This is a genomic window from Variovorax sp. HJSM1_2, from assembly GCF_049316285.1.
In the GTDB taxonomy this organism is placed as follows: Bacteria; Pseudomonadota; Gammaproteobacteria; order Burkholderiales; family Burkholderiaceae_C; genus Rhodoferax_B.
Map to the genome: position 1 here is coordinate 1 of NZ_JBMOXA010000015.1, position 109,486 is coordinate 109,486.

The following is a 109,486-nucleotide window of genomic DNA, read 5'->3' on the forward strand; positions in this document are numbered from 1 at the left end:
CTCGCCGCTGTTCATCTTTGTCGGTGTGGTGCTGTTCCTAGCGCGGCAGGACACGACCGCTGGCCGTGTGGGCCGGGTGTTGATTGGCCTGGGCCTGATGCTGCTGGCGCTGCGCCTGGTGGTTGATGCCACCGAGCCACTGCTGGCCTCACCCACGGTGCGCACCTTGCTGGGTGCCGTCAGCAGCGACATCTATCTGGAAATTGCACTCGGCACGGTGCTGGCCGTGCTGGCCTATTCCAGCCTGGCCGTGGTGCTGCTGATTGCCGCGCTCGCCACCTCACACGTGATTCAACTCGATGTGGCCTTGGGCCTGGTGTTAGGCGCCAACCTGGGCAGCGGCGCCTTGGCGGTGCTGACCACGGCCAAGTCTTCGATTGCCGTGCGCCAGGTCACCGTGGGCAATCTGGTGTTCAAGCTATTGGGGGTGTTGCTGTTTGCGCCCACCATAGGCCTGTGGATCGAATACGTGCAGCCTCTGTTGACCGACAAGACGCAGGCCGTGGTGCTGTTCCATCTGGCCTTCAACGTCGGCATGAGCATTGCGTTCATCAGCCTCACCAAACTCGTGGCCAAGGCCATGCAGAAACTGCTGCCGCAGCCCACGCCTTCGGTGGCGCAGCAACGGCCGCAGCATTTGGATCCGTCGGCCTTGAGCACACCTTCGCTGGCCATCACCTGCGCCGCCCGCGAAGCCTTGCACCAGGCCGACGTGGTCGAGACCATGATGATTGGCATCTTGCAGGTCATCAAACACAACGACCTCAAGGTGGCCGAAGAGCTGCGCAAGCTCGACGACACGGTGGACCAGCTGTATTCGTCGATCAAGTATTACCTGACCAAGATTTCGCGCGAAGCCCTGGCCGTGGAAGAAAGCCGTCGCTGGACCGACATCATCAGCTTCACCATCAACATGGAGCAGATCGGCGACATCATCGAACGCATCATCATCGACATCGAAGACAAGAAGATCAAACCGGGGCGCAACTTCTCCGAGGCCGGCATGGCCGAGATCACCGAGCTGCACAGCCGCTTGATTGCCAACCTGCGCCTGAGCATGAGTGTGTTCCTGAACGGCAATGTGCATGACGCCAAGAAGCTGCTCGAAGAGAAGGCGCGCTTCCGCGATCTGGAGCGCACCTATGCCGACACACACTTGAGCCGCTTGACCGACAAGACCATGTCCAGCATAGAGACCAGCTCTTTGCACATCGACTTGATCAGCGACATGAAGCGCATCAACTCGCATATCTGTTCCATCGCTTATCCCATCCTCGACTCTGCTGGTGCGTTGGCGCCGAATCGGTTTCGGGAGCCGGAGGAGGCTGGGGTGGTTTGAGGAGTGTCTGTTGATGCTGTCGGCCGGGAGTCGCCCGGCGGCGAGTTACTTTCTCTTTGCGCAAAGAGAAAGTAACCAAAGAGAAGGCGCCCCCACTGCCCGCGTCCCTTCGCGTTGCGAAGGGCAACCTGCGGTGCTCGATATTTGCGGGGTCTGGCTCAACTCGCTGCGCTTAAACAACGCCAGCCCTGATCCGCAAATCTCTGCGCTCCTCGGCGCTGTCAGAGGGGGAAACACGAACTTCACTTGGCTCGCTGCGCATCGCCAAAAAAGTGGGCCGAGCGCAGCGATGGTCCGCTGGGTCTCCATCCCCTTCTAGCTGCGCCTGCGATGGGTGATGTGGGCGGGATCAGGGCTGGGGCATGTCTGAGCCGCAGGCGAGTTGCGCCAGACCCCCGGCCACGTCGCCCAGCGCAGGTTGCCCTTCGCAACGCGAAGGGTCGCAGATCGTGGGGTCGCCTTTTCTTGCTGACTTCTTTTGACGAAGCAAAAGAAGTTAGTCGCCCGCCGGGGCGAGACCCGGCCGACAGCGTCTAGCTCACCCCTCAACACCCTCAGGCTGATGCATTCACCAAGGTCCCGGTACTGGCCGTAGCCGACTGGTTCTTGGCAATCGCCTCATACTGCTTGAGCACCAGTTGCGCCAGCGTCTGCAGGTCAAACGGTTTCTTTTCCTCATTGCTGGCCGTGCTGCTGCCATCGCTGGACGAGGCATCGCTTTGCATGGTCTGCAACGCAGCCGCCACCTGCTGGGCGAAGGCATCGGTTTCGTCGGCGCTGAGCTTGTGGTCGCCATCGGTGTCTATGGCATCGAACAGCGCATTTAATGTGTCCACCGTGCTGGACGTAGCCGCCGTAGCTTCACCTGCGGCCAGCTCGGCGGCCGAGACGATGCCGTCTTCATTGGTGTCCAGCGGGTCGTAGCTGTCTGCGTTGCTGGCGCTGGCCGCGCCACCCATGCCACCCGCTGGCGGCGGCGGGGGCATGCCACTAGCGGCCTGCGGACCCCCCTCGGCACCGGGGCGACCGGCGTCAAACTCGGCTTGGGTCAGGGCGCCATCACCATCGGTGTCTAGCTTGGAGAAAAGCGCTGTGCTGTCGTTTGTGGCATTGGCATCGCCGCTGTCCGACATCTTTTGCATCAAGCTGGCGAGTTCAGTCTCGTCTATGCTGCCGCTGCCATCCGCATCCACCTTGGAGAACAAGTCGTCCCCGGCCTGGCCCGTTTCAGCGCTGCGCCCTTGGGCGAAGTCCATGGTGCTGGGCGGTGGTGGCAACACACTTTGCATCGCCTGGCCGAGTTCGGCGGCACCCAGTGTGCCGTTGCCGTCGGCATCCGCCTGGGCCAGCAGATCACTGGCGTTGAGTTTGACGCCGGTTTTCTCTGCCACACCGTCGAGCACGGTTTGCAGCTCGCTGGTGTCTATGCTGCCGCTGCCGTCGGCATCGGCTTCGCTCAGAAGCCATTCCTGCATTTTGGCCTGGTTGGCCGAACGCGCAGCGCTGAGCTGTGCCCAGCTGTTGCTGCTACCGCTGCTGACTCCGCTGATGGAGGACATACCGCTTCCTTTCTTGAACCTGTTGTGAAACCTCGCGCGCGCTGGCGCATCGAGGGCTGCAACGGATTGTTCAAGGCTCTGGTTAAGCGAGTTTGTCCACTGTGTATCGGGCTTGGTACGAAAGCCCGGTCTTATGGCCGCGGTTGTGCTTCACACCAGGGCTAGACGTCGGCTGAATGTCGAGTCAGCGCTGCTGGTCAGGATCAATTGAGCGGTTGCCCGGGTGCTTGCGACATAACAAAGCTGAGCTTCTGTGAGTTCATCTTCTCCCGGCGTGGGGAGCTGACCAATCCCGGGAAGCGCCACCAGAGGGAACTCCAGCCCCTTGCTCACATGCATGGTCATGACTTTGATCGTGTCGGACCTGGGATCGAAGTTGCCCGACTTGCGCCGGACCTGATGCGGCAGACGTTGGCGTTGCAGCGCCTGGGCGCAGACTTCCATCACGTTGTAGTGTCGGCAGATCACGGCCATGTCGCCCCAAGCGTAGCCTTCCTGGTGAGCCTGGCTTAATCGTTGGGCAATCTCGGTGGCTTCGGCATACAAGTTGGGCAGGTGAATCACCAGAGGGGCCGGGCCTTCGCGTCCACAACCCACGGGCGTGACTCTCGGCGAGTCGTCATTGTCTAGATCGTCGCTGCCGGATTGCAGCAACTCGCCAGCAAACAGGCTTGCCACCTGCAGTATCTGACGCGTGTTGCGGTAGTTGATTTTGAGGATGGTGGAACGCCCACGCGTAGCCTCGATGCCCACGCTTTTGAGGGTGAACTTAAGCCGTTTCTTCTGGTAGATGGCCTGTGCATCGTCATACAGCAGCAAGAGGCTGTTGGTACTCGGGTCGACCATCTGGGTCACCAGCTTGAGCCACTCCGGCTCGAAATCATGACCCTCGTCGATCATCACGGCCAGATACTGGCCGGACGGAATCTGCTTTCGGTCGACCGCCCGGATCACGCCGTTGACCATCTCGTCAAACATAGCCGGGCCCTGGTTCGGCAAGCTCTGGCCGTAGGCCACCAGTTGCTGCCGACACCATTTGTGGAAGTTGCGCACATGCACCTTGCCGCCCAGCCCTTTGGCCTGCATGACCGCCGACAGCTTCACGGCCAATGGCTCGTTGTAGCAGAGCACCAGGATGGGTTTACTGGCGTCGGTATGGGCTTTGGCGAGGTATTGTGCGCGGTAGCCCAGGATCATTGTTTTTCCCGAGCCCGCCACGCCGTGGATGACGCGATGACCGTCGCCCAAGCTGCGGGCCAACTGCTCTTGCTGGATATCCATGACGCGCATGATGTCGGGCAGCGCGGCCGCAGTGTCAGCGTCATCGAATAGCGACCCCTGTGTTTGCACACGAATTTCCGGGAACATGATCCAGCGCACGCGGTCAAGCTGCGGCAGTGTCATGGCCGAGCCAAACGCATGGGGGAACATGTTCCACAGACGCTGCTGAAAGTCTTCAGCCTCCGTGCTCTCCGTCATCTCGTCGGCGCAGATGACAAGGTGTGGCTTGATCGCATCTTCCAGGCCGGCCTCGCTGAACTGCTTGCGTGTGATGTTGCTGAGCACCACTCCGTAGCCCCATGGAAAAGCCAGTTTGCCCCGGTGTGGCCCCGCAGCGTGCACCAGCGGTGGATCCCGCTCCAACGCATTCACAACCTGAATCGCACAGTGACGTGCCTGGACCAGCGGATTAACGACCACCTTGGGTTCACCGTGCGGAATGATCTCGAACGACTGAGGTGTCGCCTTCTGAATCGTGGCGAGCTTCCAGTCCTTCACTTCCAGGATGAGCAAGCCACGCAGCGGGTGAATCACCACAAAATCAGGGTGCGACTGTTTAGGCCCCACGGGCACGTCATACCAAAGAAGGTAGTCGTCCTCCAGCTTGCTCTCCAAGCGTTCAGCAAGTCGGCGCTCGCCGGTGGTCATGCGTGAAAGACAGCTGCCAAGCGCCGGAATGAGTGTGGCCATAGAGATGCTGCGTCCCAGATCGTTGAGTTCGGCTCATGATGAAGTTGCGCGACTCGCCAGATATAGCAGAGATTCAGCGCAACAGCAAAAGCTTGCATCGCTCCAGTGGCAAGCGCCCACGGGCCACGCTCAATACATCGTCGTCCACTTCTGTCGGCTGGCCGCGGACTCCAATACCTTCTCAATGAATTTCACGCCCCGTGCGCCGTCTTCCACACGCGGATAGTCGGCCAGCAGCGGGTCGGCGGTGTTGCCGGCCAGGTGTGCGCGAATGTCGGCGGCCACACCCAGGTACAGGTTGGCAAAGGCTTCGATGAAACCCTCAGGGTGGCCAGACGGCAGGCGGGAAGCGCGTACCGCCGCCTCGCACAGGCCGGGGCCTCCGCGTGTGAGGGTGCGGGGGGCATCGTTGAGTGGCGCGTGGATGAGGCGGCTGGGTTGTTCCTGTTGCCAGTCGACTGTGCCTTCGCTGCCGAACACCCGCAGGCGCAAACCGTTTTCGCTGCCTATGCAAATCTGCGAGGCCACCAGCACGGCGCGTGCACCGCCGCGCAGGCGCAGCAGCATGTTGGCGTCGTCGTCCAGCGTGCGGCCCGCACCCATGGCGGCCAGGTCGGCGCAGATGGCTTCGACCTCCAGGCCGGTGACGCTGGTCAGCAGGTTCTCGGCGTGTGAGCCGATGTCACCCATGGCCCCGGCCAGGCCGCTTTGTGCTGGGTCCATGCGCCACAGCGCTTGTTTGTTGCCGGTGGTTTCGGTCGCGGTGGCCAGCCAGCCCTGGTTGTATTCGACCAGCACCTTGCGCACCGTGCCGATGGCGCCGCTGCGCACCATCTCGCGCATTTGCCGCACCATCGGGTAGCCGGTGTAGTTGTGTGTGACGCCAAACACCGTGCCTTTGCGCGCCACGGCGGCCACCAGTTCTTGCGCCTGCAGGCTGTTGTGCACCAGCGGTTTGTCGCACACCACGTGGAAGCCGGCCTCCACAAACGCCAGCGCCACCGGGTGGTGCAGGTGGTTGGGGGTGACGATGGAGACGAAGTCAATGCGCTCGTTTGCAGGGCGTTTGAGTTCGTCTTCCAGCAGGTCCTGCCAGCGGCCATGGTTGCGGTCGTCGGCCAGGAACAAGTCCTGGCCCGAGGCGCGCGCCTTGTCCGGTTGGCTGGACAAGGCCCCGGCCACCAGTTCGATCTGGCCGTCGAGTGCGGCGGCCTTGCGGTGCACCGCGCCTATGAAGGCGTCGCGCCCGCCGCCGACCATGGCGTAGCGTATCTTGCGATGGCTTGGGTTTGAGGTGTTCATGCTGCGCCTTGTTTGTCTTTGGCAAACACCGCATCAAACGCGCCGGCCGCCGGTTTGAAATCCAGCCGTTTGCAGAAGGCCGCGCTTTCGGTGGCGCCATGGATGCGGTCCATGCGGCTGTCTTCCCACTCCACGCTCAGCGGGCCTTGGTAGCCAATGTCGTTCAGCGCCACGATGATGGATTCAAAGTCGACCATGCCGCGCCCCACGCTGCGAAAGTCCCAGTGGCGGCGCGCGTCGCCAAAGCTGGTATGGCCGCCAAACGTGCCCACCGTGCCGTCGCCCTTGCCCCACCACACGTCCTTCATGTGGGCGTTGTAGATGCGCTCGGGGAAGCTGCGCAGAAACTTCACGTAGTCCACGCCCTGGTAGGCCAGGTGGCTGGGGTCGAAGTTGAAACCGAAGCGGCGGTGGCCGTTGACCGCTGCAATCGCGCGTTGGCTGGTGGCAATGTCGAAGGCGATTTCGGTGGGGTGCACTTCCAGCGCGAAGTTGATGTTCTCGGCCTCGAAGGTGTCCAGAATGGGGCCGAAGCGTTGGGCGAAATCGGCAAAACCTTTGTCCCAATACGCCTGGCTGGTGGGCGGGAAGGCGTAGGTGGCGTGCCAGATGGATGAGCCGGTAAAACCAGTGACCGTCTTCACACCAAACCTGGCGGCCGCACGCGCCGTGTCCTGTAGCTCGGCTGCGGCGCGCTGGCGCACACCTTCGGGCACGCCGTCACCCCACACATGGGCCGGCAGGATGGACTGATGCCGCTCGTCAATCAAGTCGCACACCGCCTGGCCCACCAGGTGGTTGCCAATCGCAAAACACTGCAGGCCGTGCTGCGCCAGCAGCGTATGTTTGTCTTTGACGTAAGTGCTGGAGGCCAGCGCCTCCTGCACATTGAAGTGGTCGCCCCAGCAGGCCAGCTCCAGGCCATCGTAGCCCATGCTTTTGGCCAAGGGCGCCAACTCTTTGAGCGGCAGATCGGCCCACTGGCCGGTGAACAGGGTGACGGGTCTTGCCATGGCGGTGTTCCTGTTGTTGTATGAATGTGGTGACGGGTGTTCGCCCTTTTCAACGCGAGACGGATGCCCGCCGGGATACCACGGAACCGGCTTTGCCGGGCCGTAGGTATCGCCCCCTGCAAGGGGGTTGGCGAAGCGACACGCAGTGCGCGAAGACTGGGGGTGTTTAAAAAGGCGAATCGGGGAAGTAGAACTGCGCTGCGTTTTCCTTGGTGATCAACACCGAAGGAATGATGTAGTTCGGCGGCAGCTTCGTGCCCTTCAGCCGCGCTTCAGCCGTGAGCTTGATTGCGTCGTAGATGAACTTAGGCGAGTACGACACGTTGGCCTGTATGCGTGGGTCTTTACCGTCCATCAGCGTCTTGATCATGCCCTTGGCGCCGGCGCCCCCGAAGACGATCTTGATGTCGCTGCGTTTGGCCTGGTCTATGGCCTTGAGCACACCCACGGCCATGTCGTCATCGGCCGCCCACACGGCGTCAATCTGCTTGAAGCGTGTGAGGTAGTCCTGCATTACCTTGAACGCGTCGTCGCGGTTCCAGTTGGCGTATTTGGCGTCCAGCAGTTTGATGTCGGGGCTGCCCTTGATGGCGGCGTTGAACGCGTCCATGCGTTCGTTGTCCAGCGTGGTGGCAATGCCGCGCATGGCGACGATGTTGCCCTTGCCGCCGAGTGCCTTCACCAAATACTCGCCGGGGATCTTGCCGAAGGCGGTGTTGTCGCCCGAGATGTAGGCGTCCTGTGCGCTGGTGTCGGTCAGGCCACGGTCGACCACGGTGACGTAGACGCCCTTGCTTTTCACCTGCGCCACAGGTTTGGTGAGCGAGGCCGATTCAAACGGAAAGATCACCAGCGCATTGATCTTGTTCACCGTTTGCAGGTCTTGCAATTGGTTGGCTTGCTCGGGCGCGCCGGAGGCCGTTTTGACGATGACTTGCAGGCCGGGGTGGGCCTTCTCCAGGTCTTTCTTCGCCTGGTTGGCCCAGTAGACGATGCCGCCGGTAAAGCCGTGGGTGGCGGCCGGAATGGCCACACCCAGCACAACTTTTTCTTGCGCAAAAGCGGGGGAGCTGGCGAGGCCGCTCAAAGCGGCCAAGGCCACGGCGGATAGTGCGAGTCGGCGTGTCAGTTTTTTCATAACTCTGTCTCCTACGGGTGGATGGAAAAGTAGCGTTGCCGCTACGGGCTGGGAACTCACTTCAACTCATTTTTTGACTATCTTTTGCTGCGCTGCATAAACGCCACACCAATGATCACAAAGCCTTGCACCGCCGCGTTGAGGTAGACGCTGATGATGCTGGTGAGGTTCAGGATGTTGCTGATGACCGAGAGCAGAATCGCGCCTATCACCGTGCCGGTGATGCTGCCCGCGCCGCCCTTGAGCGCCGTGCCGCCGACGATGACGGCGGCAATCGCTTCCAGCTCCCACAGCAGGCCGGTGGTGGGTGAGGCCGAGCCCAGGCGCGGCACATACAGCAAGGTGGCAATGCCCACACACATGCCAAGCAGGATGTAGGTGAGGATCTTGATGCGGTCTACGTCCACGGCGGCGTAACGCGCCACCTGTTCGTTCGAGCCTATGGCTTGTACGTAGCGGCCAAAGGCCGTGCGGTTCAGGATCACGCCGCCGAGCAGCGCCACGATCAAGAACACCCATACCGGAACCGGCACACCCAGCAGGCTGGCGTAATACACCGGGGCGTAGACGTCGTTTAAATCGTTGTCGAGGGTGATGGCGCCGCCGTTGGAGAAGTAGGTCAGGTAGGCGCGGAAGATGCCCAGCGTGCCCAGTGTCACGATGAAGGGCTCGATGCGGCCCTTGGTGATCAACAAGCCATGCGCTAAACCAAACGCCGCGCCCAACACCAGTGCCAGGGCCATGCCCAGCACTACGGTGAGCACGGGCGCGTTGAGCATAGGGCCCAGGGTGTTCATCAACATGATCACGCTGCCGGCGATCAGTGCCGCCATCGAGCCAACCGACAAATCAATGCCGCCCGAGACGATCACAAAACACATGCCCACGGCGATGATGCCTATGAACGAGGTGCGTGTGAGCACGTTCATCACGTTGTCGGCCGTGGCGAAGTTGCTGTTGAGCAGCGTGCCGGCGATACACAGCAGCACCAGGCCGATGACGGGGCCTAGGCCTTGCAGGCGGGCTAGCCCGAACTTGGCGCTTTCGGCCGGGGTTGCCTTAGTGGACTGCTGCATACGTGTCTCCATGGGTGCCTGTGGCATGGGCGATGAGTTTTTGTTCGGTCAGTTGCTCTTCTTCCAGCAGCGTTTGCAATTTGCCGCCGCGCATCACCGCCACGCGGTGGCACAGGCCAATCAGCTCGGTCAGTTCGCTGGAGATCACCACCACGGCCAGGCCTTTTTCGGCCAGTTGCTGGATGAGGAAATAGATGTCGCGTTTGGCGCCCACGTCCACGCCGCGCGTGGGCTCGTCTAGCACCAGCACACGTGGCGCCGGGTGCAGCACTTTGGCCAGCGCCAGCTTTTGCTGGTTGCCACCGGAAAGCGAGGACGCCTTGCTCTGCAGGTTGCCGGTGCGGATGCCGAATTCGGTGACGGCGGCTTCCAGTGCCGCCATCTCGGCCTGTGGCTTGAGCCAGGGTGTGCAATAGCGCTGCAGCGCCATCAGCGTGAGGTTTTGCTTGAGGCCAAACTGCACGTGCAAGCCCTTGCCTTTGCGGTCTTCGCTGAGGTAGGTCAGGCCTTGTTGGGCGGCGCTGCGCGGGCTGGTCAGCGTCGCGGCTCGGCCCTGCATTTCCACTTCGCCGCCGCTGCGCGGGCGCAGGCCCAGCAGGCCTTCGAACAGCTCGGTGCGGCCCGCGCCGACCAGGCCGGCAAAGCCCAGAATCTCGCCCGGGTGCACCTGGAAGCTGATGTCTTGCGCCCAGCCCGGCACGCTGAGGCGGCTCACCTTGAGCGCGGGAATGGCGTCGGCCGGATGAGGGGCCTTGGGTGGGTAAAGATTGCTCAGTTCACGACCCACCATCAGGCTGGCCATTTGCTGGCGCGAGAGGTGGGCGGTGTCGTCGCGCGCCACAAAACGGCCGTCGCGCATCACCACCACTTCGTCAGTCACTTGTTGCACTTCGTCTAGCTTGTGCGAGATGTAGACCAGCGTCACACCGTCGGCCTTGAGCTGGGTCATCAGTGCAAACAGGCGTGCGGTTTCACCGGGTGTCAGCGTGGCCGTGGGTTCGTCCATGATCAACAGCCGGGCCTTGCGCAACAACGCACGCGCAATTTCCACCAACTGTTTTTCGGCCACGATGAGGTGTTTGACGCGTGTGTTCACGTCGGCCTGCAAACCCACTTGGGCAAGTGCCGCTGCGGCCTCACGTTGCATGCTGGCGTCGTCGAGCAACCAGCCGCGTTTTTTCTCGTGGCCGAGAAACAGGTTTTGCGCAATCGTCAAATCTTCGGCCAGGCTGAACTCCTGGTGGATCAGCACAATGCCTTGGGCCTCGGCTTGGCGTGAACTGGCAAAAGACATGGCCTCGCCGTTGATGCGCAGCGTGCCGCTGGTGGCGGTCTCGAAACCGGCCAGGATCTTCATCAGCGTGGATTTGCCGGCGCCGTTTTCGCCCAATAGGCCAACGCTGCGGCCGGGCTGCAGTGCAAAGCTCACGCCATGCAAAACCCGCACGGCGCCAAACTCTTTGACGATGTTGTCGAACTCAACCCGTACGCTCATTTGGAGGCCCTCTTCAGCGTTTCTTGCATGGCCAGCACACCCGCGCCCACCAGTCCGGCTTGCTCGGCCAGCGGTGTGTATTGAATTTCCAGATGCCGGGTCGAGAGCGCCAGCGAGCGCTGATAAATGCTTTGCCGCACCGACGCCAAAAACAGCGGCCCCACGCGTGTGATGCCGCCGCCAATAAACACGTGCGACGGGTTGAAGAAGTTCACCACCGAGGCCAGCATCTGCCCTATGAGCGCGCCCGTGTCCTGGATGATGCGGTTGGCCGCCGCATCACCATGGCGGCTGGCCTGGCCCACGTCTTCGGGGGAAATGGCGCCTTTGCTGGCCAGGCAGTTGGCGAGCAGGGCGCTTTCGCCGGAGGCTGCTGCTTCCGTGGCCAGGCGGGCGATGGCCGGGCCGGCGGCCATGGCTTCCACACAACCCAGGTTGCCGCAGTGGCAGCGCGGGCCGGCGGTGTCGACACAGATGTGGCCCACATCGCCGGCCGAGCCGTTGGCGCCGCGGTACACCTCGCCGTGGCAGACGATGCCGCAGCCAATGCCGGTGCCAACCTTGATCACCAGGAAGTTTTGCAGGCTGCGCTGCAGCCGCCACATCTCACCCAGCGCCATCAGGTTGACGTCGTTGTCGACGAACACCGGCGCGCTGTATTCCTCGGCCAGGTAGTCGCGGATGGAGAAGCTGTCCCAGTGCGGCATCAGCGGTGGGTTCACGGGCTGGCCGTTGTCAAAGTCCACCGGGCCGGGCACACCCATGCCAATGGCGATGACCTGCGCCGGTGTGGCACCACATTGGCTGAGCAATTCGCGCATCAACACGCGCACCCGTGCCATCACCACGCCCGGGCCGGCGCGCACGTCGGCCGGTTCGCTGCGTTGCGCCAGCACGGTAAGGTCGGGGCGCAGCACGGCCACGTCTAGGCTGGTGGCGCCCAGGTCGGCGCCGATCAACACACCCAGGCTGGCGCTGAGTTGTACGGTTTCGGGTCTGCGGCCGCCGCTGGAGTGGGCCAGGCCGACTTCTTCGAGCCAGCCGACATCGAGCAAAGAGGCGACCAGGCTGTTGGTTTTGCTTTTGGAGTAGCCCAGCCTATCGGACAAGCCGAGACGCGATGCGCCGGCCGACCAGAAAATGGTTTGCAGCACATCCGCCTCAAGGCGCGACAACTTATCTAAAAGCGCTGAACCTGCCAAAGCTTTGTCTCCTGTTCTTTTACGTCCACCCGTCGTTGGCTCATGGGGGCCCAACGCAGGTGGTAGCGCATCGTAGGAGGACTACTTCAGCCCAGCAAGTTTTAACTTCGACCTATTTGTGGCCAATGATGACTGATGTCAGCTTTACATTGAGTGCCCGAACAGCGCCGGTAAAGCCTGTGTAATGCCCGAATTGCGGGGTAAAAGCCTTCCTACACTGGCGGCAGGAAACGTTTTGTAAGCGTTTTGAAGGTCCTACGCCCATGAAACCACAGCCCCAAATTTTGGTCGTCGACGACGACGCAGGCATCACCAGTTTGCTGCGTGACTACCTGGCCCGCTTCGACTTTTGTGCACACGCCGCGTCCGACGGTGCCAGCATGCACGACCAGCTGGCGCGTCAGCCCATAGACTTGGTGGTGCTCGACCTGATGCTGCCCGGCACCGACGGCTTGACGCTGGCGCGTGAGCTGCGCCAACGCTCCAGCGTGCCCATCATCATGCTGACCGCGCGCGCCGCCGCCGTGGAGCGAGTGGTCGGGCTGGAGCTGGGGGCCGACGACTACATGGCCAAGCCCTTTGAACCACGCGAGTTGGTGGCACGTATACAGACGGTGCTGCGCCGCTCTGTGGCGCGCAACGACCCCAGCGACTCTGACGCCTATACCGAAACCGTGCGTTTCGACGGCTGGGTGTTGCACCGCCAGCAGCGCCGCCTGACATCGCCCAGCGGTTTGGTGGTGCAGTTGTCGAACGCCGAATTCTCATTGCTGACCACCTTTCTGAACGCGCCACGCAAAGTGCTGGCGCGCGACCAACTGATGGAGCAGGCGCGTGGCCGCGCAATGGACTGTTTTGAGCGCAGCATCGACCTGCTGGTGTCGCGCCTGCGGCAGAAGCTGTCGGGCCAGGAGGGTTCGCCACCGCTGATCAAAACCGTGCGCGGCGTGGGTTATGTGCTCGATGCGCAGCAGGTGCTGGGTGCGCCTTCGCTGCAACGCGCCCTGGGTTGAGAAGCAGCAAATCCTTGGGCTTGACGATGAAGCGTGTGGCCGAATGCTTGGCGCCGTGGCTGCAGCGCTGTGTGCCGCGCAGCCTGTTTGGCCGGCTGGCCTTGCTGCTGGTGGTCGCCGTGTTGGCCAGCCACGTGCTGGCGCTGACGCTGATGTTCGAGTTTCACCTCGGCCCCGGCCCGCGCCCGGGTGGCCCGCCACCCGGTCTGGCGTTGGCGCAGCGTGGACCGCCGCCCGCAAGCCCGTGGATGGAGCCCGATGGTGAGGTCTGGGGCGCAGAGTCCGGCCCGCCGCCGCACGAGGGCAGAGGGCCACACCCAACGGGCTTGCTGATCGACATCGGGGTGCGCCTGGCCGCATTGCTGCTGGCGGCCTGGATTGGCGCGCGCTGGCTGGCCGAGCCTATACGCCGCCTGGTACGCGCTGCCCGCGCTCTGGGTGACAACATTGAAGGCCCGCCCTTGCCGGTGGATGGCACTACCGAATGCCGCGAGGCCAGCCAGGTGTTCAACGAAATGCAGGCGCGCATCCGTCAGCAACTCGCCGACCGCGACCGTTTTGTCGCCGCTGTCTCACACGACTTGCGCACACCGCTGACGCGCCTGCGCCTGCGCACCGAAAGCCTGGAAGCCGAGCCGCTGCAGCGCCAATTCCGCCAGGACATTGCCGAGATGGAGGAGATGATCCGCAGCACGCTCGACTATTTGTCGGGCAATGCCCATGCCGAGCCCGAAGTGCCGCTGGACGTGGCTTCGCTGATCGACAGCATGGCCGAAGACCTGCGCGACATGGGGCAGAGTGTGCAGGTGGCCGGCACGGCGGCGCCGCTGCAGGCGCAGGTGTCGGCGCTGAAGCGCTGCATTGGCAACCTGGTGGAAAACGCTGTGCGTTATGGTGGCAGCGCCGAGGTGTCTTTGCATGACGAGCCCGCGCAGTTACGCATCGACGTGGCCGACCGTGGACCTGGTTTGCCCGAGGAAGAATTGGGCAAGGTGCTGGCGCCGTTTTACCGGGTGGAATCTTCGCGCAACCGCAACCACGGCGGTGTTGGGCTGGGTTTGTCGATTGCCCACGACATTGCACGCCGCCATGGCGGGCAACTGCTGCTGCGCAACCGCGAACAGGGCGGCCTGGTGGCGAGCCTGGTGTTGCCGCGTGTGGCCGTGCCCGCGTAGTTGCTACTGAGTTTGTAGCTGCATACGTATATTGATAAAGCCCTAGAGGCTGATTTTCTTCAAGAAATCTTGGCGAAACGCGGGCGCATGACGCCGTCAATCTCCACCGTTTCCTGGAACATGGCGGCCGGGCGCACCCACAGGCCGTGGGCGCCGTAGAGCGCGCGGTACAAGGTCATGGGCTCCAAGGTCTCGCTGTGCCGCACGGTGTCGATGACGTCGTACAGCCCGCCTTTGTAGTGCTGGTAGCGGCCGGGCGGGGTTTCGATCAGGGGGGGCAGGTCGTGGTCGGTCATGGTGGGGACGGGTAAATTAGTGCTGCCCGTGGGACAATTGGGGCTATGCATCCTAAAGCCGTATTGGACGAGTGCACGGAACTCGTCCGTCTAGCACTCAAATTCGACCACCCCGCTGACTCGGTGGTGTCACGTTATTTCCGCGACCACCGCAACCTGGGCCCACGCGAACGCGCGACCTTGGCCGAGACGGTCTACACCGTATTGCGCAAGAAACTGCTGTTCGACCATCTGGCTCCCTCCGGCAGTGGTCCGAAAGAGCGCCGCCTGGCGATCCTGGGCTTTGCCCACAGTCTGGACGACCAGTTGCGCCGCAGCCAACCCGCCGGTTCCACGCCGCAACGCGCCTCGCGCGACTTCATCAAGGGTGGCCTGAACGAGCAGGAGAAAACCTGGCTAGACCAATGTGACCAGGTCGATCCGTCCGACCTTATGGACCGCCACCGTCACAACCTGCCCGAGTGGCTGGTGCAGCCGCTGCGCGCGCAGTTGCAGGACGAATTCTGGCCCTTGGTTGAAAGCTTGAACCGTGGCGCCGGGCTCGACCTGCGTGTCAACACCATGCTGGGCAAACGTGCCGAAGTGCAGGCCGAGCTTGCCAAGGCGGGCATTGCGTCCAGCCCCACGCCGTACTCGCCTTGGGGCCTGCGCCTGCAGGACAAGCCCAACCTGCAAAAGGTCGATGCCTTCACCCGTGGCGCCATTGAAGTGCAGGACGAGGGTTCACAACTGTTGGCTTTGCTGCTAGACGCCAAACGCGGCGAAATGGTGGCCGATTTCTGCGCCGGCGCCGGTGGCAAAACCCTGGCGATTGGTGCGGGCATGCGCAGCACCGGCCGACTTTACGCATTTGATACATCCGGCCACCGCTTGGATGCTTTGAAGCCACGCCTGGCGCGCAGCGGTTTGTCCAACGTGCACCCCGTGGCCATCGCCCACGAGCGCGACGAGCGCATCAAACGCCTGGCCGGCAAGATGGACCGGGTGTTGGTTGACGCACCCTGCAGCGGCTTGGGCACGCTGCGCCGTAATCCGGACATGAAATGGCGCCAGTCGCCTCAAGCCGTGGCCGAACTGGTGGTCAAGCAAACGGCCATTCTGGCCAGTGCCGCACGGCTGTTGAAACCGGGCGGACGCCTGGTTTACGCCACCTGCAGTGTGTTACCAGAAGAAAATGAAGCCATCGCGCTGGCCTTCACTGCGGCCCATCCGGCATTTGCGGCACTTGAAATTTCGGATGTGCTGACCCATTTAAAGGTGGCTGACGCTGAGAAACTTTGTAGCGGCGGCCCCAATGGTGGCAGCTTCTTGCGCCTTTGGCCGCATCGCCACGGCACCGACGGCTTTTTTGCCGCGGCCTGGCAAAAGCAATAACCGCAATAAGCGACAGTTTTGTAGGTTTTGCCCGGAGTAGGAGATTTCCTACTCTCGAATTAAAATCCGAGGGTTTAGAAAGTCGTTGCCGAGCTAGGCGCATGAACAGCGCTACCCGGCAATAAAACATTGAGGCACTAGAGATTTATGTTGTTACCCGATTGGGCCGTGTTGAATGCGGCTGTAGATTGGTTGGCCAATGGGCTGTTGAACCTGTCGTGGTGGCAGATCGTGTTGTACACGCTGGTCACCACACACATCACCATTGCCAGCGTCACGATCTACCTGCACCGCCATCAGGCCCACCGGGCCATGGATCTGCACGCCATTCCCGCCCACTTCTTCCGTTTCTGGCTGTGGCTGGGCACGGGTCAGGTCACCAAGGAATGGGTTGCGGTGCACCGCAAGCACCACGCCAAATGTGAAACCAAGGACGATCCACACAGCCCCCACGCCCACGGTATTGAAACCGTGTTCTGGAAGGGTGCTGAGTTGTACCGTGCCGAAGCCAAGAACCAGGAAACCATTGCCAAATTCAGCCTGGGTTGCCCGGACGACTGGATCGAGCGCAATCTGTATTCCCGCTTCAGCTGGCAAGGTGTGGGTTTGATGTTGATCATCAACCTGGCTCTGTTCGGCGTGGCTGGTCTGGCGGTGTGGGCCGTGCAAATGGTCTGGATACCCGTGACCGCCGCCGGCATCATCAACGGTATTGGCCACTACTGGGGTTACCGCAACTTCGAGGCGCAAGACGCCAGCACCAATATTTCGCCTTGGGGCATCATCATTGGTGGTGAAGAGTTGCATAACAACCATCACACCTACCCCACGTCGGCCAAGTTCTCGGTCAAGCCTTACGAGTTCGACATCGGTTGGGTTTACATCAGCCTGATGGAAAAGGTCGGCCTGGCCAAGGTCAAGAAGACGCCACCTAAGCTGCAACTGGGTGACATCAAGCCCGTGGCAGACGAAAAGACGCTGGAAGCCCTGATCGCCCACCGCTACGAAGTGATGGCCGGTTACGCCCGCGAAATGCGCCGCGCTGCCGGTGCAGAAATCGACGCCCTGCGTGCCAAGCAAGCCGACGTTTCGGTTCTGGAATCGGCCAAACGCTGGTTGCACCGCGACGCGGACAAGGTGCCGGCTGCTGCCCAGCCGCATGTGGAGCAAGTTCGTGCCGCGCACCCCGTGCTCGACAAGATGATCACCATGCGTGAAGAGCTGCGCCAGATGTGGCTCAACACCTCGCACTCGCGTGAACAACTCACGGCAGACCTGCAAGCCTGGTGCCACCGTGCCGAAAGCAGCGGTATCGCCGCTTTGAGCGAGTTCTCGGTCAAGCTGCGTTCCGCTCGCGTTTAACGTTTAATCGCTGCACAAAAAAGCCCGCTGAGTGTTTTGCTCAAGCGGGCTTTTTGCTGGGCGCCTGGTTTTATCCAGGCTGCTTGCTGGACCAAAGGTTCAAACGCGTTCCAGGATCAGCGCGATACCCTGGCCCACGCCGATACACATAGTGCATAACGCATAACGTCCGCCGGTCTTTTGCAATTGGTTGACCGCCGTGGTCGCTAAACGAGCGCCGCTGGCGCCCAGGGGGTGGCCCAGGGCGATGGCACCACCGTTGGGGTTCACGCGTGGGTCGTTGTCCTGCAGGCCCAGTTGGCGCAGCACCGCCAAGCCTTGTGCGGCAAAGGCTTCGTTGAGTTCGATCACATCCATCTGCGCCAGGCTCAGACCCGTCAATTCCAGCACCTTCAGTGTGGCGGGCGCCGGGCCCATGCCCATGATGCGCGGCGCCACACCGGCTGTGGCCATGCCGACCACACGTGCCTTGGGGCTCAGGCCGTGTCTGGCGGCACTGGCTTCATCGGCCAGCAGCAGGGCGCAGGCGCCGTCGTTCACGCCGCTGGCATTACCGGCCGTCACCGTGCCGTCGGGCCGCACCACGGGTTTGAGCTTGGCCAAGGCTTCCAGCGATGTTGAACGCGGATGTTCATCCTGGCTGACGATGACCGGGTCGCCTTTTTTCTGCGGCACGCTGACGGGCGTGATCTCCGCCTCAAAATAACCGGCTTGTTGCGCCGCCACGGCTTTGAGCTGCGAGGCCAGCGCCATGCGGTCCTGGTCTTCGCGGTTGATGCCGAAGTCCGTGGCCACGTTTTCCGCGGTCTCGGGCATGGAATCGACGCCGTATTGTTCCTTCATGCGTTTGTTGATGAAGCGCCAGCCAATCGTGGTGTCATAGATTGCGTTTTGCCGTGAGAACGCCGATTCGGCCTTGGGCATGACAAACGGCGCGCGGCTCATGCTTTCGACGCCGCCCGCAATCATCAGCCCAGCCTCACCAGCCTTGATGGCACGCGCCGCGCTGCCCACGGCGTCTAGGCCGGACCCACACAGCCGGTTGATGGTGGCGCCTGGCACATCGATTGGCAGACCGGCGAGCAAGCTCGCCATGTGGGCCACGTTGCGGTTGTCTTCACCGGCCTGGTTGGCACAGCCGTAGAGCACGTCGCCCACGGCTTGCCAGTCGACATTTGGGTTGCGTGCCATCAGTGCACGCAGCGGAATGGCGCCCAGGTCATCGGTGCGTATGCTGCTGAGTGCGCCGCCGTAGCGGCCGAAGGGGGTGCGGATGGCGTCGCAGATAAAAGCCTGGTTTGTCATGGTCATTTTGAGAGTGAAGTTTTGGCTATGGGCAATTGCAGCAGGCGCTCCAGTTCGGCGTGGTTTAAACCGTCGACCATGTCGATCAGCACCAGGCCATGCGCCGTGCAGGCCAGCGTGGCCAGGTCAGAGTAGATGCGTTTGACGCAGCGTTTTCCGGTGAGTGGATAGGTGCATTGCGCCACCACCTTGCTCACGCCTTGTTTGGTCAGCAAATCCATCATCACCCAGGTTTGCTTGGCGCCAATCGCCAAATCCATGGCACCGCCCACGGCTGGAATGGCGTCGGCTTCGCCGGTATGCCAGTTGGCCAGGTCGCCCTGTGCGCTGACCTGAAAAGCGCCGAGCACACAAATGTCGAGGTGGCCGCCGCGCATCATGCCGAAGCTGTCGGCATGGTGGAAGTAGGCGCCGCCGGGCAGCAGCGTCACCGGTTGTTTGCCGGCGTTGATCAAGTCGTAGTCTTCATGGCCTGTGGCCGGGGCAGGTCCCATGCCCAGAATGCCGTTTTCGCTGTGCAGCAGGACCTCGCGGTCGGCCGGGATGTGGTTGGCCACCAGGGTCGGCATGCCAATGCCCAGGTTGACGCTGGCACCTTCATGGATGTCTTGCGCCACACGTGCGGCGAGTTGGTCTTTGCTGCGCCGTTGATAGCTTGGTGTGCTCATGCTCATGCTGCCTTCTTAAAGCCGCCAGCTTGGGTGGCCACACGTGCGACCCGCACGATGCTGTGTACATAAATGCCAGGGGTGACGATGCTCTCCGGGTCCAGGGCGCCGAGGGGCACAACCTCGTGCACGCTGGCCACGGTGCGTTTGGCGGCCGTGGCCATCACCGGGCCGAAGTTGCGCGCGGCCATGCGGTAGGTGAGGTTGCCCCAGCGGTCGCCGCGCTCGGCTTTGATCAGCGCGAGGTCGGCATGGATGGGCCATTCGAGCATATGTTCACGGCCATTGATCATGCGGGTTTCCTTGGGCGTGCCATCCGCGTTCAACGCCAGTGGTGTGCCGGCGCCGGTTGGCGTGTAGAACGCGCCTATGCCTGCCCCGGCGGCGCGGATACGCTCGGCCAGATTGCCTTGCGGCACCAGCTCCAGCTCAATCTTGCCGCTGCGGTAAAGGCCATCGAAAACCTGGCTGTCGGCTTGTCGCGGAAAGCTGCAGATGATTTTGCGCACGCGTCCGGCGGCCAGCAAGGCGGCCAAGCCGGTTTCACCGTTGCCTGCGTTGTTGTTGACGATGGTCAGGTCGCGTGCCCCTTGGGCAATGAGCCCGTCAATCAGCTCAGAAGGAATGCCGGCCGTACCAAAGCCGCCAATCAATACCGTGCTGCCGTCGCGCACGCCGTCGAGCGCGGCTTCCATGGACGGGGCGATCTTGTCGATCATGCAGAAGATCTCCTTTGGGTTGTGGTTTTTGTTCGTATATAGAACATTTGTTCTTATAATGAATTCTAGGAGGTCGAGACAGCAATGGCAACCCGATCAGAGAAAACCCCTCTGGAAACTGAACCCACACCCAAGCCCGGCGATGCCTATGTGCAGTCGTTTGCGCGTGGTTTGGACGTGATCCGTTCGTTCAGCGCCCGTGCTCCGGCGCAGACCTTGTCGCAGGTGGCGGAGCGCACGGGCCTGACACGTGCGGGTGCGCGGCGCATCCTGCTGACGCTGCAAACGCTGGGTTACGTGGAAAGCCAGCAGCGCCTGTTTCGCCTGACGCCGCGCATCCTCGATCTGGGGTTTGCGTATCTATCTTCCATGCCCATGTGGAATATCGGCGAGCCGGTAATGGAGGCCCTGGCGGCGGAGGTGTCCGAATCCACCTCGGCCGCGGTGCTGGACGGTGTCGACATCGTCTACGTGCTGCGTGTGCCCACACGCAAGATCATGCGTATAGGACTGGGGGTGGGCTCGCGCCTGCCGGCTTACTGCACCGCCATGGGCCGGGTTCTGCTGGCGGGTCTGTCGCAGGACGAGATGCGGCGCCGGCTGGAGCAGTCGGACCGGCAGGCGCTGACCAAACACACCATCACCGATGTCGATGCGCTGTGCGCCAAGGTGGAGCAGGCGCGCCGCCAGGGCTGGTGCCTGGTGAACCAGGAGCTGGAAGAGGGGTTGATTGCCGTGGCCGCCCCCCTGGTGGACCACACAGGGCGTACCGTGGCCGCGTTGAACATCAGCGGCCAGGCCAACCGCACCAATGCCAAGCTGATGCAGGACAGCATGGTGCCCGCGCTGGTGCATGCGGCGCGCGAGATGTCGGGTTTGATCCGGCCGCAATGGGCTTAGGGCGGACAGCAGGGCAGGGTTAACCGTGGGTCGGCTCCGTCCCAATCGTCGTACCATATTGCCAACAAACCACCATAACGGAGACCACTTTCATGCTTGCCCTCGTCATTCATTCCGCCGGAGACCTGCGTGTAGAAGAAGTGCCAACGGCTGCCGTCGGACCGCGCCAACTCAAGGTGCGGGTGACGCGAGGCGGCATCTGCGGCTCTGATTTGCACTACTACCAACACGGCGGCTTTGGCACCGTGCGGGTGGTCGAGCCCATGGTGCTTGGCCACGAGATTGCTGGCGTGATCGAAGATGTGGGGCCGGACAACAGCGCCTTCAAAGTTGGCCAACGCATCGCCGTGAGCCCGAGCTGGCCCTGCGGCCAGTGCCGCTACTGCCAGATGGGCTTGCAAAACCATTGCTTGGACATGCGCTACTTTGGCAGCGCCATGCGCCGCCCGCATGTGCAAGGCGCGTTCCGCCAGGAAATCGTGGTTGAAGCGCACCAGGCTCACTTGTTGAGCGACGACATCACCGATGGCGAAGGCGCCATGGCCGAACCCTTTGCCGTGGCGCTGCATGCCGTGCAACGCGCGGGCCCGTTGCTGGGCAAAAAGGTGCTGGTCACCGGCTGCGGCCCCATAGGTGCCTTGCTGGTGATTGCCGCGCGCCGCGCCGGTGCGGCGCAGATTGTGGTGACCGACATGGGCGATTTCCCGTTGCGCAAGGCCAAGCAGGTCGGCGCCGATGAAGCCATCAACATCGCCACACAGCCCGAGCAACTGGCCAAATACAGTGCCGACAAAGGCAGCTTCGATGTGTTGCTCGAAGCCAGCGGCAACGACCGGGCTTTGCGTGGTGCCTTCGACGTGCTGCGCCCGCGTGGCGTGATTGTGCAAGTGGGCCTTGGCGGCGAGATGAGCTTGCCCATCAACACCATCGTCGCCAAAGAGTTCGACCTGCGCGGCGCCTTCCGCTTCCATGAAGAATTTGCGGTTGCGGTGGAGCTGATCAACAAAGGCTTGGTGGATGTGAAGCCGCTGATCTCGGCCTCGCTGCCGTTCCGCGATGCGGGTCGCGCGTTTGCGCTGGCGGCCGACCGTACGCAGGCGATGAAGGTGCAGTTCGATTTTGCGTAAATCTGAATACCAGGTCTGGTCTCGCGCAAGACCGGCCTGAAAAATCGGCAGCTCAAAGTTGCCTGATCCCACCATCCGCTCGCAGGCTAGGTGGGTGCCTCCCCATTCTGGCGAATGGTGATGCGATGTCTGTTGTCAATTCAAATACAATTGCGAATTAATTGCATTGGTGTTTGCGTGGGCGTGTATTGCCCACGTGGACGGGAATGAGGGCGCGGCCTCGGGCGTACTGCGTCTTCTGAGAAAAAGGCATTTCAGGCTTTCTGCAAAAGCAGGTAATGCTTTCAAATCCATAGCAGATGCGGCAGCGCTCTTGGCGGCATTTCTTCAAACTGACTTCTGACAACTTATGAACCGTGCGCAGACATCGCCTTTCTGGAAACTCTGGGGCTGGCCCATTGTGTTGGGCGTCTTCAGCGCCACGGGGCTGTTCACCGCCTTGGTGTCGGACGCCTGGGGCGACGTTTGGTCGTGGATTGGCCTGGGCGTGCCGGTGGCGGTGATCGCCTGGTTTGCCTGGCGCTGAGCTGTCTGCGGCGCCGGTCGCACAACATGGCCTTGTGTTGGGTTGTCGGCTTTTACCTTGGCCGATCGGCACGCGTGTTTTTCGTCTGGCTTAGGCCTCAGTGCCTGGATCAAGTTTTAACCTAGGAGCCGTTCTTCATGCGCACAAGCACTCTCAGGACCTGGACCTGGCTGCACAAGTGGAGCAGCCTGGTGTGCACCGTCTTCATGCTGCTGCTGTGCCTGACCGGCCTGCCGCTGATTTTTCACCACGAGATCGGCCATCTGCTGGGCACCGAAGTCGAGTCCAAGGCCATGCCCGCGGGTACGCCGCACCTGAGCCTGGATGAGATCCTGAAAACCGCCAATACGCGCCATCCCGAGCGCGTGGTGCAGTTCGCCTCGCAGGGCGAGGACGACAAGAACATCTGGTTCGTCACCCTCACGCCCACACCCGCACCGACCGAAGACTTCAAGTCGATTGCGGTGGATGCGCGCACCGGCGAGATTCTGGAGCGCCCTCCGGTTGACGAAGGCTTTATGTGGATCATGTTCAAGCTGCACGTTGACCTGTTCGCTGGTTTGCCGGGCACGCTGTTCCTGGGTTTCATGGGGCTGCTGTTGGTGATCGCCATCATCTCGGGCGTGGTGCTGTATGCGCCGTTCATGCGCAAGCTGGAGTTTGGCGAGGTGCGCCGCGACCGCTCCAAGCGCGTGAAGTGGCTGGACCTGCACAACCTGCTGGGCATCGTCACGCTGGTGTGGGCGCTGGTGGTGGGCGCCACCGGTGTCATCAACACCTGGGCCGACCTGTTGGTCAAATACTGGCAATACAGCGAACTCAGCGTTTTGCTCGAGCCCTATAAAGGCCAGCCCACGGTGCCATTGGCCGAGCGCGCCTCGGTGCAGCAAGCCATGGAGACCGCCATGGCGCACACACCGGGCATGGCGGTGTCGTTCCTGGCGTTTCCGGGCACATCGTTCTCCAGTCCGCACCACACCACTTTCTTTTTGCGCGGTGATGCGCCGCTGACTTCGCGCCTGCTGCAGCCGGTGATGGTGGATGCCAAGTCCGGCGTGGTCACCGCAGCGCCCAAGCTGCCGTGGTATCTCACGGCACTGCTGGTTTCCCAGCCGCTGCACTTTGGTGATTACGGCGGCATGCCCATGCAAATCATCTGGGCGCTGCTGGATATCGCCACCATCTTTGTGCTCGGCAGTGGTCTGTATCTGTGGTTCAAGCGGCGGCAACCGCAGAGCCAAAACAACCGATCTGGCGAAGAGCTTGTGGGTGAACCGGGACTTTCTGCTGCCACGGCGCAAGTCATCGCCAGCACCGCGGCGCGCAGCCTGTCAGCACCGCAGCGGCCAGGTGCATGAATGCTTCTCTTGGGCTATCGGCGGCGGCACGCTGATCGGTTGGCATAGGCGAGAGCGTCGATCTGCGAACGCATGTGTTCGCTGTTCCCATAAAAGCGGCGTCTTTCCGCTGTTGAATACCCGGTGAACGCTATATTTAATATAGCATTTGATATGTACGCTCAGGGTAATCTCGTGCGGCATTCTGGTGCGGCAACCCTACAATCTTTTGCACTGCAATATGTCGAACACCGCGCGGCGGGGTTCGGGTAGAAACCGAGGAATCGAGTGCCAAGTAGCAAACCCATCCCGGACGACGCCACGGCGTCGGCCCAGCGCGTCATCAAGAAGTACCCTAACCGCAGGCTTTACGACACCAAGACATCCACCTACATCACGCTGGCCGAGGTCAAGCACCTGGTGATGGAGGGCCAGCCCATGGTGGTGCGCGACGCCAAGACCGGGGACGATCTCACACGCTCCATCCTGCTGCAAATCATTCTGGAGGAAGAAGCGGGCGGGGCGCCGCTGTTCACCGAACAGGCACTGGCCAACATCATCCGCTTTTACGGCCATACGGCGCAGGGCTTTCTCGGCCCTTATCTTGAGCGCAATGTGCAGGCCTTTGTCGACCTGCAATCCAAGCTGAGCGAGCAGTCCAAGGTGCTGACACCGGAGACCTGGGCGCAGTTCAGCAGCATGCAGTCGCCGGCGATACAAAACCTCATGGGAACCTATGTGGAACAGTCGAAAAACGTGTTCACGCAGTTCCAGGAGCAGATGCAGAAGCAGACCGAGCAGGTGCTGGGCAGCTTCGGCCTGAAGAAGCCCTAAGCCTCAAGGCCAGGCAAAAAAACAAGGCCGGTAGCGTTCCGGCCTTTTTCTTTTTTGGGGGAACTCTTGGCTCGGCAGGCGGCTGATGCCCGGCTTCAATCCACCGTCACTTTTGCGGAGTGCACGACCTTTTCCCAGCGCTTGAGTTCGTTGCCTATCAGCACACCAAAGGCAGCGGGTGAGACCGGCGACGGTTCTGCCCCTTCGGTTGAGAAACGCGTGCTCAGCTCTGTAGATGCAAGCGCCTTGTTCACATGCTCATTGAGCAGCTTGACGACGGGGGCAGGGGTGTTGGCCGGGGCCACCAGGCCATACCATTGGTCGGCTTCGAATCCGGCTGTGCCCTGAACCCCGCTTTCGGCCACCGTTGGCACATCCGGCAGCAGCGGCACCCGCTTGGCGCTGGAGACGGCCAGTGCGCGCATCTTGCCCGCCTTGATGTGTGCCACCAGCGCCGGACTTCCGGTGAACAGTGCCTGTATCTGCCCGGCCAACAAGTCGTTGACGGATGGCGCCGTGCCCTTGTAAGGCACGTGCTGCATGGGTGCGCCGGTTTGCAGCTTCAAGTACTCCATGGTGATGTGCGCCGCGCTGCCGTTGCCACCCGATCCGTAGGAGATGGCCAGGGGCTTGGCCTTCGCCAGGGTGATGAAGTCGGCCAGCGTCTGCGCCGCAACCGAGGGATGCACGACCAGGACATTGGGTACCTGGGCCACCAGCGCGACCGGTGTGAAATCACGTAAGGGATTCAGTCCCAGCTTGGGGTAGAGGTGTGGGTTCACGGCCAGCGTGCCGGTGTGTCCCATGAACAGCGTGTACCCGTCGGCGGCTGCGCGCAAGACCCGCTCGGTCGCCACGCTGCCGCCTGCGCCGGGCAGGTTTTCGATCACCACGGGCTGGCCCAGGGATTTGGCCAGCTCCTGTCCCACAGCGCGGGCGAGGATGTCGGCCGAGCCGCCGGGCGTGAACGGCACGACCAGCTTGATCGCACGTTGAGGGTAGCTTTGAGCATGGCTTGAAAGGGCCAGCAAGGCCAGCGCGCCAGTGACTGTGCGTAGGCAGGTGCGGCGAGAAAACGATGTGATCACAACGGGTCTCCTGTTATTAGAAAAATGAGATCGATGTGATTGTCGTATCTTGGCGCCGTTGTGGTTGGCCACCGTTCTACATCTGGCCGTGGTGATGCGCCCCAGCCCGAGAGCTGGGGCGCCCCGCGAAAAACAACTCCAATCGGATGCTGACGACGCAGCCGCCAGTCCAGAGATCGGCCAGTATCCCGCGACCGCCTTCTACCGGCCTCTGAAGACTGGCGGCCGCTTTTCCGCAAAGGCGCGTGCCGCCTCGCGGAAATCCTCGCTGCGATCCGCGCGTTGCACCATCGCGTCCAGTGTTGCGCGCTGCTGTTCTATGCAGCCCGCCAGCACGGCGTTGAGCTGCGCTTTGGAGCCGGCGATGGACAGCGGCGCGGCCTGCCCCATGTGGGCGCCAAAGGCGAACGCCGCCGCTATCACGTCGCCTTCGGTGAGGGCGTCGAGGTAGCCCACACGATGCGACTCGGCAGCATCGTAAAGCGCCCCCTCGTACACCCAGCGCCTGGTATTCGACACGCCGATGAGCCAGGCCAGGCGCTGAAGCTGTATGGTGGGGTAGACCAGGCCAAGCTTGGCCACCGGGACACCGATGCGTGCCGTGGCATCCCCCACGCGGAAGTCGCAGCACATCGCCAGGCTGCAGCCGCCGCCTACACACACGCCCGAGATCGCAGCGATCACCGGCTTGGGGACGGCCTGCACCGCTGCATAACATTGCTGAATGCGCGCGCGCCAAAGCTCCTTCTGCGCCTCGTCGGTGACCGCAGAGAAGGCTTTTACGTCATCTCCCGCACAAAAATGGCCCTCGGCGCCGGTCAGCACGATGAGTCGCACGGACGGGTCGGCCCCTAGGGACTCGAATGTGTCCTTGAGGTCGGTCCAGGCGGCGAAGTCGCAGGCGTTGCGCCGATGTGGCCGCGTGATGCTGACCAGGGCGCGGCCCTCGCCTTGGTGGTCAACCCGGATGTTGGATGAAGTTGGCATGTCGTCAGTCTGCCTTGATGGCACTGTCTTTGATGACCTTGCCCCACTTGGCGAGTTCCTGGCCCAGACGTTGCGTGGCCTCCTCGGGCGTGGAGCTGACGCGCTCAATGCCAAGCGCCTGGAAGCGCGCCTGTACGTCGGGCATTTGCAGGATTTTGGCAACCTCCTGGTTCAACCGCTGCACCACTGGCCGGGGCGTGGCGGCCGGTGCGAGCAGGGCGTAAGACGATGCCACTTCGAAGCCCGGATAACCAGCCTCCCGGGCTGTTGGCACATCGCGCAGTGCGCCGATACGCTCGGGGGTGGTCACCGCCAAGGGACGCAGCTTGCCGCTCTTGAAGTTGGCCACGGCCGTAGGCACGGTGGCGAACATCAGATTCAACTGCCCAGCCATCAAATCGATGATGGCCGGTGCCGCGCCACGGTAAGGAATATGCACCATGCTGATGCCCGCCTGCTGCTTGAACATTTCGCCGGCGACGTGCTCGATGGAGCCATTGCCCGAGGAGCCGTAGTCCAGGCTGCCGGGCTTGGCCTTGGCGGCTTTCACCAACTCGGGCACCGATTGGGCGCTCACGGTCTCGTTCACCACCAGCACCAGGGGCAGTGAACCCACGAGCGAGATGCCCGCGAAATCCTTGTCGAGCTGGTAGCCCGCTGTGGTCGGGTAGAGCACCGAGTTCATGGCGTAAGTGGTCACCGGGGCCATCAGCAGTGTGTAGCCATCCGGCTGGGCTCTGGCGACGAACTGTGCGCCTATGTTGCCCGAGGCGCCGGCCTTGTTGTCCACCACCACGGGTTTGCCGAGGGCGTCGCCCAATTTCTGTGCCACCATGCGCGCCACGGCGTCGACCGCACCGCCTGCGGCATAGCCCACGACCACCGTGACTTGGCGCGCCGGAAAATCTTGCGCGGCTGCGGCTGTGCAGGCCAAAACCGCTGCGCAGGCAGCCACAAGGTGCTTGAGGTTTGGATTCATCATGGTCGTCCTGTTCAGATGCGGGCTTGCTCGGCGTCCCAAGCGCCCGAGAGGTTGCGGGGCAGTTCGTTCTTGCGGATACGCTGCGTAGGGGTCTTGGGAAACTCGGCTATGAAGGCGACGAAGCGCGGCACCTGAAAGGCCGGCATGCGCGGTTTGCACCAGTCCACCAGCGCTTGCGGCGCCAGCTCCGCGCCTTCGGCCAGGCGTGCAAAAAGCTTTAGTTCTTCATCACCGAGTTCGCTGGGCACACCCACGACCGCACATTCGGCGATGGCGGGGTGTTCGCCTATGACACGCTCGACTTCCCAGGCCGAGATGTTGATCCCGCGACGGCGCACCGTGTCCTTCTGGCGCCCGGCGAAGTAGTAGTAGCCGGCTTCGTCGCGGCGGGCCAGATCGCCGCTGCAGAACCAGTCGCCGCGCCACGCTGCCCGGGTGGCATCTTCGTTGCGGAAATAGCCGAGGAACTGCAGGCCAGGCACTCGTGAGCGCACACATATCTCGCCAGGCTGACCTAGCGGCACTTCGTTGCCGTCCCCATCGGTGAGTTTGAGTTCAAAGTACGACAGTGGTTGCCCTATGGAGAACTTGGGCCCCTGCGGATTCACGGTCACGAAGGTGATCATTTCAGATAGGCCATAACCCTCGCGCATCTCCACGCCGAAACGCGCCGAGAACACCTCCCACACTTCGGGCGGGCAGCCGCCGCCCCAGGCGATACGCACGCGGTGGTCGCGGTCGTCGCTTCGCGGCGGCTGCTTCAGCAGCATGGGCAGCACACCGCCCAGGTAATGGATGTGTGTCACGCCATAACGGCGGCATTGGTCCCAAAACTGCGAGGCGCTGAACTTCTCCACCATCGCCAACGTCAGCTTCTGCAAGATGGCTGCAATGCATACGGCCACACCTGCACCGTGGTGCAGCGACTCCCACAGCAGGAACACGTCACCCGGCTGTGCGCCGGTGAGGCGCAGCGTGCCCATGGGCCCCGCGCGCAAAGTGCGGTCGGACTTGTTCACTCCCTTGGGCGCTCCCGTGGTGCCCGAGCTGGGGGTGAGCGCGATGATGTCATCCGGCCCCGGCTCCACAGCTGGCGGTGCGTTATCGGCGTGCGCCAGCAGGTCGGCGAAGTCATTGGCCGTGCCGCCGCGCCAGAGTGTCATCTCCAGTGTGTTGGCGGGCAGGGCCTCGGCCAGCACAGCGGCGTGGGCGGCGTCGGCGATCAGCGCACGCGGGGTGAAGGCCTCGAACGGGTAGGCCAGCGATGCGCCCTTGAAGCTGGTGTTGATCGGCACCCGCACCAGGCCGATCTTGGCGAGCGCCAGAATCGCCACCAGATGGTCCGGGTGGCTAGGCAACATCAGCGCCACACGGTCGCCGGGCTTGAGGCCGCGCGCCAGCAGCGCGTTGGCCACGCGGTTGACCTGGGTGTTGATCTCGCCGAAGCTGTGTTCCCTCTCCTGGAATTTCAACAGCACGTGGTGCGGGTCTTCGAGCGCACGGCGGTCCATGATGCGGCGCAGTGTCTCGTCGCCTACGGGTGGCATCTCTATCATGGCTTGCTCCCTCCGAGCGCGTGGCCGCGCGCGGCCATGAAGCTCTCCATCTTTTGTGCGGGTTCGCCGGAGGCATAAGACTCGCGGTGCGCGCGGATGGCTGCCGCGATGGTTTGGCGGAAGCCCGCCTCTGTCATGTCGGCGAACCAGGCGCGGTCCAGCTTCATGGCCAGAGGCGCCTTAGCCGCGAGCTGTTCCGCGATCTGCAGCGCCTTGACCAGCACCTGTTCGCGCGGCACAAGGTGGTGGATCAGGCCGATCTCGCGGCATTCCTGGGCCTGCATCATGCGGCCGGTGAGTGTGAGCTCTATGGTGCGCGACATGCCGAGGATCTCTTTCATGATCCACGGCCCAGTGATGCTGGCGATGCCCGAGTTGATCTCGGGCTGGCCCATGGTGACCTGCTCGTGGCCCACCCGGATGTCGCACAGCAGCGATACCTGAAACGCAGAGCCTGCGGCCACACCGTTGAGTGCCGCCACGATGGGCTTGGTCAGGCGCCGCAGGGTCCCGTAAAAGCTTTCCCACTCGCGAATCCACGATTCGGCCGCATCGGCGTCGAAGTCGTGGGCCTCGGCGAAATCCTGCCCGGCGGAAAAGGCGCGTTCTCCAGCGCCGGTCATCACCACTGCACCGATCGCGGCGTCGTGGTCGAAGTCGCGCAATGCGGCAACGATGAGGTCGCGCATCGGCTTGTCCCAGGCATTCAGCTTGGCGGGCTTGTTGAGCGTGATCAGGCCTACGGGCCCGCGGCGCTCGATGAGGATGGCAGAAGAGGGTGTCATGGGTTTGGTCGTCCGATTCGAACGTGAGTGGTCTACGCCGCAAAGAATAAAAGTCGACTGCCATTTCGTCAAATAAGACTATTGCTATGGTTCATATCTCAATGGATATACTGCTCGCCAGCAAATTCGCGGGTGAAACCTATGCGCTGGAAACTGATTGAGACCTTTAGGGCGGTGATGCTGACGCGATCCATGACGGTGGCCGCGCAGGAGCTGCACACCTCCCAGCCCAACATCAGCCGGGCCGTGGCACAACTGGAAGCCGAAGTCGGTTTTCGCCTGTTCGTACGGCTGGGCGGGCGTCTGACACCGACGCCCGAGGCAGAGGCGTTCTTCCAGTCCGTGCAACGCTGGTTTCTTGGCATGGAAGCCCTCACCGACTCGGCCAAACAAATCCGCGAAATCGGCACGGGCACGCTGCGCATAGGTGCCGTGGCGTCGTTGGCCATGAGTGTCATGCCGGAGGCCATGCGCGCCTTTCGCAGCCTGTACCCTGAGGTGTCGGTCTCGATACACACGGCCGACTCCTCGACCGTGGCGAAGTGGACAGCCAACCGCTATGTAGACATGGGTTTGGTCACCAATCTGGACGACACGCCAGGCCTTAGCCCTCGCTTGTGGGCCGAGGAAGAGGGGGTTTGCATCGTTCCCAAAGCTCATGCGCTGGCAAAGAAACGTGTGATTCGCAAGTCGGACCTGGACAATGAGCCGTTTATCTCGCTGACCCAGGGCGATGGCACGCGAACCGTGGTTGATGCTGCCTTCAACCCTGACAAGAGACGGTTGACGCTGGATGCCCCCTATCAGGCGGTCATTTGCCGCATGGTGAGCTTGGGCTTGGGTGTGAGTGTGGTCAACCCACTCGTCGTGCGCCATTTGGCGCTTGCTGGTATCAAGGCCCTGCCATTCAAGCCTGAAGTGAGGTTTGCCCGCTACATACTCGTGGCCCAGCAGCAGGCAGAGTCCACCCTGATGGGCGCATTTGTCGCCTGTCTCGATGGAATGTGAAGCAGCTTGCGACTTTGGTCTTTCGCTTCAGACGGGTTGTTGCCGTGGATCGACTGCTGTCGGATACCTACTGTGGGCTGGAAGCACGACATGCAGATAGGCGTCCGTGATGCCATTCCCTGAACATGAAATCAATGAACCACTAGTTGTTTTTGGTGGCCGCAGCCTGGGTTGCCGACTTGCGGTGGGCGAATCCCGCCGCAAGCACGCCGCTGAGCACGATCAGTCCCATGCCGGTGGCGACGTGCGGCGCCGGCACTTGGTCGAACATCAGCCAACCCAGCCACCCGGCCCAGATCAACTGGGTGTAAGAAAACGGTGCAATGGCGCCAGGAGGGGCCCGGTGGTAGGCCAGCACTACCATCCATTGCGCCACACACCAACTTGCCGCCATGGCCAGCAGCCACGGCCAATGCCCCACCATTACGGCGAAGTCGGCGCTTGCCAGGTTGGGTGACAGCAGCAAGACACCCGATGCCGACGAATACAGCATCGTGGTGCCTGCGGGGTCTGTGCCGCCCAACAGGCGCGTGCAAATCACCGCGCCGGCCCACGCCGCAGATGACAGCAGTGGATAGACCATTGCCTGACTGAAGCCCGCTGAGCCTGGCTGGGCCACGACCAACACCCCGACAAATCCCAGCAGCACCGGCAGGCAGCGCCACAAGCTCAAGCGTTCGTGCAGCAGCCATGCGGATAGGATGGTCACATACAGCGGCGAGGCAAATACCAAGGCCGTCGCCTCGGCTATTGGCAGGGTTTTCAGGCCTTGCAAGAACAACACGGCCGATCCCACCAGCCCGGCGGCGCGAGCCCCCTGCAGCCAGGGGCGTTGGGAGCGCCACAGGCTGCGGTTGCGGGCGAGCAGCGGCAACACCGTCAGCAGCAACATGGCGTAGCGCAGGCACGCCAGTTCTGCTGCGGGCAAACCGCCGCCGGCTTTTTTCACGAGTGCATCTGACAATGAAAAACCCGCCATGGCAGCCACCAACAGCAGGCAGCCGGCGAGGTGTGATGGCGGGCGCATGGCGTGGCGGCGCTCCGGCTATGGGCGGCGCACACGCAGGGTGCGAGCGGCCTCGGGTGTGTCGGTTTCGTCTGCGCCAACACGCCAGGTCTGTGCCGCAATCTGCGTGCCTTTGGCGGTGGTGCGAGGGTACAGGTGCAGCGTCCAATCTTGCGCGGTTTTCAACTGGCTGATCTGTCCCGTGGCCGTCGCCTGGTCGGAAAAAGCGATGATCACCAACTCACCGACCCGCAGGGGCAATTGCGCCACAGGGGTGGCGCTACGCAGCCGGGCACCGGCGTAGAGATGACTGTGGCTGGCCACAAATACCCAGGGCGGCGCATGACGAGACGGCATCGGCGTCGCGCGTTTCAGCGTTCGTCCAGCACCTCTGCCACGATGCGCATGGTGGTGGCAATGTGTTCGCGCGTCAGCCGTTCGGCGCGGTCGCCATCACGTTTTTCCAGCGCCTCCAGAATCGCTTGGTGCTCTGTTGCCGAGTGGGCCAACTGATCCTTGGCAAAAATAACCGGCAGGCGCAGGCTCCAATACTGGAATTGAGTGCGTTCGTGCTGTTCCACAAAGTAGGGGTTGCCTGATAACTCGACCACTCGGCGGTGAAAGATCTGGTTCAGCCGGTTGACTTCGCTGCGCGAGGTGGCTTCGGCGCGGTCCATGGCTTCCAAAATTTTGCGCAGCTCTTGAATCGCCTCGGCGGGGGCTCGTTCACATGCCAGGCGTGTGGCAAATCCCTCGATGGCCATGCGGCTCTCAAAGATGCTGCGAAAGGCCAGCGGAGCGCTGTTGCCCACGACCCAGCCGCGGTTGCGACTGACCAAGCCTTCTCCCTGCAGGCGTAGCAGCGCCTCGCGCACAGGCGTGCGCCCGGCGTTCAGCAATTCGCAAATGTCGTCTTCGACCAGCCTGTCACCGGGCTTGATTTCGTGCGACAGAATCTTGTCGCGCAACTGCTGGTGCACGTCGTGGGCGATCAGGGCCGTACCGTTTTTTGTGCGCGTCATGAAGTTTCCATTGAGGCTTGGCTGTCTTGATTGGGGGCGCTGCTGGACAACAGGATCAGGCGGTACGACGCACTTCAAGCACCACTCCGGCGCCGGCGGCGGTGTCGAAGTAGGTGAACCCGGAGTGGTCGGCGCGGCGGCCGCGTGCGGTGATCGCAACGCCTGCCGCCTGGGCCATGGCCTCGGCTTGGTCGCAATCGGAAACCTCAAAGCCGAGATGGTAGACCCCCTCTCCATGTGTATCCAGAAAGCGTCTTTGCGGCGAGTCTAGCAAGGAAGGCTGGCATAGCTGGATTTGCATATTCTCCAGGTCCAGGCATTTGTAGCGCATGGCGTCCGAGGCCGCGCGGTTGGGCACTTCGAACGTCACGTAAGCCTGGCCTTTGGGATAGTCGAACCATGGGCCCATGCCCAGGCCTTGGTAGTAGGCCACGGCTTTTTCGAGATCGTGGACGACGATGCAGACATGGTGCAGTTGCTGAAAGGGATGGCGCATGGCGGCGGTGCGTGGAACAGTGTTGGGCATGGGGTTGGAAAGAGGCTTTTTGTTCAAAGGAAGCAAGACTTTTAATGGTGCTGGCGCGATAGAAACTGCCGCCCGCGTTCGCTGGACGGTGCCTCGAAGAATTGGCGTGCGGGTGTCACGTCTTCCACGATTTCGCCGTTCACCATGAATAACACGCGGTCGGCAAAGTCGCGCGCCAAGGCCATCTCGTGGGTGGCCATCATCATGGTGATGCCGTCTTCAGCCAGTTGGCGAATCACGGCAATCACCTCCTGGGCGAGTTCGGGGTCGAGCGCGCTGGTGGGTTCGTCCAGCAGCATCACCGAGGGTTGCATGGCCAGCGCGCGCGCAATTGCCACACGCTGTTGCTGGCCGCCCGAGAGTTGGTGCGGGTAGGCGTGTGCTTTTTCTGCCAAGCCCACGCGGTGCAGAAGCGCCAGAGCCTGCTCGCGCGCTTGTGCCCGTGGTGTGCCCAGCACATGCACTGGTCCCGACATCACGTTGTCCAGCACACACATGTGGCGAAACAGGTTGAAGCTTTGGAACACCATGCCGGTGCGGCGGCGTTGCTGGCTGATCTCCTGGTCACTCAACTCGTGTAAGGCAGTGCCGCGTTCGCGGTAACCGACCAGGCTGCCGTCGACGACTATTTTTCCGCCGTCTATGGTTTCCAGGTGGTTCACACACCGCAGCAGCGTGGACTTGCCGGCACCGGATGGGCCGAGAACGGCCACCACCTGGCCGCGCGGAATGTTGGCGCTGACATTGCGCAGCACACATTGCGCGCCGCGGTGTTTGGTCACCTGCATCAGTTCAATGGCATTGGGATTCATGTTGGGCATACGGGCTCAGCGGTGCGGGAAGAATTTTTCGAGCGTGGTTTGCAGCACGGTGGCAAAGGCTGTCATGACCAGATACCAGAACCCGGCCACGGCCAGCAACTCCACCACATGGAAGTTGGCGGCATAGATGTCCGTGGAGATGCGCAGCAATTCCAGGTAGCCAATGGCCGATGCCAGCGAGGTTGACTTCAGCAGCAGGATGTACTGGTTGCCCGCGGCCGGCACGATGATGCGCGCCGCCTGAGGAATCACCACCTGGCGCATCACCACGCTGTGGCGCATGCCGATGGCGCGCGCGGCGTCGCGCTGGCCGTTGTCCACTGCCAGAAAACCGCCACGGATGATCTCCGCCATGTACGCGCCTTCCGCCAGGCTCAGCCCCACCAGCGCCGCGATGTGTGGCGTGATCACCGATGTCATGGGCGCATCCAGCAGCACCCAACCGGTGAACGGAATGGCAATGTGCAACTGCGGGAACATGATAGGGAAGGCGTTGAACCAGAAGATCAACTGGATCAGCATCGGAGTACCACGGAACAAGTAGACGTAGGTCGACGAAAACGCCGTGAGAATGGGATTGCCGCTGACACGCATCAGGGCCACCACCAGGCCTACCGCCGCTGCGAGAAACAGGGCAGTGGTGCCAAGCAGCAGCGAATTCAAGGCCCCCTCCAGCACCATGGGGCTGAACAGGTATTTCAGAAAGACGCCGGGGTCGAGCACCTTGGCGGTGAAGGCCGCGTGACCAACCGTTGCGAGTGCAGCCGACACCAGCACCGCGAAGAGCCAGGGCCCCCATTGGCGTCTGTGCACAACGCGGCGGGTCGCCAAAGGGGCTGGGGTGGCTTGAGATACAGCAGAAGAATTTGACACGGTAGAAACAGCAGAGTGCACGCGATGGCTCCGATGGGAATGGTCCAGATGGCGCGCCCGTGGTCATCACCGGCGCAGCCATCAGGCCCGACTATTTGCGTTTCGATGCAGGCAGGTTCATGGTGATCTCGGGCAACGCCGCGCCGCCCACATCCCACTTGTCGAGCAATTTTTTATAGCTGCCGTCGTCCACCATGGACTGCGTGGCTTTCTGTACCGCGGTGCGCAGGCCCACGCGGTTCTTGGCAAAGCCCCAGGAGGTGATGTACTGCGTCAGCATGTAGTTGCCGCCGACGATGCGGTAGCGGCCCGGAAACTGCTGGCCCATAAAAACCAGCGCCGGAAAGTCGCCTAAATAACCGTCCACGCGTTTCAGGTCCAACTGCATGCGTGCATCTGGGGCGGAAGGCAATTGCTCGGCTCGGATGGCGGGTTTGCCGGCTTTGAGGCAGCGTTCGGAGGCCGCTTCCACCTGCGCCATGATGACGCGGCTACCGAGCAGAGTGGCCACGCCCTTGCCGCAGAAGTCGTCAATGGTTTCGAGTTTCTCGCTGCCTGCCGCCAATGACAGGATGCTGGCGCCGGAGAACATGTAGTTGACGAAGTCGACCTTTTGCTCACGCTCTTCGGTGTCGCTGATGCCACCGGAGGCGAGGTCAAAGCGGTCGGCCTCCAGGCCCGGAATCAGTGCCGAGTATTCGGCTTGCACGTATTCCAATTTGAGGTTTAGCCGACGTGCGACTTCGGCCAGCAGGTCTTTGCTGGCACCAGTGACTTCCGTCTTGCCGGGTTCGCGGAATTCGATGGGTGGAAAGGTTTGTTGAGAACCCACCCGCAACACGCCGCGCGCCTTGACTTCGGCCGGGATCGCCGCCAGCACGTCTGGCGAAACGGTCTTTGCAGGTTGGGCAAACACGAACAGCGGTAGGGCGGCTGCGAGCAGCAGCGTGTGGCGGCGCAGCGTGTGTTTCAAAGAACTCATGGTGACATCCTTTTCGGAGAGGTAAGGGTGCGCGGTGTTGGGGTGGGCGGATTACGAAGCGGGCTTAGCGGCTCTCGGCCGACTTACCTGGAATGGCAGAAGGGTTTGGCCGGTCGGCACGCGGGCATTCGGCGGCGGCGTCGAATGTAGCCTGCACCGAGGCGATGTAGTCGGCAGGGAATTTCCATGCATGCAAACCTGTGGGGATGTGCTCCCAATAGAAGTTTGGCGGGCGCATGGCCATGCCGGGATTGATGAGGCGATAGGTCCAGCAGTCATAGACCTTGCCATCGTCGCCACGCACGGTGAGAAAGAAGCGTTCGAAGTCGTCGTAGTCTTCGTTGAACTGGTCCGGCTCGTGTTCAAACACGACGCCCAGGGCGTTCACGCCGACGGCGTCAGATACGCCATTCAGGTGGCACCAGCCGCGGTCTTTGCGCTCGGCTGCGGCATGAAACTGAAGGCGGTGGTTGGCGGCGTAGCCCTTGGTGATGGCCCGGACGTTGGGCCAGAAGCGGCGGATCTCGGGGTCGTTGAGCCAGGTGCAGTAAGCAAAGTAGTAAAGCATGGAGAACTTTCAAAAATGAGTGAAAAAAGCAGTCGCCGCCGCAGGCGTGACGTATTGGCGTGTGGTCAGAGCTTGGCGCCACGCACAGCCCGGCGCGGCAACCCAAGAGTGCTTAGCGTTCGATAACTTGTCCTTTGTATATTTGTTCGTATATCTTGATTGCAAAACATATGCCAGCCTGGGTCGGAGGTAGGTGGAAACCCCCCCGGCCCTGCGGCTGGCTACGCGTTTCTTCTCGTGTATGAATACGAGTATGAAAGAATATATGGAGATTTTTTCAACCCATATCCGTGTTTTCCAGGAGGGAGAAGTCTGACGTGCGCTAGCTTGCTTGAGCCAAATTGGTGCTCTCCAGCACCAGAACAGGCATTGTTGCCGCCTGGTTTTGGGAGGCGTGGTGCGTACCCGCCTGACCTATGGGTACAACATGGATTTCGGCATGTCCTCTTGCCCCCGTGCTCAATGTGGACTAGTGGTTTACCCTGATGTGGAGATAGCGTGGAACTGACGAAATAAATGGTGTGTATCAATAGGGTATCGGCTCGGTAACTTGCTCATTTTTCAGATTGCCGACGCAGGCTCGGTTGGACGGTGAACGACAAGCTCCTGGCCTCTCATGCTGGATATTGATGTCCGGCATAGCGAGGCGCCTATATTGTTCTCAAACGTATTTCCTCGTCCTTTGCCCACGCCGCTTACATCCTAGTGAAAGCCCCTGTTGTTGCCGTCAGACCACTGAAGGTCCTCTGCGTCTTCGGTACGCGGCCGGAAGCTATCAAGATGGCGCCTGTGGTTAGGGCGATCCAGGGCGATCCGCGTTTCGCCTGTCGCCTGTGCGTGACCGCGCAGCATCGGCAGATGCTCGATCAGGTATTGGGCCTGTTCGGACTGACGCCAGACGACGACCTCGACTTGATGAAGCCCGGCCAGACCCTTTCCGGGCTGAGTGCCCGCGCGCTCGCCGCGCTCGACGAAGTATTGAGTGATCACCGCCCCGACATCGTGCTGGTGCATGGCGACACCACCACCAGCTTTATCGCCGGGCTGGCAGCTTTCTACCATCGCATTCCTGTGGGCCATGTGGAAGCGGGTCTGCGCACGGGAAATTTGTACGCGCCCTGGCCTGAAGAGTTCAATCGCCGCGCCGTCGGCATCGTGGCGGAACTGCATTTTGCGCCGACACAGCGCGCGGCCCAGGCATTGATCCGCGAAGGTGTGGCGCCGGACCGCATCACGATCACAGGCAACTCGGTGATTGACGCCCTGAAGATCGTGAGCCAGCGCCTGGACGAAGACGCAGAGCTGTCGGCGCGCCAGGCGGCCAGCCTGCCCCCACTCGATCCTGAACGGCGCCTGATCCTGGTGACTGGACATAGGCGGGAGAACTTTGGTGACGGCTTGGCGCAGATTTGTGCCGCGCTGGCCGAGCTCGCAGCTCGGCCGGACGTGCAGATCGTCTATCCCGTGCATCTCAATCCGCAGGTGCAGGGCCCCGTGCGTGCGCTGCTTTCGAATCAGCCCCATGTGCACCTGATTCCACCTCAGGATTACCTGCCCTTCGTGTGGCTGCTCAAGCAAAGCCATCTGGTGCTCACCGACAGCGGTGGCCTGCAAGAAGAAGCGCCGGTGCTGGGCAAGCCTGTGCTGGTGATGCGCGCAACCACCGAGCGCCCCGAGGCGCTGGACGCTGGCACAGCAGTGCTGGTGGGCGCGGACCGCGCACGCATCGTGGCCGCCGCCACCCGGTTGCTCGGGGACCAACAGGCTTACCTGCGCATGGCGCGGGCACACAATCCCTATGGCGACGGCACGGCGGCGCGTCAGATTGTCGCGCGCTTAGAGCAATGGCAGCGGAGTCCGGCATGACACCTGTATGGGTCGACCTGCTGGCCTTGTTTTGGCTGACCGTTTCCGTGCTGCTACGGATCGGGGTTGTCATCATCCTGCTCAGTTCTATTGATGATTTCTTTATCGATTGCCGCTACTGGCTTTGGCGCCTGCGTCATCGTTCGAATTGGCGCAAGAGTCCCGAGCTGCCGGTGCATGCCGATGATCTGTACCACGGCGCCCAACAGCACATTGCCATCATGATCCCCGCGTGGCATGAAGCGTCGGTGATTGCGCGCATGGCCGACTATCTGGTACGCAGCTTCGACTACGACAACTACCACGTCTTCATCGGAACCTATCCCAACGATCCCGAGACGCAGGCTGAGGTCGACAAGGTCACATTGCGGCACCCGCGTCTGCACAAGGTGATCACCTCGCAACCTGGCCCCACGACCAAGGCCGACTGCCTTAACCACATCATTGCGGCCATCGGCGTCTTCGAAGCCGATCAAGGGCTGCAGTTCGCCGTTATCGCTTACCACGACGCCGAAGATGTGATCCATCCACTGGAACTGCGGGTATTCAATGATCTGGTGCCCCGTTTCGACCTCGTACAGCTGCCGGTTATGCCACTCGTGCGTGCTGGAGTGCATCCGGTGGGCAACCATTACGTGGACGAGTTCGCTGAGTGGCATGGCAAGGATCTGCTCGTGCGACAGCACCTCTTGGGCCAAGTGCCGAGCGCGGGTGTGGGCACGGCGTTCAGCCGGCGAGCCATCACGCTGCTGGAGCAGATCAACCAGGGGCAGGTGTTCGACACGGGCACGCTGACCGAGGACTATGAAATCGGTGTCCGCCTGCATGAGGTCGGCGCTCGCGAGATCCTGGTGCACTATCCGGTAAGTTTCGCCGGTACTCCGCCTGCGTGGTTCGGGCGCCGGGGCGTGCATCAAATGGTCTGCGTGCAGGAGTATTTTCCGGATAACCCCATGCTGGCCGTGAGGCAGAAGGCGCGCTGGATCGTGGGCATCGTTTTCCAGGGTTGGCGCAAGCTCGGGTGGCGTGGTTCGCTGACCATGCGCTACATACTGATGCGTGACCGCAAGAGCGTGCTGGCTTTCCCGTCGCTGCTGCTCGGCTACCTGATCGTCGCAGCGGTTGTCCTGCGCGAAGTACATCTGATCATCAATCCGGGCTGGTGGCGCTTTCCGGATCTGATTCCGCCGGACAGCCTGTTCTGGCCGCTGGCACTGATCAATTTTGTGTTCATGCTGAATCGGCTGCTGCAGCGATTCATTTGCACGCAGCGTTATTTCGGCTTCTGGCAGGGCCTGCTGTCCGTACCGCGTATGCTGGTCGGTAACCTGATCGACATAGGCGCCTTCTTCCGCGCGCTCATGCTGGTATGGCGTAGCGACCGTGGTGGCCGCCCGGTCAAATGGGACAAGACCCATCATGTCTTTCCCGACCTGCATCCGGAAGACCATCGGCCATGAGACTTGGCCAGCGCCGCATCCGCACGATTGTCAGCCTTGCCCTAGTGGGGGTGAGCTGGGGCGGTGCCAGCATGCCTGCCCGTGCGGGCTGGTTGCACAGTGAGTGGCAAAGTTATCGGATCTACCCGCGGCTCATTGAGGCTGAGCGTCTGCTGAAGCTGCAACGCTTCGACGAAGCACGGACTCTCGTCGAGGAGGCTGAGCGCATTGGTCCCTATGACGTCAACGCGGCCGTGCTCCGATTCACGATTTGCGAGCGCCAAGCCGATACCCACTGCATCAGAGAACTGGCGGACCGGTGGCAGACGCAGCGCCCGGACTCCGGCGTTGGCCCGGCGGTTCGTGCCTATATGGCCTATAACGAGGGGCGTGCCGAAGAAATGTCCCAGCTTGCGCGAACCGCGTTGGAACGCCCCGACCTTCCAGCTGACGCGCGCCAGTCACTGAGTGACGGTTGGGTCACCGGGCTGATCCAGTTCCGCCGTTTTGACGAGGCGCAGAATACGCTGCGCTGGTTGGAGGGCCACAAGATCGAGTTCGATGTTGCGCGCCAGCAAGCCTGGCAGACAGTGATCGCCGATGCCGCCGCACAACAGGCCCGGGCCAGCACACCTCCTGCACTTGCCATCGCACCTCCAGCGCTTGCTGCCGCTAGCGGGACAGCCGCCGCACCCGCCACACCCGCTATACCTGCGGCTCTCAGGCCCCCCGAGGAGCCGAGCGCGCAGAGGCCTCCCGAACCTGCATCGACGACAACCCGCCTTGCGCCGCCCAGACCCGAAAAGAAGGACTTAGCACCGGCAGAGGTTTCTCCACCACCAGAAGCTGCAATCCTTGCCTTGATCAACGCGGGCCATTACCCTCAGGCCGTTGCCCGTGTGCAAGAGTTGCAGGCTGCTGGGCAGCTGGACGCAAGCCAGCGCGAGGGGCTGGTGCTCAATCTGCAGCGCGTCAACTGCGGGGCGGTACTCGATCTGGTGCCACCTGAGGCCAGCGCCCCCCTCACAACAGCACGCCAGCAAATGGCCGCCGGCTATTGCAGCGAAGCAGACCCGGCGAGAGCACAAAGCCATTTCTCGACAGCAATTTCCCTGGCCAATCGCGACGATGCCCTGGCCGCGCAGGCTCTCGGCGGACTGGGACAGGCACAGATCAGGCTGGGGGATGCCGCTGGCGCGCAAGCCTCGCTGGCCGAAGCCGTGCGGTTGATGCCGGCCAATGCGCAGCTTCATGCCGCCTATGCTTACCTGCTGAAAGCGAACGGCGCTGACCTTGAGGCCAAACACCAGTTCGAGTTGGCCTTGGAGCTGGACGACCAAAGAACCGAACTGATAGCAGAAGTGGCTCTACTGGCGCACCGCCTCAACCTGCGCGAGGAATCGATCCGTTGGGGGCGTTCGGCCATCGATCACCACCAGAGCATCAGCCAGCGCCAGGGCCTGGATGGCGACGAAGCGCGGCAACGGCTGTTCAACCTGCGCCGAGCAGTGCAAACCGAGGAAGACCGGTTCGGCTGGTATGCCGACACCACCGTGCGCCTGGACCACGGCCCCAGCGTGCCGGACCTCGTGTCACCGGTCGACTATGCGCAGTACGGCGGTTCCCTCAACCTTGGCGCCTCGTACCGCTACACCCCTCTTGGCGCCGACCTTCCGACGTGGGCATTTACGCGCGCCTCCCAAGGGCTAGATGACCGCAGCCTTGACTTCACGCCCAACAATCTGCTGATAGGTGCGGGCATACGCCAGCGCCTGTCTAAGGATTACATGATCGTGGCCTCGGCCGAGTACCTCTGGCGCAAGGCGGCTCACTTCCAAGACGACGCCATGCTGCGCCTGTCGGGGTCGAACACCTGGGGAGGCGACTGGAATCCCGTGGACGCCCAGTGGACTCGGATGAATCTCTACGGCGATCTGGCCTGGTTGATACGCCAGCGCAGCCATTTCGCGACCTTCACCGGCGAACTGGGGCGCGTGTACGTGCTACCAATCGCGGGCAAGATGGCCTTTATGCCTTACCTGGGCGCAGGTTATGCAGCCAACAATGCCGGCAACGACGGCGTCGATGTGACCCGTCTCGATGTTGGGCTTGGTGTGGCGCTTCTGGGCTGGCATTCGGAGGACAGCCATCGCGCTCCGGCAGTCCACCAGCGCCTTGCGCTGGAATTCCGCAAGGCGATCGGTGGCAACACGACGGATAGGCATACGGTGCAGTTGAGATGGACCATTCAGCATTGAACCGTCGTAGATGGATGCAGTGGTGCGGCGCGTTGTTGGCTGGCGGTGCGGCTGGCTCGCTCGCGGCCGCGCCGACTGAAGCATGCTGTGCGGCGCGCGGCCGAACCATCATCTGGCAACCGTGGGCTTCGCATGCTGCGCTTGATGAGCGCGGGTGGAAAAGGCTTGGAGAACTGGCTCGGCGCGAAGGTTACTCCCGGGTGCTGCTGCAGTGGAGTCGATACGGAAGCACAGACTTTTGGCCTCTGGAGGGGAGGCGCTGGCTGCAAGCCGGCATGGCTCACTGGCGGGAGCAGCAGTTGCGACTGATCGTAGGGCTAGACATGGGCGAGGACTACTACCGCGTGCTGCAGCAGTCCGATGACGCACTGCGCGCGCATATGGCCGGCTCACTGGGCAGGTCAGTCGACCTGATGCGCAGGCTCGCGTTACAGCCGCCACCGCTGGTGGTGGACGGTTGGTACGTTCCACAGGAAATCGATGATTTGAACTGGCGCCATCCAGCGCGCGAAAGATTGCTGCGCGCTTACCTGGCCAGCGTGTGTGACGCATTGACGCGAGAGGGGCGCGGCCAGGCCGGAGCGCCTGTTGTTTATGCCAGCGCTTTCTTCTCTGGTGCCAGCCCGCCTGGCGAATTTGCCGGCATGCTCAGTCGACTACATCGCGAGACCGGCGTGATCTGGATTGTGCAGGACGGGCTGGGTACCAGCCGCTTGAGCGAGGCACGCACCGCCGCCTATCTTCGGGCGATTGCGCAGGCACTGCCCACTGAGAGTTGGGAGGGCATCCTGGAGGTGTTCGACCAACACCAACCCAAGGGGCAAGCGCCAACATTCGACCCAAGCGCCGAAGCCACCATTTTTCGCCGCCAGGCCATCTGGCGTAACAGCATAGGTCGGGAGCCTGGAATGACTTTCTCGCTGAACCAACGCATGGCCAAATTGGACGGCGCGGAACACTAAACAAACCTTAGGGCGGCGACTGCTCTGCAGTTGCCCAGCCCCTCGTCCGCCGATGTCGGACTCATGCAGTCAGGTATGTTTTTGCAACACGTGAACTTAGCCACACGCGATAGGGAAGAAGCCGGACTGGCGTTCCGCGCGACCAAGGGCTTGGACATGGCCCAACATGTGGAAGCTTTGATGCCACCATTTGGCAAGGCGAAAAAGTTTGAGAACTTTAGTCCGTGACCCCCGCAGCCTCGAACAATGGCTTGCCCACGGGACCGGCCAGGAAGCTGACGAACGCCTGCGTGACTTCCTGCTGCTTGCTGGCCGCCAGTGGGGCAGCAGCATAGGTGGTGTAGTTCTGTATTTCTGCGGGCACCGGCCCCACAAAACGCAGGCCCTTGTCCTTGTAAAGCAGAATCTCGGTGATGGCGCCAAAGCCGATTTCGTTACCCTTACCGTGGATGACATGCTCCATGACTGCAGCGCCATCGGGATAGCGGGTAGTCTTGGACTCCACTTGTGCGTAGACCTCCATTTTTTTAAGAAGCCCCTCTAGGTACATGCCGGTGGATGCTCGGTTGAACACCAGCGCGTCTGCCGCAAGCACCGATTGTTTTAGTGCCGCTGCACTGGAAATATTTGGTGCGGGGCCTCCGTCGCGAACTGCAACCCCCATGCCGACGCGACCCACGATGGCTCGCGTTTCTGCCAGCTTACTGGCGCTGGCAAATTCACTGATCGTGGCGCGTGGTGCGATGACGGCGTCAAAGGTTTCATTTCCGTCAATGCGTTTCTTCAGCTCGGGTGCTGTATTGAATGTGACTTTGACTTGATGGCCGGTTTGCTTCTCGAAAACGTCAACGGCAGCTTTAAGACCTGGCTCGATTGCTCCAGCGCTGAGCACGCTTATTTCGGCGGCCTGAGCGAGTACGAAACTGGCCATCAGCACACCGGGAACGAAGTGACGACCAATGGAGGCGAAACGGTTCATGGAAACTCCGTGTGGGAAAGAGGCGGACGACGACCTTGAGTTGCCTACATCGTAAGCCCAAGGCTCACTTCTTTCTTCCTGGCGCTCCAGTTTGCTTGGGTCGTGACGGGCCAAATGAAAGAGACGAATTGACGGAAACCAGTCCAAGATCAGGGGCGGCTTGAGAGAAGCTAAATGTTGACTCGGAAGTGAATCCCAGGGTTTAGAAGCATTGCGGCTGAGGGCAATTCTTGGCCTAGCTTACAATACCGGCCCCAGCTCATCCGCCAGGTCGCCCTGCGAAACACAAATGGAATCAGATACTTACGACGCAGTCGCGACTCCGGAAACGGCCAAAATTCCCAAGGTGGGGTTTGTCAGTCTTGGTTGTCCCAAAGCGTTAACCGACTCAGAACTCATCCTCACGCAGCTCAGTGCGGAGGGTTACCAGACCTCGAAGACTTTCGAGGGCGCTGACTTGGTGATCGTCAACACCTGCGGCTTCATCGACGACGCCGTCAAAGAGAGCCTGGACACGATTGGCGAAGCGCTGGCGGCCAATGGGCGTGTGATCGTCACCGGTTGCCTGGGCGCTAAAGCCGGCCCCACCAGCGGTAACCTGGTGCGTGAAATGCACCCTAGCGTGTTGGCCGTCACCGGCCCGCACGCCACGCAGGAAGTGATGGACGCGGTGCACGCCAACTTGCCCAAGCCACACGACCCGTTTATCGATCTGGTGCCGAATGCGTTTGGCTCTGCTGGCGTCAAGCTCACACCCAAGCATTACGCGTATTTGAAGATCAGCGAAGGCTGCAACCACCGCTGCACTTTCTGCATCATCCCGTCTATGCGTGGCGATCTGGTGTCGCGGCCGATTGGTGATGTGCTCAACGATGCGCGTGCGCTGTTTGAGGGCGGCGTGAAAGAGCTGCTGGTCATCAGCCAGGACACCTCGGCTTACGGCGTGGATGTGAAGTACCGCACCGGCTTCTGGGACGGCAAACCCGTGAAGACGCGTATGCTGGAACTGGTGCAGGCCCTGGGCGAAATTGCCGCACCTTATGGCGCGTGGGTGCGTCTGCATTACGTCTACCCGTACCCTAGCGTGGACGAAATACTGCCGCTGATGGCAACTGGCAGTGTGCTGCCGTATCTCGATGTGCCGCTGCAGCATAGTCACCCCGATGTGCTGCGCCGCATGAAGCGTCCGGCCAGTGGTGAGAAGAACCTGGAGCGTATCCAGCGCTGGCGCGAAGTTTGTCCCGAGTTGGTGATCCGCAGCACCTTTATCGCCGGCTTTCCAGGCGAGACCGAAGCGGAGTTTGACCATCTTCTGGACTTTATGCGTGAAGCCCAGATCGACCGTGCCGGGTGTTTTGCCTACAGCCCCGTGGAAGGCGCTGCGGCAAACGATATTCCGGGCATGCTGCCGGCCGAGGTGCGCGAAGAGCGCCGTGCGCGTTTCATGGCCGTGGCTGAAGAGGTGTCGGCCGCCAAGCTGCAAAAACGCGTGGGTGCGACGATGCAGGTGCTGGTCGATTCCGCGCCGGCCTTGGGCCGCAAGGGTGGTACAGGCCGCAGCTATGCCGACGCGCCAGAAATCGACGGCGTGGTGCACCTGTTGCCGCCAGAGAAAATCAGCAAGACGATGAAGGTAGGTGAGTTCACCAAGGCCCGCATCGTGGGCACACAGGGTCACGATCTGGTGGCGCGGCCGATTTAATCCGGACAAAGCCTTCAAAGCAAAACAGCGCAGCACCCGCAAAGGTCTGCGCTGTTTTTTTATGCGTGTGTGTTGCACAACAGGTGTGACGCGTTAAAGTGTCACGAAAAAGAAAAAAGCCGCTGATTGCTCAGCGGCTTTTTATTCGAGATAAGGTGTGGTGCCCAGAACTGGACTCGAACCAGCACGCCTTGCGGCGCTGCGACCTGAACACAGTGCGTCTACCAATTTCGCCATCTGGGCCCACGAGAAGAAGTATAACATGTGAAAAATGGACTTTTGATCCAGGATGAAAAGTTTTCGCAATTTGTCTCGATTCGGTTTTATCCTTACGGTTGTCACCTGCACTGCGCTATGGGAGCGCGGGGGCTGAACAGAAAGAATTTTTATCAAAACGCCTATTCATACCAGCGCCATGCTGGACGAGTTCGAAGGAACCATCCAAGGCCACCGCGACGGACACGGGTTTGTGCTTCGCGACGACGGTGAATCGGATATCTATCTCCCCTCCAATGAAATGCGTGCCGTGCTGCACAAGGACCGCGTCAAGGTCCGTGTAGTGCGCAGCGACCGCAAGGGGCGGCCCGAAGGGCGCGTGGTGGAAATTGTCGAGCGTCCGTCGCATCCCATCATTGGCAGGCTGTTGCAAGAAAGCGGCATCTGGCTGGTCGCGCCGGAGGACAAGCGTTATGGTCAGGACATCCTGGTGCCCAAGGGGGCGACCGGCACGGCCAAGCCTGGCCAGGTAGTGGTGGTCGAGCTGACCGAACCACCGGCGCTTTTTGGCCAGCCCGTGGGCCGCGTCAAAGAAGTGCTGGGCGAGGTTGACGACCCCGGCATGGAAATCGAAATCGCCGTACGCAAGTACGACGTGCCGCATATCTTCTCGGATGCCTGTATAGCGCTGGCGCGTGGCCTGCCCGAGAAAGTGCGCCCGCAGGACAAGCGCAACCGTATCGACTTGACCGATGTGCCGCTGGTCACGATTGACGGTGAAGACGCGCGCGATTTCGATGACGCCGTGTATTGCGAGCCCGCCAAGGTAGGCCGCAGCAAAGGCTGGCGTTTGTTGGTGGCGATTGCCGATGTCAGCCATTACGTCGAAACCGGCTCGGCCATTGATGTGGATGCTTACGATCGCGCCACCAGTGTGTATTTCCCGCGCCGCGTGATCCCCATGCTGCCCGAGAAACTGTCCAACGGGCTGTGCTCGCTCAACCCTGAGGTTGAGCGCTTGTGTATGGTCTGCGACATGATGGTCACCGCCAAGGGCGAGGTCCATGCCTACCAGTTCTACCCGGCGGTGATGTTCAGCCACGCGCGCTTCACTTACACCGAGGTGGCCGCCATCCTGGGCAATACCCGTGGCCCGGAGGCCGTGCGTCGCAAAGACCGTGTGCAGGACCTGCTGAACCTGGCCGACGTGTACCGCGCCTTGTTGGCCGCGCGCAGCGTGCGCGGTGCGGTGGACTTTGAAACCACCGAGACACAAATCGTCTGCGATGAAAACGGCCGCATAGAGAAGATCGTGCCGCGCACGCGCAATGAAGCCCACCGCTTGATTGAAGAAGCCATGTTGGCGGCCAACGTCTGCAGCGCCGACTTTATCAACCAGGGCAAGCAGCCTGGCCTGTTCCGCGTGCACGAAGGGCCTACGCCCGAGAAAAAGGAAGTGCTGCGCAATTACCTGAAGGCCATGGGCGTGGGCCTGTCTATCACCGACGACCCCAAGCCCTCGGAATTCCAGGCGATTGCCGAAGCCACCAAAGACCGGCCCGACGCGCAGCAAATCCATTCGATGTTGTTGCGCTCGATGCAGCAGGCGATTTACACGCCCATGAACAGTGGCCACTTCGGTTTGGCTTACGAGGCCTACACCCACTTCACCAGCCCGATCCGGCGCTACCCGGACTTGCTGGTGCACCGCGTCATCAAGGCGATTCTGGGCGGCACCAAGTACCAATTGCCGACCTTGCCGACGCCAGGCGAGGCGCATGCCAAGCTGGCCAAGCGGCTGCAGAAGAACAATGCGGCCAAGCTCAACGGCAAGGTCGCAGAGCCGAACCAGAAGCCCAAGAAGGTCAGCCAGGACACGCTGGCCTGGCAAGCCGCTGGCCTGCACTGCAGCGCCAACGAGCGCCGTGCCGATGAGGCCAGCCGCGATGTCGAAGCCTGGCTCAAGTGCAAATACATGCGCGAGCATCTGGGCGAGGAATACAGCGGCCTGGTCACCTCGGTCACCACGTTCGGCATCTTTGTGACGCTGGACGCAATGTACGTCGAAGGCCTGGTGCACATCACCGAACTCGGTGGCGAGTACTTCCGCTTCGACGAAGCGCGCCAGGAGCTGCGCGGCGAGCGCACGGGCATTCGCTACGCCATAGGCTCGCGTGTGCAGGTGCAGGTGAGCCGTGTGGATCTGGATGGCCGCAAGATCGACTTCCGCTTGATCCGCGACGGCGAAGACTTGCCGGTGCGCAACAACAAAGAGCGCAGCGGCGGCAGTTTTGACGATACGGGCAAGGGCCGCCCCGGCGGTGCCCGCGCCGACTTCAAGGCGGCGCCACCCGCGCGCAAGCCCAAGTCCGAAACCCGTGCGGCCAAGCCTACGGGTGGTGGCAAGGGCGCCAAACCTGCTGGCGCGCCGAACCGCAAGGCGGCACAAAAGAAGCCGCGTACGCGCCGTTGATTCCATGTGCCGTGGAGAGCCGCAGCGATGCGGCTTTCTGCTGCGCTTGCTAAACACCTCTTAAACCCAAACACACCAGGAGAATATGGATGGAGACGACAAAGAAAATTGCTATCGTTACCGGCGCCGGTAGCGGCGTTGGCAAAGCGGCCGCGCTGGCCTTGCTGAAAGACGGTTACCACGTGGCTTTGGCGGGCCGCCGTGTCGAGCCGCTGCAGGCCGTGGCCGACGAATCAGGTGCTGGCGCACGCGCGTTGGCGGTGAGCACCGATGTGTCTGACCCGGCGTCCGTCAAAGCCCTGTTTGATACGGTGGTCAAAACCTTTGGCCGCGTCGACGTGTTGTTCAACAACGCGGGTGTGAACGCCCCCGGCATCCTGCTCGAAGACCTGACGCTGGAGCAGTGGAAGAACGTGGTGGACATCAACCTGACCGGCATGTTCCTGTGCATACAGGCGGCTTTCCGGGTGATGAAGGAACAGTCACCATGCGGCGGCCGCATCATCAACAATGGCTCGATTTCGGCCACGGCGCCGCGCCCCAATTCGATCGCCTACACCGCCACCAAACACGCGGTGGAGGGCTTGACCAAAACGGCTTCGCTCGACGGCCGCAAATACGACATCGCCGTGGGCCAGATCGACATTGGCAATGCCGCCACCGACATGGCCATGCGCATGGCCAAGGGTGTGCCGCAGGCGAATGGCGAGATCGCGATTGAACCGCTGATGGACGTGAACATCGTCGGCCAGTCGGTGCTCTACATGGCCAACCTGCCGCTGGAAGCGAATGTGTTGTTCCACACGGTGATGGCCACCAAGATGCCGTTTGTCGGGCGCGGCTAAGCCGCTGAACCCTGGCGTCTGCTGGGGCAGAATCAAGGGCTCTTCACGAGCCCTTTTTGCTTCATGTCGTCCACGATGCCGCTTTCTGATCAAACTGCCAACCGCGCTGCAACCGCTCCTTTGGAATGGGAGGCGATGGACGCCATGCCCCTGCCGCCAGACGTGCCGCAACGCCCCTACGGTGCCGCACCGCAACAGTTTGGCGAGCTGCGTTTGCCCGAGGGGCAGGGCCCGTTTCCGGTGGTGCTGTTGATCCATGGTGGCTGCTGGCGCGCCAAATACGACCTGGTCTACATCAGCCGCTTGGCCGCCTGGCTGGCCAGCCACGGCTGGGCCAGCTGGAGCATTGAGTACCGCCGTGTGGGCGACGCCGGTGGCGGCTGGCCGGGCACCTTGCTCGACGTGGCGCACGCCGCCGATGCGCTGCGTACACTGGCGCAAACCGAAGCTCTGGATTTGACCCGCGTCGTGGCGGCGGGCCACTCGGCCGGTGGGCATCTGGCGCTGTGGCTGGCGGCGCGTGCGGGCTTGCCGAGCAGCAGCCCGCTGTACATGGCCAACCCCTTGCCGCTGGCGGGTGTGCTGGGTCTGGCCGCCATCAGCGATCTGGAAAGCTACCGCGCGGAAGGCCCGGCCGAGAGCTGCAACGGCATGGTCGACATGTTGATGGGCGGCAGCCTGGACGCCGTGCCCCAGCGTTTTGCCGAAGCCTCGCCCCTGGCGCGGCTGCCGTTGCGTGTGCCTATGGCGTTTGTGCAGGGCGAAGAAGACGACACTGTTTCCGCCGACTCGGTGCGCCGCTTTGTGGCGGCCGCCACGGCGGCGGGCGACACCACGCGGCTGTGGAGCCTGCCCGGCGCCGGCCACTACGACGTGGCGGTCGCGCACAGCAGCAGCGAACCTGCGTTGCTGCAGGCGCTGGCCTGGTTGAAGGATTTATAAAAGAATGGGCCGCTTACGCTTTTTGCATCAGCGTAAGCTGCTATCAAATTTTTATTCTTAGAGCTGCACCTTGGCGGCCTTGGCCACCTGGGTCCACTTGTCGATTTCACCTTCGATGAACTTGCGGAATTCGGCCGGTGGGCTGCCCACGGGCTCCGTGCCTTGGGCTATGAGTTTTTCGCGCACCTCGGGCAGCTTCATCACGGCCGCCAGTGTGCTGCTGAACTTATGCAGGATCTCGGGCGGCGTGCCCTTGGGGGCGAAGTAGCCAAACCAGGCCACGGCTTCAAAGCCGGGATAGGTCTCGGCAATGGTTGGCACCTCGGGGATCTCGGCGTTGCGCTGCAGCGTGGTCACGCCGAGCGCGCGCAGTTGGCCGGATTTGATGTGCGGAATCGCCGGCGGCAGGTTGCCGCAGAACATCGACACCTGGCCGCCGATGACATCGGCCACGGCCGGTGCCGCACCTTTGTAGGGTACGTGCAGCAGGTCGATGCCGGCCACCAGCTTGAGGTATTCGCCGGTGAGATGTGCCGAGGAGCCATTGCCGCCCGAGGCAAACGAGTATTTTCCGGGCGAGGCCTTGGCCAAGGCGACGAACTCGGCCAGGGTTTTGGCCGGAATTTGCGGGTTGAGCACACACACGTTGGGCGCTTTATTGATCAAAAGCACGGGTTCAAAGTCGCGCAGCGGGTGGTACGAGAGCTTGGCATACACCGCCGCGTTGATGGCATGTGATCCGGCGTTGCCGATTAGGAAGTTGTAGCCATCGGCGGGGGCATTTTTCGCGGCTTCGGTGCCTATGATGCCGCCGGCACCGGGTTTGTTGTCGATGACAAAAGCCTGGCCCAGGCGTTCCTGCAGCATGGCGCCGATCAAGCGGCCGGCGAGGTCGGCACCGTCACCGGGCGTGCCCGCAACAATGACCTTGACCGGGCGGCTCGGCCAGTTGGCGGCCGCATGTTCTGAACCTTGCGCTTGCGCGCCGACCGCGACTGCCGAGAAAATCGCCGCCACAAGGGTCAAACCTGCGGTCTGATGGGCCGCCGAAAAATGCCTGGATAAAAATGTCATACGCCACAATCTTGATCAAATAAATCTATTATCTGAACTGTCTAGCCTTTGGTTTTGCTGGTCCATAGCAGATTCCCGTATATCTTTGATCTAAAAACGCATAAGTGAAACACCTCAAACTGCAAGCCACGGCGGATGCGCCAGACGCGATGGACATCACCGACCACCTGCGCGACGGCATCTTGAGCGGACTGTTTGCGCCGCACAGCCCGCTGCGCATCGATGCGCTGGCGACGCAATTCCAGGTGTCGCACATGCCTATACGCGAGGCGTTGCGGCGGCTCGAGTCCGAGGGGCTGCTGGACAGCGTGCCGAACCGGGGCTCACGTGTGGTGGCGGTCACGCCGGCGTTTGTGGCCGACATCTTTGATCTGCGCAGTCTGGTGGAGGCTTTTATGACGCGGCGCGCAGCCGAGCGCATCACCGCGCAGCAATTGGCCGAACTCCAGGTGGTGCAAACACGCTACGAGGCCGCCGCGCAAAGCCAGGACGTGGCCGCCGCGCTGGCGGCCAACCGTGCGTTTCACAGCGCCATCAACAACATTGCCGGCAACCGTGATGGCAGTCTGATTCTGGACCGGCACTGGCGGCTGATCTCGGCGCTGTGGCGGGTCTACGGCTACCAGACGGATCGTTTTGAGGCGGTGATCAGCGACCACCGGCAGTTGCTCGCGGCCCTGGCTGAACACGACGGGGAGGCCGCCGCAGCCTTGTCGGCCGCACATTCGATGCGCGCCAAACAAACCCTGCTCCAGCGTATGCGGCAGAAGCTGGACGCGGGTGATCAAAAGGCGTCCGCCTAGCGCCTGGCCTTAAATCAGGACGGCGGGCTCAGCGCGCGCGCCAGCGCTCCGGCCGTCAAGGCCTGCCCTGGTGGCCATTGGTCTGCGGCCAAACCATGTAAAAACACGGCGTCGCAAGCGGCTTCTGTTGGGCTGCGGCCTGCGGCCAGCAAGGCCCCGGCCAGGCCTGCCAGCACGTCGCCGGTGCCAGCCGTGGCCAGCCGCGCATTGCCCGTGGGGTTGATGAAGGGCTGTGCCTGGGGCGTGGCGATCACCGAGCCCGAGCCCTTGAGCACCACCACACACTCAAACCGTTCTGCCAATTGTTGGGCCGCGCCCAAACGATCGGCTTGAACAGCGGCGGTAGTGACGCCGAGCAGGCGTGCGGCTTCCAGCGGATGTGGTGTGAGTATGGTGGCCTGCGATGCCGCACGGCGCGCTTGCAACTGGGCTTGCAAGCCGGGATCGGCGGCAACGCAGTTCAAGGCATCGGCATCCAGCACCAGGCGCGGGGCATTCTGCAGCAGGCGCGGCAGCACTTCGGCCACGGCCGCGCCGCCACCGCAGCCACACACCACGGTGAGTGTCGCAAGGGCGAGGTCGGAGACGTCGCGCAGCATCAGCTCGGGTTGGCTGGTATTGAGGGCACTGGTCTCCGGGCTGGGCGTGAGAAGCGCTGCAAACACCCGTCCTGCACCGCCATGCAGCGCGGCTGAGGCCGCCAGCAGCGCGGCGCCGGTCATGCCCGGAGCGCCACCAACGATGGCCACGTCGCCGTAGCTGCCCTTGTGGCTGGCGTGGCTGCGCACGCGCGGCGCGGGGGCCGGATTGAGCAGGGCGCTAGCGGGGGCGGTGCTGGTGTCCACCTCCAGTGTGTCCAGCCAAATCTGCCCCGCCGCATCGCGGCCCAGGCCGGTGAACAGCCCGGGTTTCAGCGTCAGCAGGCAAAGCGTGTGTTGTGCTTGAATATATTGGTTGCCGCTTGTGGATGCTGCGGCAGAAGCTTCGAAATGAATAGCGCCCGTGTCGCCGTTCAGGCCGCTGGGCAAGTCGACGGCCAGCACACTTGCGGGGCCCGCGTTGATCTGCGTTATCCACTGCGCCATGCGGCCGGATGGCGCGCGCTTGCTGCCCAGGCCAAGCAGGGCGTCTATGACCAGGTCGTGGGCGTCGAGATCTGTGGGTGGGGTATCGGCCAGCAGCACACCCGCAGCGCGCGCACGCGCCAGGGACGCCAGCGCATCTGCGGGCGCATGGGTTTCGTCGCCCAACCAGGTCGCCACCACGTGTTTGCCCCAACGGTGCAGATGCAGGGCAGCCTCCAATCCATCGCCGCCATTGTTGCCCGGGCCGCAGGCGATCCAGATGGTGTGCGCGTGGGGCGCCACGGCGAGGGCCAGGCGGGCCACCGCCAGCCCGGCACGTTGCATCAGCGTGTGCGGCGGCGTGGCGGCCAGTGCGGCCTGTTCTATGCTGCGGCTGGCGCGGTTGTTGAACAGCGCGCGGGTGCTGCCGTCAGCGGGGTGGGCGGTGATGCGGTGCATGCCGCGCATTTTGCGCCGTTGCCAGTTGGCGTTGTCGGCTTAGCGGCGCAAACGGTCCACACCCAGGCCTTCGAGGTCCACACCTGGCGTGCGTTGTGAGAGCAGATCGGCCACGGCGCGCGCGCTGCCGCAGCTCAAGGCCCAGCCGCTGGAGCCGTGCCCGAGGTTGAGCCATACGCCGGGCACACCGCTGGCGCCTATCAGTGGTGGGCCGTCGGCCATCATGGGACGCGCGCCTTTCCACACCTGTACGCCAGCGCCAATGTTGGCCGCGCCCGGGAACCAATCGTGCAGCACCTTGTACAGTGTTTGGATCGTGGCCTTGCGGTGTTGCTGCGGGCTGCCGCCGATTTCGGCACTGCCCGCGACGCGCACACGCTGGCCCAGGCGCGTGATGGCGACCTTGTAGCGTTCGTCCATCACCGCGCCGCGCGGCGCGTTCAAATGCTCGCGGATGTTGACCGACACCGAGTAGCCATACACCGGGGTCATGGGCAGGCGAATACCCAGCGGGCTCAGCAACTGGGCCGAGCCCACACCGGCGCACAGCACTACCGCATCGAAGCTGCGCGGTGTGGGCTCGTTGGCGATGTAGACGCTGGCCGCTTGGGCGGAAGAAATCCGGTCCACCGTGCAATTGAATTCGAATTTCACGCCCCGGCGCTGGGCCTCTGCCTTGAGCAGCATGGAGAATTGGCGGCAGTTGCTGGCCTCGGCGTCTTCGAGGTGGATGGCGCCGGCGAGCGGGCTGTCGGTGCTGAGGGCGGGCTCGATCTGGCGTGCCGCAGCGGCGTCTATCTCCTTGAATTTTTGCCCGGCTTCGCGCAGCACCGCCAGGCCGGGCTGTGCCAGGGCGCGGTCGGCCTCGGTGCGCAGCAGCACCATGTAGCCGGGGCTGCGTTCGTATTCAAGGTTCAAGCCTTGGGTGATGGTATCCAGGCGTTCGCGGCTGTACAGGCCCAGGCGGATCATGCGGGCGCGATTGGCCGCATAGATGTCGGGTTTGCAGGCGCGCAACCAGCGCCACATCCAGCCCAGGTCTTGTGTGCTCAAGGGCAAGGCGAGTTTGACCGGGGCATGCTGGCTGAACAGGTAACGCAGCACTTTGCGCGGCATGCCGGGGGCGGCCCAAGGGGTGATGTAGCCGGGGGCGATGACGCCGGCGTTGGCAAAGCTGGTGCCTTCGCCGGCGGCGCTATGGCGTTCAAGCACCGTGACGTCGTGGCCGTCTAGGGCCAATTCGAATGCGGTGGTGACACCGATGACACCGGCGCCGATAACGGCAATCTTCATGCAATCCTGATCTGAGATGTAAATCTTGGGTTGAGCACCATGTCTGTGCCCAACCAGCTATCAAAATTGTAGAAGCGTTTCGATCTCCAATCCGAGGTTCAGGATGACGTCGTCGTGTAATGCCGCTTGCCACAACATCAGTCCGGTGGGCAATTCATCGGGCGCGTGAGACGGCAGCGACAAGGCACAGCCGTCCAGCATGTTGACCACGCTGGGGTTGCGCAGCAGCAACGCATTGGTGCGGAAGAAGGCGTCGTCGTGGGCCGGGTCCGGACCCAGGTTGGCCAGAGGCGGTGCGACGATGGGCAGGGTGGGCGACAGCACGGCTTCATAACCGCGCAAGGCCGCAGCCATGCTGTCTATCCAGCGCGCGCGGGCGGCCACCAGTTCCATGTATTCAAACGCCGCCATGTGGGCGCCACGTTCAATGCGTGCCAGCACCCGCGGGTCGTAGTTTGCCCGTGCCGATGGGCCACGGTTGAGCAGCGGGCGGTGCCAGAAATAGCTTTCAGCCGCCGAAAAGCCGCCTGTGGCCTGCAATTCGCGCAGAGTGCCCAGTTCGGGCAGGCGTAAGTTGACGATTTGTGCTCCGGCCTGGCTCAGGCGTTGCAGCGCGCGGTCAAACGCGCGGTGGTTGGTTTGGTCCAGACCCTCCAGCATGGTGTGTTCCGCCACGGCCAGGCGAACACCTTTGAGGCGGCGCGGCTGGCGTGGCACTGTGCGTTGGCTCAGGATTTCGTGGGCCAGCACGGCATCGCGCACCGTGCGCGTCATGGCGCAAACGGTGTCCAGCGTGGTTGACAATGGAATCGCGCCATCGGTGGGCACCAGGCGCGCGGTACTTTTGAAGCCAACGATGCCATTGAGCGCGGCGGGGATGCGGATGGAGCCGCCGGTGTCGGAGCCCAGGCCTATGAAGGCGGCGCCCGTGGCCACCGACACCGCCGCACCCGAGGACGAGCCACCGGGAATACGCGCCACGGCGGGCCTGGGGCTGGCCAGGCCCGGAATCGGACCAGGCGCCATGTCGTAGCGCCCGTCCCAGGCCGCAGGTGTGCCGAAATGGGGGTTGATGCCCACGCCGGAGAACGCAAACTCCACCATATTGGTGCGTCCTATCAGCGAGCCGCCGGCGGCCTTGAGACGGGCGACAGCCGGGCAGTCGACGCTGGCGGGTGGCGCGTCGCGCAGAATCCGTGAGCCAGCGGGCGTGGTCTGGCCCTCGATGTCGAACAAATCCTTGACCGAGAAGGCGAGCCCGCCGAGTGGGCTTTCGCCGAGGCCGGCTTGTCCCAATTGGGCCTGGGCCTGCTCGAACATCGGCTTCAAGAAGACGTTTTCGCAGGCCGCGGATTGGGCTTGCGTCACGCAATGTGCGAGTTCTGCTGTCGGGGTGCTGGTGTTTTGGCGCAGGCGCTCACGGGTCGCGGTCAGGTCTGGGATCATGGTCGGCGGCTGGGGTGTGCTACACTCCCTGGGTTTAGCTGATCAGTCAAAAGCATTGGTCAAGAGCATTTGTGAGAATGTTCTTGAAATGTTTTTCGACATCGCAAAAACACAATCGCAAAGCAGTCCACACAAGGTGTTGCATTTTTTGCGCCAACGTTTCGCCGCTTGAGTCTATTGAGTGTGCTGGTTTCGTCTGGTTACAAAGATATCGCAATAACGGACTGTATTTAAGACCCAACCTTTGGAGTTTTCCCTATGTCAGTCACGATGCGCGAAATGCTGGAAGCCGGCGTTCACTTTGGTCACCAAACCCGCTTCTGGAACCCCAAGATGGCTCCGTACATCTTCGGTCACCGCAACAAAATTCACATCATCAACCTGGAAAAGTCGCTGCCGATGTTCCAGGAAGCTGCCAAGTTCGTGAAGCAACTCACGGCTAACCGTGGCACCGTTTTGATGGTTGGCACCAAGCGCCAAGCGCGCGAAATCCTGGCTGGCGAAGCCGCACGCGCTGGTGTGCCTTTTGTTGACCAACGCTGGTTGGGCGGCATGCTGACCAACTTCAAGACGGTCAAGACCTCGATCAAGCGCTTGAAGGACATGAAGATCCAGCAAGAAGCTGGTCTGGATGGCATGAGCAAGAAAGAGCAACTGATGTTTGCTCGCGAAATGGCCAAGCTGGAAAAAGACATCGGCGGCATCCAGGACATGGCCGCTCTGCCAGACGCGATCTTCGTGATCGACGTTGGTTTCCACAAGATTGCCGTCGCAGAAGCGCGCAAGCTGGGCATTCCTCTGATCGGTGTGGTGGACTCCAACCACTCGCCAGAAGGTATCGACTACATCATTCCAGGTAACGACGACTCCTCCAAGGCCGTGACGCTGTACGCACGCGGCATTGCAGACGCGATCATCGAAGGCCGTGCCAACGCCGTCAACGACGTGGTCAAGGCTGTTGCTGAAAGCAGCGACGAGTTCGTGGAAGTGAACGAGGCAGCGGCCTAAGTCCAGGTCCGCCGCGTGCAAACGCGATAAAAGCGGGGCTGCATGGCCCCCTTTTTTTTAGTTTCTTTCAAAATATTTGAGTACGGAGAATACAAATGGCTGCTATTACCGCAAGCATGGTCGCAGAACTGCGCGGCCGCACCGACGCCCCGATGATGGAATGCAAGAAAGCCCTGACAGAAGCCGAAGGCGATCTGGGCAAGGCTGAAGAGCTGCTGCGCGTCAAGCTGGGCAACAAGGCTGGCAAGGCCGCTTCGCGTGTGACCGCTGAAGGCGTGGTCACCAGCTTCATCGACGGCACCACTGGCGCGCTGCTCGAAGTGAACTGCGAAACCGACTTCGTGACCAAGAACGACAGCTTCCTGGCACTGGCGCAAGCCGCCGCCGAATTGATCGCCAAGCAAAACCCGGCAGACGTGGCTGCTCTGGGTGCATTGGCCTATAGCCAAGACGGCTTTGGCCCGACGCTGGAAGATGTGCGCAAGGGTCTGATCGGCAAGATCGGCGAAAACATGACCTTCCGCCGCTTTACCCGTTTCAGCGGCAACAAGCTGGCCGCTTACCTGCACGGCACGCGTATCGGCGTGATGGTCGAGTTCGAAGGCGACGAAACCGCTGCCAAAGACACGGCCATGCACATTGCTGCGATGAAGCCCGTGGCCTTGACCAGCGCTGACGTGCCGGCCGAACTGATCGAAAAAGAACGCGCTGTTGCCGCAGGCAAGGCCGAAGAAGATCGCAAGGCTGCCGAAGCCGAAGGCAAGAAGCCACAACCTGCCGACATCGTTGCCAAGCGCATCGAAGGCGGCGTGGCCAAGTACCTGAAGGAAGTGTCGCTGCACAACCAGGCTTTCGTGAAAAACGACAAGCAAACCGTTGAGCAAATGCTCAAGGCCACCGGCACCAGCGTCAAGAGCTTCACGCTCTACGTGGTGGGCGAAGGCATTGAGAAGAAGGTTGACGACTTTGCGGCCGAAGTGGCTGCCCAAGTTGCTGCCGCCAAAGCCGCTGCCTAAGAACGTCCAGACGTTCTAAACAACGCGATCCGTCACCGACGGATCGCGTTTTGCCGATAACATCTCTATTTCCAGCCCACCGTCAATCAAGGAGTCCCCATGACCAATCCGCAGCCAGCGCATAAGCGAATTTTGCTCAAGCTGTCTGGAGAGGCGCTGATGGGCGATGACCAGTTCGGCATTAACCGCGCCACCATCGTGCGCATGGTCGAAGAGGTGGCTGAGGTGACCCGTCTGGGTGTAGAGGTGGCTGTGGTCATCGGCGGCGGCAACATCTTCCGCGGTGTCGCGGGTGGTGCCACCGGTATGGACCGCGCCACGGCTGACTACATGGGCATGCTGGCCACCGTGATGAATGCATTGGCCCTGGCCGACACCATGAACCACGCTGGTCTGGTGGCGCGTGTGATGTCCGCCATCAACATCGACCAAGTGGTCGAACCCTATGTTCGCCCCAAGGCCTTGCAGTACCTCGAAGAGGGCAAGGTCGTGGTGTTCGCGGCCGGCACCGGCAACCCATTTTTCACCACCGATACCGCTGCTGCTCTGCGTGGCGCAGAGATCGGTGCTGAGCTGGTGCTCAAGGCCACCAAGGTGGATGGCGTTTATTCCGCCGATCCCAACAAAGACCCATTGGCCACGCGCTACTCCAAGATCTCATTCGACGAGGCGATCTCGAAGAATCTGGGCATCATGGACGCCGCAGCCTTTGCGCTGTGCCGCGACCAGAAGCTGCCGATTCGGGTGTTCTCCATCAACAAACACGGTGCGCTGAAGCGCGTGGTGATGGGTGAAGACGAAGGCACCCTGGTTTACGCTTGAGTTTGTGCACCCGTCGCGCCAGATGGCGGGCCGGTGTGCCGACCATTTGAGGAAAAAAACATGACGATTGCCGAGATTCGCAGCACGATGGAAACGAAGATGGACCAATCCATCGGCGCTTTCAAGAACAACCTGACCAAGATCCGTACCGGCCGTGCCAACCCAGCCTTGCTGGACTCCGTGCAGGTCGACTACTACGGCTCCATGGTGCCGATCACCCAGGTCGCCAACGTTTCGTTGCTCGACGCGCGCACCATCAGCGTGCAGCCTTGGGAAAAAGGCATGGGTGCCAAGATTGAAAAAGCCATTCGCGACAGTGACCTGGGCTTGAATCCGTCGTCCATGGGCGAGTTGATCCGTGTGCCCTTGCCGGCCATGACGGAAGAACGCCGCAAGGAACTGACCAAGGTGGTGCGCGGCGAGGGTGAAAACGCCAAGGTGGCCGTGCGCAATCTGCGCCGTGACGCCAATGAGGCCGTCAAGAAACTGGTGAAAGACAAACTCGCCTCGGAAGACGACCAAAAGCGCGCCGAAGCAGACGTTCAAAAGATCACCGACAAACACATTGTGCTGATTGACCAGCTCATCGCTGGCAAAGAGCAAGAGCTGATGGCTGTTTAACGGTCTCGGTTGTTGACGTCGTTCATGACTGTTTCCTCAAGCGCTCCCAAGCATATTGCCATCGTGATGGATGGCAATGGCCGCTGGGCCACGCGGCGCTTCCTGCCGCGTGTGGCCGGCCACAGACAGGGGGTCGAATCACTGCGCCGTTGCGTTCAGGCTTGCCTGGACCGAAACGTGGGTGTGCTCACCGTTTTTGCGTTCTCTTCGGAAAACTGGGACCGTCCAGCAGAAGAGGTCTCCGGCCTGATGTCGCTCATGGTGAGTGTGTTGGCCAAAGAGGTGCCCAAGCTGCATGCCAACGGCGTGCAATTGCATTTTGTCGGAGAGCTCTCGGCGCTGTCTGAAAAGGTGCGTGGCGGTTTGCTGCAGGCCGAAGCGGCCACGGCGGGCAACAGCCGCCTGGTGCTCAACATCTGCTTCAATTATGGCGGCCGCTGGGATATTGCCCAGGCTGCGCGCAAGCTGGTTGCCGCGGGTGAAGCCGTCACCGAGCGCAGCCTCGATGGCGCGATGGCATTGGCCCACTGCGCCGACCCGGACCTGTTGATTCGCACCGGTGGCGAATTCCGCATCAGCAACTTTTTGCTGTGGCAATGTGCTTATACGGAGATGTATTTCTCTGACAAGCTTTGGCCTGAGTTTGACGAAGCCGCGCTGGATGCGGCGATTGCCGACTACGCGCAGCGCGAACGTCGATTCGGTAAAACCTCGGGCCAGGTCGCTGGTGCCGCGAACACGCGCGCAGCCTCGTCCGGTTGAACGGACTTTCATGCTCAAACAACGCATCATTACCGCCATCGTTCTGTTGGCTGTGCTCCTGCCCGCGCTGGCCTATCCGTCGCCCGAACCCTTTTGTTTGCTGATCCTGCTGCTGATCGCCGCGGGCGCCTGGGAGTGGGGCCGGCTGAACAAATTGAATGCTGGTGCTTCCTGGACCCTGGCCTTGGTCGCGCTGCTGATTTGCGCCGGACTGTGGCAAGCCGGCTGGCTTGAAAAGCCCAGCGTCTCGCTGTGGCTGCCGGTGGGTGCGCTGTGGGTGTTGGTCGGGGCTAGCCTGATCAAACGTGGGGTCGAGGGCTGGGCGAAGATTGCCGGTCCTTTGCGTGTGGCCGGTGGTTTGCTGGCGCTGTGCCTCACCTGGCTGGCAGTGGGCCAGGCACGGGTGATTGGCATTAATTTTTTGTTGTCGGTTTTGGTGCTGGTGTGGGTGGCCGATATTGCGGCTTATTTTGCCGGCCGCGCCTTTGGCCTGCGCTTCACCAAAGTGAAGTTGGCCCCTGCCATCAGCCCCGGCAAGAGCTGGGAAGGTGTGTGGGGCGGCATGACGGGCGTGTTGCTGCTGGCGCTGGGCTGGATCTGGGGCGATCAGGCATGGCAGGCCGTGAGCCCCAGCCTGTATTCACGTCTGGCCTCGGTGAACGTGATTCTGCTGATCCTGGCCGTGGTCTTCCTGGCCGCCATGAGTGTGGTGGGTGATCTGGTTGAGTCGCTGATCAAACGCAGTGCCGGCGTCAAGGACAGCAGCAACTTGTTGCCCGGCCACGGTGGTGTGCTGGACCGTGTGGATGCGCTGCTGCCAACCGTTCCCCTGGCGATGATGTTGTACGCCCTTGTGGCATGAAGTTCTGGACATGAAGCAACGCCTGACCATCCTGGGCTCTACCGGCTCGGTAGGTGCCAATACGCTGGACGTGGTGTCGCGCCACCTGGACCAATACGAAGTTTTTGCGCTGAGCGCCGCCACGCAGGTTGATCTGCTGTTGCAGCAGTGCGCCACCTACAAGCCGCGGTTTGCCGTGATGGCCAGCGAGCCGCATGCGCATCAGTTGGCTGAAAAGCTCAAGCAAAACAGCCTTGAAACGACCGTTTTGATTGCGCAAGATGCTCTTGAAAGAATAGCGTCGCACGAACAGGTGGACGTGGTCATGGCCTCCATCGTCGGTGCCGCGGGCCTAGCGCCGTGCCTGGCGGCCGCCCGCGCCGGCAAACGTTTGCTGCTGGCCAACAAAGAAGCGCTGGTGGTCGGTGGCGACGTGTTCATGGATGCCGTGCGCACCGGTGGCGCGCGCTTGCTGCCGATCGACAGCGAACATTCCGCCATCTTCCAATCACTGCCCGAAGATCCAGCCACCTGGGCCGCCCGGGTGGAGAAAATCATTCTCACGGCGTCTGGTGGCCCGTTCCGTACCTGGGCGCCCACCGATTTGCGCACCGTCACACCCGAGCAAGCCTGTGCCCATCCCAATTGGGTGATGGGCCGCAAGATTTCGGTCGACTCCGCCACCATGATGAACAAGGCGCTTGAAGTCATAGAGGCGCGTTATCTGTTTGGCCTGCCGCCCGAAGCTTTGGAGGTAGTGATCCACCCGCAAAGCGTGATCCACTCGATGGTGCAATACCGCGACACCTCGGTTGTGGCCCAGCTTGGCACGCCTGACATGCGGGTGCCGATTGCCTATGGCCTGGGTTGGCCGGAGCGCATCACCTCGGGTGCGGCGCCGCTGGACTTTCGCAGCCTGGCGGCGATGACCTTTGAATCCTTCGACGTGGCCGAGCATCGCGCACGTTTCCCAGGCCTGCAGCTGGCCTGGGACAGCTTGCGCGCCGCGCCGGGCACCTGTGCGGTGTTGAATGCGGCCAATGAGATCGGTGTGGCGGCGTTTCTCGAGCGTCGCATTCGCTTCGATCAAATCCACCATGTCAATCTTGCAACTTTAGAGACCGTCTTGCCCTCCAAGCCCGCAAGCTTGGATGACTTGCTGGCCTTGGATGCGCAATCTCGCGCAGCGGCGCAGCAGTTGGTCGCAAGACTCACCCGGTAGTCGTGGTGTTGAAAGGGGGCCCAGCATGTTGACCGTATTGGCGTTTTTAGCGGCCCTGGCCTTGTTGATTGCCGTGCACGAATACGGGCACTACCGCGCGGCGGTGGCCTGTGGCGTGAAGGTGCTGCGGTTTTCAGTGGGCTTTGGCAAGGTGGTGTGGTCGTGGACACCCAAGGGCTCGCCCACGGAGTTTGCTGTCAGCCTGTTTCCGCTGGGGGGCTACGTCAAGATGCTCGACGAGCGTGAAGCGCCCGTGCCCGCCGACGAACGCCACCTGGCATTCAATACCCAGCCTTTGCGTTCGCGCGCCTTTATCGTGGCCGCCGGCCCCCTGGCCAACCTGTTGTTGGCCACGCTGCTGTATGCCGCGGTGAACTGGAGCGGTGTGGAGGAAGCGCGCGCGGTGTTGGCCAGCCCGGTTGCGGGTTCGCTGGCCGAGAAGGCCGGTCTTGTGGGCGGCGAGGTGGTGCTGCGTGCCGCCAATGGTGACGATTCGCTCGACGACGTGCGCTCCTTTGACGACTTGCGCTGGCGCCTGACCCGTGGCGCACTCGATGGCGAAAACGTGCGCCTGGAAGTGACACGTCCCGGAGCCTCGGGATCGGCCGCGCCGGCGCGTGAGGTGGTGTTGCCGCTGAGTGGCCTGCAAAGCCCGGAGCCCGATGCCGCGTTGTTCCGCCGCATCGGCATTCTTTCGCCCTGGACCAAGCCACTGGTGGGCAATCTGGTGGCCGATGGCGCTGCCGCGCGTGACGGCCTGCAGCCCGGCGACGAAGTGCTGCAGGTCGGGGCAACGCGTATCGTTGATGGCCAGCAACTGCGCGAAACCGTGCGCGCCTCGGTGTCCGGTGAACAAGCCTTGACGCAAACCTGGAGCGTGCTGCGCGCAGGCGTGCAGAAGCAACTGCAGGTGACGCCAGACGTGCAAAAGCAGGATGGCCAGGCCTATGGCCGCATCGGCGCCTTTGTCGGGGCACCGCCTGAAATGGTCACCGTGGACTACGGCCTGTTCGAAGGCCTGTGGAATGGTGCTGTGCGCACCTGGGATATTTCGCTGCTCACCTTGCGCATGATGGGCAAGATGCTGATCGGCGAAGCCTCACTGAAAAATCTGAGCGGCCCTCTGACAATTGCCGACTACGCCGGCAAATCGGCGCAAATGGGCCTGTCACAATATCTGACTTTTCTGGCTCTCATCAGCGTCAGTCTCGGTGTGCTCAATCTGCTGCCGTTGCCTGTCCTCGATGGGGGGCACCTGATGTATTATCTTTGGGAGGCGGTGACAGGCAAGGGCGTGTCCGACGCATGGATGGAGCGGCTGCAGCGCGGTGGCGTTGCGGTTCTCCTGGTGATGATGTCCATCGCGTTTTTTAACGACGTCACCCGTATTTTTGGTTAACAGTACGCCATGTACTGCTACGCGAGTTTGGCAAACCACTATTCATGAACAATCATTCAAAAAGTTATCGCCTGCGGGCGTTGAGCGCGACCCTAGCCCTGGTGTTCGCCTCCGACGTGGCCTGGGCAGTGGACCCTTTTGCCGTGCGCGACATCCGCATTGAAGGCCTGCAACGGGTAGAGCCCGGTACGGTTTTCGCCTCTCTGCCCTTTCGTGTGGGCGATACCTACAACGACGAACAAGGCTCCGCTGCCATCCGTGCGTTGTTTGCATTGGGCCTGTTCAAGGATGTGCGCTTGGAGACCAATGGCGATGTGCTGGTGGTGATTGTCGAAGAGCGCCCCACGGTCGCCGATGTTGAATTTGCCGGCTCCAAGGAGTTTGACAAAGATGTGCTGAAAAAAGCCATGCGCGACGTGGGCCTCACCGAAGGCCGCCCGTTCGACAAGGCGCTGGCCGACCGCGCTGAGCAGGAGCTCAAGCGCCAATACATCAACAAGAGCCTGTACGGCGCGCAGGTGGTGACCACGGTCACGCCAATCGAGCGCAACCGTGTCAACGTGACCTTCTCCATCACCGAAGGTGAGCCAGCCAAGATCAGCGAGATCCGTATCGTCGGCAACAAGGCTTTCAGCACCTCGACCTTGCTCGGCTTGTTCGAGCTCGACACCGGCGGCTGGCTGAGCTGGTACACCAAGTCCGATCGTTACTCGCGTGCCAAGCTCAACGCCGACATCGAAACCCTGCGTTCGTATTATTTGTCGCGCGGTTACCTGGAGTTCAAGGTTGACTCCACCCAGGTTGCCATCTCGCCGGACAAGGAAGACATCGCCGTCACCTTGAACATCACCGAGGGTGAACGTTTTGTGGTGTCGGGCATCAAGGTTGAAGGCAACTACCTCGGCAAAGAGGAAGAGTTCAAGTCCTTGATCACCATCAAGCCCGGCCAACCTTACAACGCCGACCTGGTCACGGGCACGGTCAAGGCATTCAAAGACTATTTCGGCAGTTTTGGTTTTGCCTTTGCCACGGTGGAGGCGCAAACCGAAATCGACCGCACCAACAACCAGGTCGCGCTGGTGCTGCAAGCCAATCCTTCGCGCAGAGCTTATGTGCGCCGCGTCAACATCGCCGGCAACTCGCGCACGCGTGACGAGGTGATTCGCCGCGAGTTCCGTCAATACGAGGCCTCCTGGTATGACGGCGACAAGATCAAGTTGTCGCGCGACCGTGTCGACCGTTTGGGCTACTTCAAAGAAGTCGGCATCGAAACCCAGGACGTGCCAGGTTCACCGGACCAGGTGGACGTGCAGCTCAATGTGGAAGAAAAGCCCACCGGTAGCGTGCAGTTGGGTGCCGGTTTCTCCAGTGCTGAAAAACTTTCGTTGTCGTTCAGCTTGAAACAGGAAAACGCCTTCGGCTCGGGTAACTACCTGGGCTTTGAAGTCAACACCAGCAAATACAACCGCACCGTCGTTTTCAGTTCCATCGATCCGTATTTCACCAACGACGGTATCTCGCGTGCGTTCGATATCTACTACCGTTCGCAGCGCCCGTATAACGACCAGGGCGGTGACTACCAACTGGTGACCCAGGGTATGAGCTTGCGCTTTGGTGTGCCGTTCAGCGAGAGCGATACGGTTTATTTCGGTACCGCACTGGACCGCACCACCATCAAGCCCGGCACCAATATCCCCGCCGCCTACCTGGCCTATGCGCAGCAATTTGGTTACACCAGCACCAATTTGCCATTCACCGTAGGCTGGTCGCGTGATGACCGTGACAGCACCTTGGCGCCTACATCGGGACGCTTCCAGCGGTTTAACAGCGAACTGGGGCTGATAGGTGATGCCAACTATGTCAAGGCGAACTACCAGTACCAACAATTCATTCCGCTGGCCAAGCTCTACACATTTGCCTTCAACGGCGAATTTGGCTACGGCACCGGACTTGGCGGGGATCCCTATCCGGTGTTCAAGAACTTCTATGGTGGTGGTCTGGGTTCTGTGCGTGGTTTCGACCAGGGTACGCTGGGCCCACGTGACGTGACCGGCTCCTCTATCGGTGGCTCCAAGAAGTTCAACATCAATGCTGAAATGCTGGTGCCTTTCCCAGGTGCCGGTAACGACCGCACACTGCGCTTGTACGGCTTTGCCGACGTTGGCAATGTGTATGGCGAGAATGACAAATTCGACCTGTCCGTGGCCCGCGCCTCGGTGGGTATTGGCCTGAGTTGGATTTCCCCGGTGGGACCTTTGCGCTTGGCTTACGCCGAGCCCGTGAGGAAATTTCCTGGGGATAGAATCCAGAAACTGCAATTCCAAATAGGTACATCGTTCTAATGAAGAAATTTCTACGTCAATGCTGGCTGGCTGCAATCGTCGGCGTGATGGGGTTGTCGGCTCACGTCCATGCCCAGGCTGAAGATTTCCGTATCGGCTTCGTCAATACCGACCGCATCTTCCGCGAGTCCAGTGCCGCCAAGGCTGCGCAATCCAAGCTGGAGCAAGAGTTCTCCAAGCGCGACAAAGAACTGAGCGACACCGGTGCCGCGCTGAAAAGCGCTTCGGAGAAGTTCGAACGTGAAGCGCCTACCTTGGCCGAAAGCCAACGTGTATCGCGCCAGAAACAACTGGTCGAACAAGACCGTGACTTCCAGCGCAAGCGCCGTGAATTCCAGGAAGACCTGAACTCGCGCAAAAACGAAGAACTGCAGCAAGTGCTGGAAAAGGCCAACCGCGTGATCCGCCAGGTGGCCGAAGCTGAAAAATACGACGCCGTGTTGCAAGAAGCCGTCTACATCAACCCTAAGCACGACATCACCGACAAGGTGCTGAAAGCGCTGAACGGTGCCAACGGCGTCAAGTAACCACGCGCTTTAACGCTGTCGAAATGGAACAGCGAGATGCTCAGCAGTGGCCATCTCGCTGAATACCCGGCACTCAGGTGCTGCGCCGCCGAGTCGCGGCCTTTTCCAACAGGCTCTGGGGCCTTCACAGAATGGCATTGCAACTCAAAAGCATAATCGACGCATTGGGCGGGGAGCTCCACGGAGACCCCGACCTGAGTATCCAGGCACTGGCGCCACTTGGTGATGCTGGCCCCGGAGAGTTGACCTTCCTCAGCAACCCCAAGTACCGGCAACAACTGGCCGCCTCTCGGGCGGCCTGTGTCATTGTGGGCAGCGTGATGGAAGAGGCGGCACGCGAGCGCGGCGCCTGCATCGTCACACCCGATCCCTATTTGTACTTCGCACGTTTGACGCAGCTTTGGGCGCGGCACAACGGCCTGGCCCCGGTGCCTGGCATCCACCCCAGTGCGGTGGTTGATGCACAAGCCTTTGTCGACCCTACGGCAACCATAGGCCCGTTGTGTGTGGTGGAGCGTGGTGCGCGCATTGGCGCGTATACCGTGCTGAAGTCGCGCGTGACGGTGGGCGAGCGGTGTGTCATTGGCGCGCGCGGCATCTTGCATCCGGGCGTGGTGATAGGGGCTGACGGCTTTGGCTTTGCACCTTATCAAAAGACCTGGGAAAAGATCGAGCAGCTTGGCGCCGTCACCATTGGTGACGACGTGGAGATTGGTGCCAACACCTGTATAGACCGTGGCGCCTTGCGTGACACCGTCATCGAAGATGGCGTCAAGCTCGACAACCTGATCCAAATTGGCCACAACGTGCACATCGGTAAACACACGGCGGTTGCCGGTTGCGCCGGGGTGGCCGGCAGCACCCATATCGGCGCGTATTGCACGCTCGCCGGTGCCTCGCGCGTGGCGGGTCATTTGACCTTGGTGGATGGTGTGCATGTCACCGCTTCCACCATGATCACGCGCTCATTGCTAAAACCCGGGGTCTACAGCGGATCCTTTCCATTCGACGAAAATGCGAAATGGGAGAAAAACGCGGCGACGCTCAAACATTTGCACAGCCTGCGTGAGCGCATTCGGGCGCTCGAAAAACGAAACGAACAAGGCGATTCAGAACCATGATGGACATCCACACCATTCTCAAACAACTGCCACACCGCTACCCGTTCCTGCTGGTAGACCGTGTGCTCGATCTGGAAAAAGGCAAGACCATCCGTGTGCTGAAGAACGTCACGATGAACGAACCCTTCTTCCAGGGCCATTTTCCGCAGCGCCCGGTGATGCCCGGCGTGTTGATGCTCGAAGCCATGGCGCAGGCTGCCGCCTTGCTGGCCTTCCACGCGCTCGACGCCTCGCCTTGCGGCAACACCATTTACTATTTTGCAGGTGTCGACGGTGTGCGTTTCAAGCGTCCGGTCGAGCCAGGTGACCAGCTCATCCTCGAAGCCGAACTGCTGCGTATGAAAGCCGGCATCTTCCGCTTCAAAACGCGCGCCATGGTGGGCGATGAAGTAGCGGTGGATGTGGACCAGTTGACCTGCGCCATGCGCACCGTTGCCTAAGGCGTCCAGCGTGAGCCTCATCCACGCGACGGCCATCGTCGATCCCCAGGCCCAGATCGACAGTTCGGTGCAAATCGGCCCGTACACCGTGGTCGGCCCGCATGTGCGCATCGCTGCCGGCACCACCGTCGGCGCGCATTGTGTGCTCGACGGGCACACCACTATCGGCCGCGACAACCACATCTTTCAGTTCAACTCGATTGGCGCGGTGCCGCAGGACAAGAAATACGCCGGTGAACCCACCGAGCTGATCATCGGCGACCGCAACACCATACGCGAGTTCTGCACCTTCAACCTGGGCGTGCCCCAGGCCGGTGGTGTGACGCGTGTCGGCGACGACAACTGGATCATGGCCTATACCCACATTGCGCACGACTGCATTGTGGGCAATCACGTCACCATGGCCAACAACACCACCTTGGCCGGCCATGTGTTAATCGATGATTGGGTCACCGTGGGCGGCCTTACCGGCATTCACCAGTTTGTGAAGATTGGTGCACATGCCATGGTGGGTTTTGCGAGTGCGGTGTCGCAAGACGTGCCACCGTTCATGCTGGTCGATGGCAACCCGCTGGCCGTGCGCGGCACCAACCTCGTGGGCTTGCGCCGGCGCGGTTTTTCGAATGCGCGTTTGGCTGCCATCAAGCAGATGCACAAGCTGCTGTACCGCGAAGGCAAGACGCTGGCGCAAGCCAGCCAAGAAATTGCGGCGCTGCCCGGCAGCATGCCGGAAGCAGATGAAGACGTGGCCGCCATGACCGCCTTTCTGGCCAGTGCCGAGCGCGGCATCGCCCGCTGATGAACCAGCCAGTTCAGGTTAGGACGCCCCACGTCGAGGGCTCAGGTGGAACGGCGCCTCACGTCGCCATGGTGGCGGGGGAAGCGTCCGGTGATCTGCTGGCGAGCCTGGTGATCGATGGCCTGCGCGCACGCTGGCCCGATCTGAAAACCAGCGGCATCGGTGGGCCGCAAATGATCCAACGCGGGTTTGACGCGCACTGGCCAAGCGAGAAGCTTGCGGTGCACGGCTACAGCATAGAAGTGTTTAAACGTGTGGCTGAGTTGCTGCGCATCCGCAAGCAATTGCGCCAGCGTTTACTGCGCGAGCGTCCGGACGTGTTCATGGGTGTTGATGCCCCGGATTTCAACCTCGGGCTGGAGGCGGGGCTGAAGGCCCAAGGTGTGCGCACGGTGCATTTTGTCTGCCCGTCGATCTGGGCCTGGCGCCCAGAGCGCGTCAACAAGATACGCCAAAGCGCCGACCATGTGTTGTGCATCTTCCCGTTCGAGCCCGAGCTGCTGGCGAAGAACGGCATCGCCGCAACCTACGTCGGCCATCCGCTGGCCAGTGTGATCCCGCTGCAGCCCGACCAACACGCGGCGCGCGAAAAGCTGGGCTTGCCGCTGGAAGGGGCCGTGGTGGCCTTGCTGCCTGGCAGCCGTGGTTCTGAAGTGCGTTATCTGGCCCCCAGGTTTTTTGAGGCTGCAGCGCTGATGCTGAAAGCGCAGCCAGCTATTCAATTTGTAGTGCCAGCAGTGCCTGCACAACACGCCGCGATTGAAGCCCATGTGGCCGCCGCCGGCATGGCGGGCCGCATTCTGGTCGTGCCCGGCCAATCGCACACCGTGCTGGCGGCGTGTGATGTGACGCTGATCGCCAGCGGCACCGCCACGCTGGAGGCGGCGTTGTTCAAGCGGCCCATGGTCATCGCCTACAACATGCACTGGTTGTCGGCCTGGTTGATGCGGCGCAAGCAACTCCAGCCCTGGGTTGGCCTGCCGAACATCTTGTGCCGCGAGTTTGTCGTGCCCGAGTTGCTGCAGGACGCCGCCACACCGCAAGCCCTGGCCGACGCTGTTTTGCAATGGCTGGACGATCGCGCCCGTGGGTCTGCGAGAATCGTGGCCCTCGACGAAAAATTCCGCGCGTTGCATCTTGAACTGCGACGCGACACAGCGCAGCTTGCCACCGATGCCATCCAGAAAGTCCTCCATTCCTGAACAAAGTGTGTTCGCCTGGTCTGCCCAAGGGCTGATGGCAGGGGTGGACGAGGCCGGGCGCGGCCCGCTGGCCGGGCCCGTGGTGGCGGCGGCCGTGATCCTGAACGACCTGGACCCGATTGCCGGTCTGGCCGACTCCAAGAAGCTCACTGCCGCCCGGCGCGAAGCCCTGTTTGACGAAATCCGCGCCAAGGCCTTGTGTTGCTCGGTGGCCGAGGCCAGTGTGGAAGAGATAGACCAACTCAACATCCTGCAGGCCACCATGCTGGCCATGCGCCGTGCGGTCGAAGGCCTGCGCCTCACACCTGCGCGTGTGCTGGTCGACGGCAACCGCCTGCCCACCTTGCGTGTGCTGGCCGAAGCGATTGTCAAGGGCGACGCGTTGGTTCCCGCCATTTCGGCCGCATCGATTTTGGCCAAGGTGACGCGCGACCGCTGGTGTGCCGAGGTCGACGCGCATTACCCGCAATACGGCTTTGCCGTGCACAAAGGTTATGGCACGGCGGCGCATCTGGATGCCCTGCGTGCCCACGGTGCCAGCCCGCTGCACCGTCGCACATTCAGCCCGGTGCGGCAGGTGCTGTGATGACCAGCTCCAACATCGTGCACGTCACCGCGCGTGACAACCCCTTGCTCAAAGACCTGCGCCGGCTGGCGCAAGACAGCGCCGCTTACCGCAAACAAGGCCGTGTATGGCTTGAAGGCGACCACCTGTGCCGTGCCGCATTGCAGCGCGGGCAACAACCATCAATCGCCGTTTTTTGTGAGTCTTTTTGGCCTGTGGCGCAGGCTGAATATGCGCAGGCAGCTCCTAAATTCGTAGTAATTCCGGATGCCTTGTTTGCTGAACTCAGCGGCCTGGAATCACCTGCGCGCATGGGTTTTCTGCTCGACCTGCCCGAGGCGGTTGCGCCATTGAATGGCCAGGCCGCCGTGGTACTGGACCGCGTGCAAGACGCCGGCAACGTGGGTTCCATCTTGCGCAGCGCCTCGGCCTTTGGCTACAAACAAGTGATTGCCCTCAAGGGCACGGCCGCGCTGTGGAGCCCCAAGGTTTTGCGTGCCGGCATGGGAGCACACTTCGGTTTGCGCCTGGTGGAAGGCGCAGACTTGGCCATGGTGCAAGCTACAGGCCTACCGCTGCTGGTTACCAGCTCACACGGCGGCAGCTATCTGCACCAGGCCGATTTACCCTGGCCCTGCGCCTGGGTGATGGGCCACGAAGGGCAGGGTGTGGCGCCCGAGCTGGAGGCACTGGCCGCACAACGCATACGCATCGCCCAGCCGGGCGGTGAAGAGTCGCTCAACGTGGGGGCTGCGGCAGCCATTTGTCTGCATGCCAGCGCCACAGCGGTGCGCGCGGCCAATTGAGTTTTGCGCCCGTCCACGCTGGAACGCGTGCGGGCCCTGATGACTTCGTCTCTTTACTTCGTTACCTCACGCAGCCAGGCCGCGCAGTCGCCCGAGGCTTCTACTGGCCAGTCCACCGTCAACGCCGTGTCGCCACGGCGTAGTTCGATGTGAATGTGTTGGCCGCTTGGCGTGTGACCATTTACCAGGCGTGACCACCAACCGCGTGATGCGGTGGCCGGGCCAGTTTGCGTGATCGGCGCCGGCGTGGCGATGGCCGGGGCGGCCGGGGACTTGGCGGGTGCAGCCGCGGCGACCGGGGCCGGGGAGGCTACGGCAGTGGGTGCCGAAACAGAAGCAGGAGCTTGTGCCGGTACCGCTACCGCCGCAGGCTTGTCCACCGCCGTCGCCGCCACGGGGGCCACACCGCCCTCCAACCGCGCCACCAGGTTTTGCCCAAACTCTTCCCACATGCGGTCGGCCTTGGTCTTCATCACCGTGAGGCCGAAGGTGCCCAGGCGCCCCAGCACGTCGACCTTGACCTTCATGCGGATCTCGGTTTGGCCATCGGGCAGGGCGGTGAGGAACAGTTCGCTTTGCTGCTTGAGCGAACTGGCCACCGAGGCATCTTCACCCGTGCCTTCGCAGCGCAGGTAGTGCGGCGCCTGCTGCTCGACAATGGTGGTCTTGAGCTTGAACTTGGCGCTGATGAAGGAGATCTTCACGTGGATCTGCGCCACGTATTCGACATCGCTGATCACCTCGATGGACTTCATGCCTGGCACACAACTGCCCATCACATTCGGATCCAGCAGCATGGCCCAGACTTTTTCCGTGGGCGCCGCCACGGTCATGATTTTTTCAATTTCCACGCATCTTCTCCGCTGCAGTTAAAACCGATTCGACGATTTGGGTGTAGCCGGTACAGCGGCACAAATTGCCATTGAGACCGTGGCGCACTTCGTCTACCGTTGGATTGGGGTTGCGGGCCAGCATGGCGCATGACGCCATCAGAAAGCCCGGGGTGCAATAGCCGCATTGCAGGCCGCCACACTGCATGAAACTCTCCTGCAGGGGATGCAGGGCCTCGCCCTGGCTCAAGCCCTCTACCGTGGTGATGCAACTGCCGTTGGCTTGCACCGCCAGCGACAGGCAGGACTTGACCACCTCGCCGTCCAGCAGCACTGAACACGCGCCGCAGGTGCCGGTTTCGCAGCCGCGCTTGGTGCCCGTGAGGTGCAGGTCGTCGCGCAGAAAGTCGGACAACATGCGCCGCGCAGGCACTTCCATACTTTGCGGCGTGCCGTTCACGGTCACGTCGATTAGGTGTTTGCTCATGCGTGAACTCCTTGTGCCTGGCTATGTGCGTGGTGATGAGCCTGGTTAAGCGTGAGCTTGAAAAGTTTGGCGATGGTGCGCTCGGCCACCACGCGCACCATGGCGCGGCGAAAGTCCTCGGAGCCACGTGTGTCGGACACGGCCAGGATGTCGCTGGCCACAATCTCTGCGGCCTCGGCCGCCACCTCGTGCGTGACGGTTTTGCCCGCGAGGTAGGCCTCGGCGCGCGCCACGCGTGCCGGGATGGGGGTGGACGCTCCCACCACCAGCCGCGCCGAATGGCACAGCGTGCCGTGACTGCGTGTGGCGATGGAGAAGTTGACCAATGGCCGGTGCTCGGCGGCGGTGCGCAGGAAACGTGTGTATTCGCCAACGGCATCGGGCGCGGGGGCAGGGATGCGAATCTCCTGTACCACTTCGTCGGGCTCTATGGCGGTGACGTAGTAGTCCACCAGAAACTCTTCCATCGATAAAACTCGCTCGCCCCGGCTGCTGGCCAGCACTACCTGTGCATCCAGCGCCATCAGGCAGTTGGGCGGGTCGGTGGCAGGGTCGGCGTAGCAGAGGTTGCCGCCTATGGTGCCCTGGTGGCGCACCTGCGGGTTGGCCACTTGCGCCGCCATGGCTGCGAGCATGGGGTAGTGCTGCTGCACCAGCGGCGAGCGCGCCACATCGCAATGGCGCGACAGGGCGCCTATGCGCAGGCCGGTGCGGGCATCGAAGCTGATGCCGCGCAGCGCGTCCAGCTTGGCCACCGAGATGATGTGGGTGGGCGACAACATGCGTTGCCGCATGGCCAGCATCAGTGCGGTGCCGCCGGCCATCACGCGGCATTCGTCGCCCAGGTCGGCCAGCATGCGGCTGGCTTCCGCCACCGAGGCGGGTTGCAAAAAGTCAAAGTCACGCATGCTGCACCTCCTGTTGCTGGCGCAGCGCGGCCAGGATTTTTTCGGGCGTGATGGGCAGGTCGCGGATGCGTACACCAATCGCCTCATACACCGCGTTGGCAATTGCCGGGGCGCCGGGCAGGATGGCGGTTTCGCTCGCGCCCTTGGCGCCGTACGGGCCGTTGGGGTCCATGGATTCGACCAGGCCGCCGCGCAGCATGGGAACGGCATCGGCCATGGCCATGGTGTAGTCGGCAAAGTCGGCATTGGTGATGCGGCCGCCTTCGAGTTGCAGGTGTTCGTACAGCGTCCAGCCAATGGCCTGCACCGTGGCACCGTTGGTCTGGCCGTGTATGGCCATGGGGTTCAGGGCCTTGCCGCAGTCGTCGGACACAAAGCTGTCGAGCACGCTGACCTGGCCGGTTTGTATGTCGACCTCCACCTCCACCGCCTGCGCCGCAAACGAGTAGGCCGGGGCGATGTTGCCGTAGACCTGGTCGTCGTGCATCTTGGTCTTGGCGTCCCAACTGCCGCTGACTTGAATGCCTTCACCACCATGGCGCCAGATGTGCAGGCGTGCCAGTTGGGCGATGCTGGCCTGGCGCGTGGGCTCGGCCTTCACGCGTACCGAGCCCTCGGCCAGTTCGAGTTGATCGACCTCGGCCTTGAGTTCGCTGGCGGCCAAGGCCAACAGCTTGTCGCGTGCCGAACGTGCCGCCACGATGGCCGCGTTGCCGGCCGCGATGGTGATACGCGAGGCCAGGGCGCCAATGGCGCTGGGTGAGGTGTCGGTATCGGGCGGCACCACGTAGGTGTGGCTCAGCGGGATGGTCAACTCGTGTGCCACCACCTGGCTCAGCATGGTCATGGCGCCTTGGCCCACATCGGCTTCGCCGCTGTGGATGTAGACGCGGCCGTCCTCGTTGATTTTGACGACCACGGTCGACCCATCCCAGTTGCCTATGGTGCGGTTGCCGCTGACGTGCATGGCGCAGGCCATGCCCACGCCACGGCGCTTGGCGCCGGTGTCTTTGGCACGGGTGCGCTTGGCCTCCCAGCCTATGGCGCTGGTGCACTGGTCAATACATTCCTTCAGGCCGGTGCTGCCAATCTCCCAGCCGTGGATAGAGGTTTCACCGGCGCCAATGGCGTTGCGCTTGTGGATGTCCACGGGGTCTAGGCCGAGTTTTTCGGCCATGCTGTGGATGTGGCTGTTCAGTGCAAACTGCATTTGTGTGCCGCCAAAGCCGCGAAACGCGCCATGCACCGGCGTGTGGGTGTAGACCAGCGTGGCGTGTGAGCGCACGTTGGCGTTGCGGTGCATGTTGTCGCTACGCATGGCGCTGACGTGCATCACCTCGGCGGCCAGGCCGCTGTAGGCGCCGCAGTCGGCAATGATGCGCACCTCTTTGGCGACGATCAGGCCGTCGCGGGTCATGCCCAGCTTCAGCGTGATCTGCTCGGGCACGCTGGACGGCGCGGCCAGAAAGTCTTCGAGCCGGTTGTTTACCAGCCGCACCGGCCTGCCGGTTTTGACGGCCAGCAGGCCGGCGATCAGGTTGTTGGCGTCTTCCACCATCTTGCCGCCGAAGCCGCCGCCGGTGGTGGCCTGGTGTACGCGCACACGCGAGATCGGCAGCTCCAGCGCAGCGGCCAAACGCACCCGTGCCAGCGAGGCCGAGTGGGTGGAGGTCCAGACCTCCAGCCGGCCATCGGGGTCGATGGCGGCGACGCTGCCCATGGGCTCGAGGTAGCCAGGGTATTGCGCGTGTGTGGTGTAGTGCGCCTCGTACACCAGGTCGGCGGCGGCCATGCCGGCATCGACATCGCCACGCTGGAACTTGATTTCGTGCGAGATGTTGTTGCGCCCGGGGTGGATGCCGGGTGCGTCTTCGTCCAGCGCTTCTTCGGGTGTGAGGATGGCGGGCAACTCCTCGTATTCGATGGCGATCAGGTCGAGCGCGTCGCGCGCAATTTCTTCGCTGGTGGCGGCCACGGCGGCGACTTCTTCACCGCAAAAACGCACCACGCCTTCGGCCAGGATGCGCCGCTCTTTATGGTGCACACCCCACATGGCGCGTGGTGCGTCGGCACCGGTGAGCACGGCCAGCACGCCGGGCAACGCCCGCGCGGCGGCGGTGTCCACGCTGACGATGCGTGCGTGTGGGTAGGGACTGCGCAGCACCTTGGCGTGCAGCATGCCGGCGACCTTGAGGTCACCCGCGTATTGGGCGCGCCCCAAGACCTTGGCTCGCGCCGTGACCTGGGGCACATCGGTGCCCAGTGTGGATGGGTTCATCGTCATTTTTTTGTGGGCTGTTCTGAAGGGGGCGGGGCCTGCGGGCAAGCCCCGGCGCGTGGCATCAGTCGGCGGTGATGCCCAGTTCCTTGATGACCTTGCCCATGACTTCAAAGTCAGACGCATTGGTCTTGCCCAACACTTCGGGCGCGCCGCCAGCGGGCAGGGCGCCAAAGGTGGCCAGCTTTTCGACCACGTCCGGCATCTTCACAATTTCGTTCAGATGGCTGTTCAGCAGCGTGACGATGTCCTTGGGCGTGCCCTTGGGCGCGAAGAAACCGTTCCATGCGCCCACCACCACATCCTTGTAGCCGTACTCCACCAGCGTGGGCACGCCCGGCATCAACGGCGAGCGGTGCGCATCACCAACCGCCAGCGGCACCAGCTTGCCTTGCTGTATGTACTGCGCCACCGGCCCGAGCGTGACCCAAGCCGTGCTGACGTGGCCGGCCACCACGTCGGTGACGGATGGGCCCACGCCACGGTAAGGCACGTGGGTGATTTGGCTGCCGGCCGAGCGGTTCAGCCATTCGGCCACCACGTGCATGGGTGAGCCGGCGCCCGGGCTGGCGTAGTTGACCGCCTTGCCGGCCTTGGCCGCCGCAATCATCTCGGGGATGGTCTTGAAGCCCGCGCCGGGGTGGGCCACCAGCAACAAGGGCTGGGTCGCCGTCTTGATGATGGGTTCGAAACCATTCAACACGTCGTAGCTGGCCTTGGGCGCGAGCTTGAGCACCATGGGTGCGGTGGTGAAGGGGTTGGGCGTGAACAGCAGGGTGTAGCCATCGGCCGGAGCGCGGCTGACAAAGGTGTTTCCCACCACGCCGCCGGCGCCCGCGCGGTTGTCGATCATCACCGGCTGCTTGAGCCGCTGCGAAAGCTTGTCGGCCAGCAGGCGGGCAATGGCGTCGGTGTCGCCGCCCGGTGGGTAGGCCACCACCACGGTGATCGGCTTGCTGGGGTAGGCCTCGGCGGCCATGGCCCCGGTGGGGGCCAGGGTGCTGGCAGCGAGCGAGGCCAGGGCGGCGGCTAGGACGAGACGGCGGTCAACATTCATCGTGTAACTCCAGGGGCAGGCGGCGGTATGGTTTTTAAGTGGCGAAAACGAGTGGCGGGAATGTTTCATATATAAAACATAGTTTCATTAAGAAACTAAATGCATTCTTGTTTCTCATTGTTGATAGATCAACTTGCTGTAAACCATAATTTACATATCATAAAAATATGATAGGAAAATTAATTTCTGACGAATGCTCGTGCCGTGGCGGCGGTTGTTTGTTAAACGACGAAAATCGGCAACATGAGCCGATCTGATGAATTGAAAAACAGCGCTGGCGCCGCTAATGGCGCCGCCAGGGAAATCTGCCCGTGGACGGGGCTCGAGCCATCGGGCGAGGGGCTGACCGTCGACAACTTTCTGACCACCATGTTCAGCACCGTGGGCAATGCCTTGCGGCGCACCATCACCCAGCCGTATGCGGAGCAGTTTGGGGTCTCGGTGTCGGAATGGCGTCTGTTGTCGCTGGTGGCGCACGCGGGCGAGTTGCCGTTTGCCGAGCTGGTGATCCAGTCCACATCCGACAAGGCCTTGGTCAGCCGCACGGTGCGCCAGTTGGAGCAGCGCGGTTTGCTGCAGATTCGGGCCGAGGGCTCCACGCCGCGCAAAAAACTCATCTGCGCGGTGACCGAGGCTGGCGCCGCCCTGCATGCCCAGGCGATACCCATTGCGCGGCAGCGCCAGGCCGAAATGATTTGTCTGTTGAGTCCGCAGGAGCGCGAAGGGCTTTATCTGGCGCTGAAAAAGCTGGGCCAGCATTGCCTGGCGCCGACGGCCGATGGACGCGACGGCGGTCCGTCTTCATACATATGAAATGAGCGGCGGCCAAGGGTTTTTGCCAATAGGGGCTGCCACTCCCGGGAACTGCTGGTTATAATTGAGGGCTTTCCCGCCATCACCGTACGCCTAGCGCCGTTCACACCGAACCCCTTATCAGAGCAAAGACAAGAGTTTTCTCTTGGACCGCTTGGCGTACCCGTAACCATTTCGGAGAACCCAGTGCTTTTGTCTCTACAGGGAACCTTCCCGCCCGCCATCCTGGCGCTCGCAGACGGCACGGTCTTTTTTGGACATTCGATTGGGGCCACCGGCTCCACCGTCGGAGAGGTTGTGTTCAACACCTCGATGACCGGCTATCAGGAAATCCTCACCGACCCCAGCTATTGCCAGCAGATCGTCACGCTGACGTATCCGCACATCGGCAACTACGGGACGAACGAGGAGGACGTCGAATCCAGCAAAGTCCACGCCGCAGGTCTGATCATCAAAGACTTGCCTCTTGTCTCTTCCAACTTCCGCCAGAAGCTCACGCTGTCTGACTATTTGGTCAAAGAGAAAACCGTGGCCATTGCCGGTCTCGACACCCGCAAGCTGACACGCCACCTGCGCACCCACGGCGCGCAAAACGGCAGTATCGTGGGCTTGGCTGCGGGCGAATCCGTTACGCAAGCCGCGATCGACAAAGCCATCGCCGCGGCCAAGGCTGCGCCGAACATGGCCGGTCTGGACTTGGCCAAGGTGGTGTCTGCCGCCAAGGGCTACGACTGGACGCAATCCGAATGGCAACTGGCGCGCGAAGATGGCACGCCAGGTTACGGCACGCAAGACAAGCCGCGCTTCCATGTGGTGGCGTACGACTTCGGCGTGAAGTTCAACATCTTGCGCATGCTGGCCGAACGCGGCTGCCGCGTGACCGTGGTGCCGGCGCAAACGCCTGCCGCAGAAGTGCTGGCGCTGAACCCCAACGGCGTGTTCCTGTCCAATGGCCCTGGCGATCCAGAGCCCTGCGACTACGCCATCGCCGCCACGCGCGAGATCATTGAAACCGGCGTGCCGACCTTCGGCATCTGCCTGGGTCACCAGATCATGGCCTTGGCCAGCGGTGCCAAGACCTTCAAGATGAAGTTTGGCCACCACGGCGCCAACCACCCGGTCAAGGACCTGGACAACGGCCGTGTCAGCATCACCAGCCAGAACCACGGTTTTGCGGTCGATGAAAAGACCTTGCCCGCCAACCTGCGCGCCACACACATCAGCCTGTTCGATGGCACGCTGCAAGGCCTGGCCCGCACCGACAAGCCGGCGTTCTGCTTCCAGGGCCACCCTGAAGCCTCGCCCGGCCCGCATGACATTGGTTACCTGTTCGATCGTTTCACCGCGCTGATGGAACAAGCTCTGGAGAAGAAGAATGCCTAAGCGCTCAGACATCAAAAGCGTACTCATCATTGGCGCCGGCCCTATCATCATCGGCCAGGCCTGCGAGTTCGATTACTCCGGCGTGCAAGCCTGCAAGGCGCTGCGCGAAGAGGGTTACAAGGTCATCCTGATCAACAGCAACCCCGCGACGATCATGACCGACCCGGCCACGGCCGACGTCACCTACATCGAGCCCATCACCTGGCAGACGGTCGAGAAGATCATCGCCAAGGAACGCCCCGACGCCATCCTGCCGACTATGGGCGGCCAGACCGCGCTGAACTGCGCGCTGGACCTGTGGCGCAACGGCGTGCTGCACAAGTACAAGGTGGAGCTGATAGGCGCCACGCCTGAGGCCATCGACAAGGCCGAAGACCGCCTGAAGTTCAAGGATGCGATGACCCGCATCGGCCTGGGCTCGGCGCGTTCCGGCATCGCCCACTCCATGGACGAAGCCTGGGCAGTGCAGAAGAGCGTGGGCTTCCCCACCGTCATCCGCCCCAGCTTCACGTTGGGCGGTACCGGCGGTGGTATTGCCTACAACTCGGAAGAGTTCGAGACCATCTGCAAGCGCGGCCTGGAAGCCTCGCCGACCAACGAGCTGCTGATCGAAGAGTCGCTGCTCGGCTGGAAAGAGTACGAGATGGAAGTGGTGCGCGACAAGGCGGACAACTGCATCATCGTCTGCTCGATCGAAAACCTGGATCCCATGGGTGTGCACACCGGCGACTCGATCACCGTGGCGCCGGCCCAGACGCTGACCGACAAGGAATACCAGATCCTGCGCAACGCCTCGCTGGCGGTGCTGCGCGAAATCGGCGTGGACACCGGCGGCTCCAACGTGCAGTTCTCCATCAACCCGAAAGATGGCCGCATGGTCGTCATCGAGATGAACCCACGTGTGTCGCGCTCTTCGGCACTGGCTTCCAAGGCCACCGGTTTCCCGATTGCCAAGGTCGCGGCCAAGCTGGCCATCGGCTACACGCTGGACGAGTTGCGCAACGAAATCACCGGCGGCGCCACGCCCGCGTCGTTCGAGCCTTCGATCGACTACGTGGTGACCAAGATTCCACGTTTTGCGTTCGAAAAATTCCCCGCAGCCGATTCGCGTTTGACCACGCAGATGAAGTCCGTGGGCGAAGTCATGGCCATGGGCCGCACCTTCCAGGAGTCGTTCCAGAAAGCCCTGCGTGGCCTGGAAGTCGGCGTGGACGGCATGAACGAAAAAACCCAGGACCGCGAAGTCCTGGAAAAAGAACTCGGTGAGCCCGGCCCAGAACGCATCTGGTACGTGGGTGATGCTTTCGCCCAAGGCCTGAGCGTGGACGAGGTGTTTGCGCTGACCAAGATCGACCCCTGGTTCCTGGTGCAGATCGAGCAGATCGTGAAGATCGAACTCGAACTCGAAACCAAGACGCTGGAAGACATCGACGCCGCCACGCTGCGCGCGCTGAAGCAAAAAGGCTTCTCCGACCGCCGCCTGGCCAAGCAATTGAAGACCACCGACACGGCGATCCGTGAGCGCCGCCGCGCGCTCAACGTGCGCCCGGTGTTCAAGCGCGTCGACACCTGCGCCGCTGAATTTGCCACCGACACCGCCTACCTGTACTCGACCTACGAGGCCGAAGGCGGCGAATGTGAAGCCGACCCGACAGATCGTAAAAAGATCATGGTGCTGGGCGGTGGTCCGAACCGTATCGGCCAAGGTATCGAGTTCGACTACTGCTGCGTACACGCGGCGCTGGCCATGCGTGAAGACGGGTACGAGACCATCATGGTCAACTGCAACCCCGAAACCGTGTCCACCGACTATGACACTTCCGATCGCCTGTACTTCGAGCCGTTGACGCTGGAAGACGTGCTGGAAATCGTCGACAAGGAAAAACCGCTAGGCGTGATCGTGCAGTACGGCGGCCAAACGCCGTTGAAGCTGGCGCTCGACCTGGAAGCCAATGGCGTGCCCATCATCGGCACCACGCCGGACATGATCGACGCGGCCGAAGACCGTGAGCGCTTCCAGAAGCTGCTGCACGAGCTGGGCTTGCTGCAGCCGCCAAACGCCACCGCGCGTACCGAGCCGGAAGCCCTGGAAAAGGCCGCTGCTCTGGGTTACCCGCTGGTGGTGCGCCCGAGTTACGTGCTGGGTGGCCGCGCCATGGAAATCGTGCACGAGCAGCGCGACCTGGAGCGCTACATGCGCGAAGCCGTGAAGGTGAGCAACGACTCGCCGGTGCTGCTGGACCGCTTCTTGAACGACGCCGTGGAATGCGACGTGGATTGCATCCGTGACAACACCGGCGGCACGCTGATCGGTGGTGTGATGGAGCACATCGAGCAAGCCGGCGTGCACTCGGGTGACTCGGCCTGTTCGCTGCCACCTTACAGCCTGAAGCCTGCCACCGTGGCCGAACTGAAGCGCCAAAGCGCCGCCATGGCCGCCGCGTTGAACGTGGTGGGTCTGATGAACGTGCAGTTCGCCATCCAGGAAAAAGATGGCAAAGACGTGATCTACGTGCTGGAAGTGAACCCACGCGCCTCGCGCACCGTGCCTTACGTCAGCAAGGCCACGGGTCAGCAACTGGCGAAGATCGCCGCGCGCTGCATGGCCGGCCAGTCGCTGGCTTCGCAAGGCATTACCGGTGAAGTCACGCCGCCTTACTTCAGCGTGAAGGAAGCCGTGTTCCCGTTCGTCAAGTTCCCGGGCGTGGACACCATCCTCGGCCCTGAAATGAAGTCCACCGGCGAAGTCATGGGCGTGGGCCGCACCTTTGGTGAGGCTTTCGTCAAGTCGCAAATCGGCGCCGGCACCATCCTGCCGCGTTCGGGCAAGGCCTTCATCTCGGTGAAGAACAACGACAAGGCACGTGCCGTGGAAGTGGCGCGTGGCCTGGCCAAGCTGGGCTTTGAGCTGGTGGCAACCAAGGGAACGGCTGCTGCGATCAACGCCGCCGGTGTGAGCTGCACGGTGGTCAACAAGGTCACCGAAGGCCGTCCGCACATCGTCGACATGATCAAGAACAACGAGATTGCCTTGGTCATCAACACGGTGGAAGAGCGTCGCAACGCGATCGCCGATTCGCGCCAGATCCGTACCTCTGCCTTGCTGGCCCGCGTGACCACCTTCACCACCATTTTTGGTGCGGAAGCGGCCGTGGAAGGCATGCAGCACATGGATCATCTGGACGTGATTTCGGTGCAGGAAATGCACGCGCAATTGACTGCTTGATAGCCGCGTAAACACTGTCTAAGCATCGCTTGGCGGGTGCCGCAAACGCGGCATAATGGCCCGCACAGCGAACATGAAAAACACACCGCCGGACGGAGACGACCGGCGGTTTGCATTTGGAGAACAACTATGTCCACATTTCCCGTCACCAAGCGTGGTGCTGAGTCCTTGAAGGCCGAGCTGCACAAGCTCAAGACCGTCGACCGGCCGGCCGTGATCAACGCCATTTCCGAGGCGCGTGCCCAGGGTGACTTGAGCGAAAACGCCGAGTACGAGTCGGCCAAAGACCGCCAAGGCTTTGTGGAAGGCCGCATCATCGAAATCGAAGGCAAATTGTCGGCCGCCCAAATCATCGACCCCGCCGCGCTGGACGCTGGTGGCCGTGTGGTGTTTGGTGCCACCGTCGAGCTCGAAGACGAGTCCAGCGGCGCCACCGTGAGCTACCAGATCGTCGGTGAAGACGAGGCCGACCTGAAGCTGGGTCGCATCAATATTTCCAGCCCCATCGCGCGTGCGTTGATCGGCAAGGAAGAGGGCGACACTGCAGAAGTGCAGGCCCCGGGCGGCTTGAAGCACTACGAAATCGTGGCCGTGCGCTACATCTGATCAGAGCGATTGCACGTGCTAAAGCAACGGCTGCCAACCTTTCTGGCTGCGCTGTGGTGGGGCAGCCTGACCACGCTGGGCTTCATCGTGGTGCCGCTGCTGTTTGCCAGCTTGCCCAGCCCGGCCATCGCCGGCGCGACGGCGGCCAAGCTGTTTACTGCGCAGACATGGTTGTCCATGGCTTGCGCCATCATCTTGTTGCTGTTTACGCGCTCAAAATCGCCTGATGAGCAGGCTGCCATTGCGCCAACAGCTCTTTTGTTTATAGCGGGTGGCCTGTTGCTGGCGCTGTTGGCAGAGTTTGCCGTGGCGCCGCGCATCGTCGCGCGCGAGAATTTGAAGCTCTGGCACAGCCTGGGCAGCGGCATGTATGTGCTGCAATGGCTGTGTGCCGGGGTCACGCTTTGGAAATTAAGCCCCGCACAACAGCGCTGATGGTGTTAGCGGGAGAGTAAAAACGGCACCGCTGCGAGCGGGCCGTATCAGCATGTCAGATCAGGTCTGGCTGCGCTTCTTCACGCTGGTCTTTGGCTTGGGCTTGGCGCGTTTGACCTGGCCGCCGGCCGTCAGCCGCTGGTTGCCCAAGACACGCAAGGTCTTGATTTCAGGGCGCTGGCCGCCGCGGCTGCTGTGTTTCAGCACCTTGAAGTCGCGCGGACCGGGCATGCGGTCTTCATCTTCGACGCGCTCTTTCTTGATCTCGGGTTTGGGGCGCCAGAGCACCAGCAACTTGCCGATGTGCTGGATCGGGGCCGCGCTGAGTTCGTCGGCCAGGGTCTGGAACATGGTTTCGCGGGCGACGCGGTCGTCCGAGAAAACGCGCACCTTGATCAGGCCGTGGGCGTTGAGCGCCAGGTTGGCTTCTTTGATCACGCCGGGTGTCAGCCCGTCGCCGCCAACCATCACGACGGGGTCAAGATGGTGGGCTTCGGCGCGGTGAACCTTGCGCTGTGCAGGGGTAAGTTGAATTAGAGGCATGGCCGTATTATCAAGGGCAACATGAAAATTGAAAAAAAAAGCAGCAAAGTTAATAAAGCTTGGCTGCACGAACACATCAACGACCCCTACGTCAAGCTCGCCAATAAAGAGGGCTACCGGGCGCGCGCGGCCTATAAATTGAAGGAAATTGACGAGACCATGCGGCTGATTCGCCCTGGTCACGTGGTGGTCGATTTGGGCTCATCTCCGGGGGCTTGGAGCCAGTATTTGCGCCGCAAGATGGCGCCCAAGGGCACAGCCGGCACGGGGGGCGCAGCGGTCGGGGAGTTGAACGGCACCATCATCGCCATCGACCTGCTGCCCATGGAGCCCATTGAGGGGGTGTTGTTCTTCCAGGGCGACTTCCGCGAAGCCGAGATGCTGGAGAAGTTGGAACAGGCGCTGCAGGGCCGGCAGGCCGACGTGGTGGTGTCAGACATGGCGCCCAATCTGTCTGGCCTGGGCACAGTGGATGCCGCGCGCATCGTGCACCTGATCGAATTGGCGGTGGAGTTTTGCCAAAGCCATCTCAAGCCCGAGGGGGCGTTGGTGGTGAAGGTTTTCCACGGCGGCGGCTACAACGAATTGGTGCAGTTGTTCAAAAAGACATTTGCCACCGTGAAGCCCTTGAAACCGAAGGCATCACGAGACAAATCTTCAGAAACTTTTTTAATTGGTATCGGGCTGAAGCCGCAGAGTTAGCACTCTTTGTCCGCGTTTACCCTTGGTCATCGAGAAAAAGCTGGTGTTTGACCCGTTGACCCTATTGCCGGACATGGACATTCATTAGGGAGGCGCGCTTGAAAGGCCTAAAATTGGCCTCAATTGCGCTTCTGCCCCCACTTATCGGAGTCTGGTTTGAAAAATCCCTGGTTTTCAAAAGTTGCTGTTTGGCTCGTGATCGCCATGGTGCTGTTCACGGTCTTCAAGCAGTTCGATACCCGCGCGGGTGTCAGCTCGGGCTACGTGGGTTATTCCGACTTCCTGGAAGACGTACGCGGCAAACGTATCAAATCGGTGGTGATTGCCGAAGGGCAAAGCGGTAACGAAATCACCGCCATCACCACCGACGATCGCAAGATCCGGACCACGGCCACTTATCTGGACCGCGGCTTGGTTGGCGATCTCATCAACAACAACGTCAAGTTCGACGTCAAGCCGCGCGAAGAAGGTTCGCTGCTCATGACCCTGCTGGTGAGCTGGGGCCCGATGCTGCTGCTGATCGGTGTGTGGGTGTATTTCATGCGCCAGATGCAGGGCGGCGGCAAGGGCGGTGCTTTCAGCTTCGGCAAGAGCAAGGCGCGCATGCTGGACGAAAACGCCAACCAAGTGACGTTTGCGGACGTTGCCGGTTGCGACGAAGCCAAAGAAGAAGTGAAGGAAGTGGTCGACTTCCTGAAAGACCCGCAGAAGTTCCAAAAACTCGGCGGCCGTATTCCACGCGGTCTGCTGCTGGTTGGCCCTCCAGGCACGGGTAAAACCCTGCTGGCCAAGTCGATTGCCGGTGAAGCCAAGGTGCCGTTCTTCTCGATCTCGGGTTCTGACTTCGTCGAAATGTTTGTCGGCGTGGGTGCAGCGCGTGTGCGCGACATGTTCGAAAACGCCAAGAAAAACGCTCCTTGCATCATCTTCATCGACGAAATCGACGCCGTGGGGCGCCAACGTGGTGCAGGCTTGGGTGGTGGCAATGACGAGCGCGAACAAACCCTCAACCAGATGCTGGTGGAGATGGACGGCTTTGAGACCAACCTCGGTGTGATCGTGGTGGCAGCCACCAACCGTCCTGACATTCTGGATGCCGCTTTGCTGCGCCCAGGTCGTTTCGACCGTCAGGTCTACGTGACGCTGCCCGATATCCGTGGTCGCGAACAAATCCTGAACGTGCACATGCGCAAGGTGCCGATTGGCCAAGATGTGAACCCGGGCATCATTGCCCGTGGCACACCCGGCATGTCGGGTGCCGACTTGGCCAACCTGTGTAACGAAGCGGCTTTGATGGCGGCGCGGCGCAACGCCCGCGTGGTCGAAATGCAAGACTTCGAAAAGGCCAAAGACAAGATCATCATGGGCCCGGAACGCAAGTCCATGGTCATGCCCGAGGAAGAGCGCCGCAACACGGCCTACCACGAGTCTGGTCACGCGCTGATCGGCCGCTTGTTGCCCAAGTGTGACCCGGTGCACAAGGTCACCATCATCCCGCGCGGCCGTGCCCTGGGTGTGACGATGAGCCTGCCGGCGCAAGACCGCTACAGCTACGACAAGGAATTCATGCTGAACCAGATCAGCATGCTGTTCGGTGGCCGTATCGCCGAAGAAGTGTTCATGCACCAAATGACCACGGGTGCCAGCAATGACTTTGAGCGGGCCACGCAGATTGCGCGCGACATGGTGATGCGTTACGGCATGACCGAAGCGCTTGGCCCCATCGTCTACGCTGAAAACGAAGGCGAAGTTTTCCTGGGCCGTTCGGTCACGAAGACGACCAACATGAGCGAATCCACCATGCAAAAGGTAGACATCGAGGTGCGCAAGATCATCGACGAGCAGTACGGCCTGGCCCGTCGCTTGATCGAAGAACACAGTGACAAGATGCACGCCATGGCCAAGGCTTTGCTCGAATGGGAAACCATAGACATCGAGCAGTTGGACGACATCATGTCCGGCAAGGAACCACGTCCGCCGAAAGACTGGACACCTCGTGCGCCGTCTGGCGGTGGTGGTGCCGGTGGCAGTGGTGGTGCAACCGCCGAGGTCACACCAGAGGTGGCGCCTAACGCGGCTTGATTTCGACCGGCATACGCTGGAAGCAACGGGGCAGATTGCCCCGTTTTTTCGTTTCTGGCCTGAGGCCAAATACAGCGAGCTGCCGCGATTCGGCCCAGCCCCCTGGTCACATTTTTCAACTATGTACTGGCAAACCACGCGTTGGCAGATTGATCTGAACAAGCCCCAGGTGATGGGGATTGTGAATGTCACACCGAATTCGTTCTCCGACGGCGGGCAGCACGCCACGACCGCCAGCGCCCTGCAGCATTGCGAAGCGTTGATTTCGCAGGGCGTGGATATTCTGGACATTGGTGCGGAGTCCACCCGTCCTGGTGTCGCGCCCGTTTCCGAGGCTTTGGAGCTGGAGCGGCTGCTGCCAGTGGTGCGCGAAGCCGTGCGTCTGGGTGTGCCGGTGTCCATCGATACCTACAAGCCCGCCGTGATGCAGGCCATGCTGGATCTGGGCGTGGACATCATCAACGACATCTGGGCATTGCGCTGGCTGGATCCGGCGCGCCCTTTGATCACCGGTGCGGGGGTTGTGAGCCAATATCCAGGGTGCGGTGTTTGCCTGATGCACATGCATGGCGAGCCGCAGACCATGCAGGTGCATCCGATGGCGGGCGACATCGTGCCCGAGGTGTTGGCATTTCTATCGGATGCGGCTGATAAATTACGGGCGCACGGTTTGACGAAGGCGCAAATCGCACTGGATCCGGGTGTGGGCTTTGGCAAGACGGTGGCGCAGAATTTCTCGCTGCTGGCGCGCCAGACCGAGTTTTTGGCCCTGGGTTACCCGTTGCTGCTGGGCTGGTCGCGCAAATCCTCGCTGGCAGCGATGGGTGCGCCCTTGCCCGGTTTGCCAGCGGGCAACGCTGCTGCGGTGCACGAGCGAATGCTGCCCAGCGTGGCGGCTGCGTTGTTAGCGGTGGAGCGCGGAGCGCGCATCGTGCGTGTGCACGATGTGGGCCCCACGGTGCAAGCGTTGAAGGTGTGGTGTTCCGCCACGCAGATCGAGACCAGGTAGTGCGCGCCGCGGGCTAGGCTTGGTGGACGCGGTGCGAGGCAAAGACAATTCAAAATCAGTTGAGGGGAAAAATGACAAGAAAATATTTTGGGACTGACGGCATCCGTGGCCCTGTGGGGCAGTCGCCCATCACGCCAGACTTTGTGCTGCGGTTGGCCAATGCGGTCGGGCGGGTGTTGAAGAAAAAAGAAACGCGCCCTACGGTGCTGATAGGCAAAGACACCCGTATCTCGGGTTATATGCTGGAGAGCGCGCTGGAGTCCGGCTTCAACTCGGCCGGTGTTGACGTGGTGCTGCTTGGCCCCTTGCCAACCCCAGGTGTGGCCTATCTGGCGCGAGCCCAAAGGGCGAGCCTGGGGGTGGTGATCAGTGCCAGCCACAACCCATTTGGCGACAACGGCATCAAGTTTTTCAGCGCCCAGGGCACCAAGCTGGATGATGCCTGGGAGCAAGAGGTCGAAGCGGCCCTGGACACCCCAGCCGTATGGGTCGACTCCGCATCCCTGGGCAAAACGCGCCGCCTGGAAGACGCTGCGGGGCGTTACATCGAATTCTGCAAAAGCACGTTCCCGAACCAGCTCACGCTCAAGGGTTTGCGCATCGTGGTTGATGCCGCCCACGGCGCGGCCTACCAGATTGCGCCTCTGGTGTTCCACGAACTGGGCGCCGAGGTGATTGCCATCGGCTGCAGCCCGGACGGCTTGAACATCAACCGCAACGTTGGCGCAACCCACCCGCAGGCCCTGATCGAGGCGGTGCTGACCCATCGTGCCGACTTTGGTGTGGCGCTGGACGGTGATGCCGACCGTTTGCAGGTGGTGGACGCCGCCGGACGCCTGTTCAACGGCGACGAAATTTTGTACCTGATGGTGTCTGAGCGCCTGCTGCGTGGCGGCAACGGCGGCCCCAGCCAGCGCGCCGCCGATGCGGTGCCGGGGGTTGTGGGCACGCTGATGACCAATATGGCGGTTGAACTGGCGCTGAAGGCGCGAGGGGTGGAACTGGTGCGCGCCAAGGTGGGCGACCGTTACGTGCTGGAAGAACTCGAAAAGCGCGGCTGGGTGCTCGGTGGCGAAGGCTCTGGCCATTTGCTGGCGCTGGACAAACACACTACCGGTGACGGCCTGGTGAGCGCCCTGCAAGTGCTGCAGGCGTGTGTGCGCCATGGCAAGACGCTGGCGCAGATGCTGTCGGATGTGGTGCTGTTCCCACAGACGCTGGTGAATGTGCGCCTGGTGCCCGGTCAGGAGTGGAAGAGCCCGGCCCTGACACAAATCACCCAGCAGGTCGAAGCCGAATTACGCGGTGAAGGCCGGGTGTTGATTCGCGCCAGCGGCACCGAGCCCCTGGTGCGTGTGATGGTGGAAGCCCGCGACCCGGTACAAGCCAAAGATTGCGCCGACCGCATTGCGGCCGTGCTGAAAGCCGCTTGAAGTTGCGAAACCGCAGCGGCCGAAGCGACCAATAGATAGATTTGAGAATGACTGATCCCACGAAAAACAACGATACACAACTGCCTGCCGGCTGGTTGGAAATTGAATCCCTGGACATGGATGCGCAGGGCATCGCCCACACGCCAGAAGGCAAGGTGGTGTTTGTGGAGGGCGCGCTGCCCTTCGAGTTGGTGAGCGCGAACGTGCACCGCAAAAAGAACAACTGGGAGCAGGGCACCGTGACCGCGATTCACCGCGAGTCGTCGCAGCGTGTGCGCCCTGGTTGCCCCAACTTCGGCCTGCATGCCGGAGCTTGTGGCGGCTGCAAGATGCAGCATTTGCACCCTGCCGCGCAAGTGGCGGTGAAGCAGCGTGTGCTGGAAGACAACCTCTGGCACCTGGGCAAGGTCAAGGCCGAAACCGTGGCGCGGCCTATCGAAGGTCCGGCCTGGGGCTACCGTTACCGCGCGCGTTTGTCGGTGCGCCATGTGCGCAAGAAAAACGCCGTGCTGGTGGGCTTCCATGAACGCAAGAGCCGCTACGTGGCCGACATGAGCGAATGCCATGTATTGCCGCCACACGTCAACGCCATGCTGGTGCCGCTGCGCGAATTGATCGCTTCGATGGACGCGATTGAAACCTGCCCGCAAATCGAGCTCGCCTGTGGCGACGATGTGACCGCGATGGTGCTGCGCCACCTGGAGCCGTTGAGTGACGCCGATCTGGCGCGCCTGCGCGCTTTTGCCGCGCAGTACGGAGTGCAGTGGTGGCTGCAGGCCAAAGGGCCGGACACGATCAAACTGCTGGATGAAGAGCAGCCGCAACTGGCTTACGGCTTACCCGCCTTCGGCATCGAAATGCCCTTCAAGCCAACCGATTTCACGCAGGTGAATCCACACATTAACCGCGTGTTGGTGTCCAAAGCCCTAGCGCTGCTGGATGCGCAGTCTGATGAACGTGTGATCGACTGGTTTTGCGGTTTGGGCAACTTCACTCTGCCGATTGCCACGCAGGCGCGCGAGGTACTGGGCATCGAAGGCAGTGAAACGCTGGTCGCGCGCTCGCGCGAGAACTACAAGAAGAACCAAGCCTCCCGGCAATCTCTCAAACCGCTTTGTGCTACAGACTTCGTAGCGCGCAACCTGTTCGAGATGACGCCCCAGATGCTGGTGCAGGACGGTGCTGCCGATAAATGGCTGGTCGATCCTCCACGCGAAGGGGCCTTCGCCCTGGCCAAGGCCTTGGTGGACCTGCACGAACAGCCCGAGTTGCGTAATGGCTGGACGCCACCCAAACGCATCGTTTACGTGAGCTGCAACCCTGCAACGCTGGCACGTGATGCCGGCCTGCTGGTCAACTGCGCTGGCTACCGGTGCGTGCAGGCCGGTGTGGTGAACATGTTCCCGCACACGGCCCACGTGGAGAGCATGGCGGTGTTTGAGCTGGTCTAAGCCTAAGGGCGGGTATCCCGCAAAAGTGATCGCCCGCCAAAACCTCTAAGACCGAGGTGTTGGCGGGCGATTTGTATTCCGATACGTCATGCGGCTCGGGTCGCCGCCACAGACTAAAAGCTCAGGATGCCCTGCCGTTGCGGTTGTTGCGGCGTTCTGGCGCGGCGGGGGCCTCCGCCTGTTCAACTTCTTCTGTGGGGGCGGGTTTTACACCCGATGGCGCCACGCCTTCGAGTTTGTTCTCGCGCATGTAGGCATCCATTTCCTTCCAGCCCGCAAAAACGGCGGCCTTGGGTGCCTTGGTGTTCATGGCATAACAGTCTTCCAGGCTGCGCATGGCGTGCCTGCAGCCGCTGCCAGTGGCTTTGGCGTCGGCATCACGTTGCACGACCTTGGGATCAGGGTAGACGCCTGGGATCTCGCAACCGGATAACAACAGCACGGAAGTGCTGGAGACCAGGAGCAAGCGCAGCAAATGGGGGCGGAGTGTAGGTGCCATTGTTTTGATTATCGGCATCTGCTCCGCAGAGTTAAGGCTTATCCATGAGCTGACCATGGAAAACAAGGCGAATCAAGCCGGACCCTTTTCGGGGACCTGCTGCAGAACGGGCGGGCCGGTACGTTTTGCCCAGGCTAACAGCGGTTCTAAATCCGCTGAATTCAGCACGATGTTGAGCTCGTGTGTGTTGTCATGTTTGGCCCAGGCGACATCGCGAATGGCTTCGATATGCTGTTCCACGGCCGTATGCAAATCGGTCACGCCGTTGGAAATTTGCAGCGCATGTTCCAGAACCTGCCGCGCCACCTGAACCCGCAGTGGGCGCCCAAAGGCGCTCAAATCGATGATCACGATGCTGGGCTCGAACGAGCTGATGGAAATCCGGGTCATAAGTCATCCCTCCAATATCCCGGGCAAGAGGGGCAACAGTGAACAAATACCGGAGTGTCTTGGCCTCTCTTGGCGCACGGGCGTAGGCATGAATGTCGATCAGGGCGCTTGGGGTGGCCATCAGCCATGGTGCTGTGATGCTGTAGGTTGCGACCTGCCCGTGCTGCTGTGGCCGCTGGCCCTTTCTCCCGTTTCCATTCACTGCGGCCTCTAGCCGCGAATGCAGAAACCGCGACTGCAGAAACAACAATGCCCGCCCAACTGATGCTGGGCGGGCATTGTGACCAGGGCGCCTGATCAGGCGCGGGGGAGGTCGCGCTTAGTCGCGGTCGCCACCCATGATGCCCAGCAGGGCCAGCAGGCTTTGGAACACGTTGAACAGGTCCAGGTACAGGGCCAGCGTGGCGCTGATGTAGTTGGTTTCGCCGCCGTCCATGATGCGCTTCAGGTCGTACAGCATGAAGGCGCTGAAGATACCGATGGCAGCCACCGACAAGGCCATCATGCCCGCGGTGGAGCCGACGAACACGTTGACGATGCCGCCGACCATCAGCACCAAGGCGCCAACGAACAGCCACTTGCCCATGCCCGACAGATCGCGCTTGATGACGCTGGCCACGCTGGCCATCACCAAGAACACACCCGCCGTGCCGGCAAATGCCGTCATCACCAGCTCAGCGCCGTTGCTGAAGCCCAGCACCATGGCGATCAGGCGCGACAGCATCAAGCCCATGAAGAACGTGAAACCCAACAGCACCGGCACGCCGGCTGCGGAATTTTTGGTTTTCTCGATGGCGAACATGAAACCGAAGGCGCCGCCCATGAAAACGATCAGACCCAAGCCGCCGGAGAGCGAGCGGGTGATGCCGGTGGCCACACCCAGCCATGCGCCCAGCACGGTGGGGATCAGGCTCAGGGCCAGCAGCCAGTAGGTGTTGCGCATGACCTTGTTGCGCTGCTCTTGCGAGACGCCCCAGCCATAGCTGGCAGACGGGTCTATGGTACGGATGTTGTCGTTCACGGATGGATCTCCTTCAGTGGCTTTCCTGCGTCCGAATGGACCAAGGGAAGTTTGGGGAATTCTAGGAGGCTTCAAGTGAAAGACCCAAAAATTCACGTTCTGGCTCCTACATTTTGTAGGGGTACAACAGGTCCATTTTGGTGCCTGGCGAGGGGCAGGTCGCATGGCGCGCGAGACAGGTGTTAACCCCGTTATGCTCGAAGCCTTTCTGACACATTTTTTCACTACCAAACTTCGCCAACATGAAGACCAAATCTGTTCTCGAACTCGCCGATGTCAAAGCCGTGGCCGCTGCCGCTGAAGCCGAGGCTTTGAAAAACAACTGGGCCGTGACGATCGCCATCGTCGACGACGGCGGCCACCTGCTGTGGCTGCAGCGCTTGGACGGTGCACCGGCGATTTCTTCGCACATCGGCCCAGCCAAGGCGCACACCGCAGCGCTGGGGCGCCGTGAAAGCAAGGTCTATGAGGACATCGTCAACGGCGGCCGCGTGGCCTTTTTGAGCGCGCCTAACGTAGCGGGCTTGCTCGAAGGTGGCGTGCCTATCATCAAAGACGGCCAATGTATTGGTGCGGTCGGTGTGAGCGGCGTGAAGTCGACCGAAGACGCACAAATCGCCAAGGCTGGTATCGCGGCCCTGGGCCTCTAAAACATCACTTGCGGCGAAAGCCGCAAACAAAAACGCCGACCCAGTGGTCGGCGTTTTTGTTTGGCTGTGGCCATCCGGAGTACCGGAAGAGGCTGTGGGGAAAAAAGGCTTGGCTAGTCGGGTCAGACCCATTGGCTAGCAAAAACGACTTTGGAGGCCGATGAAAACCTCCTGGGTCGCCCCACGATGAAACCAGTGTGTGCGGGAAAAAAGCATGGCTAGTCGAGTAAACCCGTTGGCTAGCAAAAACGACTTTGGAGGCCGATGAAAACCCCCTGGGTCGCCCCACGATGAAACTTGCTGCGAATTTATTTGGTCAGGATCAGTTTGCCGAGCTTGGTGTTCTGCAGGCGGTAGACCGAGCCGTTGTGCATGATCTCTATGGCCTTTTGGCCTTGCAGCAGATCACGGCTTTCAATTGTCAGTGCCTGCATGGCAGGCGCCAGAACTTCACGCAGGCCGTGCAGGCCGCCGTTGGCATTCTCGCCAGAGGCGGAATTGAACTGGGGGCGGGTAGCGAGGTTGGCGTACATGTTGAACTCCTGAATTAAATTCGCGATGTGTTAATGATAATGATTCGCAATAAATTGGCAAGAGAGTTTTGAAAAAAATTTGCACAGTAGGGTTATGGCGCCAAGTTGCAGGCGTCACAGCACAGGCCTTGAGGTTCAGAGGCCAAGCCTTCAGTCAGGCTAGTCGTGTCTGAGCAACTTCGGTCATCGCCGCATCGAAACTTTTTTCTGCGGCGCCCCCAGCCCATATGGCCTGATCAACGGCTTTTGCCGGCCAGCCCCTGCGCGGTGGCAGCCTTGAGTCCGGCGCCGCGCACTTCTATCTGCACTTCGTCCTGCAACACGCCACGCGCGTCGACCAGTTGCAGCTTGTGACGCCCGGGCCAGGGAAACCACATGGTTTCCGCGCCGCGTGCGAGTGGCTTGCCGTCCACCCGCCAGTACAGCCCCGGGCTTGATGCCGTCAGCCGCAGCCGTTGCCGTTTTGGTGGAATGTCGGGGTCCAGGGCCAGGATGGTGCCGTTGGTGGGCGCTGTAATGCGTGCCTTGGCGGGCAAGAGGGCGCCTTCAGTATTCAAGCCATTCATGGCTGCAGCGCTTTCTGTTGTTGCTGTAGAAGCTCCCGATTCAATAGCAAAAACGGTCTGCTCCGTACCCTGTAGGAACCACTCGCTGCGCGCCGCCTCAAGTTGCTGGCCGAACTGCACCTCCTGCTGCACCAGGCCGGGCGGGGCGGCGGGGGCGCGGCTGGGTTCGCGGCGGTGCAGATAGGCCATCACGGTGGCCCAGATCGGCGCGGCGCCGCTGGTGCCACTCACGTCCCACATAGGTGCGCCACTGGCATTGCCTACCCACACCCCCACGGTGTAGCGCTGCGACCAACCGAGTGCCCAGTTGTCGCGCATGTCTTTGCTGGTGCCGGTTTTCACGGCCGTCCAGAAGCGGGTGGCGAGCACACTGTCGGTGCCGAAAGTCGGGGCGCGGGCAATCGGGTCGCTGAGCATGTCGCCGACGATGAAGGCGGCACGCGCGTCCAGCGCTGGCGGTGAGGCCGTGCTCCGTGGCGGACTTGTGCGCGCCGGGCGCATGCCTGCATTCGTGGTATCCAGCAACAGGCGTGTCGGGCCGGCCTGGCCCAGGTTGGCCAGCGTGCGATAGCTGTTGCTGAGGTTGAGCAAGGACACCTCGGCGCTGCCCAGGGCCAGGCTGTAGCCATAAAAATCGCCGCTTTCCTGCAGCGGCAGCCCCACGGCAGCCAACTGCTGGTGAAACGACTCGGGCGACACCATCACCAGTGTGCGCACGGCGGGCACGTTCAGCGATGCGGCCAGGGCCGTGCGTACCGAGGTCCAGCCGCGAAACTGGTGGTCATAGTTTTGCGGAATGTACAGCCCGCCTGCGGTGGCAATATGGGTCGGCGCATCCTCCAGCAGCGAGGCGGCGGTGAGGCGGCGCTCGGCGATGGCTTGGCCGTAAAGAAATGGTTTCAGCGTGGAGCCGGGCTGGCGCCGCGCCAGCACACCATCTACCTCGGCTGCGGCGCTGAGTGCCCCCGAAGATCCGACCCAGGCCAATACGTCGCCAGTGGCATTGTCGAGCACCACGATGGCGCCGTCCTCCACATGCCGCTGGCGCAACTCGCGTAGTTGCTGCTGCAGGGTGTTGACCGCAAAACGCTGCAGCCCGGCACGCAGCGTGCTGCGTATGCTCTGCCCGGCCAGCGGTGGAGTCGCCTGCTGCAGGGCTTGCCGCGCGGCATGTGGCGCCACCCCTTCGCTGGCGGCCAGCGTGCGCTGCTGTAGCGAGGCCGTGACAAACAAGCTCAGCGCGGCACAGTCCACCGTCCCCAGGCCGGCTTCGAGTTGCTTGAGCACGCCGCAGGCGCGTTCGGCCACACGTTGTGGCGCGGCGTTGGGCGAACGTATCAATGCCACCGTCACGGCGGCTTCGCGTGTGCCCAGGCCGCTGGGTGCCGTGTTGAACAGGCTGCGCGCGAGGGCATCGACCCCGACCAGGTCGCCGCGCAGTGGCACCAGGTTGAGGTAGGCCTCGAGGATCTGGTCTTTGCGCCAGTGGCGTTCCAGGTTTTGTGCGGCCAGCGCCTGGCCGATTTTCTGCACCACGGTGCGCCCACCCGGGCCCACACGCCAATCCGCATCCAGCAGACCGGCGAGTTGCATGGTCAGCGTTGAGGCGCCGCGGGTCTTGGTGTTCCAGACGTTGGCCCAGGCCGCAGCGGAAACGGCGCGCCAGTCTATGCCGCTGTGGGCGTAAAAGCGTTGGTCTTCGCTGAGCACCAGGGCCGTGCGTAATGCTGGCGACACATCCGCCAACTGAACCCAGCTCCCGCGCCGCACACCGCTGTCGGTGCGCTGGCGCTGCAGTACATCGCCCTCACGTGAGAGCAGCAGCGTGTCGGACGAGCGAAAGTCCTGGCGCACTTCATCAAACGACGGCATGGCGCCCGCCGCATGGCCGGTATACAACAGCAGCGCCAATGCGGCGGCATGGCAGCGGATGCCAAGGCGGCGACGTGCTGTTGAAGTCATGGGGCCTCAGCTACGGCCGTAAACCATCAGCACCGCGCCTGCAGGGAAGCTGCGGCTGCTGATGAGGCGCAGGTCCACGGGGGTGGTGAACAGCGGCAAACCTTTGGCGAGTGCAACCGGGTGCACGATGAGCAGCATCTCGTCTATCAACTGGTGGCGCAGCAGGCCCTGTACCAGGCTGGCGCCGCCGTGCACCAGGATTGGCCGCTGGTCTGTGTTGGGCTCGTTCAGCAGGCGCTGCAGGGCGTGCGGCGCGTCGCCGCGTGCGATGCTGGTGTCTGGCCAGGTGGCTTCGGCCAGGGTGTTGGAGAACACCAGCTTGGGGATGTGGTTCATGGGCTCGGCAAAGGCATCCGTGGAGTTGGGCCAGTAGGCGGCCATTTCTTCATACAGCGCCCGGCCCATGGCGTGTACACCGGCCTGGCGCAACTGGGCAAGCTCCCATGCCTTGAGTTTGTCGTCATAGCTGCGAAACACCCACTCCATGGCGTCGCCACGGGCTGCACAGAGGTAGCCATCCAGCGAGACATGGAGCTTCAAAATGACTTTGCGCATGGTGGTGTCGATCTCTTGTTTTTGTCAATGTTGGGCCCGGCTGGATTGCGGGCAGAGCGCCTGGACCGGCTGCGCAGCCCTGGCAGGCGGCTGCGGTCTGCGATGCGATTTCAGTCGTTGTGGGTCTGGTTTGTTTTCTACGGCAAGCTTGATGGATAGGTGCTCGATTCTCGTTGAATGGCGCTTCAAAGCGCCGTGATCCGCGAGCGGGTTGACGAAGACGATTGTCAACCCAGCGTTTGCCTTGGCGCGGTGAGACCTGTGCCTGCCGCGTGGCCATGGGGTTGGCGGAGCAGTCGTGATGAAAGACTTTTTCGAGCGCCGATGCAGCGCAGCGGCGCCAGCGTTATTTCAACTGCACTTTGATGCCGTCGGCCAAAACCGTGATATCGCCTATGTCGTAGGTTTTGCGGCCCACCGTCAGTTCGGCTTCGGTGAAGCTGCGCAGCGCCTGGTCACGCAGTAGCTCTTGTGCTACCAGCTTGGCGATCTTTTCGGCCTGCTCGGCGTTGCGTCCGCTCAAGCCCTGCAGGCTCAACTGCTCGGCCCTGGGCTGGTCAAGCAATAGCGCGCGCCTGGCGGCGTCATAACGCAGTGCGCTGCTCACGGTGACGCTGCCCTCGGCGCCGCTTTCACTCTTCAGAAACGGACTGGTGATCAACAGCCGGGCGGTGATCGCTGCGCGGTTGGTGGCGGCGTCAAGATGCAGTTGCGGCTCGCTCAGCGCCACGTTGGCATAAGCGCCATACTTTTGCGCCAGCGGAAAACGTTTGTCGAGTTGGGCTTGCAACTCGGCACGGCTGGCGGTGTATTCGCTGGTGAAAAAGTTAAATCCGGACCACGCGCCCGTAGGCACCAGAAGCAGGCCAGCCAAGGACGGCAGCTGTAACAGTTGCAGGATGAGGCGGCGGCGCGGCGGGGACGGGTGCAAACGGTGGCGCATGGTGGGTGTGGATGATGAGATCAAGCGATAAAGTCATTTGAGCGACGATGCCTGGGAATGAGTCGAAATTCTGCCGCTTTAGAAATGGAGTTTGCGCCGGCTGAGAGGTTCCCAGGCGAGCGACTTGTACAGCTGTTACGGACCTTTACGCGCCCTGTTAATTCAGACGGGTTAAATCTGTTTCAAGATGTACTAACATGCTGGGGTAGGGCCTCTGATCGTGCAGACGTTCTCTGAGCCGCCGTCTCGTCTTCTGGGTCTTGTGGGCCCGAAAAGATGGTGCGGTGGCGCATCATGGCTTGTGTTTCTTTTTCAATATGCCTATTTTGGGTTTTCCGCAGGTTCTTTGTGCCGCCTCTTTCTGCCCCGCCGGGTTGTTTGTCCATCAGGTGAACTGGTCATATGACATCTGATCGGTCCTCTCACCGCGTGGATGCCATGCCCGAAATCGATGTCGGCGCTGCGGATCAGCTCTATCTTGATTCCACTGAAATTCTGCTGCAAACCCTGGGCGTAAGTGCTGACGGCGAAGACCGTGCACACATTCTGCAGGTGTTGGAGAGCCTGCCGATTCTGGTCTGTGCGCTCGATCTGGACGATCAGAACACCATCTTGTTCTGGGGCAGCGAGTCCGAGAAGGTCTCTGGCTACCGGCGCGAAGAAATCGTCGGCAACCCCGGCGCCATGCAACTGCTGTACCCCGAGCCGGTGTACCTGGCGCGCAAGCTGGCCGACCTGCAGGACATGGGCTCGTCGTTCCGCGATCTAGCCTGGACCCTGACCACGCGTTTTGGTGAAAAGCGGCGTATCGCCTGGTCCACCATCGAAGGTGTGCAACTCAAGCCTGGTCGGCGCGAACTGTGGTGTGTAGGCCAGGACATCACCGCGCGTTCCGAGGCTGACCGTCTGCTGCGCGACCGCGACAAGCTGCTGAACTCGGTTTTCCGCCACCTGCCCGACATGATTCTGCTGAAAGACGGCGACGGTCGCTGGCTGCTCAGCAACCCTGCAGCGCGCGCCGTGCTGGGTTTGAGCGAACAAGACGTCTACGGCTTCACCAATCTGGAAATCGCGGACCGCAACCTGCCCAACAGCGATGGCCTGCGCCACAGTGCCCTCGCCGAAGAGGCCACCTGGCAATCGGGCCGGGCCTCGCACATGCAGGAAATTGCCGACGACGGCCATGGCAACGTACACACCTTTGACGTGGTGCGTGTGCCTACCTTTGGCCGGCGCGGCCAGCGTCTGCACCTGCTGGAAGTGCGCCGCGACATCACCGACCAGCGCATTGCCGCGACCAAACTCGAACTGGCCGGACGTGTGCTCGACCAGAGCACCGACGGCATCATGATCACCAACGAGTCGAACAAGATCATGATGGTGAACAACGCCTTCACCGAGATCACCGGCTACAGCGCCAACGAGGTGTTGGGGCACGACCCCAGGCTGTTGTCCTCGGGCCAACACGACAAGGCTTTCTACAGCGACATGTGGAAGACGTTGGCCAATGACGGCCGTTGGGCTGGCGAGGTCTGGAACCGGCGCAAGAATGGCGCGGTCTACGCGCAGTGGATGAATCTCTCGGCCCTGCGCCAACGTGCACATGGGGAAGTCACCCATTACGTGGCCTCGTTCTCCGACCTGAGTTCACGCAAGGCCGACGAAGAGAAAATTGCGCTGCTGTCCACGCAGGACGTGATCACCGGCTTGCTAAACCGCAACCAAACCGCACGCACCGGCTCGCAGGAACTGAAACACGCCAAATCGTCGCACGAACAGGTGGCCCTGATTGTGCTCGACGTCGACAACTTCAAGACCCTGAACGACTCTTTAGGCCACGACGCCGGCGACCAGTTGCTGCGCGAAGTCGGCGCCCGCCTGCGTGCCGTGGCGGAAGACCATGCCGTGGTGGGCCGGCTCAGCGGGGATGAGTTCTTGGTGTTGAAGCGTGGTGTCCAAGGCACGGCCGAAGCAGCCCACCTGGTGAATGCGCTCATGGCGGCCGTGGGCCAAAGCATGACGCTGGTGGACTTGCCGGTCACGGTGTCGATCACGGCCGGCATTGCCATGTTCCCGGCCGATGGCGAGCAGTTCGATGCCTTGTTTGGCCGCGCCGATTCGGCGCTGTATGCGGCCAAGCGCGAGGGCCGCGGCACCTACCAGTTTGCCAACGCCACCATGAACGAGGCGGCGCTGGAGCGCTTGCGCATCGAGTCGGCGCTGCGCCAGGCCATAGAAAACGAGACCTTGCGGCTCGAATACCAGCCGCTGATCCATCTGCCCAGCGGGCGCATCATAGGCACGGAAGCCCTGTGCCGTTGGGATCACCCGGAGCGCGGTGCGATTCCGCCGGGCCTGTTCATTCCGATTGCCGAAGACTGTGGCTTGATCGAAGCACTTGGTGGCTGGGTCTTGAAAAAGGCCGCCAAACAATTGCGTGCATGGCATGACGCCGGTCATCCCGAATTGATCATGGCCGTGAACCTGTCGGCGCGGCAATTCCAGCGCGGCTTGGTGCTCAAGCAAGTCGAAGAGGCCCTGGCCGAATCCGGTGTCTCGCCCGACCGCTTGGAGCTGGAGCTGACCGAAAGTGTGCTGCTGCACGACGGTGAAGCCGTGATGACCGTGTTGCGCCGCCTGCAAGCGTTGGGCGTACGCCTGTCTATCGATGACTTTGGCACCGGTTATTCAAGTTTTGCCTACCTGCGGCGCATCAAGTTCGACAAGATCAAGATCGACCAGTCTTTTGTGCGCGACCTGATCGACGACCCCGACAACGCCGCCATCGTGCGTGGTGTGATTTCGCTGGCGCTCAGTTTGGGTTTGCAAGTGCTGGCCGAAGGGGTCGAGACCGAAGCCGTGGCCCAGCGTTTGCGCCATATGCAGTGCACTTATGCCCAGGGCTACTACTTCGACCGGCCTTTGCTGCCTGAAGAGTTTGCCCAGCGTTTACGCGAGGTCTGATGTGGCTTTCCGTGGCGCCCCAGCCACGTAAAACCGATTTACTTTCTTTTTCAATTTCCTCTCCAACCTGCCGTATAGGCCGAAATTCCGGCCTTCCTGGCAAGACCTCGGCATGCTGGGGAGCTCGTGCCCATGGAGCCGGGTTTTCGAGATCGGTTCTAATCGCTACCTGCCAACAGCTCTGTTTGAACTGTAGACATGGCGCTAAAGCGAGTGGTTTTGCCCCTGCGCTGGGCCGGCACCATGGCTTTGTTGGTCGAAATGCATCATTTTGGTGCAGTCCTCTGGCGGGAGATGTGAGCTGATCGTCTTCTCCCCACCCCATTCGTTTTTTGTCGTTGCACCCTGCGGTGCAAAGGAACTCGTTTTTGCGCATGAACTTCAGCAGTTCAAAACTCGTTCGTTTGTTAGAGCATGTAGCCCCAGGTGGGAGCGAGGCATCGCGCCAGGACTCGGCCGAGCGCCTGAGCCAGTGGGTCGGCGTTTTTGATGCCGTGAAGCTGCATGCGCTGCACCAATCGCTTAAAACGCTGGGCCAGACGCCAGGCCATGAAGCACCGTCTGCGGGGCGCACGGCGCAGACGCGCAGCCTGAGCCTGCGGCAGCAGTTTGACCAGGTGCGTGCGACGTTGCTGTCGTCCATCACCGCCCCACACGTTGCCGCGGATTTGGCCGCCAGCCCACGTGCGCCGCGTCTGGCGTCCTTCCAGAAAGAAGCCGCTGCCGCCATGGCCGCACCGCAGCCGGTGGTCGACTTTGCGCTGCACCGCCAGCGTTACCTCGACCAGCAACGCAAGATGGAACTGATGATAGGCCCGCTGCGCGCCCATGCGCAGCAAACCCTGTCAGCGGCGTCGTCCGCGTTGCGCCAACTGGCCGCACTGGACGCCATGTGGCAGCAGATGCTGGAGGTGCGCGAGCAAAAGTTGTTGGCCAACTTGCCCGCCATGTTGAAACAACGTTTTGAGCAATTGCGCAAAACAAATGCAGACGCAGCTTCACCGGCCTCATGGGTAGAGAGCTTTGAGGCTGAGTTGCAGGAAGTATTGCTGGCTGAACTGGACACCCGTCTGCAGCCGGTGCTGGGATTGATAGAGGCCTACGAGGCCTCGCCACAAGAAGGTTAAGAAGTCGCAATGAACAGGATTGTTTTCGCCGTTGTTTTCGCCCTAGGCCTGGCCACAGTGGGCTGGGTGGGCATGGGTTTTGTCGGCTCCAGCGGCCTGGCTTTGCTCATGACCTTGGTGATAGGCGCCGTGTATCTACTAGGCGCGTTCGAGGTGTTGCAGTTTCGTGCGGCCACGGCGGCGTTGTCTGCCGCGCTGGCCGATGTCGCGCAACCGCTGACCGACCTGGCCGCGTGGCTGCAGCGCCTGCCTGCGCCACTGCAACACCCCGTGCGTCTGCGCATAGAAGGTGAACGTGCGGCCTTGCCGGGCTTGGCGCTGACTCCCTATCTGGTGGGTTTGCTGGTGATGCTGGGCATGCTGGGGACTTTCCTGGGCATGGTGCTGACGTTCAAGGGAGCCGTGTTCGCACTCGAAGGCTCCACCGATTTACAGGCCATACGCTCGGCCTTGGCCGCACCCATCAAGGGCCTGGGTCTGGCGTTCGGCACCTCGGTGGCCGGTGTGGCGGCATCTGCCATGCTGGGCTTGTTGTCGGCCATGGCAAGGCGTGAACGTGTGGACGTGGCTCGCCTGCTCGACACCCGGGCCGCCACCGTGTTCAAGCCGCTGTCGCTTGGCCATCAACGCCAGCAGGCCTACCAGGCACTGCAGGTGCAGGCCCAGGCCTTGCCCCAGGTGGTCGAGCGCTTGCAGGCCATGGTGGACGGCATGGAGCGCCGCAGCGCGCAACTGGAGACACATTTGCAGGGCCAGCAGGCACAGTTCCACCGCGAGGTGAGCGGTGCCTATACCGAGCTGGCCGCCCGTGTTGGTGCGTCGCTGCAAGACAGCCTGGCCGCTGGTGCCCAAGCCGCTGGCGACAGCATCAAGCCGGTGGTGCAAGCCGCCATGGCAGAGATGGCGTTGGAGTCAAAACGCATGCACCAAAGTGTGTTCGAGGCGACGCAAAGTCAATTGGCAGGCTTGTCTGGCGCGTTTGGCGACACCGCACGTGGCGTCAGCGACGGCTGGACCCGTGCGTTGCAAACCCATGCCAGCACCAGCGCGCAGCAGGTCGAAAAGCTCGACCTTGCCTTGCAGTCGTTTGCGCAGGTATTTGAGCAACGTGCAAATGCCTTGTTGACTTCGGTGGGCGCAGCCGCAGTCCAGTCGCAGAGCGAGCAACACAAGGCCGACCAGCAGCGTCTGCAAAGCTGGACACAAGGCCTGGCTTCCATGGCCGCCAGCCTGCAAGCCGAATGGCAACAAGCGGGTGCACAAACGCTGGCCCAGCAACAGGCGGTTTGCCAGACGCTGGAGAAAACTGCGGGCGACATCAGCGCACGCGCCAGCGCACAAGCCAGCCAGGCCATGGCTGACGTGAGCCGGCTGCTGGCGCAGTCTGAGGCGCTGGTGCAAACCCGCATCGATGCCGAAGCCCATTGGGCGCAGCAGCAGGGCGAGCGTATGGAGCAACTTGCGTCGCTGTGGCGCACAGAGTTGACGGCCTTGCGTGAGGCCGAAGCCCAGCGTGGCCAGGCCGCCGTCGATCGTTTGGCTGAATTGCAAACCGCCTTGGCCAGCCACCTGAGCAGCGTGCACGATGTGACGGCCCAGTCACAAAGCGCGCAAGCCGCTGCAGACCAGCAACGGCTGCAAGCCTGGACCCAGGGCCTGGCGCACATGGCGGACACACTCAAGAACGAATGGCAGCAAGCCGGAGCCGAGACGCTGGCCCAGCAAAACGCCGTGTGCCTGACCCTGGAGAAAACCGCCGGCGAAATCACCACACGTGTGAACCAGCAGGCCGGCCAGACGCTGGACAACATTGCCGCTCTGCTGGACAAGTCCGAGTCGCTGGTCAGCTCGCGTGTAGCGGCCGAAGCCCAGTGGGCCCAGCAGCAGGGCGAGCGTATGGACCAATTGGCGGGCCTGTGGCGCAGCGAACTCAGCGCACTGCGCTCCGAAGAAGCCACGCGCGGCCAGGCCGCCGTGCAGCGCCTGGGCGAACTCCAAACCGCGCTGGCCAGCCATCTGGCGAGCCTGCATGAGGTCGCCGCCAAGACCCAATCCGACCAAGCCTTTGCCGAGCAGCAGCGTCTGCAGGCCTGGACGCAAGGTCTGGAGACCATGGCGAGCACACTCAGGAACGAATGGCAGCAGGTGGGTGCGCAAACCCTGTCGCAGCAAACCGCCGTGTGCCTGACCCTGGAGAAGACCGCTGGTGAAATCACCGAACGCGTGAACCGTCAGGCCAGCCAGACACTGGGCGACATTGCGGGCCTGTTGGACATGTCTGAGTCCTTGATTGTTTCGCGCGTGGAAACCGAAGCGCGTTGGACCGAACAGCAGGGCCAGCGCATGGATGAACTGGCCGCTTTATGGCGCAGCGAACTCGGCGCCCTGCGCGCCGACGAGGCCACACGTGGCCAGGCGGCTGTGGAGCGATTGGGCGAACTGCAGTCTGCGGTGGCCAGCCAGTTGGCCACGCTGGGCGCGGCGCTGGAGCAGCCGATGACGCGCCTGATGCAGACCGCTGCCGAAGTGCCGCAGGCGGCCGCCGAGGTGATTGGCGAATTGCGCGGCGAAATGAGCCGCTTCTCCGAGCGCGACAACCAGGCCCTTGCGGAGCGCGCCGAGTTGCTCGAGAACATCAGCACACTGCTGCAAAGCTTGAACCAAGCCTCGGGCGAGCAACGTGCGGCGATCGAGTCGCTGGTGGCATCTGCCGAGGCGACTCTCGGCCAGGCCAGCAGCCGTTTTGCCGAGACCCTGGGCGCACAAGCCGGGTCCGCATCCGACGCCGCCGCACATGTGGCCGGCAGCGCCGTTGAACTGGCCAGCCTGGGAGAAGCCTTCAACCATGGTGTGCAATTGTTCAGCGCGTCGAACGAAAAACTCATCGATAGCCTGGGGCGCATGGAAGCTGTGATGGGCCAGGCGGCCAGCCGCAGCGACGAGCAATTGGCCTACTACGTGGCGCAGGCGCGCGAGGTCATCGATCTGAGTATTGCCTCGCAGCAAGGCCTGGTGGAAGACCTGCGCCGGCGTGATGCCAAAGCCGCCACCACTACCGCAGCGTCCAAGGAAACGGCTTGATGAGCGGCCTGGACGACAGCTTAGTCTCTGATGACGGCCTGGAGCAAACCGCTCCGGTGTGGGCCGTTTTTGGCGACCTGATGGCCGGCTTGCTGGGCGCGTTTGTGCTGGTGCTGGTGGGTGTGTTAGTCGTGCAGATGGACCTGGTCAGCAACCTGCAGGCCGAAGTGCAAAAGCGCCAGGTCGAGGAGCAACGCCGCATGGCGCTGGAGAAGGCACTGGCGATTCCGCTGGCGAGTGGCCGGGTCACGCTGAACAATGGGCGCATAGGCATCAGCGGCAATGTGTTGTTTCCGCTGAATTCCGACCAACTGCGTCCCGATGGCCGGCAATTGCTGAAGAGCCTGGTGCCGGCCTTGCAAGCCTACCTGGGCGAACGTGACGACATGTTGATGGTCAGCGGCTTCACCGACGACAAACCGATACAGGAGGGCAATCGCCGCTTCACCGACAACCTGGAGCTTTCAGCCCAGCGTGCACTGACCGTGTCGCGCGCCATGATCGAAGAAGGCATGCCTGCGTCGCGTGTGTTTGCAGCCGCTTTTGGTGCCGAACAACCCGTGGCCTCCAACACCAGTGAACAGGGGCGCACGCTGAACCGCCGCGTGGAAATGGCGCCCGTGCCGCGTTCGGCGGGTGTGAAAAGCGCCACGCCATGAACGAAACCGGTGTGGATCAGCCCTTGCCGGCTTGGCAAGCTGTGCTGGACGGCCTGCGTGCAGACGGTGCGCAGCGCATGGACCCGGTGCGTTTTCACTTCGTCGAGGTATTGGCGCAACGCTTGCCCGCAGCCCAGTCCGCGCTGCAGCCGATTCTACAGCGCAAGCTGCAAACGGCCATGGCAGGCTTGCGCGAACGCCTGGACCAAGGCTTGCAAACGCGCCGCAGCGCCGAGCCGCTTGCCCCGGCTGCGCCCACACCGCTGGCCGGGCTGAACCACTACATCCAGCAAGCCACGCAGCACGAGCCGCAGCAGGCGCTGCGTGGCCGCGCTGGCCGCGAGCTGAAAAGTGTGCGCCGCTTCAGGGAAACCTGGTCGAAGATTGCCGCTGTGCAGCAGGTCGACCGCGCTCTGGTGCGTGCACCGGAAAACGCCGGTCCACTGAACTCGCACATGCTGGTGTTGCATTCACTGGCGCAGATGCGAGGCCTGTCGCCCGACTATCTGCAGCGTTTCATGTCGCACGTTGACACCTTGCTGTGGCTAGACCAGGCGCAGCAAAAGCCCGCACCCGCCGAGGTCAAACCCGCGGCGCGGAAAAGCCGGGCGAAGAAATAAACCGGCCTCAGGTTTGTGCCAGCGCCGCAGCACGAATGCTTTGCAGCGTGCTTGCCGGTGTAATCGCTTCCGGGTCCAGCAAACAATGCAGGATGGCCGGTTTGCCGCTGGCACGTGCGCGCGCCAGGGCCGGTGCAAACTCTGCGGTGGTGCTGACCTTTTCGCCGTGGCCACCAAACACCTGGGCGTAGGCGCAGAAGTCGGGGTTCTGCAATTGTGTGGCGCTGATGCGGCCGGGGTAGTGGCGCTCCTGGTGCATACGGATGGTGCCGAACATGGCGTTGTCGAGCAGCACCACGATGATGGGCAATTGGTATTGCACGGCGGTGGCGAACTCCTGGCCGTGCATCATGAAATCGCCGTCACCGGCAAACACCACCACTTCACGCTCGGGCCACAGGCGCTTGGCGCCCACCCCAGCAGGCAGACCGTAACCCATGGAGCCGCTGGTCGGGGCGAGCTGGCTGGCGTAGCTGGTAAACGGCCAGAAACGGTGCACCCAGGTGGCGAAGTTGCCCGCACCGTTGCAGAAGATGGTGTTGGCCGGCAGGGTTTCGCGCAGGTGTTGCATCACGGCACCCATTTGCAGCGGGCCGGGGATTTGAATCGGAGCGGGATCGCTCCAGCGTTGGTAGTCGGCATGGGCCGCAGCGGTTTCGTTCAACCATGCAGGCGTGGTCTCGGGGCGCAGCGTGCTCGCGGCCTCGGCAAAGGCCTGGGGTGTGGCGTGTATGTTCTGGGCCGCACGGTAAAGCTTGCCGAACTCATCGGCATCGGCATAGACATGCACCAGCGTTTGTTGCGGCGTGGGAATGCCCAGCAACTCGTAGCCTTGTGAAGGCACTTCGGACAAACGCCCGCCCACCAGCAAAATCAAATCCGCGTTGCGTATGCGTTGCAGCAGGCGCGGATTGGCGCCCAGGCCGAGGTCACCGCCGTAGCAGCGGTGGCTGTGGTCAAACAACATCTGCCGACGGAACGAACAGAACACCGGCAGTGAAAACGCATCGGCAAAGTGGTTGAACTGCTGCACGGCGGCTTCTGACCAACGGCTGCCGCCCAGTATGACCACCGGCCGCTGCGCTTGGGCCAGACGCTGCTGCAGCTCGGCCAAAGCGGCGGGGCCGGGGTGGGTTTCGGTGACGGCGTAGGGCAGGGCATCGGCCACGCAGGCGGCTTCCGTCAGCATGTCTTCGGGCAGCGCAATCACCACCGGGCCGGGGCGGCCCGAGGTGGCGATGTGGAAGGCACGCGAGATCAATTCGGGCAGGCGTTTGGGGTCGTCGATCTGCACCACCCACTTGGCCATGCTGCCAAACACGGCGCTGTAGTCCAGCTCCTGAAAGGCTTCGCGGCCCAGGGCCTCGCGTGCCACCTGGCCGACAAACAACAACAGCGGCGTGGCGTCTTGGTGGGCAATGTGGATGCCGGCGGCCGCGTTGGTGGCACCGGGGCCACGCGTCACAAAACAGATGCCCGGGCGGCCCGTGAGTTTGCCTTGGGCTTCGGCCATCATGGCGGCGCCGCCTTCCTGGCGGCACACACTCACGGCAATCGAGGCATCGTGCAAGGCATCGAGCACGGCCAGAAAACTTTCGCCCGGCACACAGAACAATTGTTCTACGCCGTGTTGTATCAGTTGGTCAACCAGGATCTGGCCGCCCGTGCGTGGAGCTATGGTCATGGGTTTATTGAAAAATTAAAAAAGAGCTTTGCAGGCGGCGTGGATGCGGCCGCAGGCTTCTTCGAGCTGCGCCATGGACGTGGCATACGAGATGCGGAAATACGGCGCCAGTCCAAATACGCTGCCGGGCACCACCGCGACATCAAAGTCTTGCAGCAGGTGGTCGCAGAAGTCGCTGTCGGTGAGCAGCAGTTTCCCGCTGGGGGTGACCCGGCCCAACACCCCTGCGCAACTGGCAAAGGTGTAGAACGCACCTTCGGGGGTGCGGCAGCGCAGGCCGGGTGTGCGGTTCAAGGCAGTCACCACAAAATCGCGCCGCGCTTGGAATAACAGGCAGCGTTCAGCCACCACCGCCTGCGGTCCGGTCAGCGCCTCAATCGCCGCCGCCTGGCTGATGGACGAAGGGCACGAGGTGGACTGGCTTTGCACCACCGCCATGGCGGCGATCAGCTCTTTGGGGCCGGCACCATAGCCCAGGCGCCAGCCGGTCATGGCGTAGGCCTTGGAGACGCCATTCACCGTCAGCGTGCGTTCGCGTAAGCGCGGCTCCACGGCAACAGCTGTGGCAAAGGCCAGGCCGTCGTAGAGGATGTGCTCGTAGATGTCGTCGGCCAGCACCCATACCGCCGGGTGGCGCAGCAGCACTTCGGTGATAGGCTGCAACTGCGCCGCACTGTAGGCCGCACCACTGGGGTTGGAAGGCGAATTCAAGAACAGCCAGCGTGTGCGGGGCGTGATGG

The 109,486-nt window shown here is 62.0% G+C and carries 97 protein-coding genes and 1 tRNA gene; 52 read left to right on the plus strand and 46 right to left on the minus strand.

Annotation, left to right across the window (positions count from 1 at the left end):
• The coding region (locus ACFQ95_RS16675) for a Na/Pi cotransporter family protein (protein WP_422832751.1) at positions 1-1,339 on the plus strand (1,339 nt) is incomplete at its 5' end.
• Positions 1,340-1,893: 554 nt separating this feature from the next.
• Here ACFQ95_RS16675 and xopAW read toward each other — a convergent pair.
• The 8 genes from xopAW to ACFQ95_RS16715 all read right to left on the minus strand — a co-directional run bounded on the left by xopAW (position 1,894) and on the right by ACFQ95_RS16715 (position 12,047).
• Positions 1,894-2,898, minus strand: a complete 1,005-nt coding sequence (gene xopAW, locus ACFQ95_RS16680) for a XopAW family type III secretion system calcium-binding effector (protein ID WP_422832753.1) — start codon at positions 2,896-2,898, stop codon at positions 1,894-1,896.
• Positions 2,899-3,048: 150 nt separating this feature from the next.
• On the minus strand, positions 3,049-4,869 hold the full coding sequence (locus ACFQ95_RS16685) for a DEAD/DEAH box helicase (protein ID WP_422832755.1): 1,821 nt from the start codon (positions 4,867-4,869) through the stop codon (positions 3,049-3,051).
• 129 nt (positions 4,870-4,998) lie between these two features.
• Complete coding sequence (locus tag ACFQ95_RS16690; protein ID WP_422832756.1) at positions 4,999-6,171, minus strand: Gfo/Idh/MocA family protein; 1,173 nt, start codon at positions 6,169-6,171, stop codon at positions 4,999-5,001.
• Positions 6,168-7,184 carry a sugar phosphate isomerase/epimerase family protein gene (locus ACFQ95_RS16695; RefSeq protein WP_422832758.1) on the minus strand — a complete coding sequence of 339 codons (1,017 nt, stop codon included), beginning with the start codon at positions 7,182-7,184 and terminating at the stop codon, positions 6,168-6,170. Before ACFQ95_RS16695 ends, ACFQ95_RS16690 begins: the two co-directional genes overlap by 4 nt.
• Before the next feature lie 166 nt (positions 7,185-7,350).
• Complete coding sequence (locus ACFQ95_RS16700) at positions 7,351-8,322, minus strand: substrate-binding domain-containing protein (protein WP_422832759.1); 972 nt, start codon at positions 8,320-8,322, stop codon at positions 7,351-7,353.
• Positions 8,323-8,399: 77 nt separating this feature from the next.
• Positions 8,400-9,398 carry an ABC transporter permease gene (locus tag ACFQ95_RS16705; protein WP_422832761.1) on the minus strand — a complete coding sequence of 333 codons (999 nt, stop codon included), beginning with the start codon at positions 9,396-9,398 and terminating at the stop codon, positions 8,400-8,402.
• Complete coding sequence (locus ACFQ95_RS16710) at positions 9,382-10,893, minus strand: sugar ABC transporter ATP-binding protein (protein WP_422832763.1); 1,512 nt, start codon at positions 10,891-10,893, stop codon at positions 9,382-9,384. The genes ACFQ95_RS16705 and ACFQ95_RS16710 overlap by 17 nt, the downstream gene beginning before the upstream one ends.
• Positions 10,890-12,047: an ROK family protein gene (locus ACFQ95_RS16715; RefSeq protein WP_422832764.1), complete on the minus strand. Its 1,158-nt coding sequence runs from the start codon at positions 12,045-12,047 to the stop codon at positions 10,890-10,892. The genes ACFQ95_RS16710 and ACFQ95_RS16715 overlap by 4 nt, the downstream gene beginning before the upstream one ends.
• Positions 12,048-12,358: 311 nt before the next feature.
• Between ACFQ95_RS16715 and ACFQ95_RS16720 the strand changes: the two genes are divergently transcribed.
• Together ACFQ95_RS16720 and ACFQ95_RS16725 are read left to right on the plus strand one after the other, a co-directional pair.
• Positions 12,359-13,108: a response regulator gene (locus ACFQ95_RS16720; protein ID WP_422832766.1), complete on the plus strand. Its 750-nt coding sequence runs from the start codon at positions 12,359-12,361 to the stop codon at positions 13,106-13,108.
• 26 nt (positions 13,109-13,134) lie between these two features.
• Complete coding sequence (locus ACFQ95_RS16725; protein ID WP_422832888.1) at positions 13,135-14,283, plus strand: ATP-binding protein; 1,149 nt, start codon at positions 13,135-13,137, stop codon at positions 14,281-14,283.
• Between the two features lie 59 nt (positions 14,284-14,342).
• Here ACFQ95_RS16725 and ACFQ95_RS16730 read toward each other — a convergent pair whose 3' ends face one another.
• Entirely contained in the window at positions 14,343-14,579 is a 237-nt protein-coding gene (locus ACFQ95_RS16730) for a DUF1653 domain-containing protein (protein ID WP_422832768.1), read from the minus strand.
• A 45-nt stretch (positions 14,580-14,624) separates the two neighbouring features.
• On the opposite strand from ACFQ95_RS16730, the gene ACFQ95_RS16735 reads away from it, so the two are divergent.
• Both ACFQ95_RS16735 and ACFQ95_RS16740 read left to right on the plus strand, forming a co-directional pair.
• Entirely contained in the window at positions 14,625-15,953 is a 1,329-nt protein-coding gene (locus ACFQ95_RS16735) for an RsmB/NOP family class I SAM-dependent RNA methyltransferase (protein WP_422832770.1), read from the plus strand.
• 147 nt (positions 15,954-16,100) lie between these two features.
• A complete protein-coding gene (locus ACFQ95_RS16740) occupies positions 16,101-17,315 on the plus strand; it encodes a DesA family fatty acid desaturase (RefSeq protein WP_422832771.1) in 1,215 nt (404 codons plus the stop codon).
• A gap of 99 nt (positions 17,316-17,414) precedes the next feature.
• Here the strand turns inward: ACFQ95_RS16740 and pcaF are convergent, their stop codons facing one another.
• The 3 genes from pcaF to ACFQ95_RS16755 are packed head-to-tail and all read right to left on the minus strand — an operon-like array spanning position 17,415 to position 20,007.
• The gene (pcaF, locus tag ACFQ95_RS16745; RefSeq protein WP_422832889.1) at positions 17,415-18,620 is read right to left on the minus strand and encodes a 3-oxoadipyl-CoA thiolase; all 1,206 of its coding nucleotides are present in this window, start codon (positions 18,618-18,620) and stop codon (positions 17,415-17,417) included.
• A gap of 2 nt (positions 18,621-18,622) precedes the next feature.
• The gene (locus ACFQ95_RS16750) at positions 18,623-19,294 is read right to left on the minus strand and encodes a 3-oxoacid CoA-transferase subunit B (RefSeq protein WP_422832773.1); all 672 of its coding nucleotides are present in this window, start codon (positions 19,292-19,294) and stop codon (positions 18,623-18,625) included.
• Positions 19,291-20,007 (minus strand): 3-oxoacid CoA-transferase subunit A, encoded by a 717-nt coding sequence (locus ACFQ95_RS16755; RefSeq protein WP_422832774.1) that lies wholly within the window; start codon positions 20,005-20,007, stop codon positions 19,291-19,293. The genes ACFQ95_RS16750 and ACFQ95_RS16755 overlap by 4 nt, the downstream gene beginning before the upstream one ends.
• 84 nt (positions 20,008-20,091) lie before the next feature.
• Here ACFQ95_RS16755 and ACFQ95_RS16760 point away from each other — a divergent pair, with 84 nt between their 5' ends.
• The 5 genes from ACFQ95_RS16760 to phaR all read left to right on the plus strand — a co-directional run bounded on the left by ACFQ95_RS16760 (position 20,092) and on the right by phaR (position 24,731).
• A complete protein-coding gene (locus ACFQ95_RS16760; RefSeq protein ID WP_422832775.1) occupies positions 20,092-20,907 on the plus strand; it encodes an IclR family transcriptional regulator domain-containing protein in 816 nt (271 codons plus the stop codon).
• A gap of 92 nt (positions 20,908-20,999) precedes the next feature.
• Positions 21,000-22,034 (plus strand): L-idonate 5-dehydrogenase, encoded by a 1,035-nt coding sequence (locus tag ACFQ95_RS16765; protein ID WP_422832776.1) that lies wholly within the window; start codon positions 21,000-21,002, stop codon positions 22,032-22,034.
• Between the two features lie 349 nt (positions 22,035-22,383).
• Positions 22,384-22,560: a hypothetical protein gene (locus ACFQ95_RS16770; protein WP_422832777.1), complete on the plus strand. Its 177-nt coding sequence runs from the start codon at positions 22,384-22,386 to the stop codon at positions 22,558-22,560.
• 137 nt (positions 22,561-22,697) lie between these two features.
• Positions 22,698-23,918 carry a PepSY-associated TM helix domain-containing protein gene (locus tag ACFQ95_RS16775; RefSeq protein WP_422832778.1) on the plus strand — a complete coding sequence of 407 codons (1,221 nt, stop codon included), beginning with the start codon at positions 22,698-22,700 and terminating at the stop codon, positions 23,916-23,918.
• Positions 23,919-24,185: 267 nt separating this feature from the next.
• On the plus strand, positions 24,186-24,731 hold the full coding sequence (gene phaR, locus ACFQ95_RS16780) for a polyhydroxyalkanoate synthesis repressor PhaR (RefSeq protein WP_422832780.1): 546 nt from the start codon (positions 24,186-24,188) through the stop codon (positions 24,729-24,731).
• 95 nt (positions 24,732-24,826) lie between these two features.
• On the opposite strand, the gene ACFQ95_RS16785 is transcribed toward phaR, so the two are convergent.
• From ACFQ95_RS16785 to ACFQ95_RS16805, 5 genes are all read right to left on the minus strand, one after another.
• Positions 24,827-25,819 carry a Bug family tripartite tricarboxylate transporter substrate binding protein gene (locus ACFQ95_RS16785; protein ID WP_422832781.1) on the minus strand — a complete coding sequence of 331 codons (993 nt, stop codon included), beginning with the start codon at positions 25,817-25,819 and terminating at the stop codon, positions 24,827-24,829.
• Between the two features lie 201 nt (positions 25,820-26,020).
• Positions 26,021-26,806, minus strand: coding sequence for an enoyl-CoA hydratase/isomerase family protein (locus tag ACFQ95_RS16790; RefSeq protein ID WP_422832782.1), 786 nt, complete (start codon positions 26,804-26,806; stop codon positions 26,021-26,023).
• 4 nt (positions 26,807-26,810) lie between these two features.
• Positions 26,811-27,788 carry a tripartite tricarboxylate transporter substrate binding protein gene (locus tag ACFQ95_RS16795; RefSeq protein WP_422832783.1) on the minus strand — a complete coding sequence of 326 codons (978 nt, stop codon included), beginning with the start codon at positions 27,786-27,788 and terminating at the stop codon, positions 26,811-26,813.
• A gap of 11 nt (positions 27,789-27,799) precedes the next feature.
• A complete protein-coding gene (locus ACFQ95_RS16800) occupies positions 27,800-29,344 on the minus strand; it encodes an AMP-binding protein (protein WP_422832785.1) in 1,545 nt (514 codons plus the stop codon).
• Positions 29,341-30,129 (minus strand): enoyl-CoA hydratase/isomerase family protein, encoded by a 789-nt coding sequence (locus tag ACFQ95_RS16805; RefSeq protein WP_422832787.1) that lies wholly within the window; start codon positions 30,127-30,129, stop codon positions 29,341-29,343. The genes ACFQ95_RS16800 and ACFQ95_RS16805 overlap by 4 nt, the downstream gene beginning before the upstream one ends.
• Positions 30,130-30,270: 141 nt before the next feature.
• Here ACFQ95_RS16805 and ACFQ95_RS16810 point away from each other — a divergent pair, with 141 nt between their 5' ends.
• Complete coding sequence (locus tag ACFQ95_RS16810; RefSeq protein WP_422832788.1) at positions 30,271-31,137, plus strand: LysR family transcriptional regulator; 867 nt, start codon at positions 30,271-30,273, stop codon at positions 31,135-31,137.
• A gap of 142 nt (positions 31,138-31,279) precedes the next feature.
• Here the strand turns inward: ACFQ95_RS16810 and ACFQ95_RS16815 are convergent, their stop codons facing one another.
• The 8 genes from ACFQ95_RS16815 to ACFQ95_RS16850 all read right to left on the minus strand — a co-directional run bounded on the left by ACFQ95_RS16815 (position 31,280) and on the right by ACFQ95_RS16850 (position 36,935).
• Positions 31,280-32,164 (minus strand): DMT family transporter, encoded by an 885-nt coding sequence (locus ACFQ95_RS16815; RefSeq protein ID WP_422832790.1) that lies wholly within the window; start codon positions 32,162-32,164, stop codon positions 31,280-31,282.
• Between the two features lie 18 nt (positions 32,165-32,182).
• Complete coding sequence (locus tag ACFQ95_RS16820; protein WP_422832792.1) at positions 32,183-32,500, minus strand: hypothetical protein; 318 nt, start codon at positions 32,498-32,500, stop codon at positions 32,183-32,185.
• Positions 32,501-32,514: 14 nt separating this feature from the next.
• Positions 32,515-33,165 carry a GntR family transcriptional regulator gene (locus ACFQ95_RS16825; RefSeq protein ID WP_422832793.1) on the minus strand — a complete coding sequence of 217 codons (651 nt, stop codon included), beginning with the start codon at positions 33,163-33,165 and terminating at the stop codon, positions 32,515-32,517.
• A 55-nt stretch (positions 33,166-33,220) separates the two neighbouring features.
• Positions 33,221-33,691, minus strand: coding sequence for a VOC family protein (locus ACFQ95_RS16830; protein ID WP_422832795.1), 471 nt, complete (start codon positions 33,689-33,691; stop codon positions 33,221-33,223).
• 41 nt (positions 33,692-33,732) lie between these two features.
• The gene (locus ACFQ95_RS16835) at positions 33,733-34,512 is read right to left on the minus strand and encodes an amino acid ABC transporter ATP-binding protein (protein WP_422832796.1); all 780 of its coding nucleotides are present in this window, start codon (positions 34,510-34,512) and stop codon (positions 33,733-33,735) included.
• A 6-nt stretch (positions 34,513-34,518) separates the two neighbouring features.
• Positions 34,519-35,325 carry an amino acid ABC transporter permease gene (locus ACFQ95_RS16840; RefSeq protein WP_422832797.1) on the minus strand — a complete coding sequence of 269 codons (807 nt, stop codon included), beginning with the start codon at positions 35,323-35,325 and terminating at the stop codon, positions 34,519-34,521.
• A 151-nt stretch (positions 35,326-35,476) separates the two neighbouring features.
• Positions 35,477-36,367, minus strand: a complete 891-nt coding sequence (locus tag ACFQ95_RS16845; RefSeq protein WP_422832799.1) for an ABC transporter substrate-binding protein — start codon at positions 36,365-36,367, stop codon at positions 35,477-35,479.
• Positions 36,368-36,431: 64 nt separating this feature from the next.
• The gene (locus ACFQ95_RS16850; protein WP_422832800.1) at positions 36,432-36,935 is read right to left on the minus strand and encodes a gamma-glutamylcyclotransferase family protein; all 504 of its coding nucleotides are present in this window, start codon (positions 36,933-36,935) and stop codon (positions 36,432-36,434) included.
• Between the two features lie 735 nt (positions 36,936-37,670).
• On the opposite strand from ACFQ95_RS16850, the gene wecB reads away from it, so the two are divergent.
• From wecB to ACFQ95_RS16870, 4 genes are read left to right on the plus strand one after another with little or no spacing between them, the layout of a single operon-like run.
• Positions 37,671-38,801, plus strand: a complete 1,131-nt coding sequence (gene wecB / locus ACFQ95_RS16855) for a non-hydrolyzing UDP-N-acetylglucosamine 2-epimerase (protein ID WP_422832890.1) — start codon at positions 37,671-37,673, stop codon at positions 38,799-38,801.
• Positions 38,798-40,261: a glycosyl transferase family protein gene (locus tag ACFQ95_RS16860; RefSeq protein ID WP_422832801.1), complete on the plus strand. Its 1,464-nt coding sequence runs from the start codon at positions 38,798-38,800 to the stop codon at positions 40,259-40,261. Before wecB ends, ACFQ95_RS16860 begins: the two co-directional genes overlap by 4 nt.
• Positions 40,258-42,498, plus strand: a complete 2,241-nt coding sequence (locus tag ACFQ95_RS16865; protein WP_422832803.1) for an NfrA family protein — start codon at positions 40,258-40,260, stop codon at positions 42,496-42,498. The genes ACFQ95_RS16860 and ACFQ95_RS16865 overlap by 4 nt, the downstream gene beginning before the upstream one ends.
• Before the next feature lie 14 nt (positions 42,499-42,512).
• Positions 42,513-43,460, plus strand: a complete 948-nt coding sequence (locus ACFQ95_RS16870; RefSeq protein ID WP_422832891.1) for a DUF4434 domain-containing protein — start codon at positions 42,513-42,515, stop codon at positions 43,458-43,460.
• A 217-nt stretch (positions 43,461-43,677) separates the two neighbouring features.
• Here ACFQ95_RS16870 and ACFQ95_RS16875 read toward each other — a convergent pair whose 3' ends face one another.
• Positions 43,678-44,439 carry a substrate-binding domain-containing protein gene (locus ACFQ95_RS16875; protein ID WP_422832805.1) on the minus strand — a complete coding sequence of 254 codons (762 nt, stop codon included), beginning with the start codon at positions 44,437-44,439 and terminating at the stop codon, positions 43,678-43,680.
• Between the two features lie 289 nt (positions 44,440-44,728).
• Here ACFQ95_RS16875 and rimO point away from each other — a divergent pair, with 289 nt between their 5' ends.
• A complete protein-coding gene (rimO, locus tag ACFQ95_RS16880) occupies positions 44,729-46,141 on the plus strand; it encodes a 30S ribosomal protein S12 methylthiotransferase RimO (protein ID WP_422832806.1) in 1,413 nt (470 codons plus the stop codon).
• A 158-nt stretch (positions 46,142-46,299) separates the two neighbouring features.
• On the opposite strand, the gene ACFQ95_RS16885 is transcribed toward rimO, so the two are convergent.
• A tRNA-Leu gene (locus ACFQ95_RS16885) sits at positions 46,300-46,384 on the minus strand.
• Between the two features lie 172 nt (positions 46,385-46,556).
• Here ACFQ95_RS16885 and rnr point away from each other — a divergent pair.
• The 3 genes from rnr (at position 46,557) to ACFQ95_RS16900 (ending at position 50,617) form a co-directional block, all read left to right on the plus strand.
• Positions 46,557-48,830, plus strand: coding sequence for a ribonuclease R (rnr, locus tag ACFQ95_RS16890; protein ID WP_422832807.1), 2,274 nt, complete (start codon positions 46,557-46,559; stop codon positions 48,828-48,830).
• Positions 48,831-48,919: 89 nt separating this feature from the next.
• Entirely contained in the window at positions 48,920-49,675 is a 756-nt protein-coding gene (locus ACFQ95_RS16895; RefSeq protein WP_422832809.1) for an SDR family oxidoreductase, read from the plus strand.
• 135 nt (positions 49,676-49,810) lie between these two features.
• A complete protein-coding gene (locus ACFQ95_RS16900) occupies positions 49,811-50,617 on the plus strand; it encodes an alpha/beta hydrolase family protein (protein WP_422832811.1) in 807 nt (268 codons plus the stop codon).
• 57 nt (positions 50,618-50,674) lie between these two features.
• On the opposite strand, the gene ACFQ95_RS16905 is transcribed toward ACFQ95_RS16900, so the two are convergent.
• Positions 50,675-51,691, minus strand: a complete 1,017-nt coding sequence (locus ACFQ95_RS16905; protein ID WP_422832813.1) for a Bug family tripartite tricarboxylate transporter substrate binding protein — start codon at positions 51,689-51,691, stop codon at positions 50,675-50,677.
• Positions 51,692-51,795: 104 nt separating this feature from the next.
• On the opposite strand from ACFQ95_RS16905, the gene ACFQ95_RS16910 reads away from it, so the two are divergent.
• Positions 51,796-52,494: a GntR family transcriptional regulator gene (locus ACFQ95_RS16910; RefSeq protein ID WP_422832814.1), complete on the plus strand. Its 699-nt coding sequence runs from the start codon at positions 51,796-51,798 to the stop codon at positions 52,492-52,494.
• A gap of 14 nt (positions 52,495-52,508) precedes the next feature.
• On the opposite strand, the gene ACFQ95_RS16915 is transcribed toward ACFQ95_RS16910, so the two are convergent.
• From ACFQ95_RS16915 to ACFQ95_RS16925, 3 genes are read right to left on the minus strand one after another with little or no spacing between them, the layout of a single operon-like run.
• A complete protein-coding gene (locus ACFQ95_RS16915; protein ID WP_422832816.1) occupies positions 52,509-54,017 on the minus strand; it encodes an NAD(P)H-hydrate dehydratase in 1,509 nt (502 codons plus the stop codon).
• 39 nt (positions 54,018-54,056) lie between these two features.
• The gene (locus ACFQ95_RS16920) at positions 54,057-55,310 is read right to left on the minus strand and encodes a D-amino acid dehydrogenase (RefSeq protein ID WP_422832817.1); all 1,254 of its coding nucleotides are present in this window, start codon (positions 55,308-55,310) and stop codon (positions 54,057-54,059) included.
• Between the two features lie 60 nt (positions 55,311-55,370).
• The gene (locus ACFQ95_RS16925) at positions 55,371-56,756 is read right to left on the minus strand and encodes an amidase (RefSeq protein WP_422832818.1); all 1,386 of its coding nucleotides are present in this window, start codon (positions 56,754-56,756) and stop codon (positions 55,371-55,373) included.
• 258 nt (positions 56,757-57,014) lie between these two features.
• On the opposite strand from ACFQ95_RS16925, the gene rpsB reads away from it, so the two are divergent.
• The 16 genes from rpsB to ACFQ95_RS17005 all read left to right on the plus strand — a co-directional run bounded on the left by rpsB (position 57,015) and on the right by ACFQ95_RS17005 (position 72,249).
• Entirely contained in the window at positions 57,015-57,764 is a 750-nt protein-coding gene (rpsB, locus tag ACFQ95_RS16930) for a 30S ribosomal protein S2 (RefSeq protein ID WP_422832820.1), read from the plus strand.
• 95 nt (positions 57,765-57,859) lie between these two features.
• Entirely contained in the window at positions 57,860-58,780 is a 921-nt protein-coding gene (tsf, locus tag ACFQ95_RS16935) for a translation elongation factor Ts (RefSeq protein ID WP_422832821.1), read from the plus strand.
• A gap of 99 nt (positions 58,781-58,879) precedes the next feature.
• Complete coding sequence (pyrH, locus tag ACFQ95_RS16940) at positions 58,880-59,602, plus strand: UMP kinase (RefSeq protein WP_422832823.1); 723 nt, start codon at positions 58,880-58,882, stop codon at positions 59,600-59,602.
• Between the two features lie 60 nt (positions 59,603-59,662).
• Complete coding sequence (frr, locus tag ACFQ95_RS16945; protein ID WP_422832825.1) at positions 59,663-60,223, plus strand: ribosome recycling factor; 561 nt, start codon at positions 59,663-59,665, stop codon at positions 60,221-60,223.
• Positions 60,224-60,247: 24 nt separating this feature from the next.
• Positions 60,248-60,985 (plus strand): polyprenyl diphosphate synthase, encoded by a 738-nt coding sequence (gene uppS / locus ACFQ95_RS16950; RefSeq protein ID WP_422832826.1) that lies wholly within the window; start codon positions 60,248-60,250, stop codon positions 60,983-60,985.
• Between the two features lie 10 nt (positions 60,986-60,995).
• Positions 60,996-61,847 (plus strand): phosphatidate cytidylyltransferase, encoded by an 852-nt coding sequence (locus ACFQ95_RS16955; RefSeq protein WP_422832827.1) that lies wholly within the window; start codon positions 60,996-60,998, stop codon positions 61,845-61,847.
• 10 nt (positions 61,848-61,857) lie between these two features.
• Positions 61,858-63,048, plus strand: coding sequence for a 1-deoxy-D-xylulose-5-phosphate reductoisomerase (ispC, locus tag ACFQ95_RS16960; protein ID WP_422832828.1), 1,191 nt, complete (start codon positions 61,858-61,860; stop codon positions 63,046-63,048).
• Positions 63,049-63,073: 25 nt separating this feature from the next.
• The gene (gene rseP, locus ACFQ95_RS16965) at positions 63,074-64,447 is read left to right on the plus strand and encodes an RIP metalloprotease RseP (protein ID WP_422832830.1); all 1,374 of its coding nucleotides are present in this window, start codon (positions 63,074-63,076) and stop codon (positions 64,445-64,447) included.
• Between the two features lie 44 nt (positions 64,448-64,491).
• The gene (gene bamA / locus ACFQ95_RS16970) at positions 64,492-66,789 is read left to right on the plus strand and encodes an outer membrane protein assembly factor BamA (protein WP_422832831.1); all 2,298 of its coding nucleotides are present in this window, start codon (positions 64,492-64,494) and stop codon (positions 66,787-66,789) included.
• Positions 66,789-67,316 (plus strand): OmpH family outer membrane protein, encoded by a 528-nt coding sequence (locus tag ACFQ95_RS16975; protein WP_422832833.1) that lies wholly within the window; start codon positions 66,789-66,791, stop codon positions 67,314-67,316. Before bamA ends, ACFQ95_RS16975 begins: the two co-directional genes overlap by 1 nt.
• A gap of 131 nt (positions 67,317-67,447) precedes the next feature.
• A complete protein-coding gene (lpxD, locus tag ACFQ95_RS16980; RefSeq protein WP_422832835.1) occupies positions 67,448-68,437 on the plus strand; it encodes a UDP-3-O-(3-hydroxymyristoyl)glucosamine N-acyltransferase in 990 nt (329 codons plus the stop codon).
• A complete protein-coding gene (fabZ, locus tag ACFQ95_RS16985; protein WP_422832836.1) occupies positions 68,434-68,877 on the plus strand; it encodes a 3-hydroxyacyl-ACP dehydratase FabZ in 444 nt (147 codons plus the stop codon). The genes lpxD and fabZ overlap by 4 nt, the downstream gene beginning before the upstream one ends.
• A 10-nt stretch (positions 68,878-68,887) precedes the next feature.
• Entirely contained in the window at positions 68,888-69,676 is a 789-nt protein-coding gene (gene lpxA, locus ACFQ95_RS16990) for an acyl-ACP--UDP-N-acetylglucosamine O-acyltransferase (RefSeq protein ID WP_422832837.1), read from the plus strand.
• A 68-nt stretch (positions 69,677-69,744) separates the two neighbouring features.
• On the plus strand, positions 69,745-70,878 hold the full coding sequence (gene lpxB, locus ACFQ95_RS16995; RefSeq protein ID WP_422832893.1) for a lipid-A-disaccharide synthase: 1,134 nt from the start codon (positions 69,745-69,747) through the stop codon (positions 70,876-70,878).
• Positions 70,850-71,464 (plus strand): ribonuclease HII, encoded by a 615-nt coding sequence (rnhB, locus tag ACFQ95_RS17000; protein WP_422832838.1) that lies wholly within the window; start codon positions 70,850-70,852, stop codon positions 71,462-71,464. Before lpxB ends, rnhB begins: the two co-directional genes overlap by 29 nt.
• The gene (locus ACFQ95_RS17005) at positions 71,464-72,249 is read left to right on the plus strand and encodes a TrmH family RNA methyltransferase (RefSeq protein WP_422832839.1); all 786 of its coding nucleotides are present in this window, start codon (positions 71,464-71,466) and stop codon (positions 72,247-72,249) included. Before rnhB ends, ACFQ95_RS17005 begins: the two co-directional genes overlap by 1 nt.
• Positions 72,250-72,302: 53 nt before the next feature.
• On the opposite strand, the gene ACFQ95_RS17010 is transcribed toward ACFQ95_RS17005, so the two are convergent.
• From ACFQ95_RS17010 to ACFQ95_RS17030, 5 genes are read right to left on the minus strand one after another with little or no spacing between them, the layout of a single operon-like run.
• A complete protein-coding gene (locus ACFQ95_RS17010) occupies positions 72,303-73,100 on the minus strand; it encodes a CoxG family protein (protein ID WP_422832841.1) in 798 nt (265 codons plus the stop codon).
• Positions 73,090-73,566 carry a (2Fe-2S)-binding protein gene (locus ACFQ95_RS17015; RefSeq protein WP_422832843.1) on the minus strand — a complete coding sequence of 159 codons (477 nt, stop codon included), beginning with the start codon at positions 73,564-73,566 and terminating at the stop codon, positions 73,090-73,092. The genes ACFQ95_RS17010 and ACFQ95_RS17015 overlap by 11 nt, the downstream gene beginning before the upstream one ends.
• A complete protein-coding gene (locus ACFQ95_RS17020; protein ID WP_422832844.1) occupies positions 73,563-74,474 on the minus strand; it encodes an FAD binding domain-containing protein in 912 nt (303 codons plus the stop codon). The genes ACFQ95_RS17015 and ACFQ95_RS17020 overlap by 4 nt, the downstream gene beginning before the upstream one ends.
• Positions 74,467-76,758, minus strand: a complete 2,292-nt coding sequence (locus ACFQ95_RS17025) for a xanthine dehydrogenase family protein molybdopterin-binding subunit (protein WP_422832846.1) — start codon at positions 76,756-76,758, stop codon at positions 74,467-74,469. The genes ACFQ95_RS17020 and ACFQ95_RS17025 overlap by 8 nt, the downstream gene beginning before the upstream one ends.
• Before the next feature lie 58 nt (positions 76,759-76,816).
• Complete coding sequence (locus tag ACFQ95_RS17030; RefSeq protein ID WP_422832848.1) at positions 76,817-77,809, minus strand: Bug family tripartite tricarboxylate transporter substrate binding protein; 993 nt, start codon at positions 77,807-77,809, stop codon at positions 76,817-76,819.
• Positions 77,810-78,052: 243 nt separating this feature from the next.
• Here ACFQ95_RS17030 and ACFQ95_RS17035 point away from each other — a divergent pair, with 243 nt between their 5' ends.
• The 5 genes from ACFQ95_RS17035 to ACFQ95_RS17055 all read left to right on the plus strand — a co-directional run bounded on the left by ACFQ95_RS17035 (position 78,053) and on the right by ACFQ95_RS17055 (position 84,272).
• On the plus strand, positions 78,053-78,622 hold the full coding sequence (locus ACFQ95_RS17035; protein ID WP_422832850.1) for a MarR family winged helix-turn-helix transcriptional regulator: 570 nt from the start codon (positions 78,053-78,055) through the stop codon (positions 78,620-78,622).
• Positions 78,623-78,808: 186 nt separating this feature from the next.
• Positions 78,809-80,005 (plus strand): glutamine-hydrolyzing carbamoyl-phosphate synthase small subunit, encoded by a 1,197-nt coding sequence (gene carA, locus ACFQ95_RS17040; protein WP_422832852.1) that lies wholly within the window; start codon positions 78,809-78,811, stop codon positions 80,003-80,005.
• The gene (gene carB, locus ACFQ95_RS17045) at positions 79,998-83,231 is read left to right on the plus strand and encodes a carbamoyl-phosphate synthase large subunit (RefSeq protein WP_422832854.1); all 3,234 of its coding nucleotides are present in this window, start codon (positions 79,998-80,000) and stop codon (positions 83,229-83,231) included. Before carA ends, carB begins: the two co-directional genes overlap by 8 nt.
• A gap of 129 nt (positions 83,232-83,360) precedes the next feature.
• Entirely contained in the window at positions 83,361-83,837 is a 477-nt protein-coding gene (gene greA / locus ACFQ95_RS17050) for a transcription elongation factor GreA (protein WP_422832855.1), read from the plus strand.
• Positions 83,838-83,852: 15 nt separating this feature from the next.
• Positions 83,853-84,272 carry a DUF4149 domain-containing protein gene (locus ACFQ95_RS17055; protein ID WP_422832857.1) on the plus strand — a complete coding sequence of 140 codons (420 nt, stop codon included), beginning with the start codon at positions 83,853-83,855 and terminating at the stop codon, positions 84,270-84,272.
• A 60-nt stretch (positions 84,273-84,332) separates the two neighbouring features.
• Here ACFQ95_RS17055 and ACFQ95_RS17060 read toward each other — a convergent pair whose 3' ends face one another.
• Complete coding sequence (locus ACFQ95_RS17060; RefSeq protein ID WP_422832859.1) at positions 84,333-84,815, minus strand: YhbY family RNA-binding protein; 483 nt, start codon at positions 84,813-84,815, stop codon at positions 84,333-84,335.
• 21 nt (positions 84,816-84,836) lie between these two features.
• Here ACFQ95_RS17060 and ACFQ95_RS17065 point away from each other — a divergent pair, with 21 nt between their 5' ends.
• The 5 genes from ACFQ95_RS17065 (at position 84,837) to rlmD (ending at position 91,492) form a co-directional block, all read left to right on the plus strand.
• Positions 84,837-85,517 carry an RlmE family RNA methyltransferase gene (locus ACFQ95_RS17065; protein WP_422832861.1) on the plus strand — a complete coding sequence of 227 codons (681 nt, stop codon included), beginning with the start codon at positions 84,837-84,839 and terminating at the stop codon, positions 85,515-85,517.
• A 156-nt stretch (positions 85,518-85,673) separates the two neighbouring features.
• Entirely contained in the window at positions 85,674-87,599 is a 1,926-nt protein-coding gene (ftsH, locus tag ACFQ95_RS17070; protein ID WP_422832862.1) for an ATP-dependent zinc metalloprotease FtsH, read from the plus strand.
• 121 nt (positions 87,600-87,720) lie between these two features.
• Entirely contained in the window at positions 87,721-88,608 is an 888-nt protein-coding gene (gene folP, locus ACFQ95_RS17075; RefSeq protein ID WP_422832863.1) for a dihydropteroate synthase, read from the plus strand.
• A 71-nt stretch (positions 88,609-88,679) separates the two neighbouring features.
• The gene (gene glmM, locus ACFQ95_RS17080) at positions 88,680-90,041 is read left to right on the plus strand and encodes a phosphoglucosamine mutase (protein ID WP_422832865.1); all 1,362 of its coding nucleotides are present in this window, start codon (positions 88,680-88,682) and stop codon (positions 90,039-90,041) included.
• Between the two features lie 47 nt (positions 90,042-90,088).
• Positions 90,089-91,492: a 23S rRNA (uracil(1939)-C(5))-methyltransferase RlmD gene (gene rlmD / locus ACFQ95_RS17085; protein ID WP_422832866.1), complete on the plus strand. Its 1,404-nt coding sequence runs from the start codon at positions 90,089-90,091 to the stop codon at positions 91,490-91,492.
• Positions 91,493-91,613: 121 nt separating this feature from the next.
• On the opposite strand, the gene ACFQ95_RS17090 is transcribed toward rlmD, so the two are convergent.
• The 3 genes from ACFQ95_RS17090 to ACFQ95_RS17100 all read right to left on the minus strand — a co-directional run bounded on the left by ACFQ95_RS17090 (position 91,614) and on the right by ACFQ95_RS17100 (position 93,402).
• Entirely contained in the window at positions 91,614-91,991 is a 378-nt protein-coding gene (locus tag ACFQ95_RS17090; RefSeq protein ID WP_422832867.1) for a hypothetical protein, read from the minus strand.
• A gap of 72 nt (positions 91,992-92,063) precedes the next feature.
• Positions 92,064-92,381 (minus strand): hypothetical protein, encoded by a 318-nt coding sequence (locus ACFQ95_RS17095; RefSeq protein WP_422832869.1) that lies wholly within the window; start codon positions 92,379-92,381, stop codon positions 92,064-92,066.
• A 319-nt stretch (positions 92,382-92,700) separates the two neighbouring features.
• Complete coding sequence (locus tag ACFQ95_RS17100; protein ID WP_422832871.1) at positions 92,701-93,402, minus strand: Bax inhibitor-1/YccA family protein; 702 nt, start codon at positions 93,400-93,402, stop codon at positions 92,701-92,703.
• A 242-nt stretch (positions 93,403-93,644) separates the two neighbouring features.
• On the opposite strand from ACFQ95_RS17100, the gene ACFQ95_RS17105 reads away from it, so the two are divergent.
• Positions 93,645-94,052 (plus strand): GlcG/HbpS family heme-binding protein, encoded by a 408-nt coding sequence (locus ACFQ95_RS17105; protein WP_422832872.1) that lies wholly within the window; start codon positions 93,645-93,647, stop codon positions 94,050-94,052.
• A 308-nt stretch (positions 94,053-94,360) separates the two neighbouring features.
• Here the strand turns inward: ACFQ95_RS17105 and hemP are convergent, their stop codons facing one another.
• The 4 genes from hemP to ACFQ95_RS17125 all read right to left on the minus strand — a co-directional run bounded on the left by hemP (position 94,361) and on the right by ACFQ95_RS17125 (position 98,611).
• Positions 94,361-94,585 (minus strand): hemin uptake protein HemP, encoded by a 225-nt coding sequence (gene hemP, locus ACFQ95_RS17110; RefSeq protein WP_422832873.1) that lies wholly within the window; start codon positions 94,583-94,585, stop codon positions 94,361-94,363.
• 236 nt (positions 94,586-94,821) lie between these two features.
• A complete protein-coding gene (gene pbpC, locus ACFQ95_RS17115) occupies positions 94,822-97,113 on the minus strand; it encodes a penicillin-binding protein 1C (RefSeq protein ID WP_422832875.1) in 2,292 nt (763 codons plus the stop codon).
• 6 nt (positions 97,114-97,119) lie between these two features.
• Positions 97,120-97,668 carry a dihydrofolate reductase family protein gene (locus tag ACFQ95_RS17120; protein ID WP_422832876.1) on the minus strand — a complete coding sequence of 183 codons (549 nt, stop codon included), beginning with the start codon at positions 97,666-97,668 and terminating at the stop codon, positions 97,120-97,122.
• Between the two features lie 346 nt (positions 97,669-98,014).
• Positions 98,015-98,611, minus strand: coding sequence for a DUF1439 domain-containing protein (locus tag ACFQ95_RS17125; protein ID WP_422832878.1), 597 nt, complete (start codon positions 98,609-98,611; stop codon positions 98,015-98,017).
• A 402-nt stretch (positions 98,612-99,013) separates the two neighbouring features.
• Between ACFQ95_RS17125 and ACFQ95_RS17130 the strand changes: the two genes are divergently transcribed.
• The 5 genes from ACFQ95_RS17130 to ACFQ95_RS17150 all read left to right on the plus strand — a co-directional run bounded on the left by ACFQ95_RS17130 (position 99,014) and on the right by ACFQ95_RS17150 (position 107,062).
• On the plus strand, positions 99,014-101,575 hold the full coding sequence (locus ACFQ95_RS17130) for a sensor domain-containing protein (RefSeq protein WP_422832880.1): 2,562 nt from the start codon (positions 99,014-99,016) through the stop codon (positions 101,573-101,575).
• 374 nt (positions 101,576-101,949) lie between these two features.
• Positions 101,950-102,702 carry a DUF3348 family protein gene (locus ACFQ95_RS17135; protein WP_422832894.1) on the plus strand — a complete coding sequence of 251 codons (753 nt, stop codon included), beginning with the start codon at positions 101,950-101,952 and terminating at the stop codon, positions 102,700-102,702.
• Positions 102,703-102,711: 9 nt separating this feature from the next.
• Complete coding sequence (locus tag ACFQ95_RS17140) at positions 102,712-105,783, plus strand: DUF802 domain-containing protein (RefSeq protein WP_422832881.1); 3,072 nt, start codon at positions 102,712-102,714, stop codon at positions 105,781-105,783.
• Entirely contained in the window at positions 105,783-106,442 is a 660-nt protein-coding gene (locus ACFQ95_RS17145) for an OmpA family protein (protein ID WP_422832883.1), read from the plus strand. The genes ACFQ95_RS17140 and ACFQ95_RS17145 overlap by 1 nt, the downstream gene beginning before the upstream one ends.
• Positions 106,439-107,062: a DUF2894 domain-containing protein gene (locus ACFQ95_RS17150; RefSeq protein ID WP_422832884.1), complete on the plus strand. Its 624-nt coding sequence runs from the start codon at positions 106,439-106,441 to the stop codon at positions 107,060-107,062. Before ACFQ95_RS17145 ends, ACFQ95_RS17150 begins: the two co-directional genes overlap by 4 nt.
• A gap of 7 nt (positions 107,063-107,069) precedes the next feature.
• Here ACFQ95_RS17150 and ACFQ95_RS17155 read toward each other — a convergent pair whose 3' ends face one another.
• Both ACFQ95_RS17155 and ACFQ95_RS17160 read right to left on the minus strand, forming a co-directional pair.
• Entirely contained in the window at positions 107,070-108,746 is a 1,677-nt protein-coding gene (locus ACFQ95_RS17155) for a thiamine pyrophosphate-binding protein (protein ID WP_422832886.1), read from the minus strand.
• A 15-nt stretch (positions 108,747-108,761) separates the two neighbouring features.
• Positions 108,762-109,486: aminotransferase class I/II-fold pyridoxal phosphate-dependent enzyme (locus tag ACFQ95_RS17160; protein ID WP_422832887.1), on the minus strand; the 725-nt coding region annotated here is incomplete at its 5' end.

Bases quoted from the DNA above. Each gene is read 5' to 3' on its own strand.
- rnhB (WP_422832838.1), top strand. From the start codon at position 70,850: ATGCCATCCAGAAAGTCCTCCATTCCTGAACAAAGTGTGTTCGCCTGG.
- ACFQ95_RS17060 (WP_422832859.1), bottom strand. From the start codon at position 84,815: ATGCCTCTAATTCAACTTACCCCTGCACAGCGCAAGGTTCACCGCGCC.
- ACFQ95_RS17065 (WP_422832861.1), top strand. From the start codon at position 84,837: ATGAAAATTGAAAAAAAAAGCAGCAAAGTTAATAAAGCTTGGCTGCAC.
- ACFQ95_RS16955 (WP_422832827.1), top strand. From the start codon at position 60,996: ATGCTCAAACAACGCATCATTACCGCCATCGTTCTGTTGGCTGTGCTC.
- ACFQ95_RS17130 (WP_422832880.1), top strand. From the start codon at position 99,014: ATGACATCTGATCGGTCCTCTCACCGCGTGGATGCCATGCCCGAAATC.
- ACFQ95_RS17155 (WP_422832886.1), bottom strand. From the start codon at position 108,746: ATGACCATAGCTCCACGCACGGGCGGCCAGATCCTGGTTGACCAACTG.
- xopAW (WP_422832753.1), bottom strand. From the start codon at position 2,898: ATGTCCTCCATCAGCGGAGTCAGCAGCGGTAGCAGCAACAGCTGGGCA.
- pbpC (WP_422832875.1), bottom strand. From the start codon at position 97,113: ATGACTTCAACAGCACGTCGCCGCCTTGGCATCCGCTGCCATGCCGCC.
- ACFQ95_RS16905 (WP_422832813.1), bottom strand. From the start codon at position 51,691: ATGACATTTTTATCCAGGCATTTTTCGGCGGCCCATCAGACCGCAGGT.
- carB (WP_422832854.1), top strand. From the start codon at position 79,998: ATGCCTAAGCGCTCAGACATCAAAAGCGTACTCATCATTGGCGCCGGC.
- folP (WP_422832863.1), top strand. From the start codon at position 87,721: ATGTACTGGCAAACCACGCGTTGGCAGATTGATCTGAACAAGCCCCAG.
- ACFQ95_RS16815 (WP_422832790.1), bottom strand. From the start codon at position 32,164: ATGCGCCCGCCATCACACCTCGCCGGCTGCCTGCTGTTGGTGGCTGCC.
- rseP (WP_422832830.1), top strand. From the start codon at position 63,074: ATGTTGACCGTATTGGCGTTTTTAGCGGCCCTGGCCTTGTTGATTGCC.
- bamA (WP_422832831.1), top strand. From the start codon at position 64,492: ATGAACAATCATTCAAAAAGTTATCGCCTGCGGGCGTTGAGCGCGACC.
- greA (WP_422832855.1), top strand. From the start codon at position 83,361: ATGTCCACATTTCCCGTCACCAAGCGTGGTGCTGAGTCCTTGAAGGCC.
- ACFQ95_RS17105 (WP_422832872.1), top strand. From the start codon at position 93,645: ATGAAGACCAAATCTGTTCTCGAACTCGCCGATGTCAAAGCCGTGGCC.
- ACFQ95_RS16760 (WP_422832775.1), top strand. From the start codon at position 20,092: ATGGCAACCCGATCAGAGAAAACCCCTCTGGAAACTGAACCCACACCC.
- ACFQ95_RS17140 (WP_422832881.1), top strand. From the start codon at position 102,712: ATGAACAGGATTGTTTTCGCCGTTGTTTTCGCCCTAGGCCTGGCCACA.
- ACFQ95_RS16825 (WP_422832793.1), bottom strand. From the start codon at position 33,165: ATGACGCGCACAAAAAACGGTACGGCCCTGATCGCCCACGACGTGCAC.
- ACFQ95_RS16860 (WP_422832801.1), top strand. From the start codon at position 38,798: ATGACACCTGTATGGGTCGACCTGCTGGCCTTGTTTTGGCTGACCGTT.
- ACFQ95_RS17015 (WP_422832843.1), bottom strand. From the start codon at position 73,566: ATGAGCAAACACCTAATCGACGTGACCGTGAACGGCACGCCGCAAAGT.
- ACFQ95_RS16705 (WP_422832761.1), bottom strand. From the start codon at position 9,398: ATGCAGCAGTCCACTAAGGCAACCCCGGCCGAAAGCGCCAAGTTCGGG.
- glmM (WP_422832865.1), top strand. From the start codon at position 88,680: ATGACAAGAAAATATTTTGGGACTGACGGCATCCGTGGCCCTGTGGGG.
- ACFQ95_RS16810 (WP_422832788.1), top strand. From the start codon at position 30,271: ATGCGCTGGAAACTGATTGAGACCTTTAGGGCGGTGATGCTGACGCGA.
- pcaF (WP_422832889.1), bottom strand. From the start codon at position 18,620: ATGACAAACCAGGCTTTTATCTGCGACGCCATCCGCACCCCCTTCGGC.
- ACFQ95_RS17005 (WP_422832839.1), top strand. From the start codon at position 71,464: ATGACCAGCTCCAACATCGTGCACGTCACCGCGCGTGACAACCCCTTG.
- ACFQ95_RS16730 (WP_422832768.1), bottom strand. From the start codon at position 14,579: ATGACCGACCACGACCTGCCCCCCCTGATCGAAACCCCGCCCGGCCGC.
- ACFQ95_RS17145 (WP_422832883.1), top strand. From the start codon at position 105,783: ATGAGCGGCCTGGACGACAGCTTAGTCTCTGATGACGGCCTGGAGCAA.
- lpxD (WP_422832835.1), top strand. From the start codon at position 67,448: ATGGCATTGCAACTCAAAAGCATAATCGACGCATTGGGCGGGGAGCTC.
- ACFQ95_RS16790 (WP_422832782.1), bottom strand. From the start codon at position 26,806: ATGCCAACTTCATCCAACATCCGGGTTGACCACCAAGGCGAGGGCCGC.
- ACFQ95_RS17125 (WP_422832878.1), bottom strand. From the start codon at position 98,611: ATGCGCCACCGTTTGCACCCGTCCCCGCCGCGCCGCCGCCTCATCCTG.
- ACFQ95_RS16725 (WP_422832888.1), top strand. From the start codon at position 13,135: ATGAAGCGTGTGGCCGAATGCTTGGCGCCGTGGCTGCAGCGCTGTGTG.
- ACFQ95_RS17090 (WP_422832867.1), bottom strand. From the start codon at position 91,991: ATGGCACCTACACTCCGCCCCCATTTGCTGCGCTTGCTCCTGGTCTCC.
- fabZ (WP_422832836.1), top strand. From the start codon at position 68,434: ATGATGGACATCCACACCATTCTCAAACAACTGCCACACCGCTACCCG.
- ACFQ95_RS16805 (WP_422832787.1), bottom strand. From the start codon at position 30,129: ATGACACCCTCTTCTGCCATCCTCATCGAGCGCCGCGGGCCCGTAGGC.
- ACFQ95_RS17025 (WP_422832846.1), bottom strand. From the start codon at position 76,758: ATGACGATGAACCCATCCACACTGGGCACCGATGTGCCCCAGGTCACG.
- uppS (WP_422832826.1), top strand. From the start codon at position 60,248: ATGACTGTTTCCTCAAGCGCTCCCAAGCATATTGCCATCGTGATGGAT.
- ACFQ95_RS17120 (WP_422832876.1), bottom strand. From the start codon at position 97,668: ATGCGCAAAGTCATTTTGAAGCTCCATGTCTCGCTGGATGGCTACCTC.
- ACFQ95_RS16975 (WP_422832833.1), top strand. From the start codon at position 66,789: ATGAAGAAATTTCTACGTCAATGCTGGCTGGCTGCAATCGTCGGCGTG.
- ACFQ95_RS16755 (WP_422832774.1), bottom strand. From the start codon at position 20,007: ATGATCGACAAGATCGCCCCGTCCATGGAAGCCGCGCTCGACGGCGTG.
- rnr (WP_422832807.1), top strand. From the start codon at position 46,557: ATGCTGGACGAGTTCGAAGGAACCATCCAAGGCCACCGCGACGGACAC.
- ACFQ95_RS16900 (WP_422832811.1), top strand. From the start codon at position 49,811: ATGGACGCCATGCCCCTGCCGCCAGACGTGCCGCAACGCCCCTACGGT.
- ACFQ95_RS16925 (WP_422832818.1), bottom strand. From the start codon at position 56,756: ATGATCCCAGACCTGACCGCGACCCGTGAGCGCCTGCGCCAAAACACC.
- ACFQ95_RS16700 (WP_422832759.1), bottom strand. From the start codon at position 8,322: ATGAAAAAACTGACACGCCGACTCGCACTATCCGCCGTGGCCTTGGCC.
- ACFQ95_RS16850 (WP_422832800.1), bottom strand. From the start codon at position 36,935: ATGCTTTACTACTTTGCTTACTGCACCTGGCTCAACGACCCCGAGATC.
- ACFQ95_RS16895 (WP_422832809.1), top strand. From the start codon at position 48,920: ATGGAGACGACAAAGAAAATTGCTATCGTTACCGGCGCCGGTAGCGGC.
- ACFQ95_RS16845 (WP_422832799.1), bottom strand. From the start codon at position 36,367: ATGAGTTCTTTGAAACACACGCTGCGCCGCCACACGCTGCTGCTCGCA.
- ACFQ95_RS16695 (WP_422832758.1), bottom strand. From the start codon at position 7,184: ATGGCAAGACCCGTCACCCTGTTCACCGGCCAGTGGGCCGATCTGCCG.
- rlmD (WP_422832866.1), top strand. From the start codon at position 90,089: ATGACTGATCCCACGAAAAACAACGATACACAACTGCCTGCCGGCTGG.
- ACFQ95_RS17030 (WP_422832848.1), bottom strand. From the start codon at position 77,809: ATGAATGTTGACCGCCGTCTCGTCCTAGCCGCCGCCCTGGCCTCGCTC.
- hemP (WP_422832873.1), bottom strand. From the start codon at position 94,585: ATGTACGCCAACCTCGCTACCCGCCCCCAGTTCAATTCCGCCTCTGGC.
- ACFQ95_RS16765 (WP_422832776.1), top strand. From the start codon at position 21,000: ATGCTTGCCCTCGTCATTCATTCCGCCGGAGACCTGCGTGTAGAAGAA.
- tsf (WP_422832821.1), top strand. From the start codon at position 57,860: ATGGCTGCTATTACCGCAAGCATGGTCGCAGAACTGCGCGGCCGCACC.
- ACFQ95_RS17095 (WP_422832869.1), bottom strand. From the start codon at position 92,381: ATGACCCGGATTTCCATCAGCTCGTTCGAGCCCAGCATCGTGATCATC.
- ACFQ95_RS16875 (WP_422832805.1), bottom strand. From the start codon at position 44,439: ATGAACCGTTTCGCCTCCATTGGTCGTCACTTCGTTCCCGGTGTGCTG.
- ACFQ95_RS16740 (WP_422832771.1), top strand. From the start codon at position 16,101: ATGTTGTTACCCGATTGGGCCGTGTTGAATGCGGCTGTAGATTGGTTG.
- ACFQ95_RS16865 (WP_422832803.1), top strand. From the start codon at position 40,258: ATGAGACTTGGCCAGCGCCGCATCCGCACGATTGTCAGCCTTGCCCTA.
- ACFQ95_RS16820 (WP_422832792.1), bottom strand. From the start codon at position 32,500: ATGCCGTCTCGTCATGCGCCGCCCTGGGTATTTGTGGCCAGCCACAGT.
- rpsB (WP_422832820.1), top strand. From the start codon at position 57,015: ATGTCAGTCACGATGCGCGAAATGCTGGAAGCCGGCGTTCACTTTGGT.
- ACFQ95_RS16720 (WP_422832766.1), top strand. From the start codon at position 12,359: ATGAAACCACAGCCCCAAATTTTGGTCGTCGACGACGACGCAGGCATC.
- ACFQ95_RS16920 (WP_422832817.1), bottom strand. From the start codon at position 55,310: ATGAAGATTGCCGTTATCGGCGCCGGTGTCATCGGTGTCACCACCGCA.
- ACFQ95_RS16830 (WP_422832795.1), bottom strand. From the start codon at position 33,691: ATGCCCAACACTGTTCCACGCACCGCCGCCATGCGCCATCCCTTTCAG.
- ACFQ95_RS16795 (WP_422832783.1), bottom strand. From the start codon at position 27,788: ATGATGAATCCAAACCTCAAGCACCTTGTGGCTGCCTGCGCAGCGGTT.
- ACFQ95_RS16750 (WP_422832773.1), bottom strand. From the start codon at position 19,294: ATGAGCATGAGCACACCAAGCTATCAACGGCGCAGCAAAGACCAACTC.
- ACFQ95_RS17150 (WP_422832884.1), top strand. From the start codon at position 106,439: ATGAACGAAACCGGTGTGGATCAGCCCTTGCCGGCTTGGCAAGCTGTG.
- ACFQ95_RS16800 (WP_422832785.1), bottom strand. From the start codon at position 29,344: ATGATAGAGATGCCACCCGTAGGCGACGAGACACTGCGCCGCATCATG.
- ACFQ95_RS16685 (WP_422832755.1), bottom strand. From the start codon at position 4,869: ATGGCCACACTCATTCCGGCGCTTGGCAGCTGTCTTTCACGCATGACC.
- ACFQ95_RS16770 (WP_422832777.1), top strand. From the start codon at position 22,384: ATGAACCGTGCGCAGACATCGCCTTTCTGGAAACTCTGGGGCTGGCCC.
- ACFQ95_RS16915 (WP_422832816.1), bottom strand. From the start codon at position 54,017: ATGCACCGCATCACCGCCCACCCCGCTGACGGCAGCACCCGCGCGCTG.
- ACFQ95_RS16735 (WP_422832770.1), top strand. From the start codon at position 14,625: ATGCATCCTAAAGCCGTATTGGACGAGTGCACGGAACTCGTCCGTCTA.
- ACFQ95_RS16690 (WP_422832756.1), bottom strand. From the start codon at position 6,171: ATGAACACCTCAAACCCAAGCCATCGCAAGATACGCTACGCCATGGTC.
- lpxB (WP_422832893.1), top strand. From the start codon at position 69,745: ATGGTGGCGGGGGAAGCGTCCGGTGATCTGCTGGCGAGCCTGGTGATC.
- ACFQ95_RS16835 (WP_422832796.1), bottom strand. From the start codon at position 34,512: ATGCCCAACATGAATCCCAATGCCATTGAACTGATGCAGGTGACCAAA.
- ispC (WP_422832828.1), top strand. From the start codon at position 61,858: ATGAAGCAACGCCTGACCATCCTGGGCTCTACCGGCTCGGTAGGTGCC.
- ACFQ95_RS17020 (WP_422832844.1), bottom strand. From the start codon at position 74,474: ATGCGTGACTTTGACTTTTTGCAACCCGCCTCGGTGGCGGAAGCCAGC.
- ACFQ95_RS16710 (WP_422832763.1), bottom strand. From the start codon at position 10,893: ATGAGCGTACGGGTTGAGTTCGACAACATCGTCAAAGAGTTTGGCGCC.
- ACFQ95_RS16870 (WP_422832891.1), top strand. From the start codon at position 42,513: ATGCAGTGGTGCGGCGCGTTGTTGGCTGGCGGTGCGGCTGGCTCGCTC.
- frr (WP_422832825.1), top strand. From the start codon at position 59,663: ATGACGATTGCCGAGATTCGCAGCACGATGGAAACGAAGATGGACCAA.
- pyrH (WP_422832823.1), top strand. From the start codon at position 58,880: ATGACCAATCCGCAGCCAGCGCATAAGCGAATTTTGCTCAAGCTGTCT.
- ACFQ95_RS17035 (WP_422832850.1), top strand. From the start codon at position 78,053: ATGAGCCGATCTGATGAATTGAAAAACAGCGCTGGCGCCGCTAATGGC.
- rimO (WP_422832806.1), top strand. From the start codon at position 44,729: ATGGAATCAGATACTTACGACGCAGTCGCGACTCCGGAAACGGCCAAA.
- ACFQ95_RS16775 (WP_422832778.1), top strand. From the start codon at position 22,698: ATGCGCACAAGCACTCTCAGGACCTGGACCTGGCTGCACAAGTGGAGC.
- ACFQ95_RS17135 (WP_422832894.1), top strand. From the start codon at position 101,950: ATGAACTTCAGCAGTTCAAAACTCGTTCGTTTGTTAGAGCATGTAGCC.